Annotated in this window: 125 protein-coding genes, 1 tRNA gene, 2 pseudogenes and 1 riboswitch (1 of these 129 running past the window's edge); of the genes and pseudogenes, 43 read left to right on the top strand and 85 right to left on the bottom strand. The window is 37.1% G+C overall.

Features of this window, described 5'->3' with window-relative positions; all coding sequences use genetic code 11:
- From EXE09_RS06785 to EXE09_RS06760, 6 genes are all read left to right on the top strand, one after another.
- Positions 1–449: the end of a phosphatase PAP2/dual specificity phosphatase family protein gene (locus tag EXE09_RS06785; RefSeq protein ID WP_130116764.1), read on the top strand. It extends 919 nt beyond the left edge of the window; only the last 449 of its 1,368 coding nucleotides appear in the window; the start codon falls outside the window, past its left edge; the stop codon is at positions 447–449.
- A complete protein-coding gene (locus EXE09_RS06780; RefSeq protein ID WP_130116763.1) occupies positions 446–880 on the top strand; it encodes a hypothetical protein in 435 nt (144 codons plus the stop codon). The genes EXE09_RS06785 and EXE09_RS06780 overlap by 4 nt, the downstream gene beginning before the upstream one ends.
- 81 nt (positions 881–961) lie before the next feature.
- The gene (locus EXE09_RS06775; protein WP_171478618.1) at positions 962–1,612 is read left to right on the top strand and encodes a lysophospholipid acyltransferase family protein; all 651 of its coding nucleotides are present in this window, start codon (positions 962–964) and stop codon (positions 1,610–1,612) included.
- On the top strand, positions 1,609–2,553 hold the full coding sequence (locus tag EXE09_RS06770; RefSeq protein WP_130116761.1) for a phosphatidate cytidylyltransferase: 945 nt from the start codon (positions 1,609–1,611) through the stop codon (positions 2,551–2,553). The genes EXE09_RS06775 and EXE09_RS06770 overlap by 4 nt, the downstream gene beginning before the upstream one ends.
- Before the next feature lie 58 nt (positions 2,554–2,611).
- Positions 2,612–3,202, top strand: coding sequence for a hypothetical protein (locus EXE09_RS06765; protein ID WP_130116760.1), 591 nt, complete (start codon positions 2,612–2,614; stop codon positions 3,200–3,202).
- A 201-nt stretch (positions 3,203–3,403) separates the two neighbouring features.
- Positions 3,404–3,886, top strand: a complete 483-nt coding sequence (locus EXE09_RS06760; protein WP_130116818.1) for a lytic transglycosylase domain-containing protein — start codon at positions 3,404–3,406, stop codon at positions 3,884–3,886.
- 355 nt (positions 3,887–4,241) lie between these two features.
- Here the strand turns inward: EXE09_RS06760 and EXE09_RS06755 are convergent, their stop codons facing one another.
- The 3 genes from EXE09_RS06755 to EXE09_RS06745 are packed head-to-tail and all read right to left on the bottom strand — an operon-like array spanning position 4,242 to position 6,271.
- Positions 4,242–5,027 carry a glutathione S-transferase N-terminal domain-containing protein gene (locus EXE09_RS06755; protein ID WP_068975146.1) on the bottom strand — a complete coding sequence of 262 codons (786 nt, stop codon included), beginning with the start codon at positions 5,025–5,027 and terminating at the stop codon, positions 4,242–4,244.
- Positions 5,028–5,065: 38 nt separating this feature from the next.
- Positions 5,066–5,578 (bottom strand): ribonuclease E activity regulator RraA, encoded by a 513-nt coding sequence (rraA, locus tag EXE09_RS06750; RefSeq protein WP_068975145.1) that lies wholly within the window; start codon positions 5,576–5,578, stop codon positions 5,066–5,068.
- A gap of 12 nt (positions 5,579–5,590) precedes the next feature.
- On the bottom strand, positions 5,591–6,271 hold the full coding sequence (locus tag EXE09_RS06745; RefSeq protein ID WP_130116759.1) for a nucleoside-diphosphate sugar epimerase: 681 nt from the start codon (positions 6,269–6,271) through the stop codon (positions 5,591–5,593).
- A gap of 214 nt (positions 6,272–6,485) precedes the next feature.
- Here EXE09_RS06745 and rpsT point away from each other — a divergent pair, with 214 nt between their 5' ends.
- Both rpsT and EXE09_RS06735 read left to right on the top strand, forming a co-directional pair.
- Positions 6,486–6,752, top strand: coding sequence for a 30S ribosomal protein S20 (gene rpsT, locus EXE09_RS06740; protein WP_004720657.1), 267 nt, complete (start codon positions 6,486–6,488; stop codon positions 6,750–6,752).
- A 154-nt stretch (positions 6,753–6,906) separates the two neighbouring features.
- Positions 6,907–7,710 (top strand): xanthine permease, encoded by an 804-nt coding sequence (locus tag EXE09_RS06735; protein ID WP_130116758.1) that lies wholly within the window; start codon positions 6,907–6,909, stop codon positions 7,708–7,710.
- Positions 7,711–8,087: 377 nt separating this feature from the next.
- Here EXE09_RS06735 and ispF read toward each other — a convergent pair whose 3' ends face one another.
- Positions 8,088–8,579, bottom strand: a complete 492-nt coding sequence (ispF, locus tag EXE09_RS06730; protein WP_130116757.1) for a 2-C-methyl-D-erythritol 2,4-cyclodiphosphate synthase — start codon at positions 8,577–8,579, stop codon at positions 8,088–8,090.
- Positions 8,580–8,677: 98 nt separating this feature from the next.
- Here ispF and EXE09_RS06725 point away from each other — a divergent pair, with 98 nt between their 5' ends.
- From EXE09_RS06725 to EXE09_RS06705, 6 genes are all read left to right on the top strand, one after another.
- The gene (locus EXE09_RS06725; RefSeq protein ID WP_130116756.1) at positions 8,678–9,328 is read left to right on the top strand and encodes a hypothetical protein; all 651 of its coding nucleotides are present in this window, start codon (positions 8,678–8,680) and stop codon (positions 9,326–9,328) included.
- 112 nt (positions 9,329–9,440) lie between these two features.
- Positions 9,441–10,040 (top strand): hypothetical protein, encoded by a 600-nt coding sequence (locus EXE09_RS06720; protein ID WP_130116755.1) that lies wholly within the window; start codon positions 9,441–9,443, stop codon positions 10,038–10,040.
- Between the two features lie 19 nt (positions 10,041–10,059).
- On the top strand, positions 10,060–10,401 hold the full coding sequence (locus EXE09_RS19030) for a DUF4304 domain-containing protein (protein WP_228257177.1): 342 nt from the start codon (positions 10,060–10,062) through the stop codon (positions 10,399–10,401).
- Entirely contained in the window at positions 10,402–10,698 is a 297-nt protein-coding gene (locus EXE09_RS19025) for a hypothetical protein (protein WP_228257176.1), read from the top strand. It abuts the gene before it with no gap.
- A 196-nt stretch (positions 10,699–10,894) separates the two neighbouring features.
- Positions 10,895–11,935, top strand: a complete 1,041-nt coding sequence (locus EXE09_RS06710) for a helix-turn-helix domain-containing protein (RefSeq protein ID WP_130116754.1) — start codon at positions 10,895–10,897, stop codon at positions 11,933–11,935.
- A gap of 27 nt (positions 11,936–11,962) precedes the next feature.
- A complete protein-coding gene (locus EXE09_RS06705; RefSeq protein ID WP_130116753.1) occupies positions 11,963–12,505 on the top strand; it encodes a CbrC family protein in 543 nt (180 codons plus the stop codon).
- A gap of 33 nt (positions 12,506–12,538) precedes the next feature.
- Here EXE09_RS06705 and EXE09_RS06700 read toward each other — a convergent pair whose 3' ends face one another.
- Together EXE09_RS06700 and EXE09_RS06695 are read right to left on the bottom strand one after the other, a co-directional pair.
- The gene (locus tag EXE09_RS06700) at positions 12,539–13,144 is read right to left on the bottom strand and encodes a GNAT family N-acetyltransferase (RefSeq protein ID WP_130116752.1); all 606 of its coding nucleotides are present in this window, start codon (positions 13,142–13,144) and stop codon (positions 12,539–12,541) included.
- Between the two features lie 318 nt (positions 13,145–13,462).
- On the bottom strand, positions 13,463–14,200 hold the full coding sequence (locus tag EXE09_RS06695; protein ID WP_130116751.1) for an SDR family oxidoreductase: 738 nt from the start codon (positions 14,198–14,200) through the stop codon (positions 13,463–13,465).
- 125 nt (positions 14,201–14,325) lie between these two features.
- Between EXE09_RS06695 and EXE09_RS06690 the strand changes: the two genes are divergently transcribed.
- A complete protein-coding gene (locus tag EXE09_RS06690) occupies positions 14,326–15,219 on the top strand; it encodes a LysR family transcriptional regulator (protein ID WP_087551887.1) in 894 nt (297 codons plus the stop codon).
- Between the two features lie 4 nt (positions 15,220–15,223).
- On the opposite strand, the gene EXE09_RS06685 is transcribed toward EXE09_RS06690, so the two are convergent.
- From EXE09_RS06685 to EXE09_RS06670, 4 genes are all read right to left on the bottom strand, one after another.
- The gene (locus tag EXE09_RS06685; RefSeq protein WP_130116750.1) at positions 15,224–16,084 is read right to left on the bottom strand and encodes a DMT family transporter; all 861 of its coding nucleotides are present in this window, start codon (positions 16,082–16,084) and stop codon (positions 15,224–15,226) included.
- A gap of 110 nt (positions 16,085–16,194) precedes the next feature.
- Positions 16,195–17,232, bottom strand: coding sequence for a class II fructose-bisphosphate aldolase (gene fba / locus EXE09_RS06680; protein ID WP_130116749.1), 1,038 nt, complete (start codon positions 17,230–17,232; stop codon positions 16,195–16,197).
- Positions 17,233–17,361: 129 nt separating this feature from the next.
- Positions 17,362–17,637 carry a hypothetical protein gene (locus EXE09_RS06675; protein ID WP_130116748.1) on the bottom strand — a complete coding sequence of 92 codons (276 nt, stop codon included), beginning with the start codon at positions 17,635–17,637 and terminating at the stop codon, positions 17,362–17,364.
- Positions 17,638–17,787: 150 nt separating this feature from the next.
- The gene (locus tag EXE09_RS06670) at positions 17,788–18,975 is read right to left on the bottom strand and encodes a phosphoglycerate kinase (protein ID WP_130112182.1); all 1,188 of its coding nucleotides are present in this window, start codon (positions 18,973–18,975) and stop codon (positions 17,788–17,790) included.
- A 142-nt stretch (positions 18,976–19,117) separates the two neighbouring features.
- On the opposite strand from EXE09_RS06670, the gene EXE09_RS06665 reads away from it, so the two are divergent.
- Both EXE09_RS06665 and EXE09_RS06660 read left to right on the top strand, forming a co-directional pair.
- The gene (locus EXE09_RS06665; protein WP_068975129.1) at positions 19,118–19,501 is read left to right on the top strand and encodes a DUF2237 family protein; all 384 of its coding nucleotides are present in this window, start codon (positions 19,118–19,120) and stop codon (positions 19,499–19,501) included.
- Positions 19,501–20,109 carry a Maf family protein gene (locus tag EXE09_RS06660; RefSeq protein ID WP_130116747.1) on the top strand — a complete coding sequence of 203 codons (609 nt, stop codon included), beginning with the start codon at positions 19,501–19,503 and terminating at the stop codon, positions 20,107–20,109. The genes EXE09_RS06665 and EXE09_RS06660 overlap by 1 nt, the downstream gene beginning before the upstream one ends.
- A gap of 81 nt (positions 20,110–20,190) precedes the next feature.
- On the opposite strand, the gene EXE09_RS06655 is transcribed toward EXE09_RS06660, so the two are convergent.
- Together EXE09_RS06655 and cysK are read right to left on the bottom strand one after the other, a co-directional pair.
- Positions 20,191–20,526 (bottom strand): hypothetical protein, encoded by a 336-nt coding sequence (locus EXE09_RS06655; protein ID WP_130116746.1) that lies wholly within the window; start codon positions 20,524–20,526, stop codon positions 20,191–20,193.
- A 162-nt stretch (positions 20,527–20,688) separates the two neighbouring features.
- Positions 20,689–21,687: a cysteine synthase A gene (gene cysK, locus EXE09_RS06650; protein WP_130116745.1), complete on the bottom strand. Its 999-nt coding sequence runs from the start codon at positions 21,685–21,687 to the stop codon at positions 20,689–20,691.
- A 231-nt stretch (positions 21,688–21,918) separates the two neighbouring features.
- Between cysK and plsB the strand changes: the two genes are divergently transcribed.
- Complete coding sequence (gene plsB / locus EXE09_RS06645; protein ID WP_130116744.1) at positions 21,919–24,123, top strand: glycerol-3-phosphate 1-O-acyltransferase PlsB; 2,205 nt, start codon at positions 21,919–21,921, stop codon at positions 24,121–24,123.
- Between the two features lie 82 nt (positions 24,124–24,205).
- Here the strand turns inward: plsB and EXE09_RS06640 are convergent, their stop codons facing one another.
- Both EXE09_RS06640 and EXE09_RS06635 read right to left on the bottom strand, forming a co-directional pair.
- The gene (locus EXE09_RS06640) at positions 24,206–24,883 is read right to left on the bottom strand and encodes a class I SAM-dependent methyltransferase (protein WP_130116743.1); all 678 of its coding nucleotides are present in this window, start codon (positions 24,881–24,883) and stop codon (positions 24,206–24,208) included.
- A 45-nt stretch (positions 24,884–24,928) separates the two neighbouring features.
- Positions 24,929–25,573 carry a TetR/AcrR family transcriptional regulator gene (locus EXE09_RS06635; RefSeq protein ID WP_213073884.1) on the bottom strand — a complete coding sequence of 215 codons (645 nt, stop codon included), beginning with the start codon at positions 25,571–25,573 and terminating at the stop codon, positions 24,929–24,931.
- Positions 25,574–25,975: 402 nt separating this feature from the next.
- On the opposite strand from EXE09_RS06635, the gene EXE09_RS06630 reads away from it, so the two are divergent.
- Both EXE09_RS06630 and EXE09_RS06625 read left to right on the top strand, forming a co-directional pair.
- On the top strand, positions 25,976–27,217 hold the full coding sequence (locus EXE09_RS06630; RefSeq protein WP_130116742.1) for an OmpP1/FadL family transporter: 1,242 nt from the start codon (positions 25,976–25,978) through the stop codon (positions 27,215–27,217).
- Between the two features lie 200 nt (positions 27,218–27,417).
- Positions 27,418–27,666, top strand: a complete 249-nt coding sequence (locus EXE09_RS06625; RefSeq protein ID WP_068974271.1) for a hypothetical protein — start codon at positions 27,418–27,420, stop codon at positions 27,664–27,666.
- 95 nt (positions 27,667–27,761) lie between these two features.
- On the opposite strand, the gene EXE09_RS06620 is transcribed toward EXE09_RS06625, so the two are convergent.
- On the bottom strand, positions 27,762–28,517 hold the full coding sequence (locus tag EXE09_RS06620; RefSeq protein WP_130116741.1) for a phosphodiester glycosidase family protein: 756 nt from the start codon (positions 28,515–28,517) through the stop codon (positions 27,762–27,764).
- A 198-nt stretch (positions 28,518–28,715) separates the two neighbouring features.
- Between EXE09_RS06620 and EXE09_RS06615 the strand changes: the two genes are divergently transcribed.
- On the top strand, positions 28,716–29,255 hold the full coding sequence (locus EXE09_RS06615; protein WP_068974273.1) for a lecithin retinol acyltransferase family protein: 540 nt from the start codon (positions 28,716–28,718) through the stop codon (positions 29,253–29,255).
- A 172-nt stretch (positions 29,256–29,427) separates the two neighbouring features.
- On the opposite strand, the gene EXE09_RS06610 is transcribed toward EXE09_RS06615, so the two are convergent.
- Together EXE09_RS06610 and EXE09_RS06605 are read right to left on the bottom strand one after the other, a co-directional pair.
- A complete protein-coding gene (locus EXE09_RS06610) occupies positions 29,428–29,877 on the bottom strand; it encodes an SRPBCC domain-containing protein (protein ID WP_130116740.1) in 450 nt (149 codons plus the stop codon).
- A 98-nt stretch (positions 29,878–29,975) separates the two neighbouring features.
- Complete coding sequence (locus tag EXE09_RS06605; RefSeq protein ID WP_130116739.1) at positions 29,976–31,025, bottom strand: aldo/keto reductase; 1,050 nt, start codon at positions 31,023–31,025, stop codon at positions 29,976–29,978.
- Between the two features lie 155 nt (positions 31,026–31,180).
- Here EXE09_RS06605 and EXE09_RS06600 point away from each other — a divergent pair, with 155 nt between their 5' ends.
- The gene (locus tag EXE09_RS06600) at positions 31,181–32,071 is read left to right on the top strand and encodes a LysR family transcriptional regulator (RefSeq protein WP_130116738.1); all 891 of its coding nucleotides are present in this window, start codon (positions 31,181–31,183) and stop codon (positions 32,069–32,071) included.
- Between the two features lie 50 nt (positions 32,072–32,121).
- On the opposite strand, the gene EXE09_RS06595 is transcribed toward EXE09_RS06600, so the two are convergent.
- Both EXE09_RS06595 and EXE09_RS06590 read right to left on the bottom strand, forming a co-directional pair.
- Positions 32,122–32,439 (bottom strand): pyrimidine/purine nucleoside phosphorylase, encoded by a 318-nt coding sequence (locus EXE09_RS06595; protein WP_130116737.1) that lies wholly within the window; start codon positions 32,437–32,439, stop codon positions 32,122–32,124.
- Positions 32,440–32,557: 118 nt separating this feature from the next.
- Positions 32,558–34,279 carry a glutamine--tRNA ligase/YqeY domain fusion protein gene (locus EXE09_RS06590; RefSeq protein WP_130116736.1) on the bottom strand — a complete coding sequence of 574 codons (1,722 nt, stop codon included), beginning with the start codon at positions 34,277–34,279 and terminating at the stop codon, positions 32,558–32,560.
- 166 nt (positions 34,280–34,445) lie between these two features.
- Between EXE09_RS06590 and EXE09_RS06585 the strand changes: the two genes are divergently transcribed.
- The 5 genes from EXE09_RS06585 (at position 34,446) to EXE09_RS06565 (ending at position 38,513) form a co-directional block, all read left to right on the top strand.
- On the top strand, positions 34,446–34,955 hold the full coding sequence (locus tag EXE09_RS06585) for a peptidylprolyl isomerase (protein ID WP_068974279.1): 510 nt from the start codon (positions 34,446–34,448) through the stop codon (positions 34,953–34,955).
- 168 nt (positions 34,956–35,123) lie between these two features.
- A complete protein-coding gene (locus EXE09_RS06580) occupies positions 35,124–35,855 on the top strand; it encodes a UDP-2,3-diacylglucosamine diphosphatase (protein ID WP_130116735.1) in 732 nt (243 codons plus the stop codon).
- A gap of 26 nt (positions 35,856–35,881) precedes the next feature.
- A complete protein-coding gene (locus EXE09_RS06575; protein WP_130116734.1) occupies positions 35,882–36,427 on the top strand; it encodes an RNA 2'-phosphotransferase in 546 nt (181 codons plus the stop codon).
- An 87-nt stretch (positions 36,428–36,514) separates the two neighbouring features.
- On the top strand, positions 36,515–37,168 hold the full coding sequence (nfsB, locus tag EXE09_RS06570) for an oxygen-insensitive NAD(P)H nitroreductase (RefSeq protein ID WP_130112169.1): 654 nt from the start codon (positions 36,515–36,517) through the stop codon (positions 37,166–37,168).
- 151 nt (positions 37,169–37,319) lie between these two features.
- Positions 37,320–38,513 carry a hypothetical protein gene (locus tag EXE09_RS06565; RefSeq protein ID WP_130116733.1) on the top strand — a complete coding sequence of 398 codons (1,194 nt, stop codon included), beginning with the start codon at positions 37,320–37,322 and terminating at the stop codon, positions 38,511–38,513.
- Positions 38,514–38,647: 134 nt separating this feature from the next.
- On the opposite strand, the gene EXE09_RS06560 is transcribed toward EXE09_RS06565, so the two are convergent.
- The 5 genes from EXE09_RS06560 to ftsB form a co-directional block, all read right to left on the bottom strand.
- Complete coding sequence (locus tag EXE09_RS06560; RefSeq protein ID WP_130116732.1) at positions 38,648–39,901, bottom strand: D-amino acid dehydrogenase; 1,254 nt, start codon at positions 39,899–39,901, stop codon at positions 38,648–38,650.
- Positions 39,902–40,102: 201 nt separating this feature from the next.
- A riboswitch (glycine riboswitch) is annotated at positions 40,103–40,188 on the bottom strand.
- Between the two features lie 76 nt (positions 40,189–40,264).
- Positions 40,265–41,533 carry a D-amino acid dehydrogenase gene (locus EXE09_RS06555; RefSeq protein WP_130116731.1) on the bottom strand — a complete coding sequence of 423 codons (1,269 nt, stop codon included), beginning with the start codon at positions 41,531–41,533 and terminating at the stop codon, positions 40,265–40,267.
- Positions 41,534–41,786: 253 nt separating this feature from the next.
- Positions 41,787–42,923 (bottom strand): rod shape-determining protein RodA, encoded by a 1,137-nt coding sequence (rodA, locus tag EXE09_RS06550; RefSeq protein WP_130116730.1) that lies wholly within the window; start codon positions 42,921–42,923, stop codon positions 41,787–41,789.
- A gap of 99 nt (positions 42,924–43,022) precedes the next feature.
- Positions 43,023–43,739: a 2-C-methyl-D-erythritol 4-phosphate cytidylyltransferase gene (gene ispD / locus EXE09_RS06545; protein WP_130116729.1), complete on the bottom strand. Its 717-nt coding sequence runs from the start codon at positions 43,737–43,739 to the stop codon at positions 43,023–43,025.
- Complete coding sequence (gene ftsB, locus EXE09_RS06540; protein ID WP_068974288.1) at positions 43,705–44,091, bottom strand: cell division protein FtsB; 387 nt, start codon at positions 44,089–44,091, stop codon at positions 43,705–43,707. Before ftsB ends, ispD begins: the two co-directional genes overlap by 35 nt.
- A 213-nt stretch (positions 44,092–44,304) precedes the next feature.
- Here ftsB and EXE09_RS06535 point away from each other — a divergent pair, with 213 nt between their 5' ends.
- Both EXE09_RS06535 and EXE09_RS06530 read left to right on the top strand, forming a co-directional pair.
- Positions 44,305–45,891, top strand: coding sequence for an AAA family ATPase (locus EXE09_RS06535; RefSeq protein ID WP_228257175.1), 1,587 nt, complete (start codon positions 44,305–44,307; stop codon positions 45,889–45,891).
- 324 nt (positions 45,892–46,215) lie between these two features.
- Complete coding sequence (locus EXE09_RS06530) at positions 46,216–47,088, top strand: HNH endonuclease (RefSeq protein WP_130116728.1); 873 nt, start codon at positions 46,216–46,218, stop codon at positions 47,086–47,088.
- An 83-nt stretch (positions 47,089–47,171) separates the two neighbouring features.
- Here the strand turns inward: EXE09_RS06530 and eno are convergent, their stop codons facing one another.
- From eno to EXE09_RS06515, 3 genes are all read right to left on the bottom strand, one after another.
- Positions 47,172–48,461: a phosphopyruvate hydratase gene (gene eno, locus EXE09_RS06525; RefSeq protein ID WP_130112162.1), complete on the bottom strand. Its 1,290-nt coding sequence runs from the start codon at positions 48,459–48,461 to the stop codon at positions 47,172–47,174.
- A 64-nt stretch (positions 48,462–48,525) separates the two neighbouring features.
- On the bottom strand, positions 48,526–49,383 hold the full coding sequence (gene kdsA / locus EXE09_RS06520; RefSeq protein WP_068974292.1) for a 3-deoxy-8-phosphooctulonate synthase: 858 nt from the start codon (positions 49,381–49,383) through the stop codon (positions 48,526–48,528).
- Positions 49,384–49,410: 27 nt separating this feature from the next.
- Positions 49,411–51,051, bottom strand: a complete 1,641-nt coding sequence (locus EXE09_RS06515) for a CTP synthase (protein ID WP_130116727.1) — start codon at positions 51,049–51,051, stop codon at positions 49,411–49,413.
- Between the two features lie 229 nt (positions 51,052–51,280).
- Here EXE09_RS06515 and EXE09_RS06510 point away from each other — a divergent pair, with 229 nt between their 5' ends.
- Positions 51,281–51,757, top strand: coding sequence for an internalin (locus tag EXE09_RS06510; protein ID WP_130116726.1), 477 nt, complete (start codon positions 51,281–51,283; stop codon positions 51,755–51,757).
- Positions 51,758–51,871: 114 nt separating this feature from the next.
- Here the strand turns inward: EXE09_RS06510 and EXE09_RS06505 are convergent, their stop codons facing one another.
- The 3 genes and pseudogenes from EXE09_RS06505 to EXE09_RS06495 form a co-directional block, all read right to left on the bottom strand.
- The gene (locus EXE09_RS06505; RefSeq protein ID WP_130116725.1) at positions 51,872–52,963 is read right to left on the bottom strand and encodes a YheT family hydrolase; all 1,092 of its coding nucleotides are present in this window, start codon (positions 52,961–52,963) and stop codon (positions 51,872–51,874) included.
- A 193-nt stretch (positions 52,964–53,156) separates the two neighbouring features.
- Positions 53,157–53,564: pseudogene (locus tag EXE09_RS06500) on the bottom strand (nuclear transport factor 2 family protein).
- Positions 53,565–53,715: 151 nt separating this feature from the next.
- A complete protein-coding gene (locus EXE09_RS06495; RefSeq protein WP_130116724.1) occupies positions 53,716–55,740 on the bottom strand; it encodes an NADPH-dependent 2,4-dienoyl-CoA reductase in 2,025 nt (674 codons plus the stop codon).
- Positions 55,741–55,901: 161 nt separating this feature from the next.
- Between EXE09_RS06495 and EXE09_RS06490 the strand changes: the two genes are divergently transcribed.
- From EXE09_RS06490 to EXE09_RS06470, 5 genes are all read left to right on the top strand, one after another.
- Entirely contained in the window at positions 55,902–56,444 is a 543-nt protein-coding gene (locus EXE09_RS06490) for a PadR family transcriptional regulator (RefSeq protein ID WP_068974298.1), read from the top strand.
- 15 nt (positions 56,445–56,459) lie between these two features.
- On the top strand, positions 56,460–57,371 hold the full coding sequence (locus tag EXE09_RS06485; RefSeq protein WP_068974299.1) for an alpha/beta fold hydrolase: 912 nt from the start codon (positions 56,460–56,462) through the stop codon (positions 57,369–57,371).
- A 341-nt stretch (positions 57,372–57,712) separates the two neighbouring features.
- A complete protein-coding gene (locus EXE09_RS06480; protein WP_068974300.1) occupies positions 57,713–59,011 on the top strand; it encodes an MFS transporter in 1,299 nt (432 codons plus the stop codon).
- Positions 59,012–59,154: 143 nt separating this feature from the next.
- Positions 59,155–59,490: a hypothetical protein gene (locus EXE09_RS06475; RefSeq protein WP_130116723.1), complete on the top strand. Its 336-nt coding sequence runs from the start codon at positions 59,155–59,157 to the stop codon at positions 59,488–59,490.
- A 240-nt stretch (positions 59,491–59,730) separates the two neighbouring features.
- Positions 59,731–60,213, top strand: a complete 483-nt coding sequence (locus EXE09_RS06470; protein WP_130112153.1) for a DUF3828 domain-containing protein — start codon at positions 59,731–59,733, stop codon at positions 60,211–60,213.
- A 47-nt stretch (positions 60,214–60,260) separates the two neighbouring features.
- Here the strand turns inward: EXE09_RS06470 and EXE09_RS06465 are convergent, their stop codons facing one another.
- Positions 60,261–62,288, bottom strand: coding sequence for a DUF4034 domain-containing protein (locus tag EXE09_RS06465; protein WP_130116722.1), 2,028 nt, complete (start codon positions 62,286–62,288; stop codon positions 60,261–60,263).
- Positions 62,285–64,279, bottom strand: a complete 1,995-nt coding sequence (locus EXE09_RS06460; protein ID WP_130116721.1) for a DUF1266 domain-containing protein — start codon at positions 64,277–64,279, stop codon at positions 62,285–62,287. Before EXE09_RS06460 ends, EXE09_RS06465 begins: the two co-directional genes overlap by 4 nt.
- A gap of 183 nt (positions 64,280–64,462) precedes the next feature.
- On the opposite strand from EXE09_RS06460, the gene EXE09_RS06455 reads away from it, so the two are divergent.
- Positions 64,463–65,164 (top strand): SIR2 family NAD-dependent protein deacylase, encoded by a 702-nt coding sequence (locus EXE09_RS06455; protein WP_130116720.1) that lies wholly within the window; start codon positions 64,463–64,465, stop codon positions 65,162–65,164.
- A gap of 84 nt (positions 65,165–65,248) precedes the next feature.
- On the opposite strand, the gene EXE09_RS06450 is transcribed toward EXE09_RS06455, so the two are convergent.
- Both EXE09_RS06450 and aspA read right to left on the bottom strand, forming a co-directional pair.
- Positions 65,249–66,256, bottom strand: a complete 1,008-nt coding sequence (locus EXE09_RS06450; protein WP_130116719.1) for a DUF4349 domain-containing protein — start codon at positions 66,254–66,256, stop codon at positions 65,249–65,251.
- A gap of 152 nt (positions 66,257–66,408) precedes the next feature.
- Positions 66,409–67,860: an aspartate ammonia-lyase gene (gene aspA, locus EXE09_RS06445; protein WP_130116718.1), complete on the bottom strand. Its 1,452-nt coding sequence runs from the start codon at positions 67,858–67,860 to the stop codon at positions 66,409–66,411.
- Positions 67,861–68,241: 381 nt separating this feature from the next.
- On the opposite strand from aspA, the gene putP reads away from it, so the two are divergent.
- Entirely contained in the window at positions 68,242–69,747 is a 1,506-nt protein-coding gene (gene putP, locus EXE09_RS06440) for a sodium/proline symporter PutP (protein WP_087551852.1), read from the top strand.
- A 103-nt stretch (positions 69,748–69,850) separates the two neighbouring features.
- On the opposite strand, the gene EXE09_RS06435 is transcribed toward putP, so the two are convergent.
- Complete coding sequence (locus tag EXE09_RS06435) at positions 69,851–70,348, bottom strand: Lrp/AsnC ligand binding domain-containing protein (RefSeq protein ID WP_068974307.1); 498 nt, start codon at positions 70,346–70,348, stop codon at positions 69,851–69,853.
- Positions 70,349–70,466: 118 nt separating this feature from the next.
- Between EXE09_RS06435 and putA the strand changes: the two genes are divergently transcribed.
- Entirely contained in the window at positions 70,467–74,252 is a 3,786-nt protein-coding gene (gene putA / locus EXE09_RS06430) for a trifunctional transcriptional regulator/proline dehydrogenase/L-glutamate gamma-semialdehyde dehydrogenase (RefSeq protein WP_416332361.1), read from the top strand.
- A gap of 112 nt (positions 74,253–74,364) precedes the next feature.
- On the opposite strand, the gene EXE09_RS06425 is transcribed toward putA, so the two are convergent.
- The 4 genes from EXE09_RS06425 to EXE09_RS06410 all read right to left on the bottom strand — a co-directional run bounded on the left by EXE09_RS06425 (position 74,365) and on the right by EXE09_RS06410 (position 76,829).
- Positions 74,365–74,934: a TetR/AcrR family transcriptional regulator gene (locus EXE09_RS06425; protein WP_228257174.1), complete on the bottom strand. Its 570-nt coding sequence runs from the start codon at positions 74,932–74,934 to the stop codon at positions 74,365–74,367.
- Position 74,935: 1 nt separating this feature from the next.
- Positions 74,936–75,280, bottom strand: a complete 345-nt coding sequence (locus EXE09_RS06420; RefSeq protein ID WP_130116716.1) for a DMT family transporter — start codon at positions 75,278–75,280, stop codon at positions 74,936–74,938.
- Positions 75,281–76,183: 903 nt separating this feature from the next.
- Positions 76,184–76,408 (bottom strand): hypothetical protein, encoded by a 225-nt coding sequence (locus tag EXE09_RS06415; RefSeq protein WP_068974309.1) that lies wholly within the window; start codon positions 76,406–76,408, stop codon positions 76,184–76,186.
- A gap of 205 nt (positions 76,409–76,613) precedes the next feature.
- Positions 76,614–76,829 (bottom strand): hypothetical protein, encoded by a 216-nt coding sequence (locus EXE09_RS06410; RefSeq protein ID WP_068974310.1) that lies wholly within the window; start codon positions 76,827–76,829, stop codon positions 76,614–76,616.
- Positions 76,830–77,160: 331 nt separating this feature from the next.
- Between EXE09_RS06410 and EXE09_RS06405 the strand changes: the two genes are divergently transcribed.
- Positions 77,161–77,442: a hypothetical protein gene (locus tag EXE09_RS06405; protein WP_130116715.1), complete on the top strand. Its 282-nt coding sequence runs from the start codon at positions 77,161–77,163 to the stop codon at positions 77,440–77,442.
- Positions 77,443–78,015: 573 nt separating this feature from the next.
- Here the strand turns inward: EXE09_RS06405 and EXE09_RS06395 are convergent.
- Both EXE09_RS06395 and EXE09_RS06390 read right to left on the bottom strand, forming a co-directional pair.
- Entirely contained in the window at positions 78,016–79,062 is a 1,047-nt protein-coding gene (locus tag EXE09_RS06395; RefSeq protein WP_130116713.1) for a hypothetical protein, read from the bottom strand.
- 9 nt (positions 79,063–79,071) lie between these two features.
- Entirely contained in the window at positions 79,072–79,830 is a 759-nt protein-coding gene (locus tag EXE09_RS06390) for a cell envelope integrity protein TolA (RefSeq protein ID WP_130116712.1), read from the bottom strand.
- A 302-nt stretch (positions 79,831–80,132) separates the two neighbouring features.
- Here EXE09_RS06390 and EXE09_RS06385 point away from each other — a divergent pair, with 302 nt between their 5' ends.
- Entirely contained in the window at positions 80,133–80,786 is a 654-nt protein-coding gene (locus EXE09_RS06385; RefSeq protein WP_130116711.1) for a hypothetical protein, read from the top strand.
- Positions 80,787–80,928: 142 nt separating this feature from the next.
- Here the strand turns inward: EXE09_RS06385 and EXE09_RS06375 are convergent.
- The 14 genes and pseudogenes from EXE09_RS06375 to EXE09_RS06310 all read right to left on the bottom strand — a co-directional run bounded on the left by EXE09_RS06375 (position 80,929) and on the right by EXE09_RS06310 (position 95,600).
- Positions 80,929–81,293, bottom strand: a pseudogene (locus EXE09_RS06375) (hypothetical protein).
- Positions 81,290–81,880 (bottom strand): N-acetylmuramidase family protein, encoded by a 591-nt coding sequence (locus tag EXE09_RS06370; protein ID WP_130116709.1) that lies wholly within the window; start codon positions 81,878–81,880, stop codon positions 81,290–81,292. Before EXE09_RS06370 ends, EXE09_RS06375 begins: the two are co-directional and overlap by 4 nt.
- Positions 81,881–81,938: 58 nt before the next feature.
- Complete coding sequence (locus tag EXE09_RS06365) at positions 81,939–82,136, bottom strand: hypothetical protein (protein ID WP_130116708.1); 198 nt, start codon at positions 82,134–82,136, stop codon at positions 81,939–81,941.
- Positions 82,137–82,231: 95 nt separating this feature from the next.
- Positions 82,232–82,618 carry a hypothetical protein gene (locus EXE09_RS06360; protein ID WP_130116707.1) on the bottom strand — a complete coding sequence of 129 codons (387 nt, stop codon included), beginning with the start codon at positions 82,616–82,618 and terminating at the stop codon, positions 82,232–82,234.
- 65 nt (positions 82,619–82,683) lie between these two features.
- Entirely contained in the window at positions 82,684–82,914 is a 231-nt protein-coding gene (locus tag EXE09_RS06355) for a hypothetical protein (protein WP_130112139.1), read from the bottom strand.
- Positions 82,907–84,790 carry a hypothetical protein gene (locus EXE09_RS06350; RefSeq protein ID WP_130116706.1) on the bottom strand — a complete coding sequence of 628 codons (1,884 nt, stop codon included), beginning with the start codon at positions 84,788–84,790 and terminating at the stop codon, positions 82,907–82,909. Before EXE09_RS06350 ends, EXE09_RS06355 begins: the two co-directional genes overlap by 8 nt.
- Positions 84,791–84,805: 15 nt before the next feature.
- The gene (locus EXE09_RS06345) at positions 84,806–85,198 is read right to left on the bottom strand and encodes a hypothetical protein (protein WP_130116705.1); all 393 of its coding nucleotides are present in this window, start codon (positions 85,196–85,198) and stop codon (positions 84,806–84,808) included.
- A complete protein-coding gene (locus EXE09_RS06340) occupies positions 85,180–85,464 on the bottom strand; it encodes a hypothetical protein (protein ID WP_130116704.1) in 285 nt (94 codons plus the stop codon). The genes EXE09_RS06345 and EXE09_RS06340 overlap by 19 nt, the downstream gene beginning before the upstream one ends.
- Positions 85,464–86,633 (bottom strand): hypothetical protein, encoded by a 1,170-nt coding sequence (locus EXE09_RS06335; RefSeq protein ID WP_130116703.1) that lies wholly within the window; start codon positions 86,631–86,633, stop codon positions 85,464–85,466. The genes EXE09_RS06340 and EXE09_RS06335 overlap by 1 nt, the downstream gene beginning before the upstream one ends.
- A 121-nt stretch (positions 86,634–86,754) precedes the next feature.
- Positions 86,755–88,374: a hypothetical protein gene (locus tag EXE09_RS06330; RefSeq protein WP_130116702.1), complete on the bottom strand. Its 1,620-nt coding sequence runs from the start codon at positions 88,372–88,374 to the stop codon at positions 86,755–86,757.
- Positions 88,375–88,383: 9 nt separating this feature from the next.
- Positions 88,384–90,345: a hypothetical protein gene (locus tag EXE09_RS06325; protein ID WP_130116701.1), complete on the bottom strand. Its 1,962-nt coding sequence runs from the start codon at positions 90,343–90,345 to the stop codon at positions 88,384–88,386.
- Entirely contained in the window at positions 90,335–90,748 is a 414-nt protein-coding gene (locus tag EXE09_RS06320) for a hypothetical protein (protein ID WP_130116700.1), read from the bottom strand. Before EXE09_RS06320 ends, EXE09_RS06325 begins: the two co-directional genes overlap by 11 nt.
- 2 nt (positions 90,749–90,750) lie before the next feature.
- On the bottom strand, positions 90,751–94,839 hold the full coding sequence (locus EXE09_RS06315; protein WP_228257173.1) for a tape measure protein: 4,089 nt from the start codon (positions 94,837–94,839) through the stop codon (positions 90,751–90,753).
- Between the two features lie 554 nt (positions 94,840–95,393).
- Positions 95,394–95,600: a hypothetical protein gene (locus tag EXE09_RS06310; RefSeq protein ID WP_068974371.1), complete on the bottom strand. Its 207-nt coding sequence runs from the start codon at positions 95,598–95,600 to the stop codon at positions 95,394–95,396.
- 215 nt (positions 95,601–95,815) lie between these two features.
- On the opposite strand from EXE09_RS06310, the gene EXE09_RS06305 reads away from it, so the two are divergent.
- Positions 95,816–96,031, top strand: a complete 216-nt coding sequence (locus EXE09_RS06305; protein WP_068974372.1) for a hypothetical protein — start codon at positions 95,816–95,818, stop codon at positions 96,029–96,031.
- Positions 96,032–96,458: 427 nt separating this feature from the next.
- On the opposite strand, the gene EXE09_RS06295 is transcribed toward EXE09_RS06305, so the two are convergent.
- The 27 genes from EXE09_RS06295 to EXE09_RS06180 all read right to left on the bottom strand — a co-directional run bounded on the left by EXE09_RS06295 (position 96,459) and on the right by EXE09_RS06180 (position 113,143).
- Positions 96,459–96,746: a hypothetical protein gene (locus EXE09_RS06295; protein ID WP_068974373.1), complete on the bottom strand. Its 288-nt coding sequence runs from the start codon at positions 96,744–96,746 to the stop codon at positions 96,459–96,461.
- 59 nt (positions 96,747–96,805) lie between these two features.
- Positions 96,806–97,366 carry a hypothetical protein gene (locus tag EXE09_RS06290; RefSeq protein WP_087554255.1) on the bottom strand — a complete coding sequence of 187 codons (561 nt, stop codon included), beginning with the start codon at positions 97,364–97,366 and terminating at the stop codon, positions 96,806–96,808.
- A gap of 69 nt (positions 97,367–97,435) precedes the next feature.
- Positions 97,436–98,176 (bottom strand): hypothetical protein, encoded by a 741-nt coding sequence (locus tag EXE09_RS06285; RefSeq protein WP_130116698.1) that lies wholly within the window; start codon positions 98,174–98,176, stop codon positions 97,436–97,438.
- Positions 98,166–98,339: a hypothetical protein gene (locus tag EXE09_RS18755; protein WP_165382045.1), complete on the bottom strand. Its 174-nt coding sequence runs from the start codon at positions 98,337–98,339 to the stop codon at positions 98,166–98,168. Before EXE09_RS18755 ends, EXE09_RS06285 begins: the two co-directional genes overlap by 11 nt.
- A gap of 9 nt (positions 98,340–98,348) precedes the next feature.
- A complete protein-coding gene (locus tag EXE09_RS06280; protein WP_130116697.1) occupies positions 98,349–98,741 on the bottom strand; it encodes a hypothetical protein in 393 nt (130 codons plus the stop codon).
- 21 nt (positions 98,742–98,762) lie between these two features.
- Complete coding sequence (locus EXE09_RS06275; protein ID WP_130116696.1) at positions 98,763–99,233, bottom strand: phage virion morphogenesis protein; 471 nt, start codon at positions 99,231–99,233, stop codon at positions 98,763–98,765.
- 7 nt (positions 99,234–99,240) lie between these two features.
- On the bottom strand, positions 99,241–99,675 hold the full coding sequence (locus EXE09_RS06270; RefSeq protein WP_068974378.1) for a gp436 family protein: 435 nt from the start codon (positions 99,673–99,675) through the stop codon (positions 99,241–99,243).
- A gap of 7 nt (positions 99,676–99,682) precedes the next feature.
- Positions 99,683–100,039, bottom strand: a complete 357-nt coding sequence (locus tag EXE09_RS06265) for a hypothetical protein (protein WP_068974379.1) — start codon at positions 100,037–100,039, stop codon at positions 99,683–99,685.
- Positions 100,040–100,049: 10 nt separating this feature from the next.
- Positions 100,050–101,126: a major capsid protein gene (locus EXE09_RS06260; RefSeq protein ID WP_130116695.1), complete on the bottom strand. Its 1,077-nt coding sequence runs from the start codon at positions 101,124–101,126 to the stop codon at positions 100,050–100,052.
- A 2-nt stretch (positions 101,127–101,128) separates the two neighbouring features.
- Entirely contained in the window at positions 101,129–101,515 is a 387-nt protein-coding gene (locus tag EXE09_RS06255) for a hypothetical protein (protein ID WP_130116694.1), read from the bottom strand.
- Between the two features lie 2 nt (positions 101,516–101,517).
- Positions 101,518–102,480 (bottom strand): hypothetical protein, encoded by a 963-nt coding sequence (locus tag EXE09_RS06250; protein ID WP_130116693.1) that lies wholly within the window; start codon positions 102,478–102,480, stop codon positions 101,518–101,520.
- A 53-nt stretch (positions 102,481–102,533) separates the two neighbouring features.
- Positions 102,534–102,704, bottom strand: coding sequence for a hypothetical protein (locus tag EXE09_RS18750; protein WP_165382040.1), 171 nt, complete (start codon positions 102,702–102,704; stop codon positions 102,534–102,536).
- Positions 102,705–103,910, bottom strand: coding sequence for a phage minor head protein (locus EXE09_RS06245; RefSeq protein WP_130116692.1), 1,206 nt, complete (start codon positions 103,908–103,910; stop codon positions 102,705–102,707).
- A complete protein-coding gene (locus EXE09_RS06240) occupies positions 103,911–105,383 on the bottom strand; it encodes a phage portal protein family protein (protein ID WP_130116691.1) in 1,473 nt (490 codons plus the stop codon). It lies immediately after the preceding gene.
- A gap of 10 nt (positions 105,384–105,393) precedes the next feature.
- Positions 105,394–106,647, bottom strand: a complete 1,254-nt coding sequence (locus EXE09_RS06235) for a PBSX family phage terminase large subunit (protein ID WP_068974386.1) — start codon at positions 106,645–106,647, stop codon at positions 105,394–105,396.
- A gap of 11 nt (positions 106,648–106,658) precedes the next feature.
- Positions 106,659–107,084, bottom strand: coding sequence for a DUF2280 domain-containing protein (locus tag EXE09_RS06230; protein ID WP_130116690.1), 426 nt, complete (start codon positions 107,082–107,084; stop codon positions 106,659–106,661).
- A 58-nt stretch (positions 107,085–107,142) separates the two neighbouring features.
- Entirely contained in the window at positions 107,143–107,784 is a 642-nt protein-coding gene (locus tag EXE09_RS06225) for a putative metallopeptidase (protein ID WP_130116689.1), read from the bottom strand.
- 64 nt (positions 107,785–107,848) lie between these two features.
- Complete coding sequence (locus tag EXE09_RS06220; protein WP_130114456.1) at positions 107,849–108,250, bottom strand: hypothetical protein; 402 nt, start codon at positions 108,248–108,250, stop codon at positions 107,849–107,851.
- A complete protein-coding gene (locus EXE09_RS06215) occupies positions 108,251–109,039 on the bottom strand; it encodes a hypothetical protein (RefSeq protein WP_130114457.1) in 789 nt (262 codons plus the stop codon). It lies immediately after the preceding gene.
- A gap of 103 nt (positions 109,040–109,142) precedes the next feature.
- Positions 109,143–109,583: a hypothetical protein gene (locus EXE09_RS06210; protein ID WP_130114458.1), complete on the bottom strand. Its 441-nt coding sequence runs from the start codon at positions 109,581–109,583 to the stop codon at positions 109,143–109,145.
- Between the two features lie 45 nt (positions 109,584–109,628).
- On the bottom strand, positions 109,629–110,183 hold the full coding sequence (locus EXE09_RS06205) for a hypothetical protein (RefSeq protein WP_130114459.1): 555 nt from the start codon (positions 110,181–110,183) through the stop codon (positions 109,629–109,631).
- A gap of 55 nt (positions 110,184–110,238) precedes the next feature.
- The gene (locus tag EXE09_RS18745; RefSeq protein ID WP_165382044.1) at positions 110,239–110,412 is read right to left on the bottom strand and encodes a hypothetical protein; all 174 of its coding nucleotides are present in this window, start codon (positions 110,410–110,412) and stop codon (positions 110,239–110,241) included.
- A 3-nt stretch (positions 110,413–110,415) separates the two neighbouring features.
- Positions 110,416–110,613, bottom strand: a complete 198-nt coding sequence (locus tag EXE09_RS06200; RefSeq protein WP_228256866.1) for a hypothetical protein — start codon at positions 110,611–110,613, stop codon at positions 110,416–110,418.
- A gap of 1,284 nt (positions 110,614–111,897) precedes the next feature.
- Positions 111,898–112,095: an acyl-CoA thioesterase gene (locus tag EXE09_RS19010; RefSeq protein WP_130116688.1), complete on the bottom strand. Its 198-nt coding sequence runs from the start codon at positions 112,093–112,095 to the stop codon at positions 111,898–111,900.
- A 74-nt stretch (positions 112,096–112,169) separates the two neighbouring features.
- Complete coding sequence (locus tag EXE09_RS06190) at positions 112,170–112,379, bottom strand: cold-shock protein (RefSeq protein WP_130116687.1); 210 nt, start codon at positions 112,377–112,379, stop codon at positions 112,170–112,172.
- A gap of 160 nt (positions 112,380–112,539) precedes the next feature.
- The gene (locus EXE09_RS06185; protein WP_130116815.1) at positions 112,540–112,740 is read right to left on the bottom strand and encodes a transposase; all 201 of its coding nucleotides are present in this window, start codon (positions 112,738–112,740) and stop codon (positions 112,540–112,542) included.
- A 326-nt stretch (positions 112,741–113,066) separates the two neighbouring features.
- Positions 113,067–113,143, bottom strand: a tRNA-Met gene (locus EXE09_RS06180).
- Positions 113,144–113,767: 624 nt separating this feature from the next.
- Between EXE09_RS06180 and EXE09_RS18740 the strand changes: the two genes are divergently transcribed.
- The gene (locus tag EXE09_RS18740; protein WP_165382043.1) at positions 113,768–113,941 is read left to right on the top strand and encodes a hypothetical protein; all 174 of its coding nucleotides are present in this window, start codon (positions 113,768–113,770) and stop codon (positions 113,939–113,941) included.
- 35 nt (positions 113,942–113,976) lie between these two features.
- The gene (locus EXE09_RS18735) at positions 113,977–114,138 is read left to right on the top strand and encodes a hypothetical protein (RefSeq protein WP_165382042.1); all 162 of its coding nucleotides are present in this window, start codon (positions 113,977–113,979) and stop codon (positions 114,136–114,138) included.
- A 179-nt stretch (positions 114,139–114,317) separates the two neighbouring features.
- Here EXE09_RS18735 and EXE09_RS06175 read toward each other — a convergent pair whose 3' ends face one another.
- From EXE09_RS06175 to EXE09_RS06165, 3 genes are all read right to left on the bottom strand, one after another.
- Positions 114,318–114,761, bottom strand: a complete 444-nt coding sequence (locus EXE09_RS06175; protein WP_130116686.1) for an antiterminator Q family protein — start codon at positions 114,759–114,761, stop codon at positions 114,318–114,320.
- Between the two features lie 6 nt (positions 114,762–114,767).
- Positions 114,768–115,169 (bottom strand): hypothetical protein, encoded by a 402-nt coding sequence (locus EXE09_RS06170; RefSeq protein ID WP_165382041.1) that lies wholly within the window; start codon positions 115,167–115,169, stop codon positions 114,768–114,770.
- Positions 115,147–115,343 (bottom strand): hypothetical protein (locus EXE09_RS06165; RefSeq protein WP_130116684.1); only part of this gene is annotated, 197 nt, incomplete at its 5' end. The genes EXE09_RS06170 and EXE09_RS06165, both read right to left, overlap by 23 nt.

Below are 115,343 nucleotides of genomic sequence, written 5' to 3'. Positions count from 1 at the left end.
CATTTATTATCGAAATTGAAAATAAACAGATTTATATCGGGCGTATTCCTAACTTAAACGATACTCAACAATATCAAGCCATCTTTGACTGTGTTGCGGAACTGCCTTTAAAACATGATTCAGTAACGCATAAAAGTGAATATAAGCAATATCTCAGCTTGGATTTAATTCCATTGCAAGCCAATCAGCTTCAATATGCTGTGGAATATTTCAATGCACAATTGAACGAATTAAATCACACAGATTCTAAAATTTTAGTCTGTTGTGCTTTAGGCTATTCACGCAGTAGCGCTTTACTTGCTGCATGGTTAATACAGCAAAAGCATGTTGGAAATGTCCAAGAAGCTGTTGAGTTGATACAAAAAGCACGTCCGTGGGTGGTATTAAAAGAGCCACAAATTGAGGAATTACAAATTTACCAACTCAAACTCAAAGGTTTAGCACCATGAAGATGAACTTCTTTGTAGTGGCTAAATTATTATCTTCTACCACAGCTTTATTATTTTCAGGCTATTTGGCTTTTGCGCTTTCAATAATTGCGATTTTACTTAAAGGTTGGCAATCCATTGAGTTTTGGATATTCATTGTCATTACGTTGTTATTATCTTTTACACACCACTATATTTCCTTCCGTGTGAAATTCGATGCTCAACTCCTTGAAATGATGGCACAAGAATCAAAAATCGAAAGCATTGAAAACTTAACCCAACAATTTGACCAAAGCTTAGTATCAATGAAACTCATGCCCGAATCTAAAGCAGGACGTGATTGGTCAGTACGCTTCGCAGGTTGTTTTAAACTATTAAAAATACAAATTGCTTTGCTGTTACTGCAATATTTTGTTTTAATCATTTTAATCTATAGATTACTTGCACAATAAATTGTTCAATATCAATTGGCTTCAATAATGAATCAAATACCAGAACAGACTACACGATCATCAGTAAAAACGAGTGAAAATGTGAAAACCAATATCGCTTCTAGTTCGATTGCACGTTTTATCGCATTTTTAACACGTCGAGGTGCGCGCTTACTGACTGGTGCACGCAGTTTATGGATTGGTTGCCAACCTAACATGAAACAACGTATTTATTATGCCAATCACAATAGCCATATCGACTTTATTTTATTGTGGTCTTCATTACCTAAATTAATGCGTCGTAAAACCAAACCCGTTGCTGCTTCAGACTATTGGCTCAAAGATGGTTTTCGCCAATTCTTAATTAAAGATACTTTTAATGGTGTGACGATTCAGCGCAATCGTGAAAATAATGCCGATCCATTACAACCGATCAAAGAAGCGCTTGAACAAGGTTATTCGATTATTTTCTTCCCTGAAGGCACACGCAATCTGAATGACGATATTGATTTATTGCCTTTTAAAAGTGGCTTATACAACCTACATAAGCAATTTCCTGAGATTGAAATTGTTCCTGTATGGATTTCCAATTTAAGACGTGTCATGCCCAAAGGTGCTTTTATTCCCTTACCCTTACTTTCAACGGTTTGTTTTGGTTGCCCTTTAGAACAGCACTTAGAATTAGAAAAGACAGCCTTTATCGACTATGCACAAAGTAAGTTGTTAGAATTAAAAGAGGTTGAAAATCAATGATTTTAGACAATCTAGATAAGACCTATCTTTTATTTGGTATTTTCGCAGGTATTTTGATTTTTGCATCCAGTGTCGGCTTTGTTCTCAAGCAAAGAACTGGAGATCAACCCTCATCTGTTATTGATAACCTCAATGCACGTATCAATGCTTGGTGGGTCATGCTCATCGTGATTGGCGCGGCAATTGCTCTGGGTAAAACTGCATTTATCGTATTGTTTGGGATTATTTCGTTATTTGCTTTACGTGAATTTATTAGTCTATTGCCAACACGGCGTGGTGACTATTTCCCTTTATTGATTAGCTTTTACTTTGTTATTCCCTATCAGTATTTTTTAATTTATACAGATTGGTACGGGCTTTATTCAATTTTTATTCCCTTATACGTATTTCTACTGATTCCAATTGCCAGTTTAAAACAAGAAGATACCAAACATTTCTTAGAACGAAGCTCAAAAATTCAATGGGGCTTGATGGTCTGTGTGTTCTGCATTTCACATGTTCCTGCTTTACTGAATTTGAAATTACCTGCTTTCAAAGGTGAACCGATTTGGTTGGCAATTTGGCTGATTATGGTCGTACAAGCATCCGATGTTTTGCAATATGTGTGTGGTAAGCTTTTTGGCAAGCATAAAGTTGCACCAGTATTGTCACCGTCCAAAACTGTTGAAGGACTCCTTGGCGGCATCATTTTAGCGACAGCGCTTGGTGTGGCAATGTCATGGCTCACCCCATTCACCTACTTCCAAGCGACTGTAATTGGATTGATTGTTTGTATTTTCGGTTTCTTTGGTGGTTTAGTGATGTCTGCAATCAAGCGTGACCGTGGTGTTAAAGATTGGGGGCAACTCATTCATGGACATGGCGGTATGTTAGATCGTATTGATTCTATTTGCTTTTCTGCACCGATCTTCTTCCATATCTTGAGATATTGGTGGAGTTAACACAAAGTTTAAATCGCAAATTTAAAGACAAAGCTTAATGGATAAGGGGTTTAAAACAATGTATATGAAAACAACAATTTCACTGTTTGGCATGATGATCGTATTGCAAGGTTGTAGTCTATTTGAAGGTTCTGGTTGTAATAACAAACAAGCCGTAGATGCTGTCAAAAAACTTTATGCTAAACAAGTAAATACAAAGCCATTTACATCTATGGAACAAGTACAAAATCAGTTCGGTCCTGATGGCAAGCAAACGAATCTTCAAACACAGTCCATTGTTGGAGTTTCACTCGCAGATATCAAGCAGATTAATACTTCAAAATCAACTGGCAATACCTGTTCAGCCTCTGAACCTCAACAGAATGAACAAAGAGATTACCTAATTTCACAGTTTGAAGGTGCGGACTATATTTGTGAAGGTGTGATTCAACAACACGTTGATCAAAATGCTTTAACTGAAGTTAGTAAAGACTTACCTCAACAAGATTTACTCTCGATCAAAAACAATCAGCTGGTGATTCCTGTTTACTATGCTGTGTACGAAAAAAGTGGAAATAATCAATTTCAAGTCGTATATGCACCTCAAAACCCAGCCCAATTGATGTTAGCTATCATGCTAAAACAGCATCAAGTCAGTTCTAATAAATAGCAAATTGATGATTTTAAGTTGCCAAACTTGTGCGAATAACGTTGGGAAATAGATACAATTCAACTATAAACCTTGAGTTATCTCGCATTGACAGGTATAGGACGGCAACTTAAGATCGAGTAACTTTGGAATAATCTAATTGGTCGTGTTTTGAATTTTCATCATTTAAAAGTTGCTTCAATAATTACATTAACACTTGCAATGACAGCATGTTCTTCTTTAGGCGGTGGCTCAGTTCAAAAACGTGCAGCAAAACTTTCTGGTGGTATTCAAAAAGCCTATTCCGTTTCATCTGATGTGGCAAATCGTGTTTCACCCATCATTGTGCAAAATGCCGATCAATACAATGTCGACCCGTTATTACTCGCAGCCACCATTCGCCAAGAATCAAGTTATCGTAGTTATGTGACTTCTTCTGCGGGTGCTGTTGGACTCACTCAGGTCATGCCACGTTATTGGCAACAATCATGTCCTGGTGACTTATTCAATGAGTTTGTTAATGTGCAATGTGGCACTATGATTTTAGCAAAATACAATCAGTCAGCGGGCAGTTGGAAAAAAGCCTTGGCATATTACAATGTTGGACCAACCAATTACGAGACAAATCGTAAAATGCGCAAACAAGGTAAAAAATACGCAAAACAAGTCAAACAGCATGAGAAGAATTTAAAATCAGCTTTGTAAATGTTGCTTATCCTTAACGACTAATTTTATACAGCAACATCAAAACACTTTTTTTTTCAATAAAATTGGATACGCGCTAACGTCATCCGCAACGTGTTTGAGGCAGGACTACATCTGTAAGTTAATGTTTCTGCGATATATCAATCAAAAGATGGTAGTTATCGAGTTTTGCGGTGAGAAGCGAAGCTTCGCAAGGTGGTTTCCTTGCGCAGTTTCACTGCTCATTTTTCCGAAAAAAAAAAGTAGGTCGAGCCGAAGGCTTATCCTGAAACTAAAACTTTCGATGTAAGACTCCGTCAAGTATGCTCTAAATCAGTTTGAAAGGTGATTTTTTTAAGTTATTAGCATCAATTACCTAACCATATTGTTTTTGTAAATAATTTACAATTGATTCAGACTCAAACAACTGTGCGCCTGTATTTGGGTCAACCAAATAAGGCACTTGAATATCATTTTTAACACGTCCCATCACAGGAACAACTTTTTCACGCTTACCACCTGTCAAAGGAATATATTTACCTGGTTTTAAACGCAAAACCGATGGACCTTGATCTTGCCAACGCTCTTTAGCCACATTATGAAAAACAAAAGGAATCTCAAGTTCAGTCAACACACCGCGCACAATACGCGTGTAGGGGCTTGCTTCAAATCCCCACAACTCAATCAATTGTTCAGGTGCAGCACGATTGACAATCTTTTTATCAATCCATACGCCACGTGCGCCATTGATTAGCGTACCAGCAAAAGCTACCACTGGATATTTTGGATAATGTGCATACTTCTTCGGTGTCTTGCCATTCTTTCCATAGTGTTTGAATAAATAATGGATAATATCTTGGGATTCATACAGTTTTTCACCTGTATTTTCATCAACCAAGAATGGAAAACGCATTTTTCCACCAAGCTCTTTGACTTGTTTACGGTATTTCGTTCCACCTTTTGGACATGGATAAACTTCATAATCCAAGTTCAATAAAGTCATCACCTCACGAACACGGCGACAAAATGGTGAACCTTCAAATTCATATAACTTTAGTGCTTTTTCAGGCTGATTGGGAAATGGCGTACCATTTGCACCACGACCACCTGCTGTAATTGCTGAAGCTAAAGCCTGTACGACTTTTATTTGATGATGCACCATCTTGCGACCCTCAGGGATAACCCTATTTTGAAATCATTTTATAGATCAACTAATTTTTCTTTTGATACTACAATTCCATTGTTATCTGCATAGACATATTCGCCAGAATTGAAAGTAACACTGCCAAAATACAATGGAACATCCACCTCGCCTATGCCTTTACGATTACTTTTTTGTGGAATTGAAGCCAATGCATGTACACCTAAATCCAATTCAGCCAATGCATCTACATCACGTACACAACCGTAGATGATCACACCATTCCAGTGATTTTTAACCGCAGATTCAGCAATCATATCGCCCATCAAAGCACAACGCATTGATGCACCGCCATCAACAACCAGTACCTTGCCCTGACCATCTGTCGCAAGTAATTCTTTGACACGTGAATTATCTTCAAAGCATTTAACTGTCACGATTTGACCACCAAATGTTTTGCGCAATCCATAACTGCGGAAGAATTTTCCATCCAGTGATGGAATTAAAGTTTGAATTTCTTTTTCAGGATTGTCATCCAATAAATCACAAGTTACGAATGCGACTGTAGACACTTTATTTCTCCATTATTTGGCATTTTGTATGCGCAAGTTTTGTATGTATAAATTATCATATATTTCAATTTTTTGAGTTTGAGTTTGTGCAACCTCGACCATAGTATGAGCGACTTGCTCTGCTGTCACTGGCTTATATTTAAAAGAGTTTGGTACTAAATGTGAAAATTTACGATAGAGTTTTTGTGTTGCATCTTCAAGAAAACGCTCCTCTGTACGATCACCCAATAACAATGAAGGTCGAATAATCGAGAATCTATAAAGGTTTAATTTTTGAATATATTCTTCTAATTCACCTTTAACCTGATTATAGAAAATTGGTGAACCTGCTTTTGCACCCATCGCACTAACTAAAAGAAAATGGGTTTCAGTCATTTCAAACAGATCAGCAAAATGTGCATTAATTTCAAAATCAATATTGTAAAAAGCTTGTTTAGATCCCGCCTTTTTAATAGTTGAGCCTAGACAACTGAATGCATGACTATAGCCATTTACATCTTGATCATTGAGTAAAAGAAAATCGTCTAAAACAAATTGCTCCACTTTGGCATATTGTTCAAATTCCGAATTTTGCTTTCTCACCACGACGGTTATTTTTTCACAACTGCTTAATGAATTTAATTGTTCAGCTAAAGATTTTCCCACTAAACCTGTTGCCCCGATCACAATCGCTCTTTTTATCGAATTAGTCATTTTTTAAACAATCTCCTAGATTTATCACTAATCTAACGTTTTATTTCAAATTTTTCTGCAACTAAAATGTTGTCAAAGCATGTCAAGACTTGACTTTGATGGGCTATTTAATCACAATATGGCACTTGTTTACGGGCTGGTGATAATCCTCTGATGTAGGTTTTCAGATGCGATTTCAGCCCGCCCAGACCAATCTATTTCAAGGAGTGCACGAGTGGCAAACTCTGCTCAAGCAAAAAAACGTGCTCGTCAAAACGTTAAAGCACGTAAACACAACGCAAGCTTGCGTTCAATGGTACGTACATATATCAAACGCACAATCGCTGCAATCGCTACTGGTGAATATGCTGCTGCAACTGAAGCTTATAAAGCTGCGGTTCCAGTAATTGACCGTATGGCTGATAAAGGTATCATCCATAAAAACAAAGCTGCTCGTCATAAGAGCCGTTTAAATGCACAAGTTAAAGCTTTAGCTAACTAATTTATGCATTCGAAAAAAGCCCGCAAGGGCTTTTTTTACGCCTATAGGTTTTACTTCGCACTTCAAAATTTAAAATAGGAATTACAAAACTTCAATAGTTTTAAAGTGCTGAACTTGTAGCATTATTCAATAATAACGCTTGATTTTAATAATAATGCAAACACTCACAACTATTCCTACGATTTATATATTCATATTTAGTGCAATTGCCTTGCTCATTTGGTCAATTTGGCTTGCTAAAAAGTGGGTTAATCGTTTAGATGACCACCAAAGCACAATAAGTGCTACGACATCCAAATCAAGCTATTTTTTCCCTGCGACAATTATTTTCGTGATCTCGTCTATCGTCTTACCTTTTCTGATCATACTTCCTGTTTCTATTTTTAATTTCATTACCAAGCCTAGCTACCAAGCAACAATCACCTCCTACACTTCTGAATGGGTCACAGATCGAAATTCCAAAGGTATTGAAACCAGAACGTTGATGTATGATGCCTATGTCAGCTTTCAGGATCAGCATGGGCATGTAATAAAAAGCATTCAAACCAATGTCAGTTCTGCTCAACAACCTGTTATTGGTGAACAAATCAAAGTGCTCTATGCAGATGGTGATCAAATTGTTCAGGAACTTACAATACGTAACTACATCCTGCAATTTGCAGCATTTTTTATGACGTTCATTATGGTTTCAATACTCTATAGCATCTTTGCTTATGCGATGAATTTCAATATGAAGCCCTTACAGAAATTTTGGCATATATTGATTTTTAGAATCACGATTCCTTTGGCAACGACAGCGATGTTTGCTTGTTTTATCTATGTCATTTTTGAATATTTCTTCTTAGGAAATCCCAATGCGCATCCTATTTGGGTAGCAATAATTTGTAGTGTATTTGCATTGGCACTTTTACCCGTCATTATTCATTTTGTTCGCGGAAATAAAAATGAGGATGCCTAAACATCCTCGGGTATATATTTCTTGATGACTTTCTTTATTAATCGCTGATGTTACACAGTAACACCAAAATCGTAGATTGCCCCTAGAAAAAAGTGGATACGCGATAACGTCATCCGCATTTGTCTGAGGCAAGACTACATCTAACCATAAATGTTTCTGCGATATATTCAAAATTTTGACGGAAGCTGACGAGTTCTGCGGATGACAATGGTTTTGCTTACTTTTCCCGTAAGAAAAGTAAGGCGAGCCGCAGGCTAATCCCTAAATCAAAACTTTTGATGCAAGACTCCGCCGAATGTGCTCTAAAACTGTTTGTAACGTGCATTGTTTTTTAACTGCCTAACATCAATGAATCACTTATAGCAATTATACAAATATTATTTTCCAACATGACTAACCAATACAGTCGCAGTAGAAAGAATCCCTTCCTGACGTCCAGTAAAACCGAGTTTCTCAGTGGTAGTTGCTTTAACACTGATTTGTGTCACTTCAACATTCAGTACATCTGCAATACTTTGACGCATTTCTAAATTGTGCTTTGCGAGTTTTGGTCGTTCACAAGCCACAGTGATATCGGCATTATTTAAACGATAACCACGATCTAAAATCAGTTGATAAACATGCTTTAACAAGTTACGACTGTCTGCACCTTTAAATTCAGCATCCGTATCTGGAAAATGCTGTCCAATATCACCCAGTGCCAATGCGCCAAGTAAAGCATCACATAACGCATGAAGCACGACATCGCCATCTGAGTGCGCTTTTAGCCCATGTGTATGTGGAATTTTTACACCTGCCAAAGTCACAAAGTCACCTTCTTCAAAGGCATGTACATCCATTCCCTGCCCAATACGAATCGGTACGATCATTTTCAGCTCCTTTATGCAGTTTTTAAAGTTAAAATCTTTATTCGTCGTTTCTAATTCGCTATAGTACGAATGCAAACATAGTGAAAGTATAAGCGATCATGCTGTTGAAAACAGAACTTAATCAAATTAAAACGCTTTTGTCTGGTCTCATTTTAGGCTGTCTCAGCACGTCTGCGGTCTATGCATTGCCTGTCGATTGTGGGCATTCAAATACAACGCTTTTAAAAAAGTTATGTAGCACACAGTTCAGTGACTTACGTTCAGAATTAAATGAAAAATATCTAACGGCTTACTTGATTACTGATGCACCGATTCGTTTGATTAATGATACAAATCATTTATGGTTTAACCGCTTACAACAATGTAAAAGCAATGACTGTCTTAAACAACAATTTGATATTCGATTTGAAGATTTGAATTTTTATACGTCTATGAATCAAAGTTTAACTCAACATTTCATCAAATATGAACATGGTGAAATCTCTAAACAACCAATTCATTTACAAATTCATCAACTCACTAAAGATCGTATTAAAGTGGAAGGTATTGCCTACCGTAATCCAAATAATCGCAAAGAGACTCAAATCGTTCCTTTACTTGCCTATACGACACCTGAAAAAAAGAACGAGATTTTGGACAATGAGCATGATTGTAAATATCAGCTTAATTTTCAAAAAGCTATTTTAACTGTTAAAACTCAACAAAAAGGTTGCGAACGTTTTACAGGGATTTACCGTTTATATGACTGAGTAGCTTTGATTCATCACGAAAATGAACAATTTTTTTCATAAAGTGCTTTGAATTATGCAGATCGCTCAAATATATTAGTCTCTATAACAACTAAACAATATAGAGATAAAAATGACAAAGCTTTTAATTCTAGATCAAGTACCCACTCAGCTTGATCAGACTTCTTTTGGTGGTCTACCTGTTAAAACTATGGGTACATATATAGATTGGCCAATCTGTGAGAATTGCCAAGGGGCAATGCAATATCTTGGTAAAGTCAAAACAGATTTAGGGCTTGAGTTAATTTTTATGTGTAGCCAAGATCCTGGTATGTGTGATGATTGGGATGCCGATGGTGGCGGGAACACTGTTCTTGTTATTGACAACACAAATGCTTTGGAACACTTTCAACCCACTGAATCTGAAAATACACTTCGTGAAACGGAATACAGTGCAAAAATCATTGAAGACCAACACTTAGATTACGCTGAATCACGCCAACAATGGTCTGGTAAGAAGCGAGAAATTTTAGGACAACTTTCAGGACAAGCAGAATGGATTCAAAATGATGAAACGCCTGAATGCGATTGTTGCCAACAGCCAATGCGCTTTATTGCCCAACTAGAAGAAGGACCAGACCATCGGACATCAATGAACTTTGGCGGTGCAGGTTCAGCCTATCTCTTTGATTGTCCACAAGGCAAAACAGCCAAATTTCTATGGCAATGCTGATTTTTTGTGAATAAAGAACATGGATAAAAACTTTGTTTCTGCTCAATTACGCAACCAGTTTTACCCGATTTTAAAAACACAAGGTTTTACTCAAAAAGCAGATGTATTTAGACAGATTGATGGTGAAATCATTCGTATTGTCGATATTCAACATTCAGTAAAACGGCATTGTTTTCAGGTTAATCTCGGTATTCACCTACGCCCATTAGGTGAATATGTCATGGGTTGTACAGGTAAACCTTTAGTCATTGAAAAAATGCGTGAATATGATTGTGCATGGAGAAATTCAATCCTCCCTAACTTGGTCAATGATTATGATAGCGACTGGGTATATGGTTCAAACCAGCAAGAAGCTATCTAAATGGTTCAATTTTTAGTGTCTGAGTGGAATCGTCAAAGCCAATTATTTTTCAATGCGTTGGCGCATTGGCCACAGGATTTTATTCATCAAGCAAACCTTGCCGTTCAAAATCCAATACATCCAATGGATATGGCTAAATTATGTCATGTTGCAGCTACTGCAGGAAATTTAGACTTAGTCAAAACTTTAGCTGAACTTGCGCTACCTGCTGTGCCTGAAAGAGCAACCTCCTTAAAACAAAAGCTTGATTCCTTTATAATAAATCCTCATTTAGCGATTCCTAATATTTCACCTTAGACATTTGGGTCAGATGTATATTGATTCATAAATTTGAAATATTTGTTATATTTTCTAACAACTTTACATACACATTTTAAAAACTATGGCTTTATTTATTTGCCTGTTTCACTTATAAATAAACCTATATAAATAGTCTGATGACATATTTGTTGTAAATACCGAACACCAAAAACAGAGGATTAAGGGTGTTAATATGGATTTGAACACGTATATCACCAATAAGTTTAAAAACTTTAATGAATTCCTCGAAACTCAATGGCATGACTACCCCAATAAATATAAAGAAATCCAAACTTTACTGTTCTTTCAGGCTTTTACATCTAACTCACTTTCCGAAAAATTTGAAATTAATATCTATCAAGCTTTTAAATATCCCACCTTAAGACACTATTTCCAACAAATTGAAAAATATATCAATATCCCACCTAAACAACTTTTCCCAACTTCATTTCATCGCCCTTATGAACATATTCTAAATGAATTAAAATATTTAAGTTTTTATCAAGATCCTTTTGAGCTGCATAAAAAAATAGAAAAAGTTCGTGATACCTACAATAAAATTTCTATTCCTGTTGCAAGCCATGATATTTATCGAGAAATCCTACATTATTTAAAACTGAGTTTTGAATATATTGCTGACCCGAATTTAAGTATTGAATTAAAGACCAAGTTAATTTACCAATGGCAAGATATTCATAACTTAGAAACTGTAACGGCTTATAAATCACTCGAAAAAATTAAAACCTCATTAAATCATTACCAAAACAATACCAATGCAGATTTTTATTATCAGTTGATTCAACAAGGTGAGAATCAAAGAATCGAGTTTAAAGAGCGTACTACTGATTTACTGACTAATCGCAAATCTGATCGTTGGGTAAAAGCCTGTTTTGCCTTTATGAATACACGTAATGGCTATGTTTTTATTGGTATTTCGGATGATTTAAAAATTGTGGGGATTGATCAGGAATTAGCCGAACATTTCAATCATTCAATTGATTTGATGAAACGTAGCTTAATTGATAAATTAGCGCACGAAAGCAATAAAATTTCCAATATTTATACAACATTAGATGAAATAAATATTCAAGGTAAAACCATTCTGGTATTTAAATGCAACAAAGCTGATCGCCCACTGTATTATAAAGGTGAATTATTTATGCGTACCAATGGTCAAACCACGCGAGTTCCACCAGAACTGATTGAAAGTTTTAGAGAAGAGTTTTATTGTTGATCATTCATAAAAGAAGCAGAAAAGAACATGGATTATCCAAATTTTAAATATCATCCCAATGCTTACAAACTCAATATCTTTGAGCATGAAAAAGGTATTTGTTCAATTTGTAATGAAGAACGTGATTTAAAATATAACTGCTCTTTTTATAGCATTGATGAGCCTGATTATATTTGTCCTTGGTGTATTGCAAATGGTGAAGCAGCACGTAAATATAATGGTGAATTCAATGATTTTTGCAGTATCGAAGGCATTTCACCTAATCCAAGCGATCCACCTTCAACAGTAAACACACAACACTTAAATGAAATCTGCACTCAAACACCAAGTTATCACAGTTGGCAACAAGAAGTGTGGCTTGTGCATTGCAATGAACCATGTATGTTTATCGCATATGCAGATAGTAAAATGCTTAAACCCATTTGGAATGAAATCAAAGCAGATATTGAAGAGCAAAGCTATCCGCTCGAACTTATTCAAGATCACCTTAGCATTGATGGTGATTTAACAGCTTATCTCTTTCAATGCATTCATTGTCAACAACATCGCTTACATATAGATTGTAGTTAAAGTAAATAAGGGACGTATTTAAATATCTACCATTCATGATGAATGCATTAATAAATCAGTTAAATAACGCTGAATACCCTGCCATTCTTCTTTAACAATGCTATACATCACGGTATCTCTGACTGTTCCATCTTTGCGTAAAGCATCTTGGCGGAGGATACCATCACGATGCGCACCTAAACGCTCAATCGCTTTTTGACTTTTTAAATTACGAATATCTGTACGCAAGACAACTGAATTGGCTTGCAATGTTTCAAAGGCATAACGAAGTAATAAGAGCTTACAACTGGTATTAATATGCGTTCTTTGTGCCGATTTCGCATACCATGTATAGCCAATTTCAACACGGCGTACATCCCACACAAAATCACGAAAACTGGTTGTTCCAACAATACTTCCAGTCGTTTGATCGAGTACAACAAAAGGTACACGTAAGCCTTGAGATTTAAGTTCTAATGCTTTGGCAATATAAGCATTAATCTGGGAGTAATGTGGTACCGAGGTATAATCAAGCTCCCACAAACTTCCATCTTTACACACATCAACTAAAGCCTGTTCATGTTCAGCCTGTAGTGGTAAAAGCTGTACACCATTGATGTGTAATGGTGAATAAAGCGAGGAAAAAACATCTTGATTCATAGCAATTACACCAATGTAGAGGAGGCTCCCCCATTGTCCGCTATGTTTTTTTAAATTTTATGAGCAAAATATTAAGCTTTTAAGACTTTATATCAAATTATTTCAAACCAAACATTATAACCTAATACAATTATTTTAAATCTACGATATTAAAACTTAAATAACATCCGAGTTTAAGAGTTTTTAATACGTAAGATGATTTTAAAGTGAAAATTTAAATCATATTACAAGCTTATTCAAAACTCTTTCACTCAATGATCCATACTAAATTTAAAAAATGAATTATTGCAATTTCACTATTTAACTAGAATAAAAGCATTATGCAAAACCACCATTCACACGAATTACCTGAGAATTAATCCAACTACCATCTTCTCCTATTAGCATACCAACCACATTGGCAATTTCATTCACCGTTGCGATTCGTTGAAGAGGTGCTAAATTAGCAATTGCATCAATTTGCTCTTGAGTTTTTCCTTTATAGAAAAGTTCCGTACCTGTTGGTCCTGGTGCAACAGCATTCACAGTAATATTACGTCCACGTAGTTCATTTGCAAGCACATGTACCAATCCTTCCACACCTGCTTTAGATGCAATATATGGACCATAACCTGGAAATGATTTTGCAATTACACTGGTTGATAATGCAATGATTCGCCCACCATCATGTACTGTTTGAGCAGCATGAGATAATACTAAAAATGCACCACGTAAATTAACCTGAATCACTCGATCAAAATCATTTAGGCTTTCTGGAACTATTTTTACCATAGGCATAACACCTGCACTATGTACGACAACATCAAGTTGTCCATTAATTTCCTGCGCTTGTTCAAATAATTGTTGGACTTCAATTTCATTTGCAACATTGGCTTTTATCGCCGTAGCCTTCCCACCTAATTTTTGAATATATTGTAAAAAGCTTTCAGCTTCATTTTGATCATTTGCATAATTAACAATGACAAAAAAATCATCCTTCACCAATCGCTCTACAATTGCCCGTCCTATACCTTTAGTACCACCAGTAACCAAAGCTGTTTTAATTGTGTGATTCATTTAAACCTCGAATTAAATTAATTTGTGTATCAATTTTGCTTATGTACAGTTTAATATTTCCATTGTATGGATAAAGACTATTTTTTTGATAAGATAATTTTATAATCATCAACAATCACATTAAAATGGATAAGTTAGTAACTTTAAATTTATTTACTCGAATTGTTGAATTAAAAAGTTTCAGTCTTGCCGCTGATCAACTTGCAATTCCACGTGCCACCGCCAGCCATGCGATTAAGCAATTAGAGTCAAGTTTAAATACCCGTTTATTGGAACGTACAACACGACATGTTCGCACAACTTTAGATGGGCAAGCCTATTATCGACGCTGTAAAAGTATTCTTTCAGAATTGGAAGATGCAGATTCCGCATTACGAGATATCCACGCAAAACCTAAAGGTATTTTACGCGTGGATTTACACGGTACGCATGCAACAAAAATTGTATTGCCACGTATCGCAGATTTTCATCAAAAATACCCAGATATTCAATTGATCATGAGTAGTGGAGATCGTTTGGTCGATTTGGTAAAAGAAGGTATTGATTGTGTTATTCGAGCAGGTACCTTACAGGATTCATCGTTGATCGCAAGACCATTGATGAAAATGCCTCAAGTGATTTGTGCAAGCCCTGCTTACTTAGCACAATATGGTTATCCACAAACACCTAATGACTTGAAACTTCATCATTGTGTTGGTTTTTTTTCATCATCTAGACAACATTCATATCCATTCGAACTTATTGTTGATGGCAATACCGTACAATATCAACTTCAACACTGGCTCAGTGTGAATGACGCAGAAAACTATGTCATTTCAGCTTTACAAGGTACAGGGCTAATTCAAGTGCCGCGTTATCATGTAGAAGATGCGATTCAAAATAATCTTTTGGTTGAACTACTAAAAGATTGGCAAAGCCCATATATGAATGTGGCTGCCTTGTATCCACAGCATAAGCAGCTTTCACCTAGAGTTCGTGTATTTATTGATTGGCTCGTGACATTGTATCAACAGTTATAAATTTTTAGATTGCCAACCCTAAACATACCACCCCACCTAAACCCAAAACTAGCCCCAATGCTGTAATCACTTTGAGTTTTTCTTTGAAAATGATTAAGCCTGCAATCACACCAAATAACACGACCAGAATATTCATTCCTGCAAAAACAATTGCTGGAGAATCTTTCAGTAAAATATGTGCTTTCACATACAAAGCTATATTGGCAAAATTTAAAAGCCCTAAAACAAAGCCTGCAAAGATATTTTTAATATTCCAATCCGCTTTACGAAACAATAAATAAGCGATAGAAAGAATAAAGGAACAGAAAAACATTAAGGTCAGAGTCACAGGAAATTGCAATCCTAGACTCGTTGTATATTTCAGTAAAATATCAACAACTGCATAACCTATCCAAACACTGAGTAAATACATCACACCTTTTCGATCTAAAGATGAGTTTGAATCTAGTGAAGAATTAGTTTGAGAAAAAATAATGCAAAGCACAGCAATAATTCCTAAACTGATGCCTAACATTTTCAATTGATTGAATTGTTCTTGAAATAAAAAATAAGCCGCCAATAGTGATAAAACCACAGATAAACGCTGTGCAATTTCAGTTTTAACAATCCCTGCTGTGTGTAATGATTTGGCAAGACATAAAAAGATGCTCGGTAACACCATTCCTAATACAATGATCAACCACCACGGTGTTTGAGATACTGAAATATGGGCTAAATCAGGCTTAAACCATAAGTAACTGAATATACTGGCAATGGCATAATTCCATGCAATCATTTGCAGTGCATCAAAGCCTTTCTGTTTGGCAAATTTCAACAGGATAGAGACCAGTACACTACACAGTGCTGCTGAAAAAATCAGTTCCATGACGATCTTCTTATTTCAATTTAGTATTTCAAAAAGTTTAATAAAAAGCCCACTAAAACTTAGTGGGCTTTCTTTTACAAATCATTCAATTTATAAATAATTAAATCAAATTATTTATAACGATCCACCATTTTCTCTAAAGAAATTGGACGAATCTTGTCGGCATTACCCGCTGTACCAAATGCTGTATAACGATCTACACAGATTTGTTTCATTGCATCTACAGTTTTTGCGAAGAATTTACGTGGATCAAATTCGCTTGGTTGTTCAGCCATCATACGACGTATTGCACCAGTAGACGCTAAACGTAAATCTGTATCGATGTTGATTTTACGTACACCGTGTTTGATTGCTTCAACCAATTGCTCAACAGGAACACCATAAGTTTCTTTGATGTCGCCACCATATTGGTTAATGATCGCAAGCCATTCTTGTGGAACTGAGCTTGAACCATGCATTACAAGGTGTGTATTTGGAAGTGCCGCATGGATTTCTTTAATGCGGTCAATTGCCAAAATATCGCCTGTAGGTGGACGAGTGAATTTGTACGCACCGTGTGAAGTACCTACAGCAATTGCAAGTGCATCAACATTGGTATCTTTTACAAATTGAGTTGCTTCTTCAACTGAAGTAAGTAGTTGAGAATGATCAAGAACGCCTTCAGCGCCTACGCCATCTTCCTCACCTGCCATACCTGTTTCAAGGCTACCCAAACAACCAATCTCGCCTTCAACAGACACACCACACGCATGCGCCATTTGAACCGTACGACGAGTTACGTCTACGTTATATTCATAAGTGGTTGGTGTTTTACCGTCTGCACCTAATGAACCGTCCATCATCACTGATGAAAAGCCCAATTGGATAGAACGCTGACATACATCTGGATCTGTACCATGATCTTGGTGCATTACCACTGGAATATGTGGCCATTCTTCAATTGCAGCTAGAATTAAATGACGTAAAAAAGGAGCGCCTGCATATTTACGTGCGCCCGCAGAAGCTTGCACAATTACAGGTGAATTTGTTTCGTCAGCGGCTAACATGATTGCGCGCATTTGTTCTAAGTTGTTTACGTTAAACGCTGGAACGCCGTAGTTATGTTCACCGGCATGATCCAAGAGTTGGCGCAATGAAATAAGAGCCATAATATCCTCCCAAGTAATGCCCCATATTCTACATGGGGAATTATTTCAAATCAGCAACAATCTTGACTATTTCATAAAAAATCCCTGCTTTAGCAGGGACTTTTAACAAATATCAACAAAGCACTTAGATTATTGTGCTTTTGGCGCTTCTTCTTCATGAGGAGTCGCCGCATCTGCTGGTGCATTTGAAAGTTCAGCAGGAACATCCGTATTTTTTTCATCAAGTACAGGCTTGTCGATTGCATCGATCGCTGCTTGTTGTTCTGGAGTTATATTTTCAGACGCTGTAGAAGTTGCTTCTGAAGTAGATGTTTGTTCTGACGCAGGTGCTTTTTCTTGTTTAGAACATGCAGTCAGTGCTAAAGGAGCAATCATAAGTGCTACAAGAGCAAATTTAAATTTCATCACATTTCCCAGTGTTAGTGATTGGATTAAATTTAGTTTATTGCAAAAATATTTCATTTTTATTACTTGAAGATGAATAGCAAAAACAAAAGGGCTGACACAGCGTCAGCCCTTTCATTAAAACGTCATAAATGTGTTTTAAATAAGTGATTATGCACGTTCAAGCAATACAGCAACTGCAGGAAGTGTTTTGCCTTCAACAAACTCAAGGAATGCACCACCGCCTGTAGAGATATAGCCGATTTTGTCAGCAACTTCATATTTATCAATCGCAGCTAAAGTATCACCACCGCCTGCGATCGAGAAACCTGCTGATTCAGCAATTGCCAATGACAATGCTTTAGTGCCTTCGCCGAATTGATCCACTTCAAACACACCTACTGGACCATTCCAAAGAATCGTTTTCGATGTTTTTAATATCTCAGCAAATGCTTTTGCAGTTTCTGGACCGACATCTAAAATCATGTCATTGTCAGCAACGTCTTCAACTTTTTTCACAACCGCTTTCGCTGCCGCAAGTGAACCCAAGAAATCATCAAAGTTGATTTCTGAAGCATCAGCAACTACAACGTCAGTTGGAAGTGGAACTGAAACTTTCGCTGCAATTGCTTTCGCAGTATCAATCAAATCATGTTCACACAATGATTTACCAACATTGAAACCAGCCGCAGCAAGGAATGTATTGGCAATACCGCCACCCACAATCAATTGATCGCAAATATCAGAAAGTGAAGTTAAAACATCAAGCTTAGTTGATACTTTTGAACCAGCAACGATTGCAACCATTGGCTTTTCAGGCGTTTGAAGCGCACGACCTAAAGCATCCAATTCAGCTGCAAGTAAAGGACCTGCTGCTGCAACTTTGGCTAAACGTGCAACACCTTCAGTAGATGCTTCTGCACGGTGTGCAGTACCGAAAGCATCCATTACAAATACATCACAAAGCGCTGCATATTTCGCTGCTAATTCAGGGTTATTTTTCTTTTCGCCTGTATTGAAACGGCAGTTTTCAAGCAATACCACTTGACCCGCTGCAACTTCAACGCCATCTAAGTAATCTGTAAATAGTTTTACTTCTTGCCCTAAAGCTTCAGTTAAATAAGCCGCTACAGGTGCAAGAGATTGTTCAGCTTTTGGTTCACCTTCAACAGGACGACCTAAGTGTGAATACACCATTACCGCAGCACCTTTTTCAAGTGCCAATTTGATTGTCGGTAAAGCCGCACGTAAACGTGCATCGCTTGTAATCACACCATTTTTAACAGGTACGTTTAAATCTTCACGGATAAGAACACGCTTGCCTGTTAAATCGAGGTCAGTCATACGCTGAAAATTCATGTATAGCTCTCTTTTATTAGATATTGAAAATCGCGTAGATTCTAAATGATTACACAAAAAAAGGTTAGATACTTTCGTAGAAAAGCTGTAGAAAAGTTCTGTTTTGATTATTATAGGTCAAACTTTTTAATTTTGAATGCTTATGTCTATTCATCCCAATCCTAAAATCAATGGTTTAAATGTCTTAGGTGAGCCTTTAGCAAGTTGTTGCTTCTCACCGATTACGGGTTATTTTCGTAACGGATTTTGTCATACAGCACCTTCTGACATCGGACAACATACGGTTTGTGTCGAATTAACTTCTGAATTTTTGAGTTTTTCCCAAAGAATGGGCAATGATTTAATCACACCTTTACCTGAACATGGCTTTCCCGGCTTACAACCTGGCGACTTTTGGTGTCTATGCGTGACCCGTTGGGTTGAAGCTTATCAGCATGATATGGCGCCACGTGTAAAATTACAGGCATGTCACCAAGCCGTTCTGTCTTACGTTCCTTTAGATTTGTTAATGGAATATGCTGTTTAATGAGTCATTCTGAAAATAAAAATGCTGAAATCATTTTGGCTTCATCAAGTCAAACCCGTAAAGATTTAATGAATCGTCTAGGTTTAACTTATCACTGTATTTCACCTGATATTGATGAAACTCCGCGTGGTGAAACCCATGCTGATGATTTGGCAAAGCGTTTGGCTTTTGAAAAAGCTCTTGTCATAGCAAAAGATCATCCCAATGCAATTGTGATTGGTTCTGATCAAGTCGCTTGGCGCGAACATTCACCACAAGATTTTATTGGCAAGCCTTTAACTGTAGAAAAAGCGATTCAGCAGTTACAAGCCAATTCAGGTCAGAATGTTTATTTTAGTACTGCACTCAGTGTGCAACATCTAGCTTCTGGTTTTGAACACACCTTGGTTGAGCATTATCATGTGAAATTTCGAGAATTAACACTTGAAGAAATTCAGCGTTATATCGAAATTGATCAGCCTTTGTATTGTGCAGGTAGTTTTAAATGTGAAAGTTTAGGAATATCGTTATTTGAACAAATGATTGGGCAGGATCAAACCACACTAATGGGTATGCCTATGATTCAGTTGTGTGGGGTTTTAAGGAAGTTTGGGATTTTTCTCCCTTAAGTATTCACATTTTTTATATTAAATCTCTTTTATAAGAGCAAACTAAATTTACATATTATTAAACTAAATACTAAGGCTCAATTAAAGATATAAATTTAATTGAGTTTTATAATTAAGAGCTTCATCTAACAAAGACTTTATTAGATGTAAATATTCAACATCAGGATATTTTTCTATGTATCCTATTGTAAATTTTAGGGCATCTTCTAAACATTTTTCACCCGATATAATCTCCTCTTCAGTTTCATCTATCAATAAATTAAATTTATTATTCAAATCATTAAAATAACCAATCTTCCATAACATATCTATTTTTTCCCGCTCTAAAGGGACAATTGTCATTATTTCTTGATCCATAATGCCATAATTGTCTTTTTCAACAGCATTTTGATTATGCGGTACGATAAAATAAATCATTCATCAACTCTCTTATAGTAAAATCCCAAAATGGAGATAGCTTTGAAATTAATAACTATCTAACCGAGTGGTATATTGAATATTATTTCTATGGTAGTGATATTCATTATTGCACATAAAAAAAAGCCTCAAACTGAGGCTTCTTCTAACACCAACAACAAATCAATCCGCTGAAATATCTTCAAATAACACAGAAGATAAATAACGCTCACCCGCATCAGGAAGAATCACCACAATGGTTTTTCCTGCATTTTCAGGGCGAGCCGCAAGTTTTGCAGCAGCAGCTAAAGCCGCACCACTAGAAATACCCACAAAAACACCCTCTTGAGTTGCACTTTGACGTGCAAAATCAATCGCTTCTTGGTTTTCAATTGCGATTACTTCATCCACCAAACTTAAATCTAAGTTTTTAGGAATGAAGTTTGCACCAATCCCCTGAATCTTATGAGGTCCTGGTGTCAAGGTTTCGCCACGTTTAGTTTGACCAATGATTGGAGAATCCGCAGGCTCAACAGCAACAGAATGAATCGACTGTTTTTTTACATTTTCAAAATAACTCGAAATACCAGAAATCGTACCGCCTGTACCAACACCAGCAACGAGAATATCAACTTTACCGCCTGTTGCTGCCCAAATTTCAGGGCCAGTCGTAGTTTCATGAATCTTAGGATTCGCTGGGTTTTCAAACTGTTGTGGTAAGTAATATGTTTCAGGCTGTTCAGTCGCTAAACGTACTGCTTCATCAACCGCACCTTTCATTCCTTTTGCAGGTTCAGTCAGAATCAAATTTGCACCCAAAGCTTTTAATACTTTACGGCGTTCGATACTCATACTTGCAGGCATGGTTAAAGTAATATCATAACCTTTCGCCGCAGCAACAAATGCCAAAGCAATACCCGTATTTCCGCTTGTAGGCTCAACGATGTGCATGCCTTTTTTCAAAAGACCTTTTGCTTCAGCATCAGCAATCAAAGCTGCACCAATACGATCTTTTACAGAAAATGCAGGATTACGGCTTTCCACTTTGGCAAGTACAGTAGCACCACTCGAAATCAGACGATTAATACGTACCAAAGGCGTATTACCAATCGCTTCCGAGTTGTTGCTATACACAGCAATACCTAAATTTTCAGTTGCTGGGAAATTTGGATCTGTAGACATGGTCTTTCCTTGAATCTAAATGTGTTATATCACTCTATCATAATGCTTTTTTATGAAACTTTGATATTCGGTTACTGAATTTAATTATATCTATATCGAAATAGATTATTCATATAAATCATAAGTTTAGTTTTTAAGCAAATTGTTTGACTGAATTGTCATCAAATCAAAGTGTATATTTGTATATTATTTCAAGCATAATAACGCTATGACGCTAACCTAGAGAATATTATGGCAAGCAATGCTTATCAAAAATTTTACCGACAATTTACAAAAAAAATCTTAGATAAAATCGTAAGCCCACAAGTTTTAGGTGATACAGAAAAACTGGAAAATACTATACATGATCCGAATACACCAAATTCACCGATTTGCTATGTGATTCAAGACGATTCAACATCAAATAAAGTCTTAATTGACAATGAAACAGAAAAAAGAAATTTAAGCCCTGCTTTTGCCCCATTGGCTTTATCTGAGGATTATCAAGAAGATGATTCTTTCATTATTTTAGAACCGAGTAAGAGTAACGCTTCAGCTTATTATCCTGACAAAATTATTCGTCTGGTTGAATTTTTATTAAAACATCCTGAACAAGATGTGCTTTTAGTACCCACTACGATTCTTTGGGGACGCGCACCTGAAAATGAGGACAGTTGGTATAAAGCTTTGATGGCAGATGCTTGGACAAAACCGACGGGGATTAAACAAGCGCTCAATATCACGCTCTATGGACGTGATAACTATATCGAATTCCATCAAGCAATTTCGTTGCGTTCCCTGATTGATTCAGCTATTGAGCTTACACCGAACTTCTCACCTGCACATTATGTGGTGACTGAACTCAACAAACAGTTTAATGGCTATAAAGAAGCCATTTTAGGTCCTGATATTTCTGACCGTCGTAATGTCATTAAAAAATTAATGATGTCAGAAGCTGTCAAAGAAGCGATTCTCAATGAAAGCATTCACAAAAAAATCAGTGTCAATGAAGCTGAAAATTTAGCCCATAAATATTTAGATGAAATTGTTTCGGATTTTTCATATTCAACTTTGCGCTTTGCTGAGATTGCCCTCACCAAACTTTGGACACAGCTTTATGATGGGATCGAAGTACATAATTTCGATACAGTCCGTGAACTCGCCAAAGATTATGAAATTGTCTACACACCATGTCATCGTAGCCACATTGACTATTTGTTATTGTCTTATGTGATTTATAACCGTGGCTTGATGATTCCGCATATTGCAGCGGGTATTAACCTGAATATGCCTGTGGTTGGACAATTGATGCGTGGCGCAGGTGCATACTTCATTCGTCGTAGTTTTAACGGTAATGCACTTTATACTGCTGTCTTTAAAGAATATATCTACAGTATGCTGAATCGCAATACACCGATGGAATATTTCATCGAGGGTGGTCGCTCACGTACAGGTTTATTGCTTGCACCGAAAAAGGGCATGCTCGCTATGACCATTCAGAGTTATTTACGTGGTAATAGTAAACCAATTGCATTCATTCCAACCTATTTTGGTTATGAAAAGCTAATGGAAGGTAGCTCTTATATCAAAGAGTTAGGCGGGCAAAAGAAACAAGCTGAATCATTGTTTGGATTGTTAAAATCTATTCAAAAAATTGAAAAAGTCTTTGGTGTCGTTCATGTAAATTTAGGTGAGCCAGTGTTCCTTGATGACTTACTCAAAAAACACAATGCACCTGAACATGTTGCTTTACATGAAGAAATGCCTACTTCGGTTAAAGCAACGGTGAATGATGTTGCGATCGAAATTTTAGAAAATATCAATAAAGCAGTCGTGATTAATCCAATCAGCTTGATTTCTCTTGTTTTATTAAATGCACCGACACATGCATTGGCTGAACGTGAAGTCATCCAACGTTTAGAGCAATTAAGAAACTTGCTCAAACTACATCGTTATGATGAACGTATGAAAATGACGGAGCTTTCAAATCAAGAAATCATTCAATATGCAATGAAGCTTAAGCAAGTTGAATTGATTGAGCATGATAATGAACGCTGGGTTAAAGTCAGTGATACCCAAGTCGGTTTACTGAAGTACTTTAGCAACAACATTTTGCATACTTTTATTTTGCCTGCGTTAATTGCCAAAGTATTGAAAATGCATACGGAGCAACAAGTTTTTGTCATTGCTAAAGCTGATTTATTGAGCCAAGTGATTGCACTTTATCCTGAAATTCAGAAAGCCTTTTTCTTAAAATGGGATGAATCAGAGGTTCAAACTGAAATTGAACAGCTTTTACAATATTTTGTGACTGAAAAATTAATTCAAATCAATGACGAAGATCATATTCAAATCTCGGATGCTGATCCCAAAGTTCGCCTACTTTCTGCTTTTGCGCATTTATATGATGTCAATGTCGTAGTAAAAGACGCTGAGAAAGAGGATAAAGAGAAATAATCTTTTAAATTGAATTTAGAATAAACATTCCCTTCACTTACTTTTGCATCATGAAAATTATACATCAAGTTGAAGGGATTTTTTAGTGCTTAAACCCTATAAAACCATAATAATTCAACACTTGTGCAAAGGTTTCTATAGTAGAAAACCCTGCTTGCTGATATAAATTCTTCATTTCATCTACACTGATCAATGCAAAGTCTTGATCAATACGATTTGCCATAACCTCAGCCTGCTTCTCAGACAAGCCTGTTTTTAAAGCAAGTATTTTCAAGGTTTCTAATTGTTGAGGATTTGAGATTTGCGTTAACTCATAACTTAAACATAATCCAGATTTGCTTAGGCTATTTTCAATATCTTTAAAAAATTGTCCTTTTTGTTGTATCGGTACAAAATGCGAAACCAAAATTGCCAATGCAACATCAAATGTTTCATTTAAACCAGATAAAATAGATGTATCACCGAGTACAAATTGAACCTGATTTGAAAGCCCTGAATCCGCAATATATTGCTGCGCTTTTTCAATCATATTCGGTGCAGGATCAATCGCTGTAAATGTCCAATCAGGAAATTGTTCAGCTAAATATTTCAACTCATAGCCTGTACCACAACCAACCACTAAAATATTTGCGTTCGACGGCGCATAGGTTTTCAGTAGAGCATGCACTTGCAAATGAATCATTTCATAACTTGGAATCAATTTACGGATATGATCATCATAACCATCGACTACAACAGGGTTGTTAAAATCCTTTGCCATCTTTCAGTCCTTTGAGAATGTCGAATTTAGAGATTTTTAATAAGGCTACTTCGATGATTCAACACCTTGAACTTGCTTGACTTTAACAGCCTGTAAGCAAAAATCAGCAATTTGCTTCACAAAATATTCTTTATAGGTTTTGTCAAAACGGTTGGTTTTGGCAATACTCAAAGGCTCAATCACCACGAAGGTCATCGCACCAACAATACATAGTGCTGTGGTATTTAAATCTTCAAAAATAAATTCACCTGAATGGCGACCTTCGGTCAAGATTTTAAGAATACTTTCTTTAATCAACTGCTTACTTTGAAAACGTTCCAACTCAAATTGAGGATCGACAGGTTCAAATAATAAAGAATAAGATAAACGCGGACTGTTCATCGCACGTTTCACAAAGGTCGTCACTGCACGATGTAACTTTTCCATGGCAGTTTGTTCGGTATGCGCAATATCATTGAGAATATTCACCTCGATATGAATTGCGGCATTTAAAACTTCAATTAAAACCTGATTTTTATTTTCAAAATAGCGATAAACCAAACCACTCGACACCCCTGCCCGATCTGCAATCGCTTGAATTTGCGCATCTTTAAATCCTCCTTGTGCAACCAATTCCCGTGCAGACAATAAAATCATCTCACGGTTTTGTTGCATCTTTTCTTCCATCACAGAGGATCGTTTATAACTCATGACTTTATAAAAATTCCATTTAAAAATAAAAGATTAAAAAATTTAAAGTAAATTTTACCCTAATTTTTCGATGTGGTAATTCAGACTAAATACTAATGAGTTTCGACTCAATTAGCTATCCTTTGGGCAGTAAACCTTTTTGCAATGAATCAGAGTGTTTATTGAATAAGCACAATCGTGAGGGAACACTCTCAAATAGATTGATTTTATGCATGATTTGTAAAGAGATTGTCCGAAAATCCCCCCTTATATTGGTCAAATCTCCCCTTTATTCACTTGCTTAAAAATGATTCACTAAGTTGAGCAAAGAATCGTATAAAAGCTTTATAAATTAGCCTTTTGGGTTAGATTATTTATAAAGTTTCTATACGGTAATAACGATAATATTCAAGGAAGAATAGAATGAAAATAAAACCACTTATTTTAAGTATGTTGCCGATTTTAGCGACGACATATAGCCACTCAGCTGCAATGGATCAGTCTGGACAGTCGATTTTAGCCTTTCTTGAAGATAAAAATTACGTTGAAGCCAGTATCGCTGTGGTCGATCCTGATGTATCGGGTAAAGTTCGAGATCGTCCAGATCTTGTCAATGCAGGAAGTACCGATCTCAGTACTGGAGATATGGCAGAATCTTTTCAATATTATAATGTTGCCCTCAAACTCCAAATCGCGCCAATAGTGTCTTTTGGTTTGATCTATGACCAACCCTTCGGTGCAGCTGTCAAATACCCTTTACGTGACAATAATACATTTTCAGACAACAAGATCAGTCAAACTGGCACTGAGGCCAATGTAGATACTCAAAATATCAGTATGCTTTTTGGCTTCCAACCTGACCCACATTTCAACCTCTATGCAGGCGGTGTTTATCAAACTGTAAAAGGTAATGTGAAACTTCGTGGTAATTCCATGAGTATTTTCAATGGGTATGATGCCGATTTTAAACAAGATAATGCTGTTGGTTGGCTTGCTGGTGCAGCATTCCAAATTCCAGAAATTGCACTAAAAGCTGCCGTGACGTATCGCTCTGAAATTAAACACAAGTTACAAGCAACTGAAAGTATTTTTGGCGAGCCTCTAGTCCTCACTGCTGATACAAAAACTGAAATTACCACACCTCAATCGGTCAATTTAGATTTTCAAACTGGGGTTTATAAAGATACATTGGCTTATTTAAATGCACGTTGGGTCAATTGGAAACAGTTTGAGTTAAGACCGACACAGTTTGGGGCTTTGACTGAAATGGCGACAGGCGAACTCAGCCAAGGATTGTATTCAGGTGGTTTCAATCTTGATGATTATCATAAAGATCAATACAGCGTCACACTGGGTTTAGGTCATCAATTTACAGAAAAATGGGCAGCTTCTGCGGATGTGTCTTGGGACTCTGGTACAGGCAATCCTGCCTCTGTACTCAACCCAACTAAAGGTGGTTGGGGCTTAGGCTTAGGTGTGCAATATAATCCAGCACCAAACTATTTCATTGCAGGTGGTGTGAAATATCTTTGGATTGGTGATGCAACAGCACAAGATGGTACATACTACCTCCCTGTTCCTGGTATTTCTGAGATCGCCCAACAAGGAGACTATAAGGACAATACAGCGATTGGATATGGTCTAAAAATGGGTTATCGTTTTTAATCCATTCTATTGGATTTGGTTAAATTAAGGTTTTAGCGTAGACTTCTTTCACTTGTAACACTTAACGAAAGAAGTCTTTTTTATTTTCAAATAAAAATTCATTTTTCAGTCATTTGTACATGTTATACATCAAATAACGGAAATTAAAAAACAAGTTAGCGTCTAACTTAAAATCTCTAAAAATTTAAAGGTATATCGATATGAAACTCTTACGTTTAATTCCAGTTTTGGCATTGGGTACAATTTTAACTGCTTGCGGTGGCTTACCTAAAGAGTGTGAAGAATCTTGGAAACACATGGAGGAACTTGGCAAGCAAAGTGGCATGCCTGAAGAATCGTTAAAAGAACAAAAGAAAGCGTTTGAAGAAGAAATTAAAAAGTTATCTAAAGATGAAGCGATTCAAGCATGTAAAGCACAATCGTCAATTCTTGGAATGGTTAAACAATAATTTCTTATAGTCACCTAAGAGCAGTACGCATGTTAAAAAAATTAGCATAAATATTGCTCTTTTTAGATTCCTAAAAATAATAATACCTAAGCTCATCAATCACATTTTTTTGATTCATCATAAATAAACATCGGTCCTAATTCATAAATTTGATCATTGCGTTTTGCTTGCGGAATATATGCACTGGAAATAGAACCATCTAAGTATAAGGCTTGGTTGATTTTTAATTGTGTTTTGAAAATATCAGCAAAATCATAAAAACTGATTCGTCCACGACTAATCACAAAATACAACTGATTGTTTTTAATTCCAACACCGTTACGGATTTTCAATGATTCTGAATTTTTCACAAAAATCGGATTGATGCTTCCATTTATCACCAACATCGGACCTGACTGCGTGGCATACGTAGATTGGAAAGCTGTATTTTTAAATTGTTGCGTGGTTTGAATGACTGCTTTATTTTTATTCCAAGCCACCACGCCATTGGGTTGCATAAAGAAATTACCAAATTGATTTTTTTGAATATTTAATGGATAAAGTTGTTTTGACTGTTCGACATATAAACCTACGGGTTCAAACGTTGTGTGATACATCCCAGCATTCATTGCAAAACTAAGTCGACAATCTTTATGCTTTTTCAGAATTGCTGAAAAGCGTTTAAAAGGCTTATTTTGTGCATCATTTAAGACTAGTTTTAGTTTATGAAATTCATCTATTTTGACGACATCTGCAATAACTTGATTGTTATGCTTAATTTCAAAATATTCGGTATTTGCTAGCGTTTGTGATGGCATTCCACTCATACCAAACCACGATAATAGCAACGGTAAAGACACTTTTAGCTTCATATCATGTACACAAATTCTATAGAAATCGCCCCTATTCTAAGCTGTATAGCTTCGATAAATGAATATTATTTATCATTTTAGATGCAAATTTTTACTTAATTATCAATTTCAAGGCTTCTATATTCACATGACATCGCTATAATGGCTCTGTCCTTTCAATTAAATACATGTGTACACTTTATTTGAACTGAGTGGAATATGCAGATTAAATCAGTAACAACAAAGTATGCTCTAGGTTCGCATCTTATCGTAAAACATTTTGGCTATAGCCATCATGGGATTTACGCCGGTAAGGGACGCGTCATTCATTATTCTGGTTTTGCACACCTTTTCAAAAAACGCCCGATTGAAATCACCACGCTAGAAAAGTTTGCTCACGGTAAAACCATCCATATTCGTCAATATGAACAGCCCAAATTTAAAGGTCGCCATGTGGTACGCCGTATGCGTTCACGCATGCATGAAAATAATTACCATTTAATTATTAATAATTGTGAACACCTCTGTAGTTGGGCAATCACAGGAATTGAAAGTAGTCCTCAAGTGGTCAAAATGATGAACCGTTTAACCACGATTGGTTATATCAGCTCTATTATGACCTATATGAATGGTTTATTTTTAACGATTGCAACCACATGTTTTGCTTTAGTTTTATATATAAAAATGAAACTGAGAGCCCAATCTAAACTTAAACTTCCAACTTATTTATCGATTAAAGAACAACAATCTAAAAAATAAAACAACTAGGCAAAAAAAAACCCTACCGAAGCAGGGAACGAGAAATATCACGTTTTTTTTCAAGGTGAGCATAACGCTCAACCTCAATATGAATAGCATTCCGATAAATGTCAATAATTAATTAAATTACAATAATTTAATAAAAATAAATTAACATTTTTTTTACAAAAACTTAACGGTTAAATGGTGGAAATTTGTCTTCAATTAAATTTAATTTTATACCGTATTCCAAATAAGCTTTTAAATTATCAATGACTGTTGTGAATCCACCTGTCGCATCGACAACAAAAGCGATCAATTCTGCCCCTTGTAATGGAATATCGTAATTTCTGATTTTTAAGTAGGTTTGCTCTGCATTGACCTGTTCAAAAATAAAATCTACTGTCGATTTTGGATCTCCCCAAATCACTTGAATCAGTCTATTTTCAATGATATTTAACACTTTAACTTGTGCGGTCACTTCATATTTAGCCCAACGCCATTCTACAGTTTTGCCCTGTTCTAATTTTCCAGTTGAATGACTAAACCAAAATTGCGTGGTGATTTCAGGGTTGATAAAAGCATTAAAAACATCATTGATCGGTTTACGGATCAGCATTTGGGTTTCAATGGTTGGGTTCATTGCGTTGCTCCAAATTGAATGTATAAACAATGTGATACCACATCATTTATAGATGCGGTATTTTTATTTTGTTAATCATTTTTTGATCAGTTTGTTTACTATGCTATAAAATTGGATTTAACCAGTGCATGGTATCGTTCTGAAAATTGTCCATTCCAATAAGGATAATAGGGATAAGGCGGATAAATCGCACTTACAGTATCCAATCGTTGGATTTGATCTTCATTCAATTTAAATTGATTCGCTTCAAGATTTGCAGACAATTGTTGCGAATTTCTAGCGCCGATCAAGACAGTTGAAACAGTTGGTCGTTGCAATATCCAATTAAGTGAAATTTGTGGAATAGAATAACCCGTTGCAAGTGAAATATCCTGAAGCACATCTAAAACCTGATACAGATATTCTTCATTGACTGGTGGTGCGAATTGCGCTGTTTCATGTAAACGACTATGTTCAGGTAATGGATGATTTCGATCAAATTTACCCGTCAGTCTGCCCCAGCCTAGTGGACTCCAGACCACAGCGCCAATTTTTTGATCGTGGTTTAAAGACATCAGTTCCCATTCATAATCACGTCCAATTAGTGAATAATAAATCTGATGTGCGCTGAATTTTTCATAACCATAACGATCCGCAATTGCTTGGGCTTTCATTAGCTGCCATCCTGCAAAATTGGATGCACCGATATAACGAACCTTGCCACTTTTAACCAGTTGATCTAGAGATGACATCAGTTGTTCGAGTGGGGTAAAACTGTCAAATTGATGAAGTTGTAACACATCTATATAGTCGGTATTTAGACGCTTTAGAGACTGCTCTACAGCGTGGATCAGATAATGACGTGAATAGCCGACATGATTGATTTGTTCATTGCTTCGTATGCCAACTTTAGTAGAGATAATGACCTGTTGACGTTGATTGGTTAGTGCTTTACCAAGCATCCGTTCAGATTCACCATCTGAGTAAACATCGGCTGTATCAAAATAGTTAATACCTGCGTCTAAACATTGCTGAATCATTTGATTGGCTTCAGTCTGATCTGCCTGCCCCCATGCTGAAAATAATGGTCCCTTACCTCCCAATGTTCCTGCACCAAAACCAAGTTCTGAAACTTGTAATCCTGAACTGCCTAGAAAGTTATATTTCATGTGAATCTACCGTCTATGATTGATTCATCACAGAATAATCATCGTAAATATTCAAATAAACACGAATAATCAACAATCATTTTTCTGATTTTCTTGATAATTGTTTTGTGTTTTTGGAAAATCGGTTAAAAATGTTGAGATAAGGCGCACTGATTATGAATACTGATGATTTTCACTTTTTTGTCCGTGTTGCAGAACTCGGTTCAATTAGTCAGGCTGCCAAAGAAGCCGATATTTCAGTTTCAGTGGCGAGTCAACGAATTCAAAGGCTTGAACAGCATTTAATGCTTAGGCTATTTTACAGAACCACTCGTCGTTTAACGCTAACGGATGAAGGAAAAATTTTACTCAAACAAGGTTATCCACTCATTCAAGAATTTCAAACACTCAAAGATAATTTATTGGAACAAAATCAGGAATTAACAGGAACGCTCAAGTTGACAGCTTCAGCAACATTCGGTGCAAAAATACTTACAGCTGTGATTGCACAATTTCTCTTACATCACCCAAAACTCAATATAATTTTAGATTTAAATGATCAAAATGTTGATCTGATCGAACATGGCTTTGATGTCGCCATTCGTATCGGAAAATTACAGGATTCAAGTCTGATCGCCAAACCACTGATGGATAACCCACGCTTACTTTGCGCAGCACCTGAATATTTAGCACATCATGGTATGCCTAAAACACCTAATGACTTATTACAGCATCAATGTATTGTGCAAAACCATCAACAAGGTTTAAGCCATACATGGCAATTGTTTGATAATGAAAATAATGCCTATGCGGTCAAGGTATCAGGACAATTTATTTCCAACTCAGGTGATGGCATTCGCCAAGCTTCTTTGGCAGGCGTTGGTATTTCCAACCATTCGCTTTGGCATGTACAGGAAGATTTAGCATCTGGAAAATTAGTCCAAGTACTGCCCGACTATACAGTTGAACCTACACAGATTTATGCAATTATTCCAGATCGTAAGCTTGTTCCACAAAAAGTAAGCGTTTTTATTGAGTATTTACAAAATTATTTTCAAAAAAAATAATCAAGCTGACAGCATATTATTTTTACATTCAAAATCTTAAAAAAAATACATTATTCTAAATGACAAACATAGTCTACAACTTCACTTGACTGCATACTAAAGCGACTATTTTCAGGAACTTTAAAATACTCACCCGCAGAAAAAGATTTAAACTCCCCATCCTCAATTTTAATCAGACATTTTCCTGAAATAATTTCTATTCTCTCAGGGACATGCGTTTCAAAAGTTAAGGGCTTTTCTGTAGGAAGCAACACACCTAAAGTTTTCTTCGAACCATCTTGGCATTCAATCAGATAACTGATAGATCGACCATCAAAATGAATATTCGGCTTTTTATGAACAGTGACAAAATCAAATTGTATCGCCATGACACAAACCTGTTTAATTTTTATACATAAACAATGTATATCTTTTCATGACTTCATTTCAATATTTTTATCAAAAAATAAACCCAGCCGAAGCTGGGTTTAATACTTAAATTTAAAATTACTTATTCGGTTTAAAACTGTCTTTCAAATCTAAGATACGGTTAAACACAGGTTTGTCGCTTGTATGATCGTGCTGATCTGCAACAAAATATCCTTCACGTTCAAACTGGAAGCGATCTTCAGGATTTGCTTGCGCCAATGCAGGTTCAATCACTGCTTGCAAAACTTGTAACGAATCAGGATTTAAACATTTCAAGAAATCGTCATCAGCATCTGGTGCGGCTTCTGTGAATAAACGGTCATAAACACGCACTTCCGCAGGAATACCTTTAGTCGCAGATACCCAATGCACAACACCTTTCACCTTCCGTCCTTCAGGATTTTTACCTAAAGTTTCAGGATCAATCGAACATTTTAGCTCGATCACTTCGCCATTTGCATCTTTAATCACTTCATCGCACTTGATGACATAAGCATGACGTAAACGCACTTCACCCTCAGGAATCAAACGCTTAAAGCCTTTTGGTGGTACTTCTTCAAAGTCTTTACGGTCGATATAAATTTCTGATGTTAAAGGAATGATACGATCGCCCATATCCACGTTTGGATGACGTGCATGGCTCAAATCCATATCTTCAGGCAGATTCGTTAAAGTCACTTTGAGTGGATTTAATACAGCCATACCACGCGCTGCGGTATTTTCCAAAGATTGGCGAATACAGAACTCAAGCATTGCCACATCAACAATACCATCCGTTTTAGACACACCAACACGTTTACAGAAATCACGTAAACCTTCAGGTGTGAAACCACGACGACGCATACCGACCACTGTAGGCATACGTGGATCGTCCCAACCACTTACATGATTGCCTTCAACCAATTTACGCAATTTACGTTTAGAGGTAATGGTATAGTCAATGTTTAAACGGCTCGATTCGTACTGATGCGGTACAGATGGCGATTTAACTTTTTCAACCACCCAATCATAGAACGGACGGTGATCTTGGAATTCCAAAGTACATAATGAATGGGTAATACCTTCAATCGCATCAGATAATGGATGCGCATAGTCGTACATTGGATACATTTTCCATTTATCACCTGTTTGGTGATGTTCAGAATGGAGTACACGATACAAAATCGGATCACGCATGTGGACGTTTGGTGACGCCATATCAATTTTGGCACGTAATACTGCTTTGCCTTCGCCAAGCTCGCCATTGTTCATTTGTTCAAAACGTGCAAGGTTTTCTTCGACCGAAGTATCACGGTATGGAGAATTTTTACCTAAATCGACAAAATTACCACGATTTAAACGGATTTCTTCAGGGCTTTGCAAATCAACATAAGCATCCCCTTGTTTGATCAATTGAATCGCCCAAGCGTGTAATTGATCAAAATAGCTCGATGCATAACGAGGCTCACCATTCCATTCAAAACCAAGCCATTTCACATCATTGGCAATACCATCGACATATTCTTGTTCTTCAGCATCTGGATTGGTATCGTCAAAACGTAGGTTACATAAACCTTGGTATTCTTCTGCGATGCCAAAGTTCAAACAAATCGCTTTGACATGACCAATATGTAAATAACCGTTTGGTTCAGGTGGGAATCGTGTCACAACTTGTTGAGTGCGACCTGCTGCCAAATCATCAGTAATCACTTGGCGTACAAAGTCCAAACCTGCCTGTTGTTCTTGCTGCGCATTATCGACAGATGCAGTATTGGTTGTCGGGGTTTTCGGCAGTTCTGAAACAACATCATTTGGCTTCATAGTTGATAAATCACTTCTAAAAGTTAAAATAGGATCAATAAAAACGGATTTTCGAAAATATTAACAAAGAAAATCACGTTTTTGCTTGCTATGTAGTTTACAGTTTGCTTATGCTTCTCTCAACCAAAAACCCATGACATTTTTGTCATGATTAGGAGATTATAGAATGAGTTTTCCTCAAGTCGAATTAAACACCAACAAAGGACGCATTGTTCTTGAACTTAACTCTGAAAAAGCACCTAAAACTGTTGCTAACTTTTTAGAATACGTTCGTGATGGTTTTTATGATGGCGTAATCTTCCACCGTGTGATTGACGGTTTCATGATTCAAGGCGGTGGCATGGATGAAAATTTCAAAGAAAAAGCCACCCGTGACTCTATCGAAAACGAAGCTGACAACGGTTTGAGTAATGATGAAGGTACGATCGCTATGGCACGTACTCAAGCTCCTCACTCTGCTTCTGCTCAATTCTTCATTAACGTGAAAAACAACTCTTTCCTTAACCACACTGGTAAAACAGCACAAGGTTGGGGTTATGCAGTATTTGGTAAAGTAACTGAAGGCTTAGACGTTGTTGAAGCGATCAAAGGTGTTCGTACTGGTAACCGTGGTTATCACGCTGACGTTCCTTTAGAAAATGTTGTCATTGAATCTGCAAAAATTATTGCTGAGTAATAGAATCCCTCCTAACCTCCCTGAGCAAGTTTTAAAGCACTGCTTTTAAAACGAAGCGCAAGTGGGAGGAACTTCCAATATATAAGGAAGGAAAGTCCCCCTTTGCAAAAGGTGGGTGAGGAGCATTGCTCCGCAAGGGGGATTCTAAAAAATAGGTAAAATAAAATAGTGACCCATCTGTTTATCGCTGATTTACATTTGTCACCAGATCACCCTCGACTCGTTCGGGGGTTTTTAGCTTTATTGGAACAATATCAAAATAATAATGCGACACAACCAACCCAACTCTATATTTTAGGTGATTGGTTTAACGCTTGGATTGGCGATGACTACACTGCCCCTTGGTTAGATGAAATTGTCACAGCCTTAAAACAATTCAGTGCGTCAGGAAATCAAATTTTCTTTTTAGTGGGTAATCGTGATTTTGCCTTGGGTCAAAAATTTCTCAATAAATTCAATGGCAAGCTCCTCCCCGAGATTTATACCCTAAATATTGGAAATAAAAAATTTAGAATCGAACATGGCGATGCCCTGTGTACCGATGATGTTTCTTATCAACGTTTCCGTAAAATTATTCGTAATCCGATTATTTTAGGCTTATTAAAAAGTACACCTTTGAGTTTTAGACAAAAACTTGCCAATGGTTTTCGTAAAAAAAGTCGTGAATCCAATCAAACTAAAAGCTATGCCATTATGGATGTAAATGCACAGGCTGTTGAAACTGCCATAGCTGAGGTTGATGTATTGATTCATGGACATACCCACCGCCCTGAAATCCATGATGTACACGGTAAAACGAGGATTGTTTTAGGCGATTGGCGTGAAAAAACATCTGAAGCAATGATTTTAGAGGTGGATGATGATGGACAATGGAATTTTTTTAATTGGAAGATAAGATAGAGAATATCTAACAAAGGATATTCATCATGAATGATAAAGAAATAAGTAAATATTTGAGTTTTATCCTCAGACATCAGCCTGAATCAATTCAATTAAAATTGGATCAGCAAGGTTGGGCAAATATTGAAGAACTTATAGACAACGCTGAACCTGTCAATAATTTCAGAATCGATAGAGCTACGCTAAATTCAATTGTTGAAAATAGTGAAAAAAAACGCTTTCAAATCAGTAGTGATGGTTTAAAAATCCGTGCTGTACAAGGTCACTCCACATCTACTGTAGATCGAACGTTTACCGAAAAGATGCCACCAGAAATACTTTTTCATGGTACTGCCGAACGGTTTATTGACTCGATCAAACAACATGGATTAGTTCCCAAGGAGCGTCAATATGTACATTTATCAGAAAATATCGAAACAGCTATAGCAGTTGGTCAGCGTTATGGTAAACCACGTATTCTGAGTATCAATGCCTTAGAAATGTATCATCGTGGGATTAAATTTTATCAGGCTGAAAATGGTGTATGGCTTGTCGAGCGAGTTGTTCCACAATCTATTGCGTTTGAACCGTGAAAATTCACGTTTATTTACGTTTCAAAAGATTCAAATTATCTGAAATATGTCTATAATATCGAAAATTTACGATATATGAGACGGCTCATGGATTTATTAACTGTATCTAAAACTCGCTACACGACCAAAGCTTACGATGCAACTAAGAAAATTCCGCAAGAAAAATTCGAACAGTTACTTGAAATCCTACGTTTAACGCCATCTTCGATCAACATCCAACCGTGGCACTTTTTCATTGCAGATAATGATGCGGCGAAACAACGCATTGCCACAGCACTGGTTGGAAAATATGCTTATAACGCACCTAAAGTTTTAGACTCATCACATACCATTCTCTTTTGTACCAAAGCTGATATTACAGAGCAGCATTTAGCGAATCTATTGAGTCAAGATGATTTAAGCGGTCGTTTTAAAGATGAAAAAGCCAAACAAGGTCAAAAAGATAGCCGTTCAGGTTATGTAGATTATTACCGTACTGAAAAAGGTGATATTCAACGTTGGGCAGAAAACCAAACTTTCATTGCACTTGGGCAAGCTCTCCTTGCAGCAGGAATCGAAGGGATTGATGCAACACCGATCGGTGGTTTTGATGAAACGATTATCACCGAAGAATTAGGTTTAGACGAGAAAGGTTTGATTCCATCTGTACTCATGACACTAGGTTATCGTAGTGATGCAGATTTCAATGCTTCATTGCCTAAGTCACGTTTAAACAAAGAAGAAATATTTACCAAACTTTAAGTTTTTGAATCGTCAAAATTTAAACAAGAGAAGTCATACGTGACTTCTTTTTATTTCACTCATAAATCTCTAATTCAACAAATATCATACCCACTCAACATTTATCCTAAGGGATAATAATGATCAAAGTTAAAATAAAAATACATGCTCTATGAAAAAGACGATTTTACTCACTCTATTGATCACACAGTTCTACGCATGCTCATCTTTTGAAATGAGTGCCGAAAATAAACAAAACCAAAAATTCTCAAAATTTAGTCAACAATTTACCAATCCTGATCATATTCAAACAACAGATGAAGTAAAAATTCTAGCAGAACTTCAAATAATGACACCGTATATCCAATCTCTGAATATACAATCACTAAATGAACAGGGTCAAATGCCTAAAATTCGGGATAATCTTTATTTAGATTTTGCCAACTTAAATGCAGCTTATTCTGAATATTTAGTCTTCCATCATTGCATAAATTTATCTGAGAAATATTTTTTAAATGCTGAACACACTTATTTAAAATTATTACAAGACTTCCCCTATGATGAAAATCTTCTCTACAATATTTCTATTTTCTATGCGCGCAACTCCGTACCATTCGATGATGATCAACACCAACAGATACGCACCCAACTTTTAGAAAAATCTAAGCAATATGCTGAAAAAATTCAAGAAACTAACACAGATAATCAGCAACATAAACACCATTACTACGCTGTACTGAGTGAACTGCTCAATGCACTTGATAAACAAAAGATCAGGAAAGATCAACAAAAAGCATTAATACAAACATTACAGCCTTTTTTATTTGAATTACTCGAACAACCTAACATGGATTATGATTCTGGTAATTTTTTTATATTGGTCAAATATTATGATCAGTATTTAAAAGCTTATTATCCTCAGCAAGCAAAATCTTGGTTAAAACAAAACCAGAATAAAATTTTAGCATTTTACAATTCACATCAAGATGAAAATACTCAACGGAACAATACGATAAGTGCACAACTCTATGCATTATTAGATCAACCAGAGAAAGCATTATATTTTCTCAAGTTATTAAAATTTACCGAAAAAGACAATTACACACCACCAGATATTCTCGATGCACAACTTTTCGATAAAATGCGTCATTCAAAAGCATTTCAAGACTGGTTTTCACGATATTCACAAGAATACCAAGCTTATCTAGAGCAAAATCCAAAGGTCTGTAACAGCCTACAAAGCAGTGTGCATTCTGAAATTAAATTATTAAATAATCAGAAACCTAAAAACGTATTAGAGATCAATAAAAATGTAAGTGAAGCACCTAAATCATCACCAAAGCTTGAACAAAAATCGGGGAAATAACATGAATTATCCAAAGTTAAGCATTGTAAATGTGATGACTTATCACTTTTGATTGCATTTATTTTAAAATTTTTAAAATCAATTTTCAGCATGAATCAAATGTTCATGCTGAAATATATTTTCAATTCAATTAATTAAATCGGATGTGAACTGGCAATTTCTTGGCTAATCATCACTGCTGTTGCAGCAGAAAGTGTCCACCCCAGATGTCCATGCCCTGTATTGTAGAATACCCGCTCACGTTTTCCACGTTTTACCACAGGCATCATATTTGGCATCATCGGTCTTAAACCTGCCCAAGGTACGCAATGTTCAGTCGAAATATCGAAGTTCTTATTTACCCAATCCGTTAAAGGCTGAATGCGATCTGAACGTATATCTCGGTTATAACCATTAAATTCCGCTGTACCTGCGATACGCAAACGATTTGCACCTAAACGTGAAGTCACAATCTTGGCGCTTTCATCAAGCAAGCTGACCCACGGTGCGCCATTGATACTTTTTTCATCGTTGAGTTGCACTGTGATTGAATATCCTTTGACAGGATAGACATTAACGCGATCACCCAATTGATTGGCCAATTGGTAACTTCCTACCCCACCACAGACCACAACTGCATCTGCGCTAATTTGTTCAATGACTTTAGCATGGCTTTCTTGACCATTCACATTTTCGCCACTGCTGTGATATTGAATATTTACACCTGTAGAAGTATGATCAATATTCACCACTTCCATGCCAAAGATGTATTTCACCCCATACTTTTCCGAAGCTTTCGCAAGCCCCATAGTAAATTTGTGAATATCACCTGTTGCATCACCTGGACAATAGAAACCACCATAATATTCACCAGTTAAACTTGGCTCAATGGCTTTTATTTCCTCAGGTGTCACTGCATGGCGTTCCAATCCACCTTTGCAAAGTAAATTATTGACAGCAGTTGCTATTTTATAGTCTTCTTCAGAATGATAGAAATGCAAAATTCCACGCTTTTCTAGGTCGAAATCAATCCCTTCTTGTTCTGCAATACTAAATAATCTTTGACGTGCCAACAGTGCCATTTTGACCGTGTCGCACGTATTGGCTTCGTAATGTTTAATGTTGCCAAGAAACTCAACCAGCCATGCATATTTGTGCAAATCAAATGCAGGATTGAGCAATAATGGGGCATCTTTTTTTGCCATCCATTTTATGCCTTTGAGAACCGTTGATTTTTGATTCCAAACTTCTGCATTGCAGGCAGACAGCTGTCCACCGTTGGCAAAAGATGTTTCCATCGCGGGAAATAAATGTTTATCAATAACAGTAACTTGATAACCTAATTGAGCAAGTTCATAAGCGGAAGTTACACCTGTAATTCCTGAACCAATAACGACAACATGACACATACGCACACTCCTTTGAAATGTAATGTTCAAGACGTTTCATTCGTCCTAAAATACATTGTCAATGTATGCCCCATCTGTCATGTGTACCTGAGAGCTTCGATAAAACCTAAGTCATTCATCATCAATGTTTTAGGTTAAACCATCCCCTTCGGTGAGCCATTTCTTTTTATTTTCAATAGAATGGCTTCTCTCCAGAGTTTTACAATGATTACAGTCCTTTTGCCTGAGAGTTTCCGGGGTCGTTGCTCCTTCGGCGAGTCAGAAGACTTCTCTCCTGCAATCATCTTTCCTTGTATATAGCAATTAATATGCCACTGATTAAAATTAAAACAATACTTAATGACCAATTTCTTTCAATTTTTATCAATGATTCACTGAGTCATAGCGGAATACATTCAAATCATCATATTCAATTTGCGGTGTCGTGCCAGAAATAATATCGGATAATAATTTTGCCGAACCGCAGGACATTGTCCAACCAAGCGTACCATGCCCAGTATTGGTGAATAAATTTTTAAATTTTGTTTTACCGACTATTGGTGTTCCATCAGGCGTTGCAGGTCTTAAACCTGTCCAGAAATGTGCATCTGAAATATCACTGGCTTTTGGAAAAAGTTGCTGTAATACCATCAACAAAGTATCTTCACGGCTGGCTTTTAGGGAACGATCAAAACCATTAATTTCTGCCATACCACCCACACGGATACGATCATCAAAACGTGTCAGTGCAATCTTGTAAGACTCATCTAAAATCGTCGATACGGGTGATAATGCAGGATCTAAAATCTTCGTGGTGATCGAATATCCTTTGAGTGGATAGACAGGTGCATCTATATCTAACTGCTTGAGCATCTCATGGCTATAGCTGCCAAGTGCCATCACATAGGCATCTCCTTTTACTCGAGTTCCGTCACTGAGTAAGATCCCTGTAATCTGATCTACATCCTTTTCAATTTTTTCTATGCTGGAATTAAACAAGAATTGAACACCTTGTTCAGCTGCGAGTTCAGCCAATTCTGTCGTGAATTTTTGACAATCTCCCGTTTGGTCATTCGGTAAACGTAAGCCACCAACAAAATCAACTGTCGCATGTGCTAACGCAGGTTCAGCATGAATAACACCTGCTTTGTCTAATAATTCAAATGGCACACCTTCGTGTTTTAAAACTTCAGTATCTTTACCCGCAACATCCAACTGTTCTTGTTTACGGAATAATTGTAAAGTTCCTAACTGGCGTTCATCAAAATGAATCCCTGTTTCAGCACGCAAATCATCTAGACAATCACGACTATATTCTGAAATTCGCACCATGCGTTCTTTATTGATTTGATAGCGATTGATATTACATTCTGCGAGCATGCGCACCATCCACTGGTACTGATACATATCGCCTGTCAATTTAATTGCCAATGGTGAATGGGGCTGAAACATCCATTTAAATGCTTTGAGTGGAATGCCAGGCGCAGCCCAAGGTGATGCATAGCCAGGGGAAATTTGTCCAGCATTGGCAAAACTGGTTTCTAAAGCAACATTCGGCTGTCGATCAATCACCGTCACATCATGCCCTGCTTGTTTTAGATAATAAGCTGAGGTTGTACCGATAACGCCTGCACCAAGTATAATAATATGCATACAGAACTGAACCTTATATAAAAAATTAGATTTTTAATTAAAAACTATAATAAAAAGTTATACTTCTAGAAAAATATATTGATCAATTCTCAATGTAGCATTTCATATAAATTACGCAATATAGTTTTAATCATGCTTAAGTATTAGAATAATTAGATCTGTTCTTTTTATTTTCTATCTTATTCAAATAAAAAGGGTATTTTATAAATACCCTATTATTAATTTACAATTTTAAATATTTAGATCATTTATTTTAACGATGTGTGTGAATCGACATCACAATCCCAAAGCTGGCCAATAAAGCGATCACTGCTGTTCCGCCATAACTCATTAATGGCAATGGATCACCTGTCACTGGTAAAATTCCACTCACCATACCTGAGTTAACAAAAACATAAAAGAACACTGATAAACCTATCGTACCTGCCAATAATCGCCCATAGTTATGGAAGCAGTTTAGGCTGATCATCATGCATCTAAAAATAATCGCAGTATAAAGCGCGAATAAAAAGAACACGCCCATGAAGCCAAATTCTTCGGCATAGGTCGACATGATGAAATCGGTATGATGTTCAGGCAAATAACCCAATTGTGACTGCGTACCCTCTAAGAAGCCACGCCCAGACAAGCCACCTGAACCAATGGCAATCTTCGATTGGATAATATTCCATCCAGCACCCAAAGCATCAGACTCTGGATCGAATAATGTCAAAATACGTTTCTTTTGATAGGCTTGCAGTACAAATGTCCAAATAATCGGGAATGCACATGCCAAAGCCGCCAACGTGCCACCGATATACCACCAAGACATACCACTCAAGAACAATGCAAATACACCACCAATCACAATACCAATCGCTAAATCGGGCTGTAATAATGCCAAAACGAATGGCACCATCATAATGATCAGTGCAACAACGATATGACGAAATTTCGGTGGTAATGGCATCCGTGAAAAATACCACGCCATCATCAGCGGCATGGCAAATTTCATAAATTCACTGGGTTGCATACTGCCAATACCTGGAATAGTCAACCAGCGTTTTGCGCCTAAGCGCACATCACCGATCAGCAATACAAGTATGAGCAATAGTATGGCAAACAAATAGAACCAAGGACTGATGGCTTGATATACTTTGGGTGGTACTTGCGCACATAAAAAAAGCACAACGAAACCAACAGCGAAGCTGACACCTTGGCGAATCACCATCGACATATCTTCAGAAGATGCGCTATAGACCATCAATAGCCCTAAGACCATATTAATAATCAATAAACCGAGCAACCACGGATCGAGATGTAATCTATCCCATCTGGACGCTTTTTGGTTGAAACTTAAACCATCTCGAACTGATTGGCGTAAAAACTTATATTGTGGCGATGGCGTCATATAAAAATCTTAAATTAAGCTTTATTTTTACGTGATTATAAAGATAAATGCTGAGTGAGAAAATCTCTCATTTTAGAATTTTAACCTATTTCTCTAGGATTACTGCTGTGATTGTAAAATGAGTCGTGCCAATTCCAAATCATCTGGATAGGTGATTTTAATATTATCTGAACGCCCCATCACCACTTGTACCGCTTCACCAATATGTTCTAATGCACTGGCTTCATCTGTAATGACAACATCATTCTCCAAAGCTGTTTCTATCGCTTTTTTAAGCGTTGAAAATGTTGAAATTTGTGGGGTCTGCGCTTGCCACAATTGTTCACGACTCACTGTTTTGTGAATGTCTTTTTGATTCTCAACAAATTTCAAAGTATCACGTACAGGGATCGCTAAAATTGCACTACAGTTTTGTTCAATCGCTGTTTGGATAAGATCCTCAAGGCACTGCTTAGTGACACATGGTCGTGCGGCATCATGTACAAATACGAGATCATCTGCTTGAGCGAATTGCTCTAAGTAATTCAATGCATTTAAAACAGAGTTAACACGTTCTGCACCGCCAAGACAAAAGTGGCTAATTTGCTTATTTTTAAGTGGCAATGTTTGTGCATATTGATCTTGCTCACCGATTGCTAACACATAGCCTGTAAGTGGCAAATCATTTAAACGTTCTATCGTATGTTCTAAGACAGTTTGGTCTTGGATGATTTGATATTGTTTCAGTTCAGTTTTTGAAAAACGGCTTCCAGTACCTGCAGCAGGAATAATTGCCCAAATTTTACGGTTCTTCTGGTGCTGGTTCACTGTCTTCATTTGTTCCTGAATTGTTTAAACTTGGATCTGTAATAATCGGTTTGTAATGGGTACTGATGGTACTCATTTGCACAAAAGTTTCGTGTGGTTTTACTAAACCTAAATCAAGTCGTGCATGTTCTTCGATGGCTTCTGCGCCATTTTTTAAGTCATACACTTCAGCGGCTAGGATGCGATTGCGTTCTTTTAGGTCAGCATTGACTTCAGCTTGCTGTTCGATTTGCTGTACGAGTGCTTGATGCGGAAAATGACCTCCCGCACCGAACCAAAAGCGGTATTGAAGTACCGCCACGATGACGATCGCGAGCACGGCAATCACTTTACTTGAAGTGGTTTTAAAGACGTCTAACATGTATTTTTGTCTTATGTCACAGCGTTAAATTAAGGTGCTAATATACATCAAATATTTTGCATGGTGAACGCTTTACTGTGGTAAATATGCAAATGGTAGGTAGAATTTTATTTTCGCTTTAAACATGCTCACTGTTACATACAAAAAAACGAAAATTGTTGATAATTAATATTTTTTATTTAAAATGGAATAAGTATTTTTGTATATTGAGCTATGGATAATTTAACTTTCTCAAGAAATTTAAAAATTGAAATTCTAAAAACATTATCTACGGAAGAAGAAAAACTATTTCAAAATATAGATTCAATTGATTTTTTTAGTGAAATTTTAGACTTAAGATCACTACCTTCTCATGATTCAAGATTTCAAAATGCTAGTGGGGATTTTTTTCAACATTTTATTAACAACAATGATTGGACTCTTGAAGAAGTTTTTTTAGATAGATTTGATTTTGTAAATTCAGATTTGAATTTTATTAACCTCTTAAATTTTGTTATTTCCCCACAAGTTAATAGAAATGAGGAAGAAATTAAATTTTTCTTCCATACATTAAATAGCTTATTGCCAAAAGAGAAATTTGAATATATACCGCAAGGGTATGATGAAAATAATCTTCCAATATTCAAAGTTGGAAGATTAGATGCAAATAAAAGATTTAAAGATATTCCTGATAATAACATTCCATTTCTAGTACATGATCATAACAATGAAAATCCAAGATTTGTTCTAAACAAATCTAGATGGGATGACTTTGGGAGTAAAAACAGTTTTATTTTATATTTCAAAGAGAATAATACAACAATTAGAATTGGTGAGTTAAAAATTATTACGAAAGAGCAATCTAGCTCAACTGACTTAATTAATAATGAGTTCTATCAATTACCATCAAACTTTTGTTCTTTAGGTCAAAGCTTTTCATACTATGAAACCATAAAAAACTTATTTAACACGCAATTTTTTTCCATTCTCAAAGCATTAAACGATTCAGCTTTTTTTGTTCAAATAGCCGAAGAATTTGAAAATACTCCTGAATTCAAATCAAGTTTGATAAGATATGCTCAACAAGAACAATTAATTAGACAAGCTAAATATCGTATCGATAATTATGATTTAAGCAACCTATATTCTTTTAACTATATCTTTAAGCCAACTTATTTATCAAATGAAGATGAAAATTTAGATATTAATTTTAAATTTAATGCTGACAAACCGCTAGCCAATCGTATTTATGCCTTAATTGGAAAAAATGGAGTCGGTAAGACTCAACTTATTTCGAAACTACCATTAGATATCGCAAATAATAAACAAGATTTTTTTTCACCTAAAGTCCCGTTATTTAGTAAATTAATAGCAGTTTCTTATAGCATTTTTGATAAATTTCTAATACCTAATAACTCTTCAACTTTTAATTATCTGTATTGCGGTCTCCGAGAAAAAAATGATAATAATGAATACTTTTTAAATTCAGATGAATTATTAAAAAGATTTTTTAGTTCAATATCTAAGATTGAACAGAATGAAAATTTTTATGATTGGACTGAAATTATTGGAAACTTCTTCTCAAAAGAACTTATCGAAAAATGGATTTTACCAAATAACTATGTTAATAGATTAAAACTAAATAAAACTGTTTTTTTGCAGGATCACAAAAATTTTAGTTCTGGACAAGCTATATTTGTTTATATTTTCACAGAGATTCTAGCAAATATTCGTTATGACTCATTAATTTTATTTGATGAACCTGAAACACATTTACATCCGAACGCAATCTCGCAATTAATAGCATTCATCAATTATTAGATAAGTTTCAATCATATTGCATCATTGCTACTCATTCACCTATTATTGTACAAGGTATTTTATCCAAAAACGTTTACGTTATAAAAAATGAATCAAGTGTTCTTTCTATTCGCCATCCATCTTTAGAAACTTTTGGTGAAAATTTAACAAGAATCACTGATGAAATTTTTGGCAGTCGTGATACTCAATCATACTTTAAAAGTAAATTGGAACAACTTGTTAAAGCAGGTTACAACTTTGATCAAATCAGCTCATTATTAACTACTGAAAATACATCACTTAGTTTGAATGCGTCAATATTACTCAATAATTTAGTGAATCAAAATGATCAACATTAAACCTTATTCTAATGATAGTTTCGAGTTTTTAGAAAGTGTTGTTGATTCTAAACGTAAACGACCAAATGAAAAACAACCATTCTATAAAGATAGAATGAAACAAATTTTACCAGAACTTAAACCCATGTGTGTACACTATGATGATGCATTTATTAGTCAAACATTAAAAACTCTAACCAGTAGTCCACGATTCAGTGAAATAAATTTAAAAAGTGATTTATTAGATTTATACTCCTACAATGCTAAGCCTTTTATTAAGTTAAAAAATAAAATTGTTGAATTACCTGATGGTAGTTCATTTGACACATGCCAATATTGCGGAATCAATAGTATAAGTACATTAGATCATGTATTACCTAAAAGTACATTTCCAGAGTTTGTTGTACATCCAAAAAATTTATTTCCTGCTTGTTCAGAATGCAATAGTTTAAAAATGTCTAAATGGTTAGAATCAGGTGAGGCTTCTTTTTTAAATTTATATTCTGACGTACTACCATTAGCTCAATTTTTATTTTTAAATATAAAATATAATGGAAAAACATTTGATGTATCTTTTTACTTATCGAATAAAAATAATATTAATTCTAAACTTTTTAATGTAATTAAGAATCACTTCAAGAACTTAAAACTTATTGAGAGATTTAACAAAAGGTCACATGAAATTATTTCTGAGTTCATTAATTCTATCATTCCAAACTTAGAGACTAATAGCTTAGAACAATTATTAAATAATTCTAAAAATCGAATTCCTAGGCAAAAGAATAGCATTGGACATAATCATTTTAAAAATATTATAGAACTCGAGCTATCTAATGGGATAGCACTTATTGAATATTTAAAAATGAATAACTATATTTAACCTAAATTATTATTTTTAAATTATGACAATAAAAAACCACCCCATTCCGAGGTGGTTTTTCAATCTAAATCAATCAATAACGATTAATTCAAACCTTTAAATTCAGCTTTACCGCGGTAAACTGCATTGGTTAATTCTTCAATACGAAGCAATTGGTTATATTTCGCAATACGGTCAGAACGTGAAAGTGAACCCGTTTTGATTTGACCCGCAGCAGTACCAACAGCAAGATCTGCAATTGTAGAATCTTCTGTTTCACCAGAACGGTGAGAAATTACAGTGCTATAACCATTTGCTTTAGCAAGGTAAATTGCATCTAAAGTTTCAGACAACGTACCGATTTGGTTGTATTTGATTAAAATCGAGTTACCGATTTTCTCATCAATACCACGTTGTAAAATCTTAGGATTAGTAACAAACAAATCATCACCAACCAATTGGATTTTATCACCAAGAATAGAAGTCAAGTACGCCCAACCTTCCCAGTCAGACTCATCCAAACCATCTTCAATTGAGATAATTGGATATTGGTTTACAAGACCAGCTAAATAGTCAGCAAATTGGTTGCTTGTGAATGCTTTATTGCCTTCACCTGCAAGTACATATTGACCATTTTTGTAAAATTCTGAAGATGCACAGTCAAGCGCAAGCATGATGTCAGAACCTGCTTTATAGCCAGTTTGACCAATTGCTTCAAGAATCGCAGTAATCGCTTCTTCGTTGGTACGAAGGTTAGGTGCAAAACCACCTTCATCACCCACTGCTGTATTTAAACCTTGTTTTTTAAGTACAGATTTTAAAGAATGGAAAATTTCTGCACCCGCACGTAAAGCTTCAGAGAATGAAGTAAAACCTACAGGCTCAATCATAAACTCTTGAATATCTACAGTATTATCTGCATGCGAACCACCGTTGATGATGTTCATCATTGGTACAGGCATAGATAAAGTCGTTTGACCACGTAAGTCAGCGATATATTGGAACAATTCAGTTTTCTTTTCAGCAGATGCAGCACGAGCAGCAGCCAAAGAAACCGCTAAAGTTGCGTTAGCACCTAATTTTTCTTTATTTTCAGTGCCATCAAGCGCGATCATTTTGTCATCAAGCGCTTTTTGTTCAAATACGTTTTGACCTTTTAATAAGTCTTTGATTTGACCATTTACGTTTTGAACTGCAGTGCGAACACCTTTACCCAAGTAACGTGATTTGTCACCGTCACGAAGTTCCAAAGCTTCACGAGAACCAGTTGAAGCACCAGATGGTGCACATGCACGGCCAACAACGCCAGAGTCTAGGATAACGTCTGCTTCGATGGTAGGGTTACCACGAGAGTCCAAAATTTCACGTGCACGAATGTCAACGATTTGACTCATGAACAATTCCTCAGTTGATTAATAAAATGACGCGCCATATTTCAGGCGCATCTAATTGTAAAAATTAGTGTGTATCTAGCTTTTTGAAACCTTTGACCAAGGTATCCAATTCTTTCAGCTGCGCTAAGAATGGCTCTAACTGAGACATACGTAATGCACAAGGTCCGTCGCATTTGGCTTTTTCAGGATCTGGATGCCCTTCTAAGAACAAACCTGCAAGACCTGTCGCCATACCTGCACGTGCAAGTGTGGTGATTTGCGCACGGCGTCCGCCCGCAGAATCTGCACGACCGCCTGGTGTTTGAAGCGCATGTGTCACATCAAAGAACACCGGCACGTTCATTTCTTTCATGGTATCAAAGCCAAGCATATCAACGATTAAGTTGTTATAACCAAATGCTGAACCACGCTCACACAGAATCAGTTTGTCATTTCCTGCTTCTAAACATTTATTGAGGATATGACGCATTTCATGCGGTGCAAGGAATTGTGCTTTTTTGATGTTAATAATGGCTTGTGTTTTCGCCATTGCTTCAACAAGATCAGTCTGACGACTTAAAAAAGCTGGAAGCTGAATAATATCTGCAACTTCAGCAACAGGTGCTGCTTGGTAAGGTTCGTGGACATCGGTAATGATCGGCACATTAAAATGTTTTTTAATGTCACCTAACCATTCAATGCCCTTTTCCAAACCAGGACCACGGAATGAATGTAAGCTCGAACGATTAGCTTTATCAAAGCTCGCTTTAAAGACATAAGGAATCTCTAAGCGTTTACAGATATCAACATAAGTTTCTGCAATTTCAAAAGCCAAGTCTTTCGATTCAAGTACGTTCATTCCGCCGAATAATACAAATGGCAAGTGGTTTGCCATTTGTATATCGCCTAAACGTACAATTTCTTGTGGTTTTAATTGTGACATTTAAACTTCCTAGTCGTGTCCTTAAACTTATTTGCTATTTTGGTGCTGTTTTTTCGCAGCATCAATGAAGCCAGCAAATAATGGATGTCCATCACGTGGTGAGCTGGTAAATTCTGGGTGGAATTGTACAGCAATAAACCAAGGATGTTCAGGAATTTCTACTGTTTCAACAAGATGTTGTACAGATGAATAACCTGAAATTTTCATACCTGCTTCTTCAATTGTAGGAATGAAACGATCATTCATTTCATAACGATGGCGATGACGCTCTGTGATTTCAGCTTTACCATAGACTTCACGTGTTTTAGTGCCTTCAACCAATTCTGATTTTTGAGCACCTAAACGCATTGTTCCACCAAGATTTGACTCAGTGCTACGGTGTTGAATTTCACCACGTTCATCTAACCATTCAGTGATTAAACCAATCAATGGGAATTTAGTTGAACGGTTAAATTCAGTTGAAGTCGCTTCTGGCATATTTGCAACATGACGTGCAAATTCAATCACAGCCAATTGCATACCTAAACAAATACCTAAGAATGGTACTTTGTTTTCACGTGCAAATTGAATCGCTTGCATTTTACCTTCAGTACCACGTTCACCAAAACCACCTGGTACAAGGATCGCATCAGCATCTTTCAATACTTCTGCTGGATTTTGGCTTTCAAGTTCTTCTGCATTGACATAATCAATTTGAACTTTTACGCGATTTTGAATACCCGCATGTAAAAGTGCTTCATTTACAGATTTATAAGCATCTGGAAGTTCAACATATTTACCCACCATCGCAACACGGATTGTGTATTCAGGGTTCAATAATGCTTCAACGACATGATCCCAATCTGAAAGGTCTGCTTCAGGAAGATCGTTATAACCAAAACGTTCACAAATTAAATCGTCAACATTTTGCTCATAGAATGTACGTGGAATTTGATAGATTGAACGTGCATCTTTACATACCACAACAGCACGTGCTTCTACGTTAGTGAATAACGCGATTTTACGTGTTGTGTCTGCATCGACATCATGTTCAGTACGACAAATCAGGATGTCTGGCTGAATACCAATTGACAATAATTCTTTAACAGAATGTTGTGTTGGTTTAGTTTTTAATTCTGCAGCAGACTTGATATATGGCAATAATGTTAAATGCATCAACATGGTACGTTTATGACCAAGTTCAACCATTAACTGACGTACTGATTCCATGAATGGGAGAGATTCAATGTCACCAACTGTACCGCCGATTTCAACGATAGCCACGTCATAACCTTCGCCTGCGCGAAGAACACGTTCTTTAATATTATCCGTAATATGTGGAATAACTTGGACAGTACCACCAAGGTAATCACCACGACGTTCTTTATTTAAAACATCTTGGTAAACACGACCTGAAGTAAAGTTATTCAATTTGGTCATTTTAGCACGACGTAAGAAACGTTCGTAATAACCCAAATCTAAGTCAGTTTCAGCACCATCTTCAGTGACAAATACTTCACCGTGCTGAAATGGGCTCATAGTCCCAGGATCGACATTAATGTATGGATCCATTTTGACCATGGTTACTTTTAAACCACGGGCTTCTAAAAGTGCAGCAACTGAAGCAGCTGAAATACCTTTACCTAGTGATGATACAACACCACCAGTGACGAATATAAAATGGGTCATTAAGTTTCTCGTACAATGGAGCCTAAATTGGCCTACAATGTTGTGCGATTTTACTTTACCTTGTACCTAGAAAGCAAAGTCAATTCACATCAATTCATAGAACAATAAACAATTGGCTATTCTATCAGCATTTCCAATAAAAATTTAGCACTTGATTAGGTGATTTTTAAATATCATTTTGCTGTTATACTAGGTAACATCTCTCTAATACGTTTTGTTTTGAGTAATTATGAATAAGAAATTTTTAATTTGTGGCGCAATTGCGACAGCACTCCTTGTTTCCGCTTGTGTAAAAAAAGAAGAGCCTAAAGAAACTGAGCAAGAAAATGTTGAGAATACTCAATCTGCTTCTGAAGCTTCTGAATTCCAAAGTCTTCCAAGTGTTGAGCAAAATACAGCTCAAGAAACTCAGCAAGAAGAAATTCCAGTACATGTAGAAGTAAGTCGTACTGAAACAGCAAATACCACAACTGAAATTCGTACAACTTCACATGAAGCACATGCGACGACTCAAAATACGCAGTCTGAACAAGCTCAACCGAAACCAGAACCTAAGCCGGCTAAAGCTGAGTCAGTAAAAACTGAAACTGCTCAAACTGCGCCTAAACCACAACCTGCTCCAAAAGCAAATTCTGGTACAGCGCAAACTGAAGATGACGCTGTTGCCGCTGCGATTGCCGCTGCGACACCTGCGCTTAAAAACTAATTTTAGTTTTAGCATTAAAAAAACCAGTCATTTAGACTGGTTTTTTATTTGAGTTTTAAATGAGAACCGCCTTTTAAGATCTGAACTCACATTAAAAGCCATGCTCAAAATAAATTAGAACTGCTTTAAAAAATCTGCCATCAAACGCGAAGCCCAAGACTTTGTTTGTACACCCTCGTAAAAACCACAATGACTGCCCTTTTTTGTGGTAACAACTGCAACATTTTCCATACTTTGAATGGTCTGCTTAAATGGCTCTAAATTTTTAATCGAACAGACTGGGTCATCTTCAGCATTTAAAATCATGAGTGGAATTTTCACATTTTCAAACACATAGATTGGATTAATGGCTTGAGAATAACTTTGATAGTCAGCATAACCTGCCATTTCATAGTATTCATTTTGAAATTCTTGCAAAGTCTTGGTTTGTAGAACCTTTTGCACTGAACCAATTTGACGCCATGTCTGCTCATAAGGCTCGATGAATGACTGAAATAATTTTTTGGTCATGATTTTGGTATAAAAAGGATGAACATTTTCAAACCCCAACTCTGTGTCATAACCAGGACACATAGCAAAGGCGGCTTTAAATGGCGTATCCAAGCCCTGTTCACCTAAGTAACGAACCAATAAACCTGTTCCTGCTGATGAACCAACCGCATAAAGTTCAGATTGTGGAAATTGCTTTTGAATAAAATTCAATTGCTCTTTTAGATCAGATGTCGAACCAAAGATCGACATTTGTGGCACTGGCATTGGTAAACCTGCATGCCCACGGCGTAAACACAGCGCGATACGCCAACCTGTATATTCATGCAAATCTTTAACCAATTCACGCATACTCGCAGGTGTTCCTGTAATGGTATGCATGATGACAACGGTTGGAGTATTTTGAGGCAAATCGTAGCCATACCATGAAATCGCGGTAATTCCACCATCTTGCATGGTCAGTTGATCGAGTCGATCATATTCCAGCTTTATGGTTTTTTTCTTAATGATATCAAAATACAGCAAATGTGCATGGGTATTACTCAGCCAAGGCGTTGGACGATATTTATCATGCAATTGTGGCAACTGTTCAAGTATTTCAGCCATTTGACCCTCTGGCTTATAATACAATTTCGGCAGTTCGGCACCTGTGACTTGATCAAGAACAGTTTGCGTCAGTTGAGTCGCTCTATTAAGCGTAGCATTGAATATAGACATTTTGATTCCCGTTGGCTGACCATTTTAAAATACCTATGCGCTCAGCATCATTTTAAAAAGATCAATTACCGAATAGATTCAGAATGTACGAATACATTCTGAATTTCAAACAATTTAAGTGACAAACGATTTAAATGGCAAAATATTTAAGTCACAAGTTAAGTACGAAAATATTTCATTAATGGATGAAATATTATGCAGGCTGATATTTAGCGAAACGTTCGGCCATTTGTACAGCCAACGCCTCTAAACCTTGTTTAGGACGAATCATCACTTCAAATTCAACAATTTGACCTTGTTCATTGAAGCGAATCATATCAATGCCTTTCAGTTACTTTTCAGACACAATCGCAGAAAACTCAAGCACCACACTTTGCTCATCTTCGGTAAAAAATTCACGGTGATACGTAAAGTTTTCAAATACCTGAATGACATTGGTCAAAATGAAGTAAACCACCTGCTTCCCTTCATAGGGCTTAAATGCCACAGGTGAACGAAACACCACATCATCAGCAAGTAATTCACTGAGGATACTCATGTCACGTGTTTTGATCATTTCATGCCATTTTTGAATGGCTGGTTTGGTGTTTTTGTAGCTCATTTTATGTCCTTATATAAAACTCATTTAAACATTAATCCCTCCCAACCTCCCTTTAAAAAGGGAGGGGCTTCACGAATTTTATAACGGTAATAAAAACGAAGCTTTTCCCCTCTTTCTTAAAGAGGGGTTAGGGGAGATTCTATTAAAAAAATTAAATCACCATCGCCAATTCAGCACCCTGACGAATAGCACGTTTTGCATCCAACTCGCCCGCTTCTTTCGCACCACCAATCAAATGCACAGATTTACCATCGGCTTGAAGCTGATCAAACATTGCGGTAAATGGTTCCTGTCCTGCACAGATCACCACATTATCGACATCTAAAATCATGGTTTTTTCACCCACGGTGATATGTAAACCTTGATCATCGATTTTGTCGTAGCTTGCACCTGGAATCATATTGACATGACGGTGTTTTAAACCTGTACGGTGAATCCAACCTGTGGTCTTACCTAAGCCTGCACCAACGGAATTGGTTTTGCGTTGCAGTAAATAAATTTCACGTGGTGACTGTTCAACTTCAGGGGCTTTCAAACCGCCAACATGCTCATAAGTGGTATCAATGCCCCATTCATCATAGAATTTCTGAGGATTTAGACTGCCACTTTCGCCTTCATGCGATAAATATTCAGCGGTATCAAAACCAATACCGCCCGCACCAATAATTGCGACTTTTTTACCCACAGGCTTACGGTCACGTAACACTTCGATATAGGACAATACTTTTGGATGATCAATGCCTTCGATATTTAAATGACGTGGTGTTACACCTGTTGCGACCACAATGTCATCAAAGTTTTCAACACTGAGTTCCTCATACGTTGCTGTGTGATTCAGTACTAATTTAATGTTCGGTTGAAGTTCAATTTTACGTTTGAAATAACGTAAAGTTTCATAGAACTCTTCTTTGCCCGGAATGGTTTTGGCAATATTGAACTGACCACCAATCTGATTGGATGCTTCAAAAATCGTGACTTTATGACCACGATCTGCAGCATAGGTTGCAAAACTTAAACCCGCTGGCCCTGCACCAATCACGGCAATATTTTTCACATTTGCTGAATCTTTAAAGATTAACTCTGTTTCATAACATGCACGTGGATTTACTAAACAAGTGGCTATTTTCATTGAGAAAATATGATCCAGACACGCTTGATTACAGCCGATACAGGTATTGATTTCATCTGCACGACCTTGTTCAGCTTTTGCGACAAAATGCGAATCTGCAAGCATTGGACGAGCTATCGAGATCATATCCGCATCGCCCTGAGCAAGAACATGTTCAGCCATTTCAGGGGTATTGATGCGGTTTGAGGTAATTAAAGGCACATTAACCGAACCTTTTAACTTCTTCGTCACCCATGTAAATGCTGCACGAGGAACTTTGGTGGCAATCGTTGGAATGCGTGCTTCATGCCAGCCGATACCTGTATTGATAATCGTTGCGCCTGCTTTTTCGATTTCTTTAGCAAGTTGAATCACTTCCTCTAAAGTTGAACCGCCTTCAACCAAATCAAGCATAGATAAACGATAGATAATGATGAAGTTCTCACCGACTTCTTCACGGGTACGGCGCACAATTTCAATCGGGAAACGAATACGGTTTTCGTAGCTACCGCCCCATTCATCATCACGATGGTTGGTACGTGCAGCGATAAATTCATTGATCAGATAGCCTTCTGAACCCATGATTTCCACGCCATCATAGCCTGCAATCTGTGACATTTTTGCGCAATTGGCAAAGTCAGCAATGGTTTGATTCACTTCCGCAGACGTTAAAGCATGTGGTTTAGTTGGATTAATCGGTGCTTGAATCGCTGATGGCGCAACGTTTTCAGGCTGATAAGAATAACGCCCTGTATGTAAAATCTGTAATGCGATTTTCCCACCTGCATCATGCACGGCTTGGGTAATGACTTTATGTTTTTCTGCTTCTTCTACAGTATCAAGTTTAGAACCACCAAAGAATGTCACCCCATGATCATTCGGTGAAATACCACCTGTCACGATTAAACCCACACCGCCTGCTGCACGTTCTGCATAGAAAGCAGCCATACGGTCATAACCACCATCGACTTCTTCAAGCCCTACATGCATAGAACCCATTAACACTCTGTTTTTTAATGTGGTAAAGCCTAAATCTAAAGGCGCAAGTAAATGCGGATAATTAGACATGAATACTCCTTGGCTGCTTTTGCTGGCTTGTGATATTTGCAATTTTTTAATTTAGTGCAACTTGTTGCAAAAATTTATGTTTTATTTATAAGCGAGAATTGATTTTTATGCAACATGTTGCATAATGACTCGACAGCTATTTTTTTGAGATTTGTAACAAAATGTCCTTAGCCCATGTACTCCTCACCAGTTTGATCGAAAAACCAAGCACAGGTATCGATTTGGGGCGGCGTTTTGACCGATCAATGGGGTTCTTTTGGAATGCAACACATCAGCAAATCTATAGAGAACTCAATGGCATGTTACAAAAAGGTTGGATTTCTACCATTGAGGAAGAATCTGAAAATAGTCGCAAAAAAACCTATCAAGTTGAACAACTTGGGCGTACTGAACTGGCAGATTGGATGGTCAAACAAAGCCCACCTGCGCAACTGCGTGAAGAACTCATGGTACGGTTACGTGCCGAAGCACAATTTGGTGGAAATACCGTTTTACCTGAACTCGAACGTCATTTAGAATTACATCAAGAAAAATTGAAAGTCTATCAATCAATCTTCGCAAAAGATTTCCAACACGAAGATGACACTGATAGAACATTATTTATTCATAAAATGATTTTACAATTGGGTATTAACCTTGAGATGGGTTGGATTGATTGGCTTGAAACCATCATCCCTCAATTGAAGAAATTTTCGCAAAATTAAAATATAGGTACAACTATGCCGTTTTATACAATGCCTGATGGTGAAAAATTATTTGTTCGTGAAATTGGTCAAGGCGAACCTGTAATGGTGCTCTCTGGCTTAGGTATGCATAGTTGGCAGTGGCTGCCTTTTTTATTGCCAAATATTAAGCAGTATAAATTTTATATTCCTGATTGGCGTGGATTTGGTGGCTCAAAAGCCTGTGAAATTCCACAAGATATTGCTGCAATTCCAAACCATTGGCGTGACCTAGATTGTCTAATTCAACATTTGGATTTAGATAATTTTATCTTGATGGGCTATTCCATGGGCGCATCTACGGCAATGCACGGCATGCAATATGGCGACCTACAAAGCAAATTAAAAGCCTATTTGCATATCGATCAAACACCAAAGATTCCAAGTGATTTAAACTGGGAGTTTGGTTTATTTGGAAAAAAATATTTTAAAATAAAACGTTTACTGAAAGATTTTTCTGAATTTTTACATCAATACTCAAACTATCGTTTTGTTGATGAATTACCACTTGAACCACGTACTGAGCTTATTCAAATTTGGCTGAATTTCATTAAAATTCAAGGCAGTAATAAACTTAGTCCAATCATGTTCAATTTGGCACTCAAACATCCTACGCTTCAACGTCATTTGTTGCCGATACGTCGGATGGATTATCTAACATGGTATATCGATAACTACCTGAATCATAATGAAGATTATCGCCAATCAATTTCAACACTTGCCTGCCCAACCACCTTCTTTATTGGACAATTGTCTACACTTTATCCAATCGAAGGCCAGCTCAGAGTGTCAAACTCTCTCAGTAATTCACAAAATATTATTTTTAAAAAATCAGGACATACACCGCTGATAACTGAACCAGTAAAATTCAGCCGTGAAATTTCAGCATTTTTAAAGAAAGTGAGTTGAATCCATGTAAATTTAGGGTGGGATAAGACATATTATTCCATCTTAAATTTTTTATTTTTTTGATAAATCATTCAACAACCCAGAATTAAAAAACAATATTGACCGATTTTTTATAAATAAAATAACTAAAAAAATCTGTAAAGTTACTCTAAATTCTCACATCATGTAAATAAACACAATATAAGTAATGCGTCATTTTTTGGCAAACTTGTATTTAGCTGTGTGTTTTTTGTACCAAATAAAAATAGGTCCATCTTTTAATCCTAGAATAAAAAATAGTTTGTGAAAATCATGTTCTATTTTCAAAAACAAAAAATTCAACGTCATAATAAGGATATTGTATGAGTGAAACACACACCTATCACCCACATGAAAAACGCGATCGTGTTATGGCGATTGTGGGTGCTGCTTCGGGTAACTTAGTCGAATGGTTTGACTTTTATATTTACGCTGCTTTTGCCACCTATTTTACCCATGCGCTTACCGCACCTGATATGAATGACTCAACCAAAGCCATTTACGTTTGGGGTGTATTCGCCGCGAGTTTCTTCATGCGTCCAATCGGCAGTTGGCTATTTGGTTGGATTGGTGATACTTATGGTCGTAAAAAATCCATGATCATTTCGATCACCCTCATGGCAATTAGTTCTTTTTTATTCGCAGCACTTCCTACTTATGAAGACGTTGGGATGCTAGCTCCCTTTTTACTGCTCGCAGTACGATTGCTTCAAGGGCTTTCTGTCGGTGGTGAGTACGGTACCGTTGCCACCTATATGAGTGAAGTTGCACTTAAAGGGCAACGTGGTTTCTATTCATCATTTCAATATGTAACACTATCTGGCGGACAACTTTTAGCAAGTTTACTTGGCGTCATCATGCTCGCACTGATGTCCAAAGAGGAATTAATGAATGGTGGATGGCGTATTCCTTTCATTATTGGTGGTGTTGTTGCAATTCTTTCATTCTTTGCCCGTCGTCATTTAAAAGAAACGCTAAAAGAGGATGAAGGGAAAAAAGAGGGGTCAGGTAGCTTAACTGAGCTATTTAAGCATAATTGGAAAACCTTCCTATTGGTTGTTGGTTATACTTCTGCGGGTTCACTGTGTTTTTATATTATTACTGTATATTCAAAAACATATATCACCAGTCTCGGTTTTGCTGATAAAACTGTCGGCTATATGATGACCATTGCACTGTTTGTATTTATGTGTGCTCAACCACTATTTGGAATGCTTTCTGATCGAATTGGTCGGCGCGCCTCCATGATTTTGTTTAGTGTGAGTTGTGCAATCTTTATCTATCCCGTGATGGTGATTGCAATGCCTTATTTCCATGATTCAGCAGTGATCGTTACGTTGTTACTGATCTTCCTCATGTTTATGCTGAGTTTCTACACTTCAATCAGTGGACTTGTTAAAGCTGAAATGTTCCCTGCACATATTCGCGCCCTCGGTGTTGGTTTCGCCTATGCCGTAGGTAATGCAATCTTTGGTGGTTCAGCACCTGCTGTTGCACTTAAGCTCAAAGATATGGGACATGAAAATAGCTTCTTTCTTTATGTGATTGTGATGCTGATCATTTGTTTGATTTGTAGTTTACAGTTGCCAAAACAACCTGAATATTTACACCATGACCATTAAGTACATTGATCTAGAAACCTTTGAGTAAAGTCCGTACATGTTAAAGAAAAGATCTGTTTTTACAGATTTTTTCTTATTTTAATCATTCGATTAATTTATGATAAGACAACTAAAACATGCATCCCACGACATTTAGAGGAAATATGAAAAAAATAATATTGAGTCTTATGATTTTATCGATAAGTGCATTCTCAAATGCAAAATCTCAAACTTATACCATTTTAAATGGTGGCGGTGTTGATGATCTTGGATTGATCCTTAAAGATAGTAAAAATAAAGAAGTTCACGCCTTCTGTGATCAGAAATGTGGGGATTGGTTTGATCCTGATGAAGAGTCAGGTGGTGAGCACATTAAGAAAAAAATTATTGGGAAAAAAGTTCAAGCTGAAATAAAAGTTGAAAACAACAGAGATCGCATAGTTGGTCCTGGAGCAAATGAAAGACTAAGTTTCATTAAAAACATCAAATTGATAAAATAATTTTTCAATTCATTCAAATTAGAATTTATAAATACACCTTATAGATCAATAAGGTGTATTGAGTCCAAATGACTTAATAATTCTCGGATGTAGTCAATTTTCACCACTAGAAATAACATACTTAAACATGATCTACTTACAAAATATCACTACCCATTTCCCTTAAGAAAAGTTTATAAAATGCAATTTTTTAATGCATTGATATAAAATAGAATCATCATTAGCTCAACAATATTCAACATGATCTATCATTCTAAAAACACATTTAAGAAAATATTTCTAACGACGACCATTTTATTTTCAAGCTCAATCAGCTTTGCAGAGCAATGCTTATCACCACAAAAACTGACTGAGCAAATGTATAAAAAACATTTCAGTGGGCGCAATGATGATGTAAAGCCACTGGCTTCAACAAGTATACAAAACTTAGAAAAATACCTGACAAAACCGCTGGCTAAAAAAATTGATAATGACAATAAATGCCAAACTAAAACCCAAATGCTGTGTAATTTAGAATTTGATATTTTAACCGATGCACAAGATTCACCTGAAAAACCACGCTATAACATCACCCAAGTTTCCAATACTCAAGTAAATGTCATGATTTCAGGTGTAGATTATAAAAAGAAAATTACACTAAAATTTGCACAAGAAAATGGTTGTAGCAAAATTTCAGATATTCTTTATCCTACGCATCAGTCATTAAATCATCTTCTAAAGTAAAAAGATGATTTAACTTTAACAGAGCAACTTAAAATAGATGTATTGTTTTAGAACAATACATCCTGTCGCCCAGGCATTTGATCTGCTGAGATTTTATCAACAGCAAACTGATATTTTAAAATATTCTTCATCGAGTCCTGTTCAACAACATCAATTGCACCCATCACATCTTCATTTTCAGGATCTTGCAATCTTGCGGCTTCACACCACTTAACCGCTTCAGGATAATTAAAATAATGTGGTCGATCTGCTTGATCTGCATACAAACGTGCCAAAGCGGTCATTGCCTTAATATGCCTGTTCCATCCATGCTCGATCAATAAGGGAATGATCGTATCGCCAAGATCGGGGTAAAAACTATAATAAAACATGCGGTCAGCGTATAAATCTATAATATCGCTTTCTAACTCTTCATATTCATAAGTACCGTCTTTACGCGACTTTTCTAAACCGATTCTGGTTTTTTCAAAATAATCTAAACTCTGTTTCAGTAAAGGATAAGGTTGAGTTTCACTCTCTTTAATGCCTCGATTAAGGTAATTCACGCCCACGTTATACATGGCAATATAATGACCTTGCTCTGCTGCTTTGGTTGAATATTTTTTTGCAATATCAACATCGTATAAACTAGAATCTTCACGTGAATGAATATAACCACAGGTAAAACTCGGATTGACATAACCCAAATCTGATGCACGATGCAACATATCAATCACCAGTGGATAATCCTCTGGTGCATCAAAAGGCTTAAAAACCCGATAAAAACAACAATCATCACCTTCAGGAAATTTCTTCGGCTTTTCCAGAGTCATTGCAAACTCATACCATGATTGTGAAACCAAAGGATTTTTTTCTATTCCAGACCAACCATGCTGCGCGAGTAAGCCATATAAAACAGAAGCACTGGCTAGAATTTTTCGGTTCGATATAGCAATTTTTCCTAAAAAATCATTTGATCGAGCATGTTTATACCAATACTCGATTGCACGGCGTAATTCATATTCATCAAAAATATCTTCATCGACGGTATGTAAGTAACATTCTAAAATCTTAGGATCAGACTCATTCAGAAGCCAATAAAAATATGCCAGACGCAAATAGATTTTGGCACGATTGGCATCACTGAGTGGACGTTTCAATAAGTCTTGCGCGATTTGAATATGCTTTTTAATTTCACCGGTTTGCTCACTCGAGTAACTATCTTCTACCGAGTCATACCACATCACAAAATTGAGTTCATTCTTTTCAATTTCTGAAAAATGCTGACACCAATCTGATTGAATAAATCGAGTAATGGCTTCATAGCTATAGCCCCATCGTGGCAATAGATAGAAGCAATAGTCAATCGCTGCAACCAATCCAAACTTTGATTGATCTATAAAAACTTTTAGCCAAAGCGCAGATGCTTTTTGTGGTAAATCCAGTGAATTTCTAAGCTCAATATACGGTACGAGCAATTCAGGGATTTGCTCAGGCAATTGCAATGCTAAGTCTGCGTGTAAACCACTTAAAGCAGCCAATTCTTTATAAGAAGGTTTGATAATATGTCTTAAATTTTGTGGCGGTTTTTGTTTGGTGAACCATTTTTCAAACCACTGCGGCTCGTCCAATCGTGCTGCTGTATTTAATAAATGAATTGCGACAGACCAGCAATCACTTGAAAAAGTTAAAGCTTGCATCGCAGTAACATACACTTGCTTCTGTGCCTCACTTGCACAGTCCCACATATCTTCAGTAACTTGATTTGCCCAAGTTCCACCACGATACTCGGCAGACCAAAATCCCCAGTAACGCACTTTCATCAAATAAGGATAAATACTTTCAGGATATGCTTTCGACCAATCCTCGATATGTTTCAGCGCCAAAGGTCCTTGATTCAGAAACATTTCATGAAACATACGATAGGCAAAATTAAACCAATCATGTTCCCATTGTAAGGCTGTTTTACCATTACGATCATGCCAAAGCTCAGTAAAATATTTTTCTAATTCAGCAAACTGTCTATTTTCAAGTAAACCAAAAGGATATTTTTGATCTTTACGAAAAGCTTCATGTACATATTCTGCCTTGATCATGACGAAGCTCCTACAACGATCGCATTAGAATGATTCTGCTGTGTGATTAAATCATTTTGAAGTTGAGGGTGTTTTAATTCAGGGAATAATTCTAAATGCCAATCTAGTGATTTCCAATTACAACTTGAACTTTCTAAATATCGATCCACTTCATAACGTGCTGATTTATCATAACTCTGATGATCAGAGTGCTTGATAATCAAATCAATTTCACGCCCTTGTGCATAATACTGCCCCATTTCTTTCCAACTCTCACAGCAATCTTGAATAATCTGTGCAGAGGCTAAAATATACTGCCAAGCTTCATCTTCTTTGATGTAATCAAACTGATGGAGTAAGCGCATGGTGACAATTTTCTGAATATGCGCATAGACCAATACATCCCGATAATAAGGACGCTCATGTTTATTTAAGTCGTACCATCCATGAAAATCCCCCACATAGAAGTAATCTTGAAAGAAATATTCAATACTGGTCAAACGCTCAATTTGACTATCATTTTCCAGTTTTAACAACTGATCTAAATGTTTCTTAAACTTTGTTTCATCATTTTTAAAATCATCAAGTTGTAAGCTGTCCACATCATCATGCGAGATTTTATTTCTGGCATAGATCAAGTCCCCAGTCGCCAATGCCCATCTTTTTCTCGAATCAGCATTACTTTTAAGGAAAGGCATAGCAGGGATCGCAAAAATCACCATTAAAATTTTAAAAATCCAACCCACTAACGGAATTTGACTAAGTACTGCAAGTGCAAGAAAGACCAAGTAAAAAGGTAAAAGAATTAAATGAATCAAAATATGCATACTTTTCTTTTCAGCAAATTCGAGTGGAATATTTAATTTCCGTTGATCAAATGCGACATCAGTAAAGGCTTTGACTTGCTCAATCAATTGACTTTGTGGTTCGAGAATAAATTCTTCACGCTTGGTTGCAATCATCATCCATTGCAAAACTTTAGATTGCTTATCACACAATTCCATAAGGTTCGGATCATGCATCACAATCCCTTCAACTTGTACCTCATTATCCAGTTCATAGAAATAAAAATAAGGCTTTTCAGTTGATGCCGTTTTTATTTTAGCTTCAACTTTGATTTCATTCGATTCGTTGTTCTGCTCACTTTCCGCAACCAATTCAGGCTGATAAAGAATCCCCATACGCGCACAATCTGAGTTTTGATTATTCTTCGGTTGAATCAAGTTCAGGAACAATAAAACATCGTCTGCATATTTTTTGACAGGAACTTCGTTCTGTTTCCCTTTAATTTGTTCAATGCACCAATCTTCACCATCCCACTCTAAACTGATGGTGACATGAGGTTTATTTAGCTTATCTCGCAAGCTGAAATAGCGAAATATCCCTTGTTCCTTTTGGGTCACGTAAAACTCTGCATATCCACCAGTTAAATCTTTGAGATGATCAAATTGCCCTAAGCAATGCTGCATATAACGTGATTCAAATGCCAACTCTTGACGAAGCAATTGCCCCATGGCATTAATTTCAACAAAACGTCCTGTGCTCACAGTTAAAATATCTGTAAGCGCATTTTCATTACTGTCCCATTTGCCTTTTTCCAAACGCTTTTTCATGAGTTCATGATCTTTATGCCAAGCCTCTAAGACTTGGTCATAGGTCATTTTCATGAATTTACCTTTTAAATTACTTTTCAGCCGCGAATTAAAAAATTCAAGAATCGGTTTCTCTAAAGCCAAAATTTGCTCGTGTAATGGATCAACATAGAGCATCTGACTTTCGGGCTGTTGTTCTAATTTTTTTAGAAACCAAGTAGGGATTGGCTGGGGTAATTGGCAAATTTTCCATGCAGACACTGAGTTGACATGAAAGACTGGATTGAATTGTTTAATCACAAATTCAAAGAATTTTTTTTCCAACCATTGCGTAATTTCAGGGTCATCATTTCGTTTTTGGCTACGCTCAACAATGGTTTTTTTAACTTCTGGCGCATTGACAATATCACGTGTTTCCATTGTATTCCATTTTAAAATTATATATTTATGACTGTTTTTATAAATATTATTGATAAAAACATTCAAACTTTCTGGATGTTTAATTCACTTATTCTATAACAAAATCTACCCAATAAACTAGAATTTAACGTGTTTATAATTTCGCTATGATATGATTTTATAAAATTCAAAATATCGTTCATTATGAAAAAAATCGTGGTCTTTTCAGGTGCAGGTATGAGTGCTGAAAGTGGCATCAGCACTTTTCGTGACAGTAATGGTCTTTGGGAAAATTACGATATCCAAGATGTTGCTACACCTGAAGCTTGGCATCGTAATCCTGAGCTCGTTCAACGTTTTTATAATGAACGGCGGAAAAATATTTTAGAAGCCCAACCGAACAAAGCGCATCAAATCATTGCTGATTTAGAACAATATTTTGATGTAGCAGTGATTACCCAAAACATTGATGACCTACATGAACGTGCAGGTAGCCAAAATGTGATTCATTTACATGGTAATATTCGTTTGGCGAAAAGTTCAAAAGCAAATGCACAATACAGTACTGAATTTTATCCAATAAAAGGCTGGGAACTCAACTTAGAAAATGATAAATGCCCTGATGGCTATCCTTTACGCCCTCATGTGGTGTGGTTTGGCGAAGCTGTTCCCGCCTATGAGGATGCTGTTCAAACCATTCAAGATGCTGATATTTTTATCGTGATCGGCTCAACTCTGACGGTATATCCTGTTGCAGGTTTGATTCATGAAATACCATCAACATGTGAAGCCTATTATATCGATCCGCATGCCAGTTATGAGCGTGTCCCACAGCAATATCAATGCTTAAAAATGAATGCAACTGAGGGTATGCAACAACTGTTTGAACGTTTTATTGCAAAATAAAACCCAACCTTACCGATTCACTTGATCAGTAAGGTTGCTATCTCATATTTAGATGAAATCAATGCGCTTTCAGTCCATCAAACTTTATTCACCTGAAGGGTTTGATTTGTTATTTTGATCTGATTGATGGTCTTTAGGATAATCAGATTTCAAAGAATCATTAAATAATTTATTCAATAACGGCTTGAATAAGCGATACAGAATAATTAAGACCAAAATGATTAAATACAGTGGCCAAATTGTGATGAGAATCACCAACAAATCTAAAATAAAGTGCCAACCATATTGCACACCATCCCAAGCACGTTTCCAGAAACTATCTCCATTTAAACGCGCCACAGCATCTACATCGACATCTAAACTTTCACGCACCATCGCAGGCTGTTTAATACTGATACTAATGGTACTAAAACGCACACGGTCTTGAACTTCAAGTTGGGTTAAACGGGCAATTTCATTGAGTTCGGTACGTCTGGTATCACTTGGCACAGTCTGTGTTTGTGCCATTTTTTCTTCTAATAGCTTTAATTCAAAACGTTTTGCTGAATATTGTTGTTGATTTAAAAAGAACATTAAAGGCAAAAGTTGATTGACATATACTGCTGCTTTATCACTTGGAACACGAACAATAATTTCAGCATGCGGATTTACTTTTTCAAAAACTCGGATTTTTCCATCACCAATTTTTTGCGTCTGAGTGTCCATCACATCAAAATTAATATTCTTTTGCTCGATAAATCCACCTGCTTGAAAGGTGAGCTTGTCGATTTCCAAAGCCGTTTTAACCACATCTTTTGCCGTGAAATCAACTTGCGCTTCACGTACCATTCGGCGTGCTTTTTCTGCATCACTCACTTCTGTGGTCAGAATCGTTTCAGGTTTCTGCTCTGTTACAGGTGTTGTATTGGGATTACTTGGTGAAGCAGCATCTGCGACAGCCTGATCCGCTGCTTGTTTCGCATTTTGTACATCTTGTGAAGCAACTTCAACGCTTGAATTTGTCGCACTATCTGCACTCGCTTCTTCTGCTTTTTTTGAGCATCCTGAAATAAGGATTAAGCTTAAAATGAGTATTAAATGTTTATTATTCATCATCATATTTCTTTCGTTTGAGTTTATACGTTATATATTTTTCTCGATTATATAGAAATTCTAATCATGTCGCTATGCAAAAAAATACAGCACCGAAATGCTGTATCGCTCAAACTCATCTGTATTTACAAAGAATGTCTACGCGAATGCACTTAACTCACCCGATCCATTTCCTCATAAGGCTGAATATCAATTTTTGAAATCATATTTTCAAAAGAGAATATTTCATCCAATTGTTCTTGAGTCATTAAACCTTGCTCAAGTACCACTTCTTGAATGGTTTTATTCTCAGCAATACATTGTTTACCAATTTCATCACATTTTGCATGACCTAGAATCGGATCAAGCAAAGTAATAATCCCAACACTACGCATCACGGCATCAAAACAAGTTTGTTCATTGGCAACAATGCCTTGAATACATTTCTCATCTAAAGTTTGAATACCATGCGTTAGAAGTTCAATGGATTCATTCATAGATAAAGCAATGACTGGCTCCATCACATTCAGTTGTAATTGCCCAGCTTCAGCTGCAAAAGTAATGGTGAGATCATTACCTATCACTTTAAATGCAATTTGATTGACCACCTCAGGAATCACGGGATTCACTTTTGCAGGCATGATCGATGAACCCGCTTGTAATTCAGGTAAGCGAATCTCCCACAAACCGGTTCGAGGTCCAGAACTGAGTAAGCGTAAATCATTACAGATTTTAGAAAGCTTGACTGCTAAACGCTTTAAAGTACTCGAAAGAATAATGAATACACCACAATCACTGGTTGCTTCAACATAATCCTCTGCACCAGTTAAATTTAGACCTGTAATTTCTTTTAAATTATCGCTCACTTGCGCTGCATAGCCATGAGGCGTATTCACCCCAGTACCAATTGCAGTTGCACCTAAGTTAATTTCCAATAGCAATGCTCGAGTTTTTTTAATCAGACGCACATCTTCTTTTAAAAGCGTCGCAAAAGCATGAAACTCTTGTCCCAAAGTCATCGGAACAGCATCTTGTAACTGGGTTCTACCCATTTTTAAAACATATTGGAACTCTGTCGACTTTAAAATCAGTGAACTAATTAAGTTATTTATTTTTTCAAATAATACATCAAAGGAATAATAAGTCGCTAAACGCAAGGCTGTAGGATACACATCATTGGTCGATTGTGATTTATTGACATGATCATTTGGATGAATAATGTCATAACGCCCTTTTGCATAACCTAATGCTTCTAAAGCAATATTAGCAATCACCTCATTGGTATTCATATTGATAGAAGTGCCTGCTCCACCTTGGTAAATATCAGTTGGAAAAGAATCTTTCCAATCTTGTGGATTTTCTATTAATTGATTACAAGCATTTTGAATGGATAAACTGATTTCTTCAGAAATTTTATTGAATTGTAAATTGGTTTTAGCGGATGCTTTTTTGACCTGAGCCAAAGCACGAATAAAATGGCTTTGTTCTCCCACCGTATGTTTGGAAATATTGAAGTTTTCCAAAGCGCGAACCGTATGAATACCATAATAACTATTTATTGGAACTTCTTTACTGCCCAATAAATCCTTTTCGACTCGCATTGTTTCTAATTGAACCGTTTCCATTTGCTTTACTCTTTTTTATATGCACTATATTTGTGCTATATCCATATTATTCTTTTTAATTCATTTCTCTATTAGCAAAAGACACCATTTAGATAAATTATTCTTATTTAAATATAGTCTAATGTTAACAATGTAACATCGTGTAAATAATCATTTTAGGGATTATTTGAGCACTTTTCTTTTATTTTAATTTTTAGTTTTTCTTATAAAATTATGTATTTTTTCGATTGTATCTAAATGTACAATTGGATACATAAACCACCATTATTTACATTAGAACCCAAACAGCGATTTTTTTTATTTCTGTAAAGAATCAGCAAGTGAAATTAACGCAAAAAAATAAAACTTGGAGCTTTATCTCCTTAAAGGAATGAATTGGATATGGACTCAATCAACCCCACAGTAGTGACATTTATTTTTTATATTATTGCTATGGTCTGTATAGGCTTATATGCGTATAGACGAACCACAAATTTTTCAGATTATATTTTAGGTGGACGAAGCTTAGGAAGTTTTGTTACTGCACTATCCGCAGGTGCCTCTGACATGAGTGGTTGGCTCCTGATGGGGCTACCTGGTGCAATCTATATCACGGGGCTATCTGAATCTTGGATTGCGATTGGCTTGATTATCGGTGCATGGTTAAATTGGTATTTGGTCGCTGGACGCTTACGTGTCCATACAGAAATTCAAAATAATGCTTTGACATTACCCGATTATTTCACCAGTCGTTTTGCAGATAAAAAGAAAGTGCTTCGTATTATCTCAGCTTTGGTAATTCTCATTTTCTTCGGGATCTACTGTGCTTCTGGCATGGTGGCGGGTGCTCGTCTATTTGAAAGTATTTTCGCAATGGATTACTCGACGGCTTTATGGGTAAGTGCAATTGCAACGATGAGCTATGTCTGTATCGGCGGTTTCCTTGCAATCAGCTGGACAGATACTTTCCAAGCTGGCTTGATGATTTTTGCTTTGCTTCTCGCACCAATTATGACTTTCCTTGCGGTAGGTGATTTAACTACTGTGAATCACTTAATCGAATCTGTTCGCCCTCATGCAGCAAATATGTTCCAAGGTGTTAGTGCTATCGCCATTATTTCATCCATGGCTTGGGGCTTAGGCTATTTTGGTCAACCACATATTCTTGTGCGTTTTATGGCAGCAGATTCAGTTAAGTCTATTCCAAATGCCCGCCGTATCGGTATGGCTTGGATGATTCTATGCTTAGGTGGTGCGGTTGCGATTGGTTATGTGGGTATTGCTTACTTTGCAGCAAACCCAGATATTCCTGCTGCTGCCATCGTGGCAAAAAATCCAGAAACCGTATTTATGGAATTGACCAAAATCCTCTTTAATCCATGGATTGCAGGTGTGGTTCTGGCTGCGATTTTAGCGGCAGTGATGAGTACCTTGAGCTGTCAATTACTCGTATGTTCAAGTACATTGACTGAAGATATTTATAAATCATTTATCCGTAAAACTGCATCACAAAATGAGTTGGTATGGGTGGGTCGTTTAATGGTATTGGCAATTTCAGTATTGGCAATCCTTTTAGCATTCAACCCTGAAAGTAAAGTACTCGGTTTAGTGGCTTATGCATGGGCTGGTTTTGGTGCAGCTTTTGGACCATTGATTATCTTGTCAATTTTCTGGAAACGTATGACGTTGAATGGTGCGATCATTGGGATTATTGTCGGTGCAGTGACCGTTATTCTTTGGAAAAACACCATGGCGCATACAGGACTATATGAAATCGTACCAGGCTTTATTCTGTCTTTCATCAGTATCGTAATCGTAAGTTTAATGGGTAAAGCGCCTGAACAAGAAGTCATTGATCGTTTTGACCATGCTGAACAAGTGTATGATCGTGAGATGAAAAATCTTTAATATCGGTAATAAATTAAATCTTTAATTTTATAGTTACCATTAAAAAACCTCTCCTGAGCCAATCAAGAGAGGTTTTTTAATATTTTGAATGTTAAAAAATATTCTACTTTTTTGCTTTTGCCTTAAAATTTAAATGCAACTGTCCACTGTCTTTAATCACTTCCATCACAGGATAACTTCGGGTTTCTTTCACACCAGGCAACTGCCATAGTACTTGCCCAGAAATACGGCGAAACTCCTCCATATCTGCACAACGAATTTTCACTAGAAAGTCAAAGCCACCACTAATCATGTGACAAGCCATAATCTCAGGATATTGCACCACAGCATCCGAGAATTCATCCAAAGCATTTGGCGTAGTTTTATCCAAAAGTATTTCAACAAAAACGACAAAATTTGCCCCTAACATTTTAGGATTAAGCTTCGCTTCATAGCCAAGAATATAACCTTCTGCTGTGAGTTTTTGCACACGTGCAAGCGCAGCCGTTGCTGATAAGTTCACTTCTTCAGCCAATTTAATATTGGAAATTTTGGCATCTTTTTGCAGTATTTCTAAAATCCGAATATCTATCCGATCCAGGTTTAAATACGCACCTTCCATAGCATAATTCTCTAAATATTATTCAAATTATAGTGAGTTATTCACCAAATATTCTGTAATCATAAATTATATAAGGCGAAATGCTCAACAAAAATTTTCAAGTCACAGGATGTTGGCAATGAATATGAATTCACCACAAAATTTAGACTCCCATACAAATTTGAATACGGAATCTATTCAAAATTTTGCACCAAGCTTAGATTACATCACTGAGTTTAAAGATAAGTCTGATTTAGAAGATGCAATCAATACGGCTTGGCGTCGCTCTGAACCTGAATGCGTGGAGAATTTACTTGATCACAGCCAAATGTCCGAAGAGTTGAATCAAAAAATTTATGACATTGCTTTTAATCTCGCGCATAGCTTACGTGACCGTAAAAGCTCATCTGGAAAAGCAGGCATTGTGCAAGGCTTGTTGCAAGAGTTTTCCTTATCATCACAAGAAGGCATTGCCTTGATGTGTTTGGCAGAAGCCTTACTCCGTATCCCAGACAGTGCGACACGCGATTTATTAATCAAAGATAAAATTAACCAAGGCAACTGGAAAGACCATTTAGGTCAAAGTAATTTGATGTTCGTGAATGCTGCAGCGTGGGGTTTAATGCTGACAGGCAAGCTCATGGAAACCCCAAAACAGAATAGCCTTTCTGGTATTTTGACCTCTCTTCTCGCACGTACAGGCAAAGGCGTCATCCGTAAGGCTGTCGATGTGGCGATGCGTATGATGGGTGAGCAGTTTGTCACAGGTGAAACCATCGAAGAAGCTTTGGATAATGCCAAAGTGCTTGAAGATAAAGGTTTCCGTTATTCTTATGATATGTTGGGCGAAGCTGCTTTAACTGAGCATGATGCAGATCGTTATTTTGAAGATTACACCCAAGCCATTCATGCCATTGGTAAGGCTTCAGCAGGCAAAGATGTATATTCTGGACCTGGTATCTCGATTAAGCTTTCTGCTTTACACCCTCGTTATCAACGCTCACAGATCGCGCGTGTTCACGATGAACTCTATCCGCGTATTTTAAATCTTGCGCTTTTAGCCAAAACCTATGACATCGGTTTAAATATTGATGCAGAGGAAGCAGATCGTTTAGAACTTTCTTTAGAGCTACTTGAACGTTTGTGCTTTGAACCGCAATTGGCGGATTGGAAAGGCATCGGCTTCGTCATTCAAGCTTATCAAAAACGTTGTTTCTATGTGGTTGATTATATTGTTGATCTTGCAAAACGTAGCCAAAAACGTCTAATGATACGCCTAGTTAAAGGTGCTTACTGGGACAGTGAAATTAAAAAAGCGCAAATTGATGGTATGAGTGACTACCCTGTTTTCACGCGTAAAGTACATACCGATTTGTCTTACATAGCTTGCGCCAAAAAACTATTGGCTGCACCCGAATACATCTACCCTCAATTTGCGACACATAATGCGCAAACCCTTGCCACGATTTACCAATTAGCAGATCCACAAAAATATTATACAGGTCAATATGAGTTCCAATGCTTACACGGCATGGGCGAACCACTTTATGAACAAGTTGTAGGAAATGTTGCTGATAATAAACTTGGAATCCCTTGCCGAATTTATGCCCCAGTCGGTAATCACGAAACCCTACTCGCTTATTTAGTACGCCGTTTATTGGAAAATGGCGCGAATACCTCTTTTGTAAATCGTATTGCAGATAAAAGTATTCAAATTGATGATCTCATTGAAGATCCAATTCATGAAATCATGCAAACCGCACAAAAAGAACAAGCCGTAGGTTTAAAACATCCTGCGATCCCTTTGCCTCAAGATTTGTATCAAGGCATTCGACAAAACTCTAAAGGTTTAGATCTTGCTGATGATAGCGAATTGACTGAATTAAACCGTATTGCTCAACAGTATTCTTCTCATCAATGGAACAGTGCTAGCCTCGTTGATCAGCTTGATATTCAAGATTTATCAGAAAGTAATGCAGTTGAAATCCGTAATCCATCGAATCATCAAGACCTCGTTGGCTATGTCATCGAAGCAGAAACAGCACAAGTTGACCTGGCTTTAGAAAATGCACATCAAGCATTAGAGGATTGGAAAAATACCTCTAAAGACGTTCGTGCAGACTTACTGTTGAAAGCTGCGGATTTGATGGAAGCACGTATTCATGAGTTGATGGTTTTATTAAACCGTGAAAGTGGTAAAACCTATAGCAATGCCATTGCAGAAGTCCGTGAAGCTGTGGATTTCCTACGTTATTATGCAGCTCAAGCAAAAGCGATTGATCATAATACTGTTATAGAACCTTTAGGAACTGTGCTATGTATTAGTCCTTGGAACTTCCCATTGGCAATTTTTTCGGGACAAATTTCTGCAGCTTTGGTTGCTGGAAATACCGTGATTGCAAAACCTGCGGAACAGACTCCTTTAATTGCCGCACAAGCGATTCAAATTTTATGGGAAGCTGGCATTCCTAAATCAGTCGTTCAACTTTTACCTGGTCGTGGTGAAACTGTTGGCGCCAAACTCAGCCAAGATGAACGTATCCAAGGTATTATGTTCACGGGTTCTACTGAAGTTGCCAAAATTTTACAGAAAACTGTTGCCCAAAGACTGAGCCCATCAGGACAACCAATTCCATTGATTGCCGAAACAGGTGGTCAAAATGCCATGATCGTGGATTCATCAGCACTGACTGAGCAAGTTGTGATTGATGCAGTAAATTCAGCCTTCGATAGTGCGGGTCAGCGTTGTTCTGCCCTGCGTGTACTCTGTGTGCAAGAAGACAATGCAGCGACATTGATCAAAATGCTAAAAGGTGCAATGCAACAGTTGAAAATCGGTAATCCAATTCTACTAAAAACCGATATTGGTCCTGTGATTGATCAAGAAGCACAGCAAAATATTGAAAAGCATATTGAAATGATGCGTAGCAAAGGTTGTCCAGTCCATCAATTTGCAGATAATACCCCAACATCTGACTTGAATGCGGGTACATTTATTGTTCCAACCCTGATTGAACTACCGAATTTAAATGATTTAAAACGTGAAGTCTTCGGTCCAGTCTTGCATGTGATCACCTATAAATATGGTGAGTTAAAACAACTTTTAAAGCATATCAATTCTAAAGGTTATGGTTTAACGATGGGTTTACATACCCGTATTGATGAAACCATTCAAACCACGATTGAGCATGCGGAAGTTGGAAATCTCTATATTAATCGCAATATTGTCGGTGCAGTCGTCGGCGTACAACCGTTTGGTGGTGAAGGTTTATCAGGCACTGGACCTAAAGCAGGTGGTCCAATTTATCTATATAAATTGATGCAACATACCACATTGCCACTACAACCTTTTGGCACGGTAAAAACGCTTTCCACACGAAATACAAAAAATTCTGAAATTTATGAATTATTTGAAAAATGGGTAAAGCAAAGCTATGCTCAGATTCAATTACAACCATATCAATCTCCGGTTGCATTGTATGAGTTACCTGGACCTACAGGTGAATCTAACCAATATCAAATTGTGGCACGTCAACGTATCTTGGCGATTGCAGACAATGAAACTTCACTACTCGATCAATTCAATGCAATCTTAAGTTTAAATGCGCAAGCCATCATTTTGAGTGACAATACACTTGCCTTGAAAATGATTCAGTCTATGCCTCAAGCTTTAAAACAAAAATTCACGATGGTCAATGATTTAATCACTGGTGAATTTGATGCGGTGCTACACCAAAGCTCTGAACAAAGTTTGCAAAATACTCAAGCAATGGTTGCACAACGCCAAGGTGCTATTGTAGGAATTACCCATTGTCATGATGTAAATGGGCAAATTCCACCTGAACCACTATTGATTGAGCGTGCAATCAGCATCAATACAGCTGCTGCCGGAGGTAATGCAAGTTTGATGACACTAGATAGTTAAGAGTTCATTGACTTTCTAAAGTAGAAGACCATCACATTTACACCGTATTACCCAAGCTTTTTGAATGAGAAGCTTGGGTATTTTTAATGCCTTTGCAATCCAAAAATATTATTCAATTTTTTATAAAACTTCTTTGAATTAACTCATTTTTTATGTCTATTAATTTTTGCTGATTTTCAGATTTAAAACCTTCCATCAACCATGCACCATCGGCAGCATAGCGTAACAATTGTAAATTCATATCCTGATCAGTCGCTTGATGTCGAACCAAACGTTGCGCCAACCACTGGTTCCATTCTGCACAAAAAGCCTGATCTGAAATAAACGTTAGACACAAAGCTGACCACACTGAACCGATCCCAAAATTCTCACTCGTTAACGTCAGCTCAATATAAGCACGTGTAAAACAACCATATTCAATCGTTTTCATTGCTAGATATTTTTCAACTTCATCATCTAAAGTATGCATTGCACTGCTGATCATTGCCGTAATTAAGCTTTGTTTATTGGGGAAATGATGAAACACGCCCCCCTTTGTCACATTTGATAAATCTGCTACAGCCTGAATAGATACACCTTGCATACCACTTTCTGCGGCAAGTCGCATGGTATTTTGCAAAATAAGCTGTCGAACTTTTTCCGGCTCTTTTTTACGTTGATGCGCGTTGCTGATCTGAGTCAAATTAATGCCCTGCGGTAGTTGAAAATAAATTAATTACGATAACACCTGAAATAATCAAAGCAATCCCAATCATCGCAGCGAGATCAAAACTTTGTTTAAATACAATAAATCCTAAAAATGCTGTCAATACGATACCAACACCCGCCCAAATTGCATAAGTAATTCCCAATGGAATGACTTTCACCACTTGTGATAACAAGTAAAAGGCGATGCTATATAACACCAAAACGGTTAAAGACGGTACTAATTTAGTAAAACCTTCTGATTTTACTATAAATGTAGAACCAATCACCTCTGAAACAATAGCAAATGCTAAGAGTAGATATGCAGTTAAAATAGGATTCATGAATAACTCAAAATAAAGATACCAACCAAATGGTATGTTAATATATTCTAGCAAAAATTTAAAATTAATTTCGATATGATATAAATATTTCTTAATAATAAATGTAAATCTATGATAATTATATTTTTTGAAAACAAAAAAGTGAAATATTTTTCAATATTTCACTTTTATAGATCCTGCTTTTACTTTGCCATCAAGCTGGACTTACAATGTAAAAGAAAGAAATGATAGCAATCAATACAAATACAGCGAGAACCAAATAAGTATTTAACGTATTGAAACTTTTTAAAAAATTTAAAATTTCCATTTTTTATTTTTCACAAAAAAACCAGACATTATAATAATATAATTTGTCCAACTTTGTAAGAACATTAAGTTAAATTAAATTTATAAAACATTTTTAAGAGTGACTTTTTGTATCAAAATCTGCTGATAAAAAACTGAAAATTACAGCAAAGAATTATCATTATCAAATGATAAATATTATCATAATATTGATTTTATTTACTTATTTTTCAAAAATCATAATAATCTAATAAAAATAGAATCAAACAAAAAGTATGCCAACTGTTTTATATTTATTAATTATTCTTAACAAATAATTTTATTCGTGAATAAAGAAGTATCCGCTTTCTTTAAATTCAAATCATAATTTAATTATTGGTAAAAATGTGCACAATCTCGTATAAACCGAGATAAATTCAACTTAACAATCTGAACTCATTTTTTTCGATGATATGTATCTCCATTTTGTTTATTTAAACAAAAGATTTTAAATTAAAGTTAAATAATTTGATGGATAACTCTTATCAATATTTTATTATTTTTTTCATAAAAAATTTAGACTCTCATCCCTGAGATTAATTTTAATAAAAAAATCAATTGTTTATTTTTTAAACAAAACTATCGAACTTCAAAATAATGTTTTTCTGTCACTACTTTAATTTTGATATTTTTATAAAAACGGAGTAATGGATCATTTGGGTCTTTCTTGAGCGCATCAGCGAATTTATCTTCATGCATCAATTGTGCATAAGTCTTATAACCGATTTCTAATACAGAAGGTTCCTTACCCTCAAGTTGGTAATCTTCAATACGCTTATTGATTTTCTTGACACTAATTTCCATCACAGCCTCCATAAATCTCTTTTTTTTATAACATTGTTTTATGACATTTATATTTAAATAACACAGTAATTTGACTTTCGAATTTTTATTACATCAATCTAATAATTAGTAAATATTTATTAAGAAAATTCAAATAAATTATTCAGATGAACATTTTACCTTATGATGAAATCCCTTTCGATCTACTCCAAAATAAAGCTAATAATTAAACCTTCGCAATTTGTTGATGTAAGCTTTGTAAAAAAATATCAGCCTCAGCTTTAGTTTCACATTTCTTGTGATACGTACCATTGGCTTTATAATTATGCGGAGTATATTCAATATCTATAGAAAAATTTTGTGTAATCATGTTTTTAGAAACATGTACAGCAATGATATGAATTGAATTTAGGTAAAAACCATCTTCTATTTTGACCAACATTTTACAGCCTCGAACTGATCACACAGGAAGTTAAAACAAAAAAGCTCATCATAGGATGATGAGCTTATTGTTTAAATAATTTAAACCGTATTGTACATTAATTTAGCTAAAATTGATTTTTTTTGATTGTTTTTTATCTACTACATCCCCCCCAATCTATGCTTTTTTACAATATCTTTAAAAAACATAACTCAATTATACGTTTCCAATTTTATTGTTTGACAATTTGCTCTCTTTTTCCAACATATCGATGCTAAATTAATAGCGTGATACAAATCACAAAATTATTTTCTAATGATTTATTATGCTTTATTTTATGGAGGCTTTCTCTATGAATTATTTGATTATTTTAAACTCTCCACACGATTACCATTTTGATGAAGTTCATAAAATCATCCAAAATTATGATGCATCTATCCGTGTGAATACCTCAACTTGGCTAGTGAATACAATCTATGATGCTAAAATCATTCGTCAACATTTATCCAATATTTTAGGGATAAATGATTCACTCCTTGTTTTTAAAGTTGATCATGAACACTCTTTTGCCAATGAATTAGATTTAAATGATTGGATGGAGGAAATGGAACAGAAAACTGTATTAAGCCCTTAAATTGATAATTCATTCAAAACAGTTGATAAAAGCAAATAAAAAAGCTACTCCGTTTATAGAAGTAGCTTCTCAATTTCGTATTAACTAATCAGTTTTATGAATGTATTAAACACTCAGCATACTACTGAGAGTTTCAACTTCAAGAATGATATAAATTATTGAAATTAATTGTTTTTATTCATTGAAAAATTTCTACCTGCAAAATTTCTGCAAAATAAAAACAAAACTCGAACATAAGTGATTAGTTCGATTGATGTTTTTGACCATCATCTAAAAACTAATTTTAGCATTTTGATGTTACGCTTAAATAGCTTTCAAAGGATGTTGCTGAATTTGGAATGTTGCCTAGTTGGGCGAAAGATTTATGCTTTAGTAAGAATATATATAATGAGCGCACCGAGACAGTTGCAGAGAAATATCGAAAAGATTGGTTGAACGCTGGTCATAGCCATACACACGAATACTTTTTAGAAATCCCGAATGAGTTTGCTACATACATAAAAGAAAACCCTGTAAATTTACAGGGCTCATTATTGTAATTTCAGGAAGTATCCTAGTTTTTGTAAGCTTGGTTTATTGCATAGAACAATTGGCTCTTAAAAAATTAATTACATATCTCGTTCTTGCGACAATTTCAGCATTGGAATCACCTAGGGTTACATCATAGCTTTCATAGTTATAAATCTTTCCACCTTTAGGACCAGCATTTTTCAATGCTGTCTGAACGTTCCACCCATATTTCCACTCTAATGGCCATGAATAATCATCCAGATATTTTCCAGTTAATTTAAATCCATTTGCTATATCTTTAGTTGAATACAAGCTTTCCGTTTTTGCCCAATCTATGGGTTGGGACCATTTGTAGCCTACATTATACTTTCTCTCATCACCCGCCCAGTTAATATCAGTGTGAATTGCCCATATTGCATCATCTTCAAAGATTTTAAGCTTACTTTTACAGTGACTTATAGTCTCGAAAGTCATTGATCTGACATTTTCAGCCCAAGTGTTTCTATCCTTGAATTTGGGTGGACTAGGATAGTTTATCCTTCCGTCTACACGTATATGTGTTAAAAAATCTTGAGCATTTTCAATTGTTTCAAAGGAGCTTCCATATTCAAACAGATGACGGTTTTTATATAAGTTCAATTTCGCAGTAGAAACACTAACACTATTCCCTTCTTTAACCAGTTTTGCTGCCAACTGATCTCGTAAGTTTAATTGAGCCCTTGTGTAGTCCTGTAAAAACTCATGGTAAGTTTGATTTCCAGTCAGTACTACTGGGATAGTTTTACCATCTACGCCCACACAGTAAGTTTGCTTTTCTTCTTCATAACAGTGTACATCTCCATAAATTGGATGCTTTTTTGAAACTATTAACCCATCCCAGTTAATCTTCTTTCCAAAAAAACGAACAAACAGCACTCTGTTTTTTTCATCAAGTGCAGATAGCACCAATGATGAGCCAGACACACCATACTCCAGCCTAGGATCTCCCTGAAACACAACACGATTAAATGAGCCCTTGTAAACCTCTTTCCAGATTGATTGGGCTTGCGTATTTGTAACAGCCATCGCAACAAAAGTAAGTGTCAAAATCTTAAATAATTTAGTAATCATAACTCCCCCTTATTGCCTTGTAGCCGAAGAACAAGGGACTTCCTTTTTAGTTGGAGGACAAGTAACTGTGGCAGTACAGTTTGCAATTTGCATTCCAAATAAATTCACAGGATTTGGACAATCCAACGAACCTAGGCTTCCACCATTGCCATTACACAGATCACCTTTATTAACTTTGCTATAAGCGTCCTTCGATGCCTGAATCGTTCTATACAAAGAGAAATTCATTTTTCCAATAGATTGCTTTGTTTCAATGATGCATTTCTGCGGCTTTGGTGGCAAAACTTTTTCTACTGCAACTTTTGACTGTGCAAATTCCAGTGCATCACGATTATTTAACTTATATTTACTTTCAGCCTTTTTTGCTTCAGCGGCTATCTTCGCCTTTTCAACACGTTCCTTTTCTAATCGAACTTTCTCTGCAGTTTCAGCTTTTTGTTTGGCAGTTTGCGCTTCACGCTCTCTTTGTCTTTTTTCAGCGTCAAGTTTTTTCTTTAATTCATTGGCTTGTTGCTGTTCTTTAGCATCCTGGGCGCTACAGTAACCCATTGCCACACACTGTGTATGACTGACACAGTATTTCTCATTATATTCATATGGAGTCAAGCCGCCAGTGCCTCTTACCCCTATTTTAGCCCCTATATCAATTGCCAGTTGACCATTTTTATCATATCCACCCCAACAAGGAGACCAAATAATAACACCATTGCCATAAGCTGTATTAAAGCCAAAGGTAATTATTAAAAATATATATTTCAGTAATTTCATATTTCACCCAAGGTTTTAACCTCTAAAATATTATGAAAATATTCATCTTATGCTAGATGAAAGAAGTTGTTTAAATTCTATAGCTATATTTAAAAAGTAGAATACATCTCAATTTAATCATTAATATCAATGCATTTGAAGCGAAAAAATCGCAGGTATATTTAATTCATCTATCCATAAACCTAGATATATCAACTAAAACCTATTTTACAAAGAATGGGATGATTATGCTTGGAGCAAGTTGTTGACTGTAAATAACTAATAAATCATTATTTAATTACTTGCGTTTTAAGTATTTAATTATGACTTTAAAAGATTCAGTCCAGACTGCAATTCTAATTGTAGGATTTTTTTCACTACTTATATTTGGTGTATCTTACTATTTCATACTTATTGATCCTGATTCAAGCAACCATCCTTTAAAGGAATCATTGTCAATAACTGCTAGTTTTTTTGGTGGTTTCGCAACATTAACTGCTGCTTATATTGCTTCAAAGTTATTTAATGACTGGAAGGATACCCATAATAAGAATATTGATGCTCAACTTTGCATGAGAATCTATGATTTCATTGATTTTGCCAATCAAGAGTTAGTAATAATTTCTGGGTTTGTTAGGAATTACAGCCAATTGAGAGTAGAAGATAGACCTAGATTTAAAAACTTACTTAGTGATCACTTTAATAGGCTTAAAAATTTGAGCGACTTAACAACTTTAAGCTTATCTAACCTAGGATATTTTATTGATGAAACTGAATACAATTTGCTGTATGTTCCTAAAATCAATGAATTAATGGGTAACTTAGAAGTCTATAGTACAGTTTATCAGAATTATGAAAATAACCTCAACTTTACCGTTGATAATAATATTCATGAACGGCTAGATGATCTAATGATTGATACAAGAAATAGGTATAGGGCTTTTATTGTTGAGCTAAAGAAATATTATAAAGCGTAACCCTCACTCGAAGGCCTTCACAATCGCCTCATGCTTGCTTTTACACTCATTATATTTCACCACAGTATTGACAGACCAAATCAATAAAGTTCGCCCTGTCCCATCTTCTAATTGCTGAAGATTAGGGCAAGGCTCAAGCAAATTAGCTGGAATTCTCGGTGATAAGTGAGTTGATTGCTGACACGCCGCTATCATCAAAGCAAATAGACTTATAAATAGGACGCTCAACGATCTTTTGCACTTCACGTGTAACTGTTTCGACTTTGATGCGTTGTTCTGATTTAAGTTGCTCATAATCTGCGCTCACTTGGTTGATTTCATTTTGTTTTTTGATCAATGCTTTTTGTTGATCGTCTTTGAGTTTCAGTATTTTCTGCTGACAAACTGATTCAGCTTTTGATGTTTTCCCGCCAAGTGATTTGTATATGCAACTTGGCCAAGCCATAAAACAAAAAGGATCGCTATAGCGACCCAAGTTTTGAATTTCCAGATTAGTTTTATTGTCATGCGGTGGCACTCCACTTTTTATAAGCATTTGCCAATTTCACGTCATAGCTATTTTTAGCGTACGCAACACCATTGTAACCACGCGCAAATGCTTTCCAGTCTTTATTCATCAACGCATTAACAAGATTATTCACTTTGATATAGCGACACATTGCTTCAAGTTGTGATGCCTCATCCTTATACATTGCATTGATAAATGACTGTAAAGTCGGATAGTCGAGTGCTTTCCAGTGATAACCCATCACCTGACCTACGCCCCATGAGCATGATTCTAGTGCTGATGTCCGATCGTATTGAGACGCTGCGTTTAGACGACCATGTTGTGCAGTGTACAAGCCATAGTTACCTGCAGTTGTATTACATAGATCTGGCCGCTTGATCATCATTGTTTCTACAACTTTTGATTTGTTATTTGCAATCAAACGCTGTCGCATAACATGACGTTCAAATAAAATTACAGGCGTATTATCAGAGTTAAAACCAGAACCTTTGCACTCCACTTCAATGACAGCTCGAAGTGTTGCGACTTCAACACCAAGTGCTAGAGCCTGATTCTTAATTTGATCTGAGGTTAATTTTTTACTCATTTTACTTTCCTTTAGGCGTAAAAAAACCACCCGAAGGTGGTTCAAATGTTTTATAAATTTAGGTAGCTGACCAAAGATGGTAGTACTCTTGAATATCTTGATTTAGAAATTCGTCACGCTCAGGGTCATAGTGAAAAGCCTCACTTTCTAAAAGTTCAGCACGACCATTTAAAGCAAGGTATTTTTTTAAGAAAGTCTTAAATAATTCAACTCTTTCAGGAAATATACTTTCGCCATCCCATAAAATTGCACTCATTAATGAACCCTACTTAAAAACAACGAGAGTAAATTATACTAAAGATTAATACCTTACTCAATAATATTGCGATAAAAGTCACATATTTCCAATATTTATCTACTTATGTCATTTTTTGCATTTTTAAGTTCTTTCACCACTTCGATAATCGTCTTCCCCTCCTGGCGATTAATAAAGTTGAATGTCCAACGAACAATGGCCCAACCCGGTAAACCACAGACGAAAAAGAATCCACCTAATGCAATCACCCCCCAGATATCTGTCACCCACTCATGTAAACCCCATCGTACAATGATGAAAGCACCACCGGTAAGACTTGAAACGACAGTACAAATTAAGCCTACTGCCCACTCCTGTGGTGAACGAGGGAAACGCATCATAATAACGACTGTTGCTACTGCTGCAATTGCGAGTGTTACAGCTATTGCAGCACCATAAAACTTTAAAAAAGCAGTGAGACTGCCTGTTGCGACTGGTTCCATTTACATCAATATCCTTTAATTTTGGCAATAAAAAAGCACCCGATTGGGTGCTGTATTTGATAACTTCACACTTCTATCTGAACCACAGTGCCCTGCAGTGCAGATCTTTTAATTTCATTATTTGAGATAAAAACTCGATCACCTGTTTTGTATTCGACCGAACTAGTGCACATCACCAAACCTGAATTATCAGAAACCAAGACTTTGTAATTTGGGTGATTAACACTTGTAATTGTGCCGACAAATTCAGGTGCTTTAGGCATCAAAGCCATTAGTCTTTCAAGCGGATTACTCATTTACAATACGCTCCACTTTTACAGTTTGCTCTACTTTTGAATATGTAAATGACACATCGACTGCATCAACAATACCCCGCCACTTCCCATCGAATGCAAAAACATCACCCAAAACCTGTTCAGGTGACTTTTGCGAAATAGGCATATTAAAAACATGATCTTCAACACGACCTGATTTCGCCAATTTTGTACGACCAAAACCACCCATGCTGACAGCATTAAAAAGCGGATTAGCCACAGGCTCTAATAAAACATCACCTGCAGTATCTCTGCGTTTAATCTGCCCTGTGTTGCCGTTTCTTGGGTTTGTTAATGTAATTGCATTGTAGTGCAGAAATTCTTGATAGCTTTCAGAATGCTGTGTGACAATGCTTTCAGGTATCAGTGAATCATAATCACTAACAGTCATTACATCCCAGTATGTCTTCTTGTAAAACGGTTTAATTGAGATTGTATTACTGTCCTTTTCACTATAAACAAAACCACCACCAGCTTCAGCAATCACTTTAATCGCATCAATTGGCGCTTGATTTGTATAACTTAGACTTTCTGTTTCAACAATCCACCCAAGATCATCGATGAGCTGCCAATTCAGTTGAGTGTCACTATTTACTCGATCTAATTCAGCTTGAACAAGTTGCACTGATGTACGCTCATTTTCTTGTAGATATGAGCGTACAGGTGAATATTGAGATTCTAGCAATGCAGATTGACTACGACCCGACAACGTGTAAATCGTTTTAGCGAACACTTGGGATTTTGAATAATCTTCATACATCATCATGTGAACATTGCCATTCACAGAAATTTTCAACACATCAAATTTTTGCAGTTTACTCATTTCGGGTTCAACAACAGTCAAGCTGTAAGACCAACACCATCGGCTTCGATCTGTGCCGTATTTACCATTTAAAACAATTATTTCTTCATTTGTTCGAGTGTTTATGATTGATACTTCATTCACGATATACCACCAATTTTGATTTTTAATTGCGGGAATACAGTCATCTACACCAAAATTCAAAATCACATTGTGTGAATCTACTTTTGTGCATAAACAGTTGAATTCTAGATTTGTACTGCCGACATATCCTAGAATTTCCGGCTTTGGCCAAGGTTGAACAGGATGCTTTCTATAGTGGATCGGGCGAGCTTTCTGCCACACAAATTCATTTGCCGTAACAAACTCTAGCCCTTTATCCCACTCAAATTGATATGTTTTTTCAAAATGTTTGGCAACTTCATGTGAGTAAGTAAACTGCTTACGTTTTCGAATCAATTCAACCCAATCAAATTGACGCTCAATGTATTTTTTCTCAGCAACTTCGTAGTCAAACCCATATTGTTTCTTAAGCCTAATATTTTCTTGCCAACGCAAATCTAAATTAGAGTTTAAACCTGTTGATTCTTCAAAAATCGTTCTGATATTTTGAGCAAGTGGCTTCCCTTCTTCGTTTTTAATATCAACAACGGTAAGTTGGGTTAAGCCTGCATCATAAAAAGAAGCCCTATTCAGGGCTCTTAAAATTGGCTTTGACCAAGGTATTTGCACAACACTTAAACACGGCAAAGCTTTTTGATAAATCAAAGAATTATTTAACGAAACACCGACAATGTGATTAATATCAAATGTACCCACTGCCTCAAAAGCAAACGCAGTATCAATGAGGATATTGGCTGAGCCATGCACATCAATCGGTGGCTCTACCGTGCCCGTTGCGCTAAATCTAAATGACGTATCAATGCTGATATTTGCGTAATTAAACCCATCTTCAGCACCAAAATTTAAAACTAAATTTTGTGAATCAACTGGCTTTAATTCTTTGGTAAAATTCAAAATTACATTCAAAGCATCTGGTGGCGTGTAGTCAGACATTTACCACCTCATTTTTTAGAGCTGTGGGCTTAAATAAATCACATCAAGTTTTACGCTTGATCCAAGTACAATATCGTAATTATCTAAAACAATGTCAGTCCCAACATTAATATCAGCAACAGCTACACCCTCACCATTAATCAATCTCGCCCATTTTACTGTGCCAGATTTAATTGCAACGCCTGCATTTGTTGAGAATAACTCTATATTGTTTTCATGAATTGCTTTGGTGCATGGCTTTTGCAAATCAAGAACTAAAACCTTTGCTGAGCTTTTTGCATCAACATCAATTGAAACAGGTTTTGAGTCATCATAAAAAATAAGGGTAGCATTTGCGCTACCTTGATCTAAGAAATTAGCTGTCGCTCGTAGCATTGCCAAGCTTGTTTTTAAAGATGGCTTACCCATTGTGGCACCACGTTGTCTTGAATGACTGCGTTATATGTTTTATGAGGATCTAATGAAACAATTGTATAAGCAACATCAAGTGGCAAATACATCTTATACACCCCATTCTTATCACTTTGAACTGATCCTAGTAAAGCACCATTTGATCTGCCATACGCTCGAACTTGTCTTGAAACAGGGGTTCCTATTTCCAAAGTCTTGCCCGCAACAACAGAAATTTTGCTCGCATAATCAGGAGATACAGCAAATGATTTACTTACATACATTATTTACTCTCCAGTGTTAAACAATATCGAGTTGATGTTGCGATACTTGAGTTCCATGAAGATGCATAGTTGGCAATTTTTCCAAAATCCGCATCTATTTTGCTTGTTGTTGTTGCTAGCGTTGTAGTCTTTAAGAAAGGTACGACACCCCGTGTTACACCGCTTGAATCAATAATTAACATATCAGAAATGATATGGTTAGCACTCTGCAAATCAAGATATGGAGGCCTCACTAGGCCCTCACTATTAGCAACACCATTACTTTTGTACCAAATCAATCCTTTTAGCTGCCCAGCGCTTGACCCTACACTATCTCCTGTACCGAACGGCACAATTGCACCACGCGCAAGGATAGCGTGGTCTGTGCTTTGCGCATATCTATTCGGTATGCCTGCACACATTAGTAGCGCATTTTTACTTTTTAATGATGAGTCGTAAAACTCAACAAATCCGTATGCGCCCCATGTTTCAACCCAGTTTTGCAGGCCAATATTAATCGACAAAACAAAGCCACTCTCACCTGTGCCTGCGATTGTGAAGGGCCCCCCAATATACGGAACAGCTGCACTATCTGCCGAGAAACCATTGTCGTAATTTGTATGAGCAACAGCATAATACCACTTTGCCCAACCGTGGTGTGTGCCATCCCACCCCCAGTTTGCATTTGGGTTTTGTGCATCAAATGGCATCTGCACACCAGTGATATTATCAATATCACTCATGCTTGAGACGACACCAATTTTTGCAAACTTAGCTCCAGTGGCAGCTGCACCACTCACACAAAAATCATGCACAAGCAAAATTAGACCCAGTGATTCAGGATCTGTTGATCTATATGCTCGTTTTGGCTCTGTGCTATCGATCGGTGTGCTAAATACAATTTCAAAATCAAGCGGAGCTGTGGAACAGATTGCACTCCCTGAAATCGCTTGCGGATGCGATGATAAACACTCAATCACAATATCATTCGTATTTGCTGATAGTACTTTAAAGTCACCATCCCACCCGTTTGTTGACCCACCAATCCGCACAACTTGACGATCAATAAAACCGTGCCCTGCACCCAAAGAGATCGTTGCTGTGATTGCTTCTGTTGATGATTTTGTAATAGATAAAACTGGCACAAAGTTAAAACCCTCTACCAAGACTTTATCTAAAAGCTTAATCATACTCCCCCAGTTGTTTGTGAGCTGAGGGATGTTTTTCATATCGTTTCGATAGTGTTTAACAAGATTTGACATTTTTTGCTCACAAAAAAAACCGCATAAGCGGTCACTATTAATTTACAAGTTATACAATTCGATCAATATCCCCACACAGCATCGTTTGGAATTGATCTGATATTTGCGTTGGTTCAGACTGTTTAACGGTTCGGATCAACTGAACTGGGTAGTTCGCAGCGATTGTATTGAAGCGTAGTGTATTTCCGTTCGCCCAACCCGATCCCCACCCTTCTTTCTTAACTATGAAATATGGAACTTTAGTGACTGGATTAATCGGGGAGAAGTCTTCACCGATGGTGCCTGTTCCCACTTCGCCCGAATACTCACCCACGCATTTGAAAGCTGTACTGCTTGTAAAGACAATCGCAAAACGCTCCTGAATCGCACCCTTGTTTGTCACTTGAATTGGGTAAATTGCATCATTGTAGTTTGCTGAAATAGCACCACCTGTTGCTTCATCAGCCCAAACGCTATTCCAAGTCTGTTGAACAAATTTGCGTGTGTATCGTGCTTGCATATCGCCAATCACTAAAGCTGAACCCACAATCGTGTTTTCTGCATCATAATTGTGGGTTAAGGGTTTGGTTAATGTGATCTGTCCGCTGATTTGAACATCACGTATCAAGCCCATGTCACGATAGCGAAATTTGGCAGTAAACGGAGGTGTAAGTGCATTTACCGCAAAATCACCTGACAATGTAAATTTCCCATAATCATAATCAACAACATATTGATCGTATGTGACTTTCACACCTTTACTATCCTCAAGCTCACACCATGCAATACGTGCATCGCCCAACTCATAAGTTTTGCCCGCAACATGATCAGGCATCACATATTCTTTAGATGCGCTTACAACACACATACCACCGACACGGAAAATCGGTACACGTCCATCGAGTGGTAAGCGTGTAGCTGATAAACCGAGGATTTCCGCATCAAGCGGGATATATGTATAAGCAATAGCATTGTATCGAGCAGACGAAGCATCAACCCAAACTGGAACATTTATGTACTGCCTACCAGCTTCTTCATATTCTAAAAGAATGTCATACCAAGACTTTGCTTCAATTTCAGGTCTATTTGTCACTGTGATTTCAGTCTTAGTGTAGAAAAATATCTCAACAATACCTGTGATGTAGTTGACTTTTCCGTGCGCTCGGCTTGTTTCAATTACACCGTTTTCATCAGCAGTTAAAGTCAATTGACCAAAATCTATTGATGAAACAACTACAGTTAGAGATTGCGGACGAATTGGAATAATTGGAGTTCTAAAGCTTAGCTTATTAACTGGTGGTAAGTCAGTTGTTGTTGTCAGTGACTGTAATGCAACAGCGTTGTCAATATTTGGAGTCCAAGTATCAAGCTCAACCAACCCGTTTCCGTATTGCATCACACCTGATGCAATCCCGCTATTAGTTGCGGGATCCACATTTCGATAAAGCGTACCATTTCGATCCAAAAACGTATCATTTCCAATTTTAAAACGAACCGAACCAGTCAATATCTGCTCGTTATAACCCGATGACAAATCAAGTTTAATTTTGTCAGCAAGTACTGTTTGATTTGCTGAATTTAAACACGAAGTGTCACGATAAGTAACTTCAATATCAACTGGATTGTATGCTCGCAACTCAACGTCACGACCACTGATTTGTGAGACTTGCGGTGAATAAAATGAAGCCATGAATCCCCCTCATGCTGATGCGTAGACATTGGATGGTGTGTATATATAATCAAAAACTTTCTTAATCATTGCTGGTGTAACTTCTACTTGACCACTAGTGTAATCAATCTTGCCTTGCACCTGATCTTGATTATCTACGAGATTCCCCATGCTTGATGATATAGGCACATCGATCAAATCAAGATGTCCGAAATTTCCACCCACTGAACTGAGTGGGATACGCAAACCGATACTGTTTGGCTGTAACGGCGACCCCATCCCAACTACAAATGTTAATTTTTGAGCTGAATCGGGCATAACGTTAAATTTTGTCTGAGTTTGTTTTGATCCAAAATTATAAGTAATTTTGAATTCAGTATTTTTCTGCGGCAGCTTAAGCGGAATTATTTCGCCCTCGCCTGTGCTGTAATTCATAAAGCCTGTTGCATCACCAGTGAATTTACCCTGCGCATTGCTCACTGCTTTTTTCGGCACTCCCTCAAGTAACCAATCAATCGTTACACCTGTTGCGACTCCACCTTGATTCAATCTGAACGCAAATTTTGCTTTGTTTACAGGTAAACCAGAGCGCACAAAAGTGATGATCGGTGTACCCCATAAAAGCAAGATCGGTGTACCCACATCTGGTAACACACCCGCTGTGAATGTCCAAGATCCTGTTTCATAGTTAATTCGACCCGAACCAAAAGACGTGCTAGAGCCTTTTAATTGCCCTGAGCCATCGTCTTTAAGTTCGTAAAACTTCCCCTGCGCCATATAAGAAATCGATAAACAACCAGGTGCAGGAATCGGGACTAAAACCCCTGTCCAGTTCGAACTTTGATTATTCTGTGTCACTGGCACTGAATAACTTTGAAAATACTGACTTGGTGATGCAGCAGGTGTGAATGTGATTGCAAGTGTTGTTGCCCCTGAGCCTGCTGCAGTGGTCCATTGAATTAACCCGCGCTGATAGTCGATCACGCCTACTTGTGTACCTTGGCTATTTTTAAGCAATCCGCCTTGGTCTGTAATTTGCTGACCAAATAAGCTAAATGAAACACTTGAAGGCATTACACTTGAGCCGATGTATAGGTTTTGACTCGTACCCACTGTTGTTGAGAAGTTTGCTGAAATAGAACCTGAGTTCCCAGGCACTAAAACAACACTCTCACCCGCAGCGTTTACATCAACAATTGGTGATTCTGTCTGTGCAGACGGAATAAGCTGAGCAAAAATATCTTTTGCATTTACAGTGTATTCACCAACAGTCGCTGCGCTTTTTAGCTTCACAGATGAGTAATAAAGCCCTGTATCAGCAACAAGCGTGTCACGAAGAATAGTTTGGCTTTTATCTCCGTTGTACCACTGCTTTGCTGAAAGCCCTACATAGTCTTGATCAAGCGGATCGTTAAGTGAATATGTCGCAACCTTATATTCAACCTTTTTATTTTCAACAATCAAAATTGCAGTTCGCGTTTCGACTTTAGTAACTCGCACATACTGCTCATGTTGAAGTGCTTTACCCTCATTTGAAGCTAAAACAATCGTACTACCGACTGATGCTTCTGTTTCTTCAGGAAACATGATGGCTTGCAAGGTTTTCATGCCTTGATAGTGTGTATCCTGCGGATAACCCGCAGTCTGACCACCTTTCGCTAAGTAGTTTTCAATACGGTTTTGGGCTGCTTTGCGCTGATCAGTCCAACTTTTTGTGCTAAATAGAAGAGCTGAAACATTCGGGTCTTTAGGCAACTCTGAAATAAATACAGTTGCACCCATTAATTTATCAGTGTCATTTGTGATAACTGCAGGAAAAATCTTGCGAATAGACACATTACCCATCGTGCGATCTAATTCAGAAATATCATCAAACAGGTTATTGCTAAGCCCATCTTGAATGATTTGACCGTTGTATTTTCCACCACCATCATCGTTGTCAGTCAGACGTTCAGACTCATAAATGACTAAATCTTTAGTTTCAATCGGCATCTTCTAACTCCAAAAATCTGAGCGTTACGTTATATTCGTCGTCTTCTGAAACGCTTGGGTGATCAAGCACAGGACGTGCCTCAATTGCTTTTTCTTGATGATTAAAAGCGACATTAAAAGTTCGCTTATCATGAAAATATTCAAACTGAAGCGTGAATTTTTCTTGCAGTACTGACCAGTCTTTTAGCTTTGAAACCACATGGCGTTTAACCCAAGCCATGTTTTTATCAGCTGTTAGTGTGATCGGTCGTCCTGACTTCTTTTTGCCTTCTTGAATAATCAAAGAACCGTTTACTGCGCGCTCTTGTGACTGCTCAATGGGTTGCCAATCAAATTCATCAGACCATAAAAAGCCGTCTGACAATGAGACGGCTTCTGATGTTGCTACACGTATTAATTTCATATTTAACTGCTCTTCTTAAGCATTTCAAATTGACTTAGCATTTGCTCCACTGAATCAACATCCTTGCCTGAACCAGTGAGACTCGCTGTTTGTTGACCATTTGAAAGTTCAATTCTTCGTGTTGATGTTGGGTTTGAGTTAAGACTCGATGATGACTTACTACCCGAATACTGCGAATAACGCTCTAATTGCTCACGCACATAGTTCGCATTCGATGTGCCACCACCCCCACCAGCAAATGACCCAACAATATCAAGTCCATTTTTAGCAAGCCAAGACTTAGAAGCATTTTTATAACCATCGCCAGACTTAGATCCGTTCAAAATGCTTTGCGCAATTTCAGTCGCTCTTTTATCGTCATAACCCATGGCTTTAAGTTCTGCTTCAACTCCACTTTGATCGAATGCTAAGCGTGTTTTCTCGCCTTTTCTTGTTGCATGAATTCCGCCTTGTTGCGCTTCCAGTGCTTTATTCCAAGCTTCGGTAGATGAAAGAGCTTCTTCGCGAGCAACTTCACCCATGCGGCGATAAGCACTTGTTACACCATTTGAAACTGTTGAGGCGTGGGCTTTTGCTGCTCTGTCCATTTCTGCATAAGATTTGACGACGGTTTTTCCAGCCTCATCAACTGTGGTAATCATTCCAGCTGTTGCAGCTGTAGACTTTGCTACGGCGATTTGTCCTGCATCACCCGACAACTCAGCGGCTTGCATTGCTTTTGTGTAAGCTTGTTGAATTCCTTCAGCTGTAGCCTTTCCACTATCTCTGATATTAATGAAATCCATCATTGCTTGTTTAGCAGCAAGTGCTAAGTTTTCTTTAGTTTCAATTCCAAGTCGCTTAAAAGAAGCTGTTACAGGATCAATATCATCGGGTAACTTCTGTGCTTGCATTTTTATTGCAAATAGCCCTTGATCTACCTGTGATGTTGAAATTACCCCTTGGTCACCAAATTCTTTGAGCTTGGCTTTTGCCGCATCTATCTCAGCTTGTGATTTCGCGGTTTCTAGCCATTTAAGCCACGCTTGGTAAGTTACATCCCCTGCTTGTTTGCCAGTCACCCCAGCTTCGCTTAACTTGTTTTTAAAACCATCCAATTCCCCACCAGTAGCAGAAAAAGACTTGGATACTTTGTTCAGTGATGCATCAAGATCTACATCAAATATCTTTGCAGCAGCGGAAGCTCTGGAGTAAGCAGACTCAGCAACCTTACCTGATCCTGTAGTTGCATTATTAAGCTCTGTAATACGAGTATTACGATTATTGCGAAGCTCATTTTCTTTAGCATCTATAGCATTAACGGAGTTTTGAGCAGAAACCAATGCATTTAAATCACCTGTTCGCTTGGCTTCCTCAATCTGCTTATCCACTAATACGCGCTCTACTGCAGCCTGCTTTTGGTATGCAAGAAGCTCTTCATCTGCCTTTTTGACGTTATCTTTAGCAACTTTAAGAGCCTCTTCTTTAACCTTGGCATTTTCGGCTGCCTGCGCTGCGCTTTCACCTGCCTGAACAGAAACCTTACCCGCTTCATCAATTGTGACGATATAGCCCTTGGTTAATAGATCAGCTTGCATCACGCCATCCATTACGCCACCATTGGCTTTAATGGATGCCTCAGCATAGGCTTGGACGGCTTTTAGTTTTTCATCCTCAGTAACTTTTTTCCCTTCAGCTTCTGTTTTTTGATCCGCTAATAGTTGGTTTAGCTTTTCTTTTGATAGAGCGATAGACTCTTGATTCCCTTGCTCCTCTGTTTTACTAATATCCTTGTAGGTTTCAATTACAGCCCACTTGTGATTCTCAGCAAGTTTAGCGGCTTCGCTACCATTTTTTTCAGCCTGAGCAAACATCCGATCGGATGCATTCAAAGCTTGTTGCGCTAAAGTATCAAAACCCAAGAAACCTAAGACTTGTGAACTAAGCGCATACAAACCACCTGATAAAAACTGAATTCCAGATAAGAGTAGTTTTAGACCGATATTAAAACCAGTTGCTATATCGCTAATGGCTGCAAATGCCATTCTTAATGTATTCAGCGCAACCTCAAGCCCACTAACCTCCTCTTTTCCGCTCAATAATGCAGCAAAAAGCGGAGAGACACTATCAAGAGCTGTGGTAAACGCACTCCAAATTGTCTCCTCGAGTGTAGCAACGTTTGAAATTAATGATTTTACAGTATCATATGCATCACTTAATGTTGATTTAAGTACATTAATTGTCGATGGATCAATGCTTTGTAGTTTATCTCCAATCCAAACAAAACCTTCACCAATATCATCAATAAATATTTTGAGGTTTTGGATGTTATCCGCAAGCATTGCTAACCACTGAGCAACCTGTGAAGATGTTCCACTTGCTTGATCCATCTTGCCAATCAGGATTTCCCAACTAGTTGAAATGCGTTGTAATGCGTTTCCGATTGTTGTTGGGAATTTATCGTAATCTGCTTGTACTGCCGCTGACTGACTTTGAATTGCCTTAACAACACGCTCGGCTGAGAGCTCTCCATTTTCAGCCATTTTACGGAGTTCACCAGTAGTGACATTCAATCCTGATGCCAAAGCCTTAGTTAAACCTGGCGCTTGCTCCATGATCGAGTTGAATTCATCCCCACGCAACACACCAGACTGTAACGCCTGAGCTAATTGTGTGATTGCCGCTTCACTTGCCTGTGCTGACCCACCGCCAGTTTGAATTGCTTGGTTAATCGTTTTCGTTAAATCTAATGACTGTTGTTGTGTAAGCCCCATTTGCTTACCAGTGTCATTAATCTTTGTGAATAGCGTACCTGTGGCTTCAAGTGAGCTATTCGTTGCAAGGGCAACCTGATGTACACCCGCCATCGCTTGAGCAAAGTTACCGCCATCTTGGGTGGCGATATTGATGCGTGCTGATAAGTTGGTATAAGAATCGGCTGTTTGGGCTAATTCCTTAACACCAAAACCAACACCGAGAGCAGCCATTGCACCGACTAATGCGTTTGCGGCAAATCTTGCACCACCCATTCCTTTAGATAAAGTTGATACACCTGAGTTGGCTTTTTCTGCCGCGGAATCAACTCCACTTAATTCATTTTTTAAACGTGAAATTTCTTGCTCAGTAATTTTGGTAACACGAGCAATTTCTTCCGCTGGAAGTTTGCTATTTTTTTTAAAGTCTTCAAGTTTTTTAGTTAGGTCTGTAATTGCATCATTAATTACAGTTGGTGGTCGAATACCTAATGCACTGTAGATATCGTTTCCAGCTTTCTTTGCACTATCTGCCGCCTTATTTGTGCTATCTGAGACTTCATGCATTGCAGATGATGCTTTTGTTTGAAAATCTTTAAAGGCTATTTGGGTTAAGGATAGTGCATCCTCAAGCGCTACAACTCGATTGCTCGCCTCATTAAACTTTTCTAAAGGTACTGCACTGGTACTTTGACTCAGGTTCTTTAGTTCAGTTGTAGCTTGCTGTAATTCTTTCTCAAGCGTACTTATCGAGTTTGCACCCAATTGACTAATTCGTTCAATCTCTTGGGATGAAACAACAGCACCATCACCCATACTTTCAATAGCACGGGTTGCATTCTGTGCCTCAGAAACCACATTATTCAAATCCACTGATGTGAATTTTTGAACCTCGGCAATTGTCTTGCTTGCGGCTCTATCAACACCAGTCATTGCATTTCTTGCTACAGATTCGTAAGCGCCAAATGCTGTTTCAACAGTTTGAATTGACGACTTTAGGTCTTCAACACGATTTATTGCATTTTGTATATCAGCTGGTGAAGCATTTGTTTGAGATAGTCGTACCAGTTCAGCTTGCGCCCCTATCAGCTCTGATTTTAATCCGCTGATCATTTGCTGACTTTGGGTTGACATATCGCGCAACTGTGTTGCACTAATCGCACTTTTATCACCAAGTGATGATATTTCCGTTGTTGCTTTTGCCAGCTCACCAACCAAGGCATCTATCTTTATTTTTTCAGCTTCTGTTTTAATGGTCTCCAAAACAGATCTAACGGTTGTTTCAGATTGTTTTGCTGCGCTAATTAAACCCTTGTTATCACCATCTAAAATGAGTTTAAATGTTAGATTTTTTGACATGAGAACCTCAAAATTTAGGCAATAAAAAACCTCCATATAGGAGGTGGTACGATGATTAAGTAGTAGCTTTATTTTAAGGCATATAAAATTGCCGCCACAGAAAGTCCTAAAGCGCTTAATGCTAAGACTAGAAGCGCTACCCCTTGTAACAAACCGACACGATCAGCACCTTTTGATGTCATTTTTCCGCCTACCTTTTTATTAGTTTTTCCAAATATATACACATACAATTGCAGTCAATAAAAGTGCAATAAATCTCCACGCTTTCATTTTGTTGATCTCCGTTAGACACCAATTAATTAATTTGATAAAATCTTCCATACAGATTTACTTTCCTCTTTACTTCTCGGTTGAGTGGAATCCAAAACCCCGATGTTTCCGCATTGGGGTTTTTCTTTAGGTAATAAAAAAGCCGAACTAAATAGCTCGGCTTTCAAAGTAAAACTTGTGAGTTGTGCTTGATATCAATTCAAGTTGTAGTGGTGCGGTTTACAACTTTTTCTAAATTCTAGATATTAAAAACCTCCCGTAGGAGGTCCTCTAAAATAAGCAAATTAAGATTTCACAATTTTTAAAACTTTCCCTGTATTTGAACTTTCAAAAAGCATCTCAAAATTAGGACGAAGCACTTCACCTTCAAAAACAATATGCTTAATTCGTTCGTGGGTTTTGGCTTCATTTACAACAATATCATCTAGAGTCGCTTCGACCTCATATTGCGATCCAAATTGATCTTTTACATTAATTGCTAGCTTATTCATAAAAACACCTTAAAAACAAATAAAAAAACAGCCAAGGCTGTAAACAAAAAATTCAATGATTATTAAATTTGTACTGCTCACTGAATACAGACAATATACCCTAAAAGTATTAATCTTAGAAATATTTCAAAACCATAACTCTGGTTATGAGAAATTAATTGAGAGTTTTATGATATAAATGTTGCACTTTTTTACATTTTCCTTTTGGGTTTTATATGAAAAACAATCACACATCAAATGATTCAGAATCAACTACCTTGGGCTGGAAATTTATAGCCATCGTTGCGGTTTTAACATCAGTCTTTTTCACTTTTTTATATTTAGCCATGTCTAGTGAACCAGACTATATGCCTAGTCAAAAGCAAAAAGTAACGAACGAGCATAAACAAGTTACTACTGTGCCAAATACAGAAAAATCTTCATCTGAGTAATTTGAAGTTTAAGTGTATTTAATTAGACCTCCCTCGGGAGGTCTAATTAAATTATGATCTAAATCGGTAACTTTTGCTGATAATTTCCAGTTATCCAGTCAAAGCTTTAAAATTCATTATTCCACCACACTCCCACAATGCTTACACTTTCTAGCATCAAAACGAATTTCCTCACGACAATCTGGACACTGAAGCAATTGAACACTATTGCTTTGATGCAATCGATTATTAGCTTGCTGTGGTCGATATAGCCTTACATTGCTACTACTACAAGAGCTACAAACTTTAGTCTTTCGATTAAGAAGCCAATACAAAATACCCACTGGAAAGAAAAGCAAGAGTAAGACGATCAACACCAAAACACTCCCTTTGCTTTTGGTTGCCCCAACATGCCCACAAACTTGACACTCAACTGTATGACTCAGAATCAACGCTCCCACTGGATTCTAAATACTTTACCTTCCCAAATGGTTACGGTGTATTTTAAGTTGTCGATCGTGTAGTAATAATCAGTTAAAAACATTAGCTTTCCGCGCGAATCACGCGAAGTGTATTCATTCTTAGATTCGGGTCTTCCAAGCTTTGAAAGCATTGATCCAACCGAATCATCATAAGTAACCAATTCTGTTGAGGTGCGAATGCTTCTCGCATCTACCGCATAAGCGCTTACCGTAGTAAATCCAAGCAACAAGCTAATAAATAATATCTTTTTCATAAAACCCCCACGTTTTAATCAAAGAATATCTATCGCCCACTGAATAATCAATGTGAAAATTAACCTTTCTTCACTTCTTCAGTGTATTTTGAATACGCTTTACTATCAGCATGATATGAAACACGCATAGCACTACCAAAGCTTAGAAGTGAATTTCGCTCATTGCGTTGAGCTGCTTTTAAGTATTCTAAAAATGTGCCGAAACTATAATCTAAAATATCTTTATGTCTATGACCTTTACTGATTAAAAACTGGAATGAGTCGAACCAAGTTGTTTCTGTTTTTTCTTTTGTTTTTTTAGCATCTTCTTGATCGAAATAAGCTTTATTCACCACCAGTACTTCAGAGAATATTGAGATAAATTTATCCGCATCTGTGTTCATGATGCTGAGAAAAACATCAGTGTCGAAATTGGTAGTGAGCGAACAAAGCATTAAAGCGGAGGTTTTATTTTGCTTTATAACCGACTCAGCTTTTTCATCCGAATAATCTTGTTTTAATTCTTTTCTGATAGGTTCTGCAAATTGAGACCATTTATCTAAATCTTTCACTGTGATTTGATTGATTTCAATATCTTCTTTTTGAATAGTTCTGTTTGATGCGAGAAAGAATTCATTCATATTAAAACCTATTAAACTGGCACAAAAAAGACGCTTATGCGCCCCATGTGCCTGTCATATAACGTATTACTAAACTTTGAATCGCTCAATACCACCAAATGGTCCAAGCACTGGATCTAAAGCTTTAGTGTTGTCCATAAGCGCTTCGGCTTTAATTGGGTATTCCGCAAAGTCTTCATTGATAAGATCAAATTCTGTTTCCGGGCTGAACTGCAATCGCCAAAAATCTGCAACAATCTTATCGCCTTGGTAAGTATCCACCCCTTTAAACAAGCCTGCATATTCAACCCCAAACTCCACAGCAAGCACACTTCGCTCAATAGCGCCTGCTGTTCCTGACCATGAAATGTTTTCTGTGATAGCTTCATTAAAAGTGACTGTCCCATAAACCAAATCCAAACTATATTTACTTGGTTCGATGGTTGTTGCTGAACCTGATTTAAAAGTCACTTCTTTTAAATTGCGATAACCTAAGTTGATCATCTCACCCGCTTTTACAGACCCGATTGATAGATCTGCAATGGGTTTTTCTTCTGTATCAGCAGTCTGAGCACTAAACAAAATATTACGGTTTTGTTTTGAAAATTCTTCAAGTGTTCCGCTTAACTCCAACCCAACAGCTTTGCGCAAAACCGCATCCTTCGCGCGGAACCCATATCGCGGATCAAAGTGATCTTTAGTTTCAGCTGTAATTTTAACTTTCAGATCAGGCATAGGACCTGCTGAAACATAATTACCAGCAACACCATTCGTGATTTTGGCAAGAAAGAATTCTCCTTGCAGCGAAATTAAGTCAGGATTATTCGCCATTCGCCTTCACCTCTTTACTTTGTTTAGCTGAAGCAGATGGCTTCACTTCTTCAATGATTTTATCTGCTAATAATTGTTTGATTTGCTGATCAGTTAAGCCACCAACGACCTCACCAACAGCAAAACGCCCTACAGGTTGCAAGGCGGTATATTGTTTTTGCATGTGTTTGTCCTAAATAAATCGTTTCGATTCAAAGAAAACTGTTAAATATGCGAATCCAGGTGAAAAGCCCTCTTTCACATCGACAAGTGACAGTGGTCTGCAGCTTGACTTGGGTTGCCAACCACTAAGCAAAGTTATGACTTCTTCAAGTAAATTGCCTGCTTCATCTGTTACCGCAGAACCATCGACCATTTGCGATTGAGCATTACGACATGCAACAGTTACAGCCCAACGCAAACCAAGCAAATTCACTCTAGAGTCACTAGAGTTATCTGACTTAGCAATACGTTGAAAATTCACATGCGCGGATGGTGTAATTTGCGACATTTCAGTGACTTTCACCGAATTTAATGGTGTGTAAATTTGCTTAAAAGCTGAAATCTCTTTTAGCTTTTCGGCAATCTCACGGCGTACAGCGAAAAATCAGCCATGTATGTGGTTTCCTATAATGTCTAAAATTTCTTTCTCATCTTCGGAATTAATCCCAAGATAAGCCCTAGGCTCCGACTCTACACTTTTAACTTTTCGCCATTGTCCAACTACATTAAAAAGCAAATAACCCGATCGAGCTGTAGCCTTGAACCCAAAGTGCATACTTTCCGCATATTCAACATTGGTCCCCCACTCAACACCATTCGACAATACATTGTGAGTTAAGCTGTTCATTAATCGATTAGTATCTCTTAATGTTTGCCCATTTTGCTCCTTTGCTCTCCATGATTGTTTCCACGGATTGCCATCTGGATCGTGTTGATCTACAAAGCGCATCTGAGTAGATGAAACTCCATAAGCGCCAATCTCATCATACATTTTCGATGTATCAAGATTAATAATCTGCTGTAGAGCTTCAATAACTGAGCTTTCTTCACTTGTAACTTTGATTGCTACAGCCATAATCACCTCACTTTAAGCTTGGCATCATATTTAAAACATCATCACCAAACACACCACCTCGATACGTTGTACCGATTGGCATAGTTGCAGGTGAGTTTTTCGGCTTCTCTTCAGTGACTTCATTCTCTTGATTGAGGATATTAAGTACAGCTTTACCATCAGCAATACGCTTCAAAAAATCAATTTCAGCTTTATAGCGATTCTCTACTTCTTCAGTAGGTTGCTGAAAGTAAAGGCGGTATCTTGCGATATTGCATGCGATTCGCTGTAGAGTACTTGGAATGCTAGGAAGCGGTAAGCTGTACTTTACCGCCACATAACTATCAATTTCCTCTGTCGCATCCTGCAAAGCTTCTGCAATCGCCCCATCAGGTAACATTGATTTCAGATTTTCAACTTCATTACCAAATCGCTTAATCAAATCCTCTTCAGTTGCGTACATAGATCACCTATTTGGTTGCTGTTTCGACCTTTTTAGCCTCAGCTTGAGCCTTTTTTAGGTCTGCCTGACTAGTAGCTAAAGTTTTTTCCAAACCTGCAACTTTTGCTACAAGCTCAGCAACTTCAGCTTCTGCTTTTTCCTTACCAGCAATCAAAATCGTTTCATTAACCTTAAGCTCAGCAACTTCAGCTTCAAGTTTTGTTAGTTGGGATGCATTGGTATTGGCTTTAGGAGTATCTAACTCCACATCCTCTGCAATAGCACCAGATACTAAAAGGGCTTGAAGTTGTTTATCTTCAAGCCCTTTGATTTCATCACCTGGTCGAAAATGACCAAGCGATTGTTTTGCGATGAACTTTGGCATTTTCTACTCCTTAAACAAAGCCACGACCACCAACCAAACCATTTTTATTGTTTGGAATAGCTAAAGGTGATGATTCAGCAAGTATTTGAATACTTGATGGGTTCTTTTCTTGCCATTGGCTCAAATAGAATTCTAAAGCTTGGCCAAAAGCCTCTACGTTTTGAATAGCACAGTGCGCGATCCAACCATTGGCATCTGAAATCAGGCCAAAGAAATCTTCAGGAATAAAACGCTCAGATGCACCACCGCCAATACTGTGTTGTACGTCATACGTCCAAATTTCAATATTATCTACAGTGCCACAGAACTGCGGTTTATCTTTATGATCAAATGTTGGTGTAAGTGGAACACTAATACCCGCATACGGCGCAATGAACTTTTCTTTAAATTCAGGGTCTTTAATCATTGTGTTGTAGACTTTGGATGTCGTCAGCGCCATTTGTGGTGATGTACCTGAATGCTCTACAGATAAATCAATCATAGCCTGCCAATCATCCATGACTTTTGCACCAACCTGCCCCCATTTAATTAATGGAGAGAAATTACAAGCAGGATTACGCTCATAATCAACTTCATACTTTGGGAAATCCGCTGATGCAAAAGTGGTTTTACCATAAAGCAATACATCACGTGCAATTAGCAATTTTCGATTTTCAATCGATTGACGCAAATACAAAGCTTTCTGAGCTTGATCAATCAGCAATAAGTCTGCATCACTTAAACGGTTAGAGCCAGTTGCAACCACACCGAATTTACGCAATTGCGAAATTAAAGCTGTGTTTTGCACTTCGCTTGGCATGACAGTCATCATTGGTTTTAGATAGGCAGGCTTTACGAATTTTACGTTACCAGATTCACCTACTTTGATTTGACGACCCGCAGCGGTTGGTGTAACAAACGGTGCTAAAGGTGTTGCTGTATTTAATTCACCAATAGGTACTGTGTCTTTAGTGTATGAAACACGCTGAGGAAAGAAGCGATCAATTAACCATGGATCAACACGCTGAGTGGTATCCGTTAACAGAACCAATTGAGGGATATCAAGCAACTCAATTGGTGCATTTTGAAATGTAAAAGTTTGACTCATGATTAATTACCTACCACTTTTCGTAATTCGATTTTATTTCTCAATGCTTGAGCTCGCACTGAATCCATTTGTGCGGCTGTTAAAGCAACGCCTTTTACTGTAACTACAGCAACATCAAATACACCCTGTACATAAAGTGGCATTTCAAGATTGTTAGTAGCGTGATACGTTGATTGCTCCATTGAAAAATCAGCTACAGAGACAGCATTCCAATCGCTCAGCACATCGCCTGTGAAAGTGGGATGAACAACCTTGTTGTTTTCATCAACAAGTACCAGATCACCACGTAAATAAGCCACACCTGTTGTTGGTTTTGCGTTCTCGGTACGAACGTTGTCACCAACAACAAGTTGCTTGACAACAATTGTTTCTGTGATTGTTTGACCCATGATTATTTCTCCTCCTGAGCTGCAGCAAATTTACCGAATGCCTGATCCAGTGCTGTACCTTGTCCGCCTGCATTAAATTGCTGTTGGTTGTTTTGATCACCCGTTGCTTGGTGCTGGAATAGGTGTGCTAAATGCGGTGGCACAGTATTATTTGGCTGTTGACCTGTGGGTGCTGGTTGACCACCCGCGAACTGCTTCATTTGTTGCGACATGAATGCAAAAGAAGCGTCATCCATATTTGTATATGATGTTTTTTCTTCTGCGCTAAATTGTTTATTCAAAGCAGTTTCTAAAGATTTAATATCTTCTTCACGTTTATTTGCTTTGAACTGTTTTAACTCAGCTTGAGCTGCATCACGCTCTTGCTCAGCCTTTGCCTGTGCTGCTTTCGCTTGTTCTAATTCGGTCACGTTTGTGTCCTCTTTGCTAAATTGTTTTGGATCGTGGCTTGCTGCCACGGCGTTGGTATTGTCATCAGCACCTAAAGCACAGAAAGACACTTCACGGATTCGACCACCACGGAATACTGTGATGGGTCCTTGGAGTAACTTTCCGTTTACCGTCACAGATGCATCTGCTTGGATTTCTTCAATGCTAGATGGCTCAATTCGTACTGACATCTGCCAAGGGAAACCATCATCCGAGTCTTGAGCCACTTGAGTACCAAACTCATTACTCATTAGGTCACCTGAAACAGTTAAACCTGTCTGATGATCAATGGAGTGTGTATTGATAGCCCCTGCTCGTTGGCTTGATCGATGCTCAAGTAGTGCGGGGATACGTCCTTTTAGTTGCATAGAATCCAAATCAAAAATGACTCGGCTCCAATACCAGTGGTCAGTAATCGGCTCACCACTGTATGCGACACCCGAGAATGTTCGTTTCTTTTTACCTTCCTCAGCACCATCAACACTCAGTTGCCCGAGTTGAAAACAATACTGGTTAGGCTTTTCAGCTTCAGGCATTTTTCATGCTCCAATAAAAAAACCACCTAAAAGGTGGCTAGATTTACTTTAATTTATGGGCGTTTAGGTGGCTTGGATAACACCGAGCACAAGGCTTGAACCAACATGCTTACTCTTGATGGCACACCTATTACTACAATCTTTTTCTCGCAACCGCACGGGCTATAACCATTGCCATTACGACCATCTAAACCACGGCGACATGATTCACATTTCTTTGTCATTTAATTCACCAGTGCTTTTAATGTATAAACTAATTTGCTGTCACGCGTATCAATTGAAACCACTTCAAATGACAAACCAATCTCAAACAACACACCCTGACCTGCATTTAACTTTTCAAGATCAATACCCAAGCCTTTTGCATTCTCAATCTGAATAATGATGTTTGAGTCAGATCCACGCATAAGCATAGGTGCATTAAGCTGAATTGTTTGCCCTACTTGATATGAAGCCACCTGTTGAAGTGTTGCGACACCTGTCACCATTGAGCTTGAATTATTCGATACAGCTTGGATTTGATTTAACCCATCCTGAACCCATTGCTTTAAAACATCCTCAGCAAGATTAATAGCAGGCTTTTGAATATATGCTGTTAATTCCGCATCATTGCCCTGCACGTAATCAATCAGTGTCTTAATTGCACTTGGTCTGATATTTGGATCAAGTGGGATTACTGTATTTGCAATCGTGTCAAATAGGTCACGACTTGAATCAGTCATTGGCGCAAGCAAGCTTGTTAACTCCTTACTTGCGGTCCATTCCGCTTTAATTCCCTGTTTCTGATCAAGCAAATACTCTTGTTTCAAAATCGAGTCTGCAATCTTTTGATCGACCACAGTTTCCATTTCACCAAAAGTTAAAGGGCTTGTAGACCATCCAGACTCTTCTGCAACTTTTGGCAAATCTTCATCTGAGGTAATGCCGTATTTCTTCGCCTGCGCTTCTGTCAGAGCAATCACAGTGCATCGGCACATAAACCCCCACGGCGGGTAATACAGCAACCAAAACGGGTCATCTATGTGTCGAATAATGCGATTCAACTCTAAATGACTTGGGCGAACGCGAGAATCATCAATAGCAGAATACATAAGATAAGGGCGTTTATCTTTATTCCTTTGATGTTGTTGCCAACGACCATGCCCATAGGCTGTTTGAATATTGGTTCGGAATACATTCTTTAAATATCGATCACTCAGTACAATCTCATTCTCAGCAACCAATTTCTTAAAGTCGTTGTAAGTACTACCATCGGCAATTGATTTGTTGACTGCCTTAATAACAGTCTCTACCTGTTCAATACTCGATAAAAACCCGACGGTTGTTGCCAACTGTCGGGTCTTCAAATCCATCGAGTAAAATTCATCAGGTAGTACTATTTTTCGCTCATGTGCAAATCGAAGTGCTTCAAGAAAAGTAACTGGTTGCATTTACTTGCCTCCGCTTGCACTCACATAACCCAGCACATCTGCTGCATATAAAGCACGTTCTAAGTTTGCTGTGAACTGAGACTGTGAGGCACTTGGTATCAATTGCATTAAGTTGAATGCTAAATCCTCAGGTGATTCACTTGATTGAATCAGCTCATTGACTTGCTTCTGATCCAACAATTCAAACGAACGCTGCCCGTCGGTAAGCTCTTCAACCTCCTGCTGCTCTGGTGAGAGTTTCTTGGTACTGGCGGCAAAGCTAAAGGCTCTTTGTGGGAGGGCTTTGAACTGTGTATTAACTGAAACACCACTTTCATTCATTTTGAAGTGCTCAGCCTTGATGCCATATGTTTCCATAACATATTGCTGATTAAACTCAACTCCGAGATCCTTTAATTTTAAATCACGGTTAACGACATCAACATTAAGATCCTGCTCACCACCTAGAATGACTGTGTGCTTTTCAAAATTATTCAGGAGGCAAATTGAATCGATAATCTCTTGAACAGTTGGAGTAATCATTCGCAGATCAGAGTTACGCTTATCCATGCGTACTTCGTTGTGCACCACCCCAAGCGCCTTACTACCACCCCCATCATTCTCAGATGTCATGGTTTGACCTAAGACGACTTTTTGAATCCTTTTGGTCATTACCTTATCAAATGCTTCAAAAGCTGAACTACCAGCACCTGAGAAGTTTGTACCTACAGTATTAACATCATCCTCAGAATCAATTGAAATTACTGACTGAGCATGAGCATTAAGTAATGCGGTGGTCATTGCATCAATATCATCTTGATTTCGACCATCTCCCCCCACTTTACCCACCAATAACGGCGATCCGAAACGCTCTAAGAACTTCACCCAAAACTTGGTACTGTTGGTTTTAAAGAACCATAGCCAGTAAAGCTTAGAAAGTAATGGATCACCGTATGGCTGTTTAAATGTCGGTTTGCGTCGAGTCAAAAAGAACTTTAAGGGGTATGTCTTAAATACATCAATCTCTAAACTCGACTGAGGTTTTCGGAAAATTAATTGTCCATCATTTTTCGGCTCAAACCATTCAAGAGGCTTAACAACTATTTCACTCAAAGTAATACGACTTTGTAAATCGAAAGCAAAGACAGCCTCCATGACTGAATAACCGTATGGAAGAGCCTCCCATGCACCTGACACAATCTCAAAATGCCATTTGGTTAATAGCTCTTTAAGGAATAAAGTCTGTTCACCATGATCTTCAGCGAATCGCCACGGCGCATTCAAAACTGAATCTAGACGTGTCTCCATGGCTTGAGAAATTTCATCATCTGCCAATAGCACTGAGAGCTTTTGTCGAGATAGGCCCGCAGCTCTTAAGACTTCATCAATGTCAGCTGCACGCCCCATAGAAAAAGCAAGCTTCTCAACTGCAACTTCTGTCATTAAACCTGCTGACTTAGGTTTAGTTTTTTTCTGCTTTTGTGATTTAGCCATATTGCTTTACCTAGGTATAAACACGAGAACCACCACCGCCAGGACGAACTCTTGTTGGTGTGCTCTTAATCAATGGTTGTAAGCCATAGCGAATACCATCCATATGATGGTTATTCAGGTCCAGAATCTCAGGAAGTACGTCACCAGCTCGATTGACCTTATAGGAGTACAGCTTGAATTCTCTTGCTGTCTCTGGACAATCAGGATGAATAACGATTTGCTTGAATTTCTTCATATACGTCACACCATCCTCTACAGATCCCGGCCACTTATCAGCAGCCTTGATCTTGAAGCCCTGACGCTTCATATAGCTGATCGTTTCAGGACGTGAGTTATCAGCTCGGATTTCATGTGTCCGTGCACCAGGTACTTCATCGAATAGATTTGGTAGATGGTCAATTTCACAGCCCACCTGATGTGCCTCATTACGAATATAGAGAATGTCGTTATGTATAAAGATGCGATTGAGTGTGGTTGGATCTTGCGAGAATCCCCAGTCAGATCCGTAATAAACCTCTGTCCAATCATCATCTGATTCAAATTCATCAACGACATAGCGACCAGAGAAAATAATCGCCTGACTAAACTCAAGATAAGCACCATGCCACACATGTTCGAACATGGACCATGCATTCTCATCACCAGCAGCTTGCATACGAATAGCGCGCTTACGGTCCTCTTCGTATTCATCAAGTAAGGTCTGAGGTGCAAATGGATTATTGTTGATGTTTACTTCAATAACGATTGAATCATCTGGAGCAAACTCACCACGTAAAAACTCATCAATCGGATCATCCTTTGACTCTGGGTTCCAAGTCGCCCAGATTTGCGAACCTTCGGCACGCATTGTCGGACGCAATAAACGTAGTGATTTGGCTGAGAGTCGATTCGCTTCCTCAATCCATGCGATCTTAAATCCTTCAAGTGACTTGATAGAGTCTGCCGTATGATCTTGCATACCTTGGAACAGGATAACCCCTTCACCACCTTTACGCTTTATCAAGTCACGTTGCACATCAAATAAATGCGATACGCCTAAGGCTTTAATCTTGTCTTCAATGAGCTGCTTACTTGAGTATTTAATTGATTTCTGGATTTCACGAATACATACGGCACGTAGATCCTTATCAACTACACATTCTTCTACCAACTGTTCACCCACAAAATGTGATTTACCAGATCCACGTCCACCATATGCTCCTTTGTATCGAGCAGATTTAAACCATGGTTTAGACCAACGTGGAGTTTTTATTCTAAGCTCCACGCCCAGCCCTCCTAATCGACAAATTCTCGAATAATCTTGATCTCTAAATCTGCACCGTCTTTACCAGTGTGCTCAACCTTTGTGGTTCTACCATCAGTCTCTTGTAATGCCAGTTTCAAAAGACTTTGTTTAGTTTTTTTGTTTTTCCCCGAATCGTCATACATCTTTTGCATTTCCTTCAATCGGTAGTACTTATTGGCAATCGGAATATCAATTAACCCTGAATCGAATTTTTCACGTGTCTCTTCAAATAACAGAACATATTTTTTACTGAGATTTTTTCCACGGCGTTTAGTTGGATCGTATAAAGCGACCTGGGATCGATCAATAATCAAGTCAAATTCTTGCTTCACAAGATCCGCAACCTCTTGAGGGGTATCACGGCAGGCAAGAGACTGAACTATAAAGATTTTCACAGGCTCTTTTAGTGTTGCCATAAATACCTCTTTGTGTCGCTACGTGTCGCAAGATAGCCAAAAAAAAGAGCCTTTCGACTCAATTAATCACACATGTACCACAACAAGCAGAAATACTCTTTTCAGACACAAACGGCGCATTCTTTGCAATTTCCAATAATCGTTTAACATTTGCATCTGCGCCCCATCGTTTAGTCTCACCGAAGAACACTTCCACGTCATGCCCAGCTAAATAGTGCTTTGGTAAGCCAGTCACATCACTACAGATAGGCTCACCATCTTCATCACGCTCAACACCAATATGATAAAGCTCATGCTCAATCAAACGGCAAAACTCAACATCATTCGAGTTTTCACAAAAACTTGCATCCACAGTGATTAAGTACACTGGCACAAAACCGAACCAATCCCGCATCTGTTGTTCTTGGCGAGCTTTCTTCCATCCGCCTTGATTGAACATTACTTTTTCGCACTGACCCAATACCATTCGCTTTTTAGCCACGGCGGCGGATGAAGCCCAAGCAAATGCTAAAAAGGTTTCATCATCATGTAAGAGTTCCGCAATATGATCGTGATCAGGATTATGTAGATGACCGCCAACAGTCAGCCAATTCGCAACAACCCATTCTTTTAAATCAGGTGCAGGTTGAAGTCGTATTGCTTCTTCTTCCTCAGCCTGATCAATAAAGTCAGTCGGTGGGAATGGTCTGATTTGGTCCATATTTCACCCATAAAAAAAACCCACATACAAAATGTGAGTTTTATTAAATCATTTAACTTTCGAACTAAGGATACTTCTGTTTTAAAATATCTAGATCATCTAAAAGTTTCTTTCCTTGTAGCAATGCTGCTTGCGTACTGATATAAGTTTGCTGGTCATTCTTATTAATACTGTAATCTGCGAAATGTCGCTGCGCCTTAAGAGTTTTTAACTCTCGACTAAAGCGACTGAGAGTCAAGTCCATATGTGTACGTTGAAGCGCCAATAAACAGCTGGTGTACTTTTCATGAGAGTTCCCCTCAGCTTCATCTATTTCATCAGGAAAGCGTTGATCTATCCAATCTCGTGTAGCTAAATAGACTGCATAATAGGTACGCCCAACTACAGTACGGTTAATTGCCTCATTTTCTTCTGTATTTGCATCATGTAAATTTTTAGCAACGATATAAAAGTCTTGAACATCCATTTACGCAACAATCTCACCTTTTTGTACAATTGCAGTACTATGTTTAACATAGATCACAACTTTCTCTATTTGCTGTTGCTCTCCGTCATTAGCTTCTGCATACCATGCCATAATGACATCTTGTAAATGGCTGTTAAAGTCAAATAAGTCTTTAGCGTTATCAATTGCTGTATGTACAGTTATGATTAAATCTTGGGATTCATAATTAAAGAAAGACTGAGTTTTACCGTTATATTGTGCATAAAACTCTTGATAAAATAATGCCATAATTTTTCTATAAACAGGCAAAGAAACACCCAGCTGTTGAGTTTGGCGCACTCTCTCATACACACCATATTTACCAAACTCTCTTAATTTTAAATCCAATTGAGCATCATTATGTGAATCTGTAATAAGGTACGTAGACACCATATGTTCTAATAGAGCATTCAGCTCTTGAATATTCTCAAATTTTTGCTTCAACGCTGATAGGTAGGTTGTAATAAAAGCATCGATATCAGCTGTCTCGATATAAAGTTTCAGTAATTTTTCCCATGCAAGGTAAGATTGATTATTAGTCAATTTCAATACATTCTTCAATATATCAACTGCTATATCATAATGATTATAGTAAGCCTCAATACTTGATTTAAGACATTGCGCTTGTATAGGGTCATCTACTGCCAAACTTCTAACAATATGAATTAATTTTCTTTTTTTAAACTCTTCATTTTTTAAATTTTTTTTCCCACTTTGCCCTATTGTATCATTTAGATACTTAATATCAGGAGCGGGGTTTATATGACTCATGGGGTATACCCTAAATGTGAGAAACACTATGAATGAATAATATAATACCGTACTTTAAGCACCAAATACAATTTACGCAAATTTAGACTTCAGAACAACCGAATTAATTTAAAACATGCCTCTTCAAATTCCTCAACCACTGACTCGAAAAATTAGCTTCAACCTGCAGTGGTCCATCTGCCTGAATTTTATATCTTGGTGCTGACTCTATTCGTACAACGGTATAACCCATCTCTTCAGCAACATCATAACGATCCATGCTCCAAGCTTTATTTGCCAACTTGCCTTTACGACCACCTGACCATGGCCCACCTGATATTTCAACTAAAATTCTGTGCTCAATTAAATGAAAATCAAAACGCCAATGCTTTGTAGACTCAAACTGAAATGTCTTTTCGTATTTAATTTCAAATAAATTTAAAGCATGTTCAAAACTCTCAAATGCTTCTAAATATTTTTCAGTTGCTTTGGGTAATGGTCTAGTTCTAGGTTTTCTTTTTATTTCAGATTTTTTGGTGAGTTGAGTGTATTGGGATGGATCCATGGTTTTACTCAATAAAAAAAACCTCCCGAAGGAGGTTCTAATTTCTCAAAGTTCAAGTTTTGAAACTTTTGAGCTAATGACTTTCCAGCCCATTCCTTCTTTATTCTCAATAATTATAGAATCTTGCAAGGATGGGCCAGCATTCGGATCATCCTCAGCGAATTTTCCAGACGTAATTTTAAATAAATTGTTACTTAGTTGCTTAAATTCACTAATAAATCGGTAATTGATGTGTTTATCTACATCTTCACCAAACGGATAATCCCCAGTAACTATATATGGTCTATTTTTTGACATTTTAATTACTTGAGTAAGAGTCGCGTAATATGTTCCACTACCACCTGCGCAAGCTTGATCCCCAGCCCACAGCACGAAAAACTCATTTTGCCCCCAATTATCGATATCTTTATTTATCACATAAACATCATTAATAGTGGTTTGAACTTTACCATTCTCCCCCTTATTAAAGGTTGTATCACAAGCTATTGAATTAGCATAATTTTTCACAACATTCAAAGCTTGATTTTTTTCAATTACATCTGAGCCCGCATGTACTTGAAATGACAAAACCAAACCTAACAAACTAACTTTAAGTTTCATTATTATCCCTATAATTAATTTAGAAACAATAAATTATCAACTTAGCTAAGCAATATCAATCATTTATCACAAGTTTTAAATTCCCAATACGCTCTTTCAATTTGATCATGATCCCATCAATCGCTATCAACTCACCACGAGTCAATCCAGTTCTACTCAATGTCTGATATTTAGAAAGCTCATCGCAACAGAGCTTTAATTCTTGTTTTGCTTGAACTCTGTCTGTCATAACTTACCGCCCTTGCCGCGCATACTTACGACGTTTTGCTTGGCTTACTCGATTTGGTTTTGATTTGTACTTTTTTGGTTGAGTTGAGCGCAGTACGCTAGATAAAGAATTTAACCCATCAGCTGCTTGATTCAATTCTCTTGAAGTTAGAGATTCAGACATACCGAAAGCAGCCATAACCATTCCCAATAATCGACGCATGCAATTCTCCAAAAAATAAACCCCGAACAATGTCAGGGAAAATGTCACCACATTCCTATTCAAAATCATCTATTTGATAGAAAACTTTGAGTAAAAATATCAGCGGTTTTGTCAAAAAAGACAAAGGAAACGTAGCGAAAGGTGTTTGTTTAGCTTTATTTTAAGCAATAAAAAACCCACAATTTAAGGGAAAATTGTGGGTATCAAATTACATAGGCGATCGGGGCTGACCACCTATACCAAGTATATTACTCGGAATTAAACATAGAGAAAATAGCAAATTAAATAAATTTAATACCAAGGCTATTCCGTAGAACCTAAGCTATAGATTAGGTATTTATTACTTAAATATTGAATATTTTTCCATTTGTAAAAAAAGTTGCTATATACTAATCAATATAAGACCAATAAATGAATAAGAAGACAGCGCAAAATAAACCCTGTAGATTAGGAGAAACTACAGGGTCTTTTTTTGAGCTAAAGGCTAAGACAAACATAAAAAAGAAAACAAACAGCGCAATTAATGCTAGTAAGATTTATATTCTAATCCTGAATCTAAAAATGAGCAATACTATTTGTAGTAAATTTCACATTAATTCAACTTTACTATATTTTACTCACATATTTAACCAGCTTTTAATTTTCCCAATGCCCTGTTTGTCGTTAACTCCACTCCTGACTTTTTCTTAGAGTATGAATAATATGACTTGTTTACCTGCTTTAACTGAATAAGCTACAAGATCAAAAAAAGGACGTGGTGATCTGCCACATCCCTGCCTCAGATTACGATATTGATCAGCTCGGCAACTGATCTACCGCTACTCAACACGACAAACATTTCAAAGTTAGCTATTGATCTGCTCTGTGTCTTTCAACTCCATTTTGGCGGGGAGTCACCCACAACTTAAGGCTCTGAGGCTAACTCAATGTGTGACGAAATCACATTGGATTCAAACCGATTTATACGGCTGGTTTCTGCATCCCACCGTTTGCGCTTATAGCTGAGCAAATTGCACAGCGTCACAAATCCAAGTTCTTTTAAAGCTAACGGTCTTTCATGAGTCGATCCTCAATTGATCACTTGTGTATGTCACAAGCACCTTTATAAAATTCTGACAACAAAAAGCCCACACTCAGGGAAGTGCGGGCTTATGAGTATATTATTCTTATATATGTTGATTTATACTAGGCATAACACCACAAGTGATATTGATTATCATTTGCATTTAATACCAAATTCTCTATTTTAATATCATTCTTCAGTATTAACATTAAAATTGAGGTTTAGGCTCGTTTTTTCATCTGTCTAGCTCGTCTAATCAACCCTAGTACTTCTTTTCTCGCAATTATCTCATCTTTGGAATAAGGCAAATTATTAATTAATTCATCAATCGACATTGAACTATGTTCGATCAAATAGCAATCTTGATCAGTAGTCCAATTAGTGAGAGGTATTTCCGATTTTTTACGAGGTCTTTTCATGCCTACATTTTATCAAAATTGGTGTGATAAAAAAGCCCGCATAATGCGAGCTTTTATAATTCTAATTACATGAATTAGATTACTGTAATACCACTAGCTTGTAAGCCTTTTTTTCCGTTGGTAACAGAAAATTGAACGCGCTGACCTTCAAGAAGCACTTTAAATCCACTGCTTTGGATTTCACTATAATGAGCAAAAACATCTTGACCATTATCTGTTGCGATAAATCCAAAACCTTTAGTTTCATTAAACCACTTAACTGTACCAGTGCTAATATCTGACATATATACTTCTCAATGAATAAATAATAAAAGAAAAATATTTTTATAATATAAACAGTTTTTAATACGAAGAAATCTGAACTACGAAATTAAATCAGTAAACACTAAAATATTTATTCTCAGACTATCAATATACATTAACCCATAACGAATAGCTAGGTAGTTAAAAAATCAACTTATAAAGTTGATTTAATCCAGTGTAGAAAGATTTTCCATCAATATTCAATAAACATTCTTGTCCAGATTCCAGTTGGATTTTTTTTCCAACCTCTACAAGAGTGACACCATTAACATTATTTTGTTCGCGCTTAAGAGGAATAACCTTAACCTCAATTTGCTCGCCATTGTTTGCCTTAGCAAACATCCATCCATTTAATAAATTCACAATATACTCAATTATTTGAGCTTCAGTAAAATGTGCGAAATTTCATTACGATTAACATTATGAATTAGAATAACTTCGTATAAAAGTTAATTCTCTAAAATTTTACATCAGCATATTAAAAAAAATTAGTGAAGTTGATCATTTCATCAACTTATTTACGAAATTAACCATCTAATTAATATAATTTATTTTAGTTCACCTCTCCCGAGGCAATAACTAAAAATATTAAATATTGTACTATCAAAATCAATAAAAAAACCTAGAAAGCATTTAGCGATCTAGGCTATAAACACTAAAACTCTTCGTGGTAGCGGGAGCTGGATTTGAACCAACGACCTTCGGGTTATGAGCCCGACGAGCTACCAGACTGCTCCATCCCGCATCAACGAAGTGCCTTTATACGCCCTTATACTTTAGATAGCAAACTATATCTAAGAATATTTTAGAAACTATTCTAACCTCTAAAATTAGAATTTCACGATAAATCATTATTTTTATCAAATATACCTAAGACTTAATAAAGTAAATTTATAACGGGCAATAAAAAAAGCCCACTAATAGCTGCGGGCTTCCCAGATCGGCATGTTGCGGTCTCATGCTCTGCGTTAACTGTTCAAGCTTTAAATCATTTGAAGGGAATACGCTATTCCATCTAGCAACTTAAACACTACCGTTTCGCCTACGGATTCGATCAACTAAAGCCTAACACAGTTTTATTGATTTTGTATAAATTATTAATATTTAATTAAAAATAATAAAATTTAAATAAATGCAACCCCAATAATTTATATTTGTCATTTTCATGTAAGTCATTAAATAAAATTTTATTTTTAATGTTCAATGATAACAAAGGTCGACTTATATTTTTAAGGTAATCTTAATATATTTTGTCGATATATACCAGTTTCAACTCACATAACTCCACATGATGCTCTCACAACACCCCTAATGTAAGTCTATTTGTAGTCTAGTATGACTACTCACTCGTTAATTTAGGAAAATTGAAATGTCATTTAAAATTTTTTCACAATCTACAAAAGGTGTAATTGCAAACTCAACTGCAACGCCATCAGAACCACCTAAAGAACACTCAGAGTCAACACCGAAAGCAACACCTGGTTCTACCCCTCCTAACCCCAATAAAGATAATGAGCAACCGAACACAACCAAACCCAAATAGTACGAATTTTAATAAAAACATAAAGGTGAATTACTATGAAAATAGATCATGAATTGAAATCTGAGAAAGCACTTAAAGACACTAATCACTTAGATTTAAAACAACCACAATCCCAAAAAAATTTTCTTAATAGGTCTGATTTCAATAAACCTTTCCCGAAAGGCGCTCAAATCAGTAATGGCAGAATATTGCCTTAATTAACACTTTCAGCTCCTAATACCTACTTCTATATATTTAAGGTATTAGAAGTTGCGAGCTATAAAAAAGCCCACATTTCTGTGAGCTTCTAGCTGTTTCTAGCTGTTTCTAGCTGTGCAACTTACATACTTCGTGCACTATAAATCAAATTTAGCAAAGTAATGACGGCAAGTCAAATTCAACCCGTAATATGTGAGCTTATCTTGAATCGTGTTGCCACCCGCACAAGACCTAACGTTCTATCTCTAGTCACAGCAAAACGAGACAGATCGTAGAATTTAGCTATCTGTTCTTCCGAATATGCATTTACATGATAATCAATCATGATTGTTAGCCATTTTTTAACCTTTGCGTTTTCAGTATCAATTAAGTGATTAACCATATCTTCGATAGCTTGTGCTTGATCATCAGTAATATTACAACGTGGCAATGATCGCCTACGCTTGTCACGCATCACACCATTTGCTATATCAATTAATCGCCCCATTTGATTGCCATACCCTAAATGCTCATAATGACAATCAAGAAGCAACCAAGATCCATATTGTTCAAGCCATTGCTCAAGTGTTTTTTGCTCCCAATCTATTGCTACCGTAAAGTGCTTCTTAACCATCGCATTCATCCCAAATCACCCCACCATCTGCCTAATTTCTTCAATCGCCTTACCGCTTTTCACTTGCTCAGTGCTATACCGATACACTGAATAACCCAACGCTGTAGCTGAGTTATATTTTTCCATGTCACCTAAATACCCCTTACCACTCGTATGCCTTCCTTTTCCACCAAGCCAAATCCCTCCCTCAACTTCAATCAATATCTTTGTACCTGTCAGGTGAAAATCTGCCCGCCACTTCCGCTCTAGATTAAATCTAAACTCCTGCACAAACTCGATCTTGTAAGCTTTCAAGTGCTGAATGAGAGTAGATTCACCCTTACTCACAGTTTTAGCTTTTTTAACTGATACTCGACGCTTTACACGCCGAGGTTTTAGGTAATTTGCTCTGTAATCAGCGATTGAGATTGATGTCACTATCACCTCGTTTAATCAAAGTGAAACACCCGTAATTTCCTACAAATTTTTGACCACTATCATCGACAGCTGCGACTACAAGATTCTTAATATGTGTAACTCTTAGAGTACTGGTTGGTAGCTTCCAAGCTTCAACGTCATGTTGAACACTATCACCAACATGGAACGGGTTAC

Source organism: Acinetobacter sp. WCHAc060025 (assembly GCF_004209355.1).
Classification (GTDB): Bacteria; Pseudomonadota; Gammaproteobacteria; order Pseudomonadales; family Moraxellaceae; genus Acinetobacter; species Acinetobacter wuhouensis.
Note: the sequence above shows the minus strand (reverse complement) of the source record. Positions and strands in the feature narration are given on the sequence as shown.

Coding starts and splice junctions, on each gene's coding strand:
- EXE09_RS06780 (WP_130116763.1), top strand. CDS start 446: ATGAAGATGAACTTCTTTGTAGTGGCTAAATTATTATCTTCTACCACA.
- EXE09_RS06770 (WP_130116761.1), top strand. CDS start 1,609: ATGATTTTAGACAATCTAGATAAGACCTATCTTTTATTTGGTATTTTC.
- EXE09_RS06765 (WP_130116760.1), top strand. CDS start 2,612: ATGTATATGAAAACAACAATTTCACTGTTTGGCATGATGATCGTATTG.
- EXE09_RS06760 (WP_130116818.1), top strand. CDS start 3,404: ATGACAGCATGTTCTTCTTTAGGCGGTGGCTCAGTTCAAAAACGTGCA.
- EXE09_RS06755 (WP_068975146.1), bottom strand. CDS start 5,027: ATGGTGCATCATCAAATAAAAGTCGTACAGGCTTTAGCTTCAGCAATT.
- EXE09_RS06745 (WP_130116759.1), bottom strand. CDS start 6,271: ATGACTAATTCGATAAAAAGAGCGATTGTGATCGGGGCAACAGGTTTA.
- EXE09_RS06735 (WP_130116758.1), top strand. CDS start 6,907: ATGCAAACACTCACAACTATTCCTACGATTTATATATTCATATTTAGT.
- ispF (WP_130116757.1), bottom strand. CDS start 8,579: ATGATCGTACCGATTCGTATTGGGCAGGGAATGGATGTACATGCCTTT.
- EXE09_RS06725 (WP_130116756.1), top strand. CDS start 8,678: ATGCTGTTGAAAACAGAACTTAATCAAATTAAAACGCTTTTGTCTGGT.
- EXE09_RS06720 (WP_130116755.1), top strand. CDS start 9,441: ATGACAAAGCTTTTAATTCTAGATCAAGTACCCACTCAGCTTGATCAG.
- EXE09_RS19030 (WP_228257177.1), top strand. CDS start 10,060: ATGGATAAAAACTTTGTTTCTGCTCAATTACGCAACCAGTTTTACCCG.
- EXE09_RS19025 (WP_228257176.1), top strand. CDS start 10,402: ATGGTTCAATTTTTAGTGTCTGAGTGGAATCGTCAAAGCCAATTATTT.
- EXE09_RS06710 (WP_130116754.1), top strand. CDS start 10,895: ATGGATTTGAACACGTATATCACCAATAAGTTTAAAAACTTTAATGAA.
- EXE09_RS06705 (WP_130116753.1), top strand. CDS start 11,963: ATGGATTATCCAAATTTTAAATATCATCCCAATGCTTACAAACTCAAT.
- EXE09_RS06700 (WP_130116752.1), bottom strand. CDS start 13,144: ATGAATCAAGATGTTTTTTCCTCGCTTTATTCACCATTACACATCAAT.
- EXE09_RS06695 (WP_130116751.1), bottom strand. CDS start 14,200: ATGAATCACACAATTAAAACAGCTTTGGTTACTGGTGGTACTAAAGGT.
- EXE09_RS06690 (WP_087551887.1), top strand. CDS start 14,326: ATGGATAAGTTAGTAACTTTAAATTTATTTACTCGAATTGTTGAATTA.
- EXE09_RS06685 (WP_130116750.1), bottom strand. CDS start 16,084: ATGGAACTGATTTTTTCAGCAGCACTGTGTAGTGTACTGGTCTCTATC.
- fba (WP_130116749.1), bottom strand. CDS start 17,232: ATGGCTCTTATTTCATTGCGCCAACTCTTGGATCATGCCGGTGAACAT.
- EXE09_RS06675 (WP_130116748.1), bottom strand. CDS start 17,637: ATGAAATTTAAATTTGCTCTTGTAGCACTTATGATTGCTCCTTTAGCA.
- EXE09_RS06670 (WP_130112182.1), bottom strand. CDS start 18,975: ATGAATTTTCAGCGTATGACTGACCTCGATTTAACAGGCAAGCGTGTT.
- EXE09_RS06665 (WP_068975129.1), top strand. CDS start 19,118: ATGTCTATTCATCCCAATCCTAAAATCAATGGTTTAAATGTCTTAGGT.
- EXE09_RS06660 (WP_130116747.1), top strand. CDS start 19,501: ATGAGTCATTCTGAAAATAAAAATGCTGAAATCATTTTGGCTTCATCA.
- EXE09_RS06655 (WP_130116746.1), bottom strand. CDS start 20,526: ATGATTTATTTTATCGTACCGCATAATCAAAATGCTGTTGAAAAAGAC.
- cysK (WP_130116745.1), bottom strand. CDS start 21,687: ATGTCTACAGATCCAAATTTCCCAGCAACTGAAAATTTAGGTATTGCT.
- plsB (WP_130116744.1), top strand. CDS start 21,919: ATGGCAAGCAATGCTTATCAAAAATTTTACCGACAATTTACAAAAAAA.
- EXE09_RS06640 (WP_130116743.1), bottom strand. CDS start 24,883: ATGGCAAAGGATTTTAACAACCCTGTTGTAGTCGATGGTTATGATGAT.
- EXE09_RS06635 (WP_213073884.1), bottom strand. CDS start 25,573: ATGAGTTATAAACGATCCTCTGTGATGGAAGAAAAGATGCAACAAAAC.
- EXE09_RS06630 (WP_130116742.1), top strand. CDS start 25,976: ATGAAAATAAAACCACTTATTTTAAGTATGTTGCCGATTTTAGCGACG.
- EXE09_RS06625 (WP_068974271.1), top strand. CDS start 27,418: ATGAAACTCTTACGTTTAATTCCAGTTTTGGCATTGGGTACAATTTTA.
- EXE09_RS06620 (WP_130116741.1), bottom strand. CDS start 28,517: ATGAAGCTAAAAGTGTCTTTACCGTTGCTATTATCGTGGTTTGGTATG.
- EXE09_RS06615 (WP_068974273.1), top strand. CDS start 28,716: ATGCAGATTAAATCAGTAACAACAAAGTATGCTCTAGGTTCGCATCTT.
- EXE09_RS06610 (WP_130116740.1), bottom strand. CDS start 29,877: ATGAACCCAACCATTGAAACCCAAATGCTGATCCGTAAACCGATCAAT.
- EXE09_RS06605 (WP_130116739.1), bottom strand. CDS start 31,025: ATGAAATATAACTTTCTAGGCAGTTCAGGATTACAAGTTTCAGAACTT.
- EXE09_RS06600 (WP_130116738.1), top strand. CDS start 31,181: ATGAATACTGATGATTTTCACTTTTTTGTCCGTGTTGCAGAACTCGGT.
- EXE09_RS06595 (WP_130116737.1), bottom strand. CDS start 32,439: ATGGCGATACAATTTGATTTTGTCACTGTTCATAAAAAGCCGAATATT.
- EXE09_RS06590 (WP_130116736.1), bottom strand. CDS start 34,279: ATGAAGCCAAATGATGTTGTTTCAGAACTGCCGAAAACCCCGACAACC.
- EXE09_RS06585 (WP_068974279.1), top strand. CDS start 34,446: ATGAGTTTTCCTCAAGTCGAATTAAACACCAACAAAGGACGCATTGTT.
- EXE09_RS06575 (WP_130116734.1), top strand. CDS start 35,882: ATGAATGATAAAGAAATAAGTAAATATTTGAGTTTTATCCTCAGACAT.
- nfsB (WP_130112169.1), top strand. CDS start 36,515: ATGGATTTATTAACTGTATCTAAAACTCGCTACACGACCAAAGCTTAC.
- EXE09_RS06565 (WP_130116733.1), top strand. CDS start 37,320: ATGAAAAAGACGATTTTACTCACTCTATTGATCACACAGTTCTACGCA.
- EXE09_RS06560 (WP_130116732.1), bottom strand. CDS start 39,901: ATGTGTCATGTTGTCGTTATTGGTTCAGGAATTACAGGTGTAACTTCC.
- EXE09_RS06555 (WP_130116731.1), bottom strand. CDS start 41,533: ATGCATATTATTATACTTGGTGCAGGCGTTATCGGTACAACCTCAGCT.
- rodA (WP_130116730.1), bottom strand. CDS start 42,923: ATGACGCCATCGCCACAATATAAGTTTTTACGCCAATCAGTTCGAGAT.
- ispD (WP_130116729.1), bottom strand. CDS start 43,739: ATGAAGACAGTGAACCAGCACCAGAAGAACCGTAAAATTTGGGCAATT.
- ftsB (WP_068974288.1), bottom strand. CDS start 44,091: ATGTTAGACGTCTTTAAAACCACTTCAAGTAAAGTGATTGCCGTGCTC.
- EXE09_RS06535 (WP_228257175.1), top strand. CDS start 44,305: ATGGATAATTTAACTTTCTCAAGAAATTTAAAAATTGAAATTCTAAAA.
- EXE09_RS06530 (WP_130116728.1), top strand. CDS start 46,216: ATGATCAACATTAAACCTTATTCTAATGATAGTTTCGAGTTTTTAGAA.
- eno (WP_130112162.1), bottom strand. CDS start 48,461: ATGAGTCAAATCGTTGACATTCGTGCACGTGAAATTTTGGACTCTCGT.
- kdsA (WP_068974292.1), bottom strand. CDS start 49,383: ATGTCACAATTAAAACCACAAGAAATTGTACGTTTAGGCGATATACAA.
- EXE09_RS06515 (WP_130116727.1), bottom strand. CDS start 51,051: ATGACCCATTTTATATTCGTCACTGGTGGTGTTGTATCATCACTAGGT.
- EXE09_RS06510 (WP_130116726.1), top strand. CDS start 51,281: ATGAATAAGAAATTTTTAATTTGTGGCGCAATTGCGACAGCACTCCTT.
- EXE09_RS06505 (WP_130116725.1), bottom strand. CDS start 52,963: ATGTCTATATTCAATGCTACGCTTAATAGAGCGACTCAACTGACGCAA.
- EXE09_RS06495 (WP_130116724.1), bottom strand. CDS start 55,740: ATGTCTAATTATCCGCATTTACTTGCGCCTTTAGATTTAGGCTTTACC.
- EXE09_RS06490 (WP_068974298.1), top strand. CDS start 55,902: ATGTCCTTAGCCCATGTACTCCTCACCAGTTTGATCGAAAAACCAAGC.
- EXE09_RS06485 (WP_068974299.1), top strand. CDS start 56,460: ATGCCGTTTTATACAATGCCTGATGGTGAAAAATTATTTGTTCGTGAA.
- EXE09_RS06480 (WP_068974300.1), top strand. CDS start 57,713: ATGAGTGAAACACACACCTATCACCCACATGAAAAACGCGATCGTGTT.
- EXE09_RS06475 (WP_130116723.1), top strand. CDS start 59,155: ATGAAAAAAATAATATTGAGTCTTATGATTTTATCGATAAGTGCATTC.
- EXE09_RS06470 (WP_130112153.1), top strand. CDS start 59,731: ATGATCTATCATTCTAAAAACACATTTAAGAAAATATTTCTAACGACG.
- EXE09_RS06465 (WP_130116722.1), bottom strand. CDS start 62,288: ATGATCAAGGCAGAATATGTACATGAAGCTTTTCGTAAAGATCAAAAA.
- EXE09_RS06460 (WP_130116721.1), bottom strand. CDS start 64,279: ATGGAAACACGTGATATTGTCAATGCGCCAGAAGTTAAAAAAACCATT.
- EXE09_RS06455 (WP_130116720.1), top strand. CDS start 64,463: ATGAAAAAAATCGTGGTCTTTTCAGGTGCAGGTATGAGTGCTGAAAGT.
- EXE09_RS06450 (WP_130116719.1), bottom strand. CDS start 66,256: ATGAATAATAAACATTTAATACTCATTTTAAGCTTAATCCTTATTTCA.
- aspA (WP_130116718.1), bottom strand. CDS start 67,860: ATGGAAACGGTTCAATTAGAAACAATGCGAGTCGAAAAGGATTTATTG.
- putP (WP_087551852.1), top strand. CDS start 68,242: ATGGACTCAATCAACCCCACAGTAGTGACATTTATTTTTTATATTATT.
- EXE09_RS06435 (WP_068974307.1), bottom strand. CDS start 70,348: ATGGAAGGTGCGTATTTAAACCTGGATCGGATAGATATTCGGATTTTA.
- putA (WP_416332361.1), top strand. CDS start 70,467: ATGAATATGAATTCACCACAAAATTTAGACTCCCATACAAATTTGAAT.
- EXE09_RS06420 (WP_130116716.1), bottom strand. CDS start 75,280: ATGAATCCTATTTTAACTGCATATCTACTCTTAGCATTTGCTATTGTT.
- EXE09_RS06415 (WP_068974309.1), bottom strand. CDS start 76,408: ATGGAAATTAGTGTCAAGAAAATCAATAAGCGTATTGAAGATTACCAA.
- EXE09_RS06410 (WP_068974310.1), bottom strand. CDS start 76,829: ATGTTGGTCAAAATAGAAGATGGTTTTTACCTAAATTCAATTCATATC.
- EXE09_RS06405 (WP_130116715.1), top strand. CDS start 77,161: ATGAATTATTTGATTATTTTAAACTCTCCACACGATTACCATTTTGAT.
- EXE09_RS06395 (WP_130116713.1), bottom strand. CDS start 79,062: ATGATTACTAAATTATTTAAGATTTTGACACTTACTTTTGTTGCGATG.
- EXE09_RS06390 (WP_130116712.1), bottom strand. CDS start 79,830: ATGAAATTACTGAAATATATATTTTTAATAATTACCTTTGGCTTTAAT.
- EXE09_RS06385 (WP_130116711.1), top strand. CDS start 80,133: ATGACTTTAAAAGATTCAGTCCAGACTGCAATTCTAATTGTAGGATTT.
- EXE09_RS06370 (WP_130116709.1), bottom strand. CDS start 81,880: ATGAGTAAAAAATTAACCTCAGATCAAATTAAGAATCAGGCTCTAGCA.
- EXE09_RS06365 (WP_130116708.1), bottom strand. CDS start 82,136: ATGAGTGCAATTTTATGGGATGGCGAAAGTATATTTCCTGAAAGAGTT.
- EXE09_RS06360 (WP_130116707.1), bottom strand. CDS start 82,618: ATGGAACCAGTCGCAACAGGCAGTCTCACTGCTTTTTTAAAGTTTTAT.
- EXE09_RS06355 (WP_130112139.1), bottom strand. CDS start 82,914: ATGAGTAATCCGCTTGAAAGACTAATGGCTTTGATGCCTAAAGCACCT.
- EXE09_RS06350 (WP_130116706.1), bottom strand. CDS start 84,790: ATGTCTGACTACACGCCACCAGATGCTTTGAATGTAATTTTGAATTTT.
- EXE09_RS06345 (WP_130116705.1), bottom strand. CDS start 85,198: ATGGGTAAGCCATCTTTAAAAACAAGCTTGGCAATGCTACGAGCGACA.
- EXE09_RS06340 (WP_130116704.1), bottom strand. CDS start 85,464: ATGTATGTAAGTAAATCATTTGCTGTATCTCCTGATTATGCGAGCAAA.
- EXE09_RS06335 (WP_130116703.1), bottom strand. CDS start 86,633: ATGATTAAGCTTTTAGATAAAGTCTTGGTAGAGGGTTTTAACTTTGTG.
- EXE09_RS06330 (WP_130116702.1), bottom strand. CDS start 88,374: ATGGCTTCATTTTATTCACCGCAAGTCTCACAAATCAGTGGTCGTGAC.
- EXE09_RS06325 (WP_130116701.1), bottom strand. CDS start 90,345: ATGCCGATTGAAACTAAAGATTTAGTCATTTATGAGTCTGAACGTCTG.
- EXE09_RS06320 (WP_130116700.1), bottom strand. CDS start 90,748: ATGAAATTAATACGTGTAGCAACATCAGAAGCCGTCTCATTGTCAGAC.
- EXE09_RS06315 (WP_228257173.1), bottom strand. CDS start 94,839: ATGTCAAAAAATCTAACATTTAAACTCATTTTAGATGGTGATAACAAG.
- EXE09_RS06310 (WP_068974371.1), bottom strand. CDS start 95,600: ATGAATAAGCTAGCAATTAATGTAAAAGATCAATTTGGATCGCAATAT.
- EXE09_RS06305 (WP_068974372.1), top strand. CDS start 95,816: ATGAAAAACAATCACACATCAAATGATTCAGAATCAACTACCTTGGGC.
- EXE09_RS06295 (WP_068974373.1), bottom strand. CDS start 96,746: ATGAAAAAGATATTATTTATTAGCTTGTTGCTTGGATTTACTACGGTA.
- EXE09_RS06290 (WP_087554255.1), bottom strand. CDS start 97,366: ATGAATGAATTCTTTCTCGCATCAAACAGAACTATTCAAAAAGAAGAT.
- EXE09_RS06285 (WP_130116698.1), bottom strand. CDS start 98,176: ATGGCGAATAATCCTGACTTAATTTCGCTGCAAGGAGAATTCTTTCTT.
- EXE09_RS18755 (WP_165382045.1), bottom strand. CDS start 98,339: ATGCAAAAACAATATACCGCCTTGCAACCTGTAGGGCGTTTTGCTGTT.
- EXE09_RS06275 (WP_130116696.1), bottom strand. CDS start 99,233: ATGGCTGTAGCAATCAAAGTTACAAGTGAAGAAAGCTCAGTTATTGAA.
- EXE09_RS06270 (WP_068974378.1), bottom strand. CDS start 99,675: ATGTACGCAACTGAAGAGGATTTGATTAAGCGATTTGGTAATGAAGTT.
- EXE09_RS06265 (WP_068974379.1), bottom strand. CDS start 100,039: ATGCCAAAGTTCATCGCAAAACAATCGCTTGGTCATTTTCGACCAGGT.
- EXE09_RS06260 (WP_130116695.1), bottom strand. CDS start 101,126: ATGAGTCAAACTTTTACATTTCAAAATGCACCAATTGAGTTGCTTGAT.
- EXE09_RS06255 (WP_130116694.1), bottom strand. CDS start 101,515: ATGGGTCAAACAATCACAGAAACAATTGTTGTCAAGCAACTTGTTGTT.
- EXE09_RS06250 (WP_130116693.1), bottom strand. CDS start 102,480: ATGCCTGAAGCTGAAAAGCCTAACCAGTATTGTTTTCAACTCGGGCAA.
- EXE09_RS18750 (WP_165382040.1), bottom strand. CDS start 102,704: ATGACAAAGAAATGTGAATCATGTCGCCGTGGTTTAGATGGTCGTAAT.
- EXE09_RS06245 (WP_130116692.1), bottom strand. CDS start 103,910: ATGCAACCAGTTACTTTTCTTGAAGCACTTCGATTTGCACATGAGCGA.
- EXE09_RS06240 (WP_130116691.1), bottom strand. CDS start 105,383: ATGGCTAAATCACAAAAGCAGAAAAAAACTAAACCTAAGTCAGCAGGT.
- EXE09_RS06230 (WP_130116690.1), bottom strand. CDS start 107,084: ATGGCAACACTAAAAGAGCCTGTGAAAATCTTTATAGTTCAGTCTCTT.
- EXE09_RS06225 (WP_130116689.1), bottom strand. CDS start 107,784: ATGGACCAAATCAGACCATTCCCACCGACTGACTTTATTGATCAGGCT.
- EXE09_RS06220 (WP_130114456.1), bottom strand. CDS start 108,250: ATGGATGTTCAAGACTTTTATATCGTTGCTAAAAATTTACATGATGCA.
- EXE09_RS06215 (WP_130114457.1), bottom strand. CDS start 109,039: ATGAGTCATATAAACCCCGCTCCTGATATTAAGTATCTAAATGATACA.
- EXE09_RS06210 (WP_130114458.1), bottom strand. CDS start 109,583: ATGGATCCATCCCAATACACTCAACTCACCAAAAAATCTGAAATAAAA.
- EXE09_RS06205 (WP_130114459.1), bottom strand. CDS start 110,183: ATGAAACTTAAAGTTAGTTTGTTAGGTTTGGTTTTGTCATTTCAAGTA.
- EXE09_RS18745 (WP_165382044.1), bottom strand. CDS start 110,412: ATGACAGACAGAGTTCAAGCAAAACAAGAATTAAAGCTCTGTTGCGAT.
- EXE09_RS06200 (WP_228256866.1), bottom strand. CDS start 110,613: ATGCGTCGATTATTGGGAATGGTTATGGCTGCTTTCGGTATGTCTGAA.
- EXE09_RS19010 (WP_130116688.1), bottom strand. CDS start 112,095: ATGAAAAGACCTCGTAAAAAATCGGAAATACCTCTCACTAATTGGACT.
- EXE09_RS06190 (WP_130116687.1), bottom strand. CDS start 112,379: ATGTCAGATATTAGCACTGGTACAGTTAAGTGGTTTAATGAAACTAAA.
- EXE09_RS06185 (WP_130116815.1), bottom strand. CDS start 112,740: ATGTTTGCTAAGGCAAACAATGGCGAGCAAATTGAGGTTAAGGTTATT.
- EXE09_RS18740 (WP_165382043.1), top strand. CDS start 113,768: ATGTCATTTAAAATTTTTTCACAATCTACAAAAGGTGTAATTGCAAAC.
- EXE09_RS18735 (WP_165382042.1), top strand. CDS start 113,977: ATGAAAATAGATCATGAATTGAAATCTGAGAAAGCACTTAAAGACACT.
- EXE09_RS06175 (WP_130116686.1), bottom strand. CDS start 114,761: ATGAATGCGATGGTTAAGAAGCACTTTACGGTAGCAATAGATTGGGAG.